Here is a 111,973-nt window from a genome sequence, read left to right as displayed (position 1 = left end):
GCCTCCCGAACTTCGTCATCCTAGGGCGAAGCAGGAGCGAAGCTCCGTCGCGGAGACCCTAGGATCCATTCCGTGACCCTAGCCGAAGAGCGCAGCGGAGCAGAATTCTGCACCGCGGCAACGCGTTGAAGTCACGGCGTGGATCCTCGGGTCTGCGCTGCGTCGCTACGCTCCTTGCTCCGCCCGTGGATGACGAAGTGATGGGCGTTTTCGCTAGACTCGCCGGCGTCATTCCGGCGACGATCCCGCGATGTTCTGGTCATAGTCGACCAGCGACCCGGTCATGACGCCGGATTGCGGGCTGACCATGTAGCTGATCAGTCGGGCAAGCTGGTCCGGCTTCACCAATTGGCCCATCGGCTGCGCGGCCTCGGCCTTCTCCAGCCAGTTGTCAGGCGCATCGTGCCATTTCTTCTGCACGATCGCTTCGCCCTCGGTGTCCATCCAGCCCGGCAGCACCGCGTTGCAGCGGATGCGATTGCTGCGATAGGCATTGGCGACATTCTTGGTCAGCGTCATCAGCGCGCCCTTGCTGGTCGAATAGGGCGTCAGGAAGGATTGGCCGCAATGCGCCGACATCGACAGCACATTGACGATTGAGCCCGGCGCCTTCTTGTCCAGCAGATGCGCCACCACGCTTTGCATCAGGAAGAAGGGACCGCGCACATTGGTCGCGAAGATCGTGTCGAAAAGCTCTTCGCTGGTCTCGACCAGCGACCCGCGCGCCGAGGTGGCCGCTGCATTGACCAGCGCGTTGACGGTGCCGAAATGGCCGATCGCCGTGTCGACAGCGCGCTTGCAGTCGGCCACTTTGGAAACATCGGCACTGATGAAGATCGCATCGACGCCGGCTTTCTTGAAGGTGGCGACGGCCTTGTCGCCTTTCTCCTGCGAGCGGCCGATCAGCGCCAGCGCCCGGCAGCCCTCGTCTGCCAATGCAGTGGCTACGGCAAAGCCGATGCCTTGTGCGCCGCCGGTGACGATGGCGCGCGTCTCGCGATTGCGACCAGATGAATCGCTCATGGCTATGCTCCTTGTCCGACCTTGATTCAGCTGGCCTTGTCGAGGCGCACGGTCTTGCCGGACTTCGCCGACTTCAGCGCCGCGTCCGCCAGTTCCAGGGCAACAAGCCCGTCCTTGCCGCTCGGTGCGGCCTTCTTGCCCAATGTCACCGCCGTGATGAAGGCGGCGATCTCATTGGCATAGGCGTCGATATAGCGGGTCATGAAAAAGTCGTGCAGCGGCGGGCGCGTATAGCCCTTGTCGTTGGCCAGTTCGATCGACACCGGCCGCTGGTTCTCGGCCGCGACCATGCCCTTCGAGCCATGCACCTCGATGCGCTGGTCATAGCCATAGGTGGCGCGGCGCGAATTGGAGATGATGCACTGCTTGCCGGAGGCGGTCTCGAGGATGACGCTGACGCTGTCGAAATCGCCGGCTTCGCCGATTTGTCTGTCGACCAGGACAGAGGCATGGGCGCTGACCGCTACCGGCTCCTCACCGAGCAGGAAGCGCGCCATGTCGAAATCATGGATGGTCATGTCGCGGAAGATACCGCCCGAGCGGCTGATATAGTCGAGCGGCGGCGGGCCGGGATCGCGGGACGTGATGGTCACCATCTCGACCGTGCCGATGGCGCCGTCGTCGATCGCCTTGCGCACGGCGGCGAAATGCGGGTCGAAGCGGCGGTTGAAACCAACCATCAAGGTGGCTTTGGCCTTGTCGACCACTTCAAGGCATTGTTCCACGCGCTTGGCATCGAGGTGGATCGGCTTTTCGCAGAAGATCGCCTTGCCGGCCTTGGCGAAACGCTCGATCAAATCGGCATGGGTGTCGGTCGGCGTGCAGATGACGACCGCGTCGATATCTCCGGCCTTCTCGATGGCCTCGATGCTGCGCACTTCGGCGCCATAGGCCAATGCCAAGTCGGTCGCCGCCTTCTCGAAGGCGTCCGCCACCGCGACCAGTTTGGCCTGCGGATTGGAGCCGATAGCACGGGCGTGGACCTTGCCGATACGGCCGGCGCCGAGGAGAGCGAAGCGGAGAGTCATCTGGTATTTCCCTTAAGGATGGTTCGAACGATGTCCGCGCCGGTCGGGCGCGGACGATTTCTGGTTACAGCAGGTCCCCAGCGGCCGGTCGCCTGGCGCCCGGCTTCCGACTAGGCTGCAGCGAGTTCCGCCTCCCCGGTCTTGGAGCCGGTGATGTAGGCGACGATGTCGTTTCCGTCGGTGTCCTGCTTGCGCAGATTGGCGACGATGCGGCCGCGCCGGAAGACGACGATGCGATCGCAAAGGTCGAACACCTGGCGCATGTTGTGGCTGATCAGGATCAGCGGCTCGCCATTGGCCTTCAGCGTGCGGATGATGTTTTCGACCTGCGCCGTCTCCTGCACGCCGAGTGCTGCGGTAGGCTCATCCATGATGATCAGCTTGGACGCAAACGTCGCGGTCCTGGCGATCGCCACGCACTGGCGCTGCCCACCGGACATGTGGCGGATGGTATTGTTGAGGTTGGGGATCTTGACGGCGGTGCGGACCAGCGCCGCCTCGGTCGCCTTGCGCATATATTTGCGGTCGAGGATGGAGAACGGTCCGAGGTTGAACAGCACCTTTTCGCGGCCGAGGAACAGGTTCGACGGCACGTCGAGGTCGTCGGCCAGCGCCAGGTTCTGGAACACGGTCTCGATGCCGGCCTCGCGCGCCTCGATCGGGCCGGCGAAGTTCACTTCCTTGCCGTCGAACCAGACCTTCCCGTCGGTGCGCTGTTCGACGCCGGTGATCTGGCGCACGAAGGTCGATTTGCCGGCGCCATTGTCGCCCATGATCGCGACATGCTCGCCCTTGCGCAGCTCGAAGTTCGCGCCTTCCAGCGCATGCACGCCGCCATAGCGCTTGGTCAGGTTTTCGGTCTTCAGAACAATGTCCGACATGGTCAAGCTCCTATCGCCCGCCGGCGTTGACGCCATTGATCGAGAACAACCGCGCCGACGATGATCACGCCCTTGACCATCTCCTGATAGTAGGCGTCGAGGCGCAGGAAGGTGAAGCCGGAGATGATGACGCCGAAGATCAGCGAGCCGATTACCGTGCCGATGATCGAGCCGCGGCCGCCCGACAGCGAGACGCCGCCGATCACCGCCATGGCGATCGCATCGAGTTCGTACATCACCCCCATGCCGGCCTGGGCGGTGAGGTTCTTGGAACACAGCACCACGGCGGCGAGCGAGGCAAGGATGCCGGCGATGGCGTAGACGAGGATCTTGTGGTTCTTGACGTTGATGCCGGACATGCGCGCGGCGTCCTCGTTGGACCCGATGGCGTAACAGTGCTTGCCGTATTTGGTGTAGCTCAGGATCAGCTGGAACAATATCGCCAGCGAGATGAAGATGACGACCGGCATCAGGCCCTTGCCGATGGCCGCGAAACTTTCGGTGGGAAACGAGATCGGCTGTCCCTTGGACCACCATTTGGCGATGCCGCGCGCCGTCACCATCATGCCGAGCGTGGCGATAAAGGGCGGGATGCGCGTATAGGCGATCAACAGGCCGTTGACCAGGCCGGCCAGCAGGCCGCAGCCGATCGCGACGACCAGCGGCACGATGACCGGCAGGTCGGTCCAGCCCTGCGCCAGGAACATCGCCTTGGGGTTCGGATTGCCGTTCACCGTCGCCACCTGGGCAAAGCTCATGGCGATCATCGCCGTGGCACCGACGATCGAACCCGAGGACAGGTCGATGCCGCCGGTGATGATCACCTGCGTCACGCCGATGGCGATGATGCCGACGATCGACACTTGCAGGATGATGATCTGCAGGCGCGCTTCGTTGAAGATCGCATCGACATTGTCGCGGGTGTTGAACAGGAAGCTGTCGCCAAGAAAGACGCGGCCGATCAGTTCGAAGGCGCCGACGAGGATGACGAGCGCCAGGAAGACGTTGAATTCGGCAGGCCACGCGCGCTGCTTCGCATCATAGGTGAGCCCGCCGACGCCATGAGATGTCTGTGCCAAGGTCGTTTTCCTCCGGCCGCATCGGCCCGAAAATCGGAACCGATTTTCGCAAAGCACGATGCGTGGTCTCAAGTTCAGAGCTTACTTTATCGCTCTAATCGTATTCATCTTCCCGCACCGAGGCGGCAGGAAGATGGGAGCGGCGCTGTTCTTCTGGTGGTCGCGCCGCCCCGTATCGAAGCCTTGCCTCAGTTCTTCTTCAGGAACTTGTCGATGTTGGCCGGCGTAACCAGCTGGAAGGGGACGTAGACCTTCTTTTCGACCTTCTCGCCCTTGGAGAGCTTCAGCGCGGCATCCAGGGCGCCCGCGCCCTGGCCGGCCGCGTCCTGGAACACTGTTACATCCAGGTCGCCGGCCTGCATCGCCGCAAGCGCGTCCTGGGTGGCATCGACGCCGCCGACGACAACCGATTTCATGTCGATATTGCCGGCTTTCATCGCCTGGATGGCGCCGATGGCGCTCTCGTCATTGTTGGCGATCACACCGTCGAACGGCTTGCCGGTCGACAGCCAGTTGGTCATCAGGTTCTGGGCTTCGTCGCGGTTCCAGTTCGATGTCTGCTTGTCGATGATCTTGATGAAGCTGCATTCGGGCGTGGCGATCACGTCGTCTATGTCCTTGGTGCGCATCACCGCGGCCTGGTTCGAAAGCTCGCCCATGATCACATAGACATTGGCTTCCTTCTTGCCGGCTTCCGTGAACAGGCGGCAGACCTCCTTGGTCTCGAGCGTGCCGGAATCGGCCTCGTTCGAGGCGACGAAAGCCTGGCTGTCCGGCAGTGTGTCGACATTGACCGGCTCGCGGTTGACATAGACAAGCGGAACCTTGGCTGCGGCCGCCGCATCCGACATCGCCTGGGTGGCCGAAGTGTCGACCGGATTGACGATGATCGCGTCGACGCCCGAGGCGACGAAGTTCTTGATCTGGTCGAGCTGCTTGGCGACGTCGTTCTGCGCGTCCTCGACCTGCAATTCCACGCCGTCCATGGCCTTGGCCTGCTCGATCATGCCGTTGCGCAGCACGGTGAGAAAATTGTCGTCGAACTTGGCCATCGACACGCCGACCTTGGCGGCGAGGGCGGACGAACTCATCAGCGCCGCGATGGCGACGCCCAAAAGCAATTTCTTCATTTTATTTCTCCTCCACAGAATTGGTGTCCGGCTGCACCGATCTACCCGGAATCCCCGCTCTCCCGGGGAATCTCTCCCGCTGTCGCCTCTGCTCCGGATGGCGTCTTTCGCGCTGGCTGGAACGCCAAGCTCTCTGTTTGAAACAGATGTTCCGGAACGAAAGAACCAAAATGCCCAGTTGGTGAAATATTTATTCCATTCCGCGTGAGGGCGTCAAGGAGATTCCGAAGCGGGATGCCGGATTTTTCAGACGGTGGGGCTTTCGTGTCGACAGACCTATGCAAGTTTCCATCATGTTGATGGTTCGCATCATCGTCGATGCGTCGCGTCGCGTTTCTGAACCCGGACGTTCTGTCTGAACTAGATGTTTTCCGGTAGATAGATGTCGAAGGGCAGGAAAGTCTGGCCGGGCGCATTGGCAGCACCTGCCTCGATAGCATGCGCCATCAGCCCGACAAGCTCGCGGCACAATGCTGCCAGCGGCGTCGAGATCACCATGGTCAGGATGTTGTCGGCGAGCGCCGCGCGCGACTCGGCGTTGATCTCGTTGCAGACGACCACCGGCATATTGACGGGCCTTGCTGCCCTGAGCGCCGAGACCGCGCCTTCCATGCCGCCTCCGGCGACGTAGCAGCCGACAAGATCAGGGTATCGCGCCAGAAGATCGATCATTGCGTCATGCGTCACCTGGTTGGCTTCCAGGTTGACCAGCGTCTCCAGCACAGTGAATTCCGGCGCATGCTCGCGGAAGAACGATCTGAAGCCGATCTCGCGCAATTCATGGCCATGGAAGCGATGGCTGCCGACGAACAGGGCGACCTTGCCGGGCTTCCTCGCCGCCCTGGCGATCATCCAGGCCGCGGTGCGACCGACCTTGCGGTTGTCGAGGCCGACATAGCCTTCGCGGATGCCGGCGGCAAAGTCGGACAGCAGCGAGAAGACCGGTTGGCCTCTCGCCTTCAGCGCCTCGACGGCCGCCGTCAGCGTCGGATGGTCCGGACCGACAAGGGCGACGGCCCTGGATTTCGCCGCCAGCTTGCGCATCTGGGCGGCGATCTCGTCCGGCGCCAGCGAACTGGCGAAATCGATGGTTGCGACGCCGCGGAAGCGCTGCGATTGCGACACCGCCAGTTCGAGTTCCCGTGCGAAATCGCTGTAGAAAACATCATTGCCCCTCAACAGCAGAAAACCGAGCCGGTATTCCGGCAGTTCCTGGCGCATGCGCTGTTTGATCAGCCCGGCGGCGTGATAGCCGATGCTGGTGGCGGCCTCATAGACGCGGCGCGCGGTTTCCTCGCGCACCGGCAGGCGGTTGTTCAGCACCCGGTCGACGGTAGCGACGCTGACGCCGGAGTTGCGCGCCAGATCGGTAATGGTCGGCCGTTTCGCCATGGCTGTCTCTCCGCTTACCAGATTAGCCTACATCATTCTGATGGGAAATGATAGAAACTATCTTTGTGATATTGAGCCCATCATGGCTTGGCGCTACTTCTAGGGTGAAAGGCTTTCGACCGCAGCCTGGTTCATTGACCAGGGCGGATCGCAGGATCCTGGTGGAGGCAGTCCCATGGACGCAACGTTGGATGCAGTGCCGTCCCGCCGCGACTACAGCCTGATCGGCCGCGACGCCAGGCTTGCCGTCGACAACGGTCTGGCGGCGGCCGAGTGGTATCATACCGACATCCCGCGCAAGCAGATGAAGGAGCTGATGCAGCGCTCCGACGGGCCGGCGATCCGCGACACCATCATCTGGCTTGCCGCGCTGATCCTGAGCGGCGCCGGTGGCGCCTGGTTCTGGGGCACGTGGTGGTGCGTGCCGTTCTTCTTCGTCTATGGAGTGCTCTACGGCTCATCGACCGATTCGCGCTGGCACGAATGCGGCCACGGCACCGCCTTCCGGACGCAGTGGATGAACGACGCGATCTACCAGATCGCCTGCTTCATGATCATGCGCAATCCGGTCACCTGGCGCTGGAGCCATGCCCGCCACCATACAGACACGATCATCGTCGGCCGTGATCCGGAAATCGCGGTGATGCGCCCGCCGGACCTGCCGCGTGTTGTGCTCAACGTCTTCGGCATTCTCGATGCCTGGCATGCGATGAGCGATATGCTGCGCAACGCGGCCGGCATCATCAGCCCGGCCGAGAAGACCTTCATCCCCGAGCAGGAACAGCCCAGGGCGATTTTCGTCGCCCGCATCTGGACGGCGATCTATGCCGCGACCATCGCGCTGGCATTTTACATGAGTTCGTTCCTGCCCCTGATGCTGGTCGGGTTGCCCAGGCTCTACGGCGCCTGGCACCATCTCATGACCGGCCTGTTGCAGCATGGCGGCCTCGCCGAGAATGTCGTCGACCACCGTCTCAACAGCCGCACAGTATACATGAATCCGATCAGCCGGTTCATCTACTGGAACATGAACTACCATATCGAACATCACATGTTCCCGATGGTGCCCTATCACGCGCTGCCCAGGCTGCATGAGCTGATCAAGCACGATCTGCCGGCGCCGACGCGATCGATCCTGGCCGGCTACCGCGAGATGGTGCCCGCCTTCCTGCGCCAGTTGCGCAATGAAGACTATTTTATCAGGCGCGAACTGCCGCCGACGGCCAAGCCCTACCGCGAGGAGTTCCACAACGACAACGCCGCCATCGCGGCGGCAGCGGAATGACGCGCCAGACAAACTGATCAGGCTGGCAAATTGACCGACAAAAATTCTGCGGGAGGACCGATGAGCGACTGGGTCGAAGCCTGTGAGGCCGGAGACATCGACGAAGAGGATGTGATGCGGTTCGACCATGACGGCCGCACCTTCGCTATCTATCGCAGTTCCGACGACGAATATTTCGCCACGGACGGTCTTTGCTCGCACGAGAAGGTGCATCTGGCCGATGGGCTGGTCATGGACGACATCATCGAGTGCCCCAAGCACAATGGCCGCTTCAACTACAAGACCGGCCAGGCCAGGGGCGCGCCGGTCTGCGTCAACCTCAGGACCTATCCGGTCAGGGTCGATGCCGGCAAAATCCTCGTTCAGGTCGGGTGATGGGCATGCAGGCGGGAATGGTCATCGTCGGCGCCGGCGAATGCGGTGGACGCGCTGCGCTCGCGCTGCGCGACTTGGGCTTCGACGGGCCGGTAGGGCTGATCGGCGACGAGCCGCATCTGCCCTATGAGCGGCCGCCGCTGTCGAAGGAGGCGATGACTGGCGATGCGCCCGCGATCAGGGCGATCGTCAGCGACGAGATGTTGGCCGAACGTTCGATCAAGCATATCCATTCGGTCCATGCCGTCGCCATCGACCTTGCCGCGCACAGCGTCCGTCTGTCGGACGGCTCGGCCCTGCCATACGATAAGCTGCTGCTGGCCACCGGTTCGACACCGCGTAGACTGCCAATGCCGGGCCTCGGGTCGCGTTGCGTCTATCTCAGGACTTTCAATGACGCGCTGGCCATTCGCGCTCATCTCAAGGCCGGAAACCGCATCGCCATTGTCGGCGGCGGCTTCATCGGCCTCGAACTCGCCGCGGCGGCACGGAGATTGGGCGCTTCGGTCACCGTCATCGAGGCGCAGCCGCGCATCCTGATGCGCGGCGTGCCGGCCGAAATCGCCGGGATCATCCACCAGGCGCATGAAGCCGAAGGCGTGAAGATCCTCACCGGCCAGGCTATCGCGGCCATCGCCGACGACGGTACCGATGTTCGCATCACGCTTGCCGGCGGGGGCGACATCGTCGCCGACCTCGCGGTGATCGGCATCGGCGCCGTGCCGGTGACAGCACTCGCAGCCGAAGCCGGGCTGGCGATAGACAACGGCATCGCGGTCGATGTCGAATTGCGCACCAGCGATCCCGACATCTTCGCCGCCGGCGATTGCTGCTCGTTTCCGCTTGCCGTCTATGGCGGCCGGCGCGTGCGGCTGGAGGCCTGGCGCAATGCGCAGGAACAGGGCGCGCTGGCGGCGAGAAACATGCTCGGCGCCGGCGAGGCCCACACCGCCGTGCCCTGGTTCTGGTCGGATCAGTACGGCCTGACCTTGCAGATATCGGGGCTTTCAGACGAAGGCCGCTCCACCGTGCGGCGCGACCTCGACGACGGCGCCTTCATCCTGTTCCATTTGGCGCAGGATGGAAGGCTTGTCGCGGCGAGCGGCATCGGCCCGGGCAATGCCTTCGCCCGCGACATCAGGCTGGCCGAGATGCTGATCGCCAGGCGGGCAAAGCCGGCGCCTGAGGCGCTCGGTTCGCAAACGGTCAAGCTGAAGTCGCTGCTGGCAGCGTGAGCCGGCGCGGCTTTCAATCCGACACCGGTGGCAACGCCGGAACTACGCCGCTTGAACGATCTCGACCAGTTCAACGTCGAACACCAGGTCCTTTCCGGCCAACGGGTGATTGCCGTCGAGCTTGACCTTGGCATCGTCCACGCCGACGACTGTTACTGGCATGGGACGCCCTTCACGGGTGCGGGCCTGCAATCGGGTGCCGACATCAACGTTGATGTTTTCCGGCACGCTGGCGCGGTCGATGGTTATGACCGCTTCGGGACGATGGCGGCCATAGGCGGCGTCGGCCGGAACGGTGACGGTGCTTTTCGTGCCGACCTCCATGCCATCGACATGGGTTTCGAGACCGGGGATCACCTCGCCCTCACCCAATGTGAACTGCAGCGGTTCATTACCGGAAGAATCGAATTGAGTGCCGTCGACCAGGCGTCCGGTATAATTGATGCGCACGGTGTCGCCATTCTTGGCTTGTGTCATAACAGCCATCCTTTGGGAGTTTTCGGGGGGACCGGCCTAGAGTTCACGGCCCCGTTTTCGACCATCCACGCAAAGATGCGCGGTGCGAACCCCTAGAACTAGGCACCCCGCTGCCGATGTAAAGTGCCGGGGCTGCGAGAATGTCGAGATCCGGTATCTGAGATCGGCGGAAGCCAGCGGTGCTAAAACAGCGCCTTCAGCTCCGGCAATTTGTCGTTGACCAGCCAGCCGTAGTAATTTTCCTCCGGCAGCTTTTCCGGTTCGCCGGCGGCGCGGCGCTTGTCGTTCGCGGCCTTCAGCGCATAGGCGCGCTGCTCGGGATTGCCGACATTGTAGAGCGTGGCTGTAATGCCGGGATTGTCCGATATGTCGAAGCCGGCAATGTCCTTGTAGGCGTCGATCGATTTCCTGATCGTCGCCGCGACATAGGACAGGGTAAGGTCGGGATCCATGATGGTCTTGTAGACCGCGTTCGGATCGCCAACGTCGAGCTTCGGCAGGCCGGAAACCTGGTGCACGAGATCGCTCATCTGCAGCGCCGTCAGCGGATTGAGCTGGCCAAGGCCGAAGGTCTGGCCGGCATAATAGGGTTGGAAGAAGGTCGCGCCGAAACGATCGTTGGGAAAGCTTGTCCCCCCGACGGTCTTGCCGCGAAACGCGCGGTTCCACACCTGCTCGCGGCACTCCCACAGATCGTAGCTGTCCGATTTGCCGGCGCATTTCTGGAATTGCGGCCGCTGCACGAAATCGGTGATGTTCTCGCCGTCAAAGGCGAAGGCCAGCTTGCTCGACAGATAGGAGATCGCCTTGACGTAATAGGTTTGCAGCCGGTCGTAGGCGTCGACATTGTAGGTATGCTCGCCGACGATGGCGCCGACGATGTGCATCGGGTCGATGCCATAGGCCGCAGCCGCCTGGCGGATCTTGCCGCGAAGCCCGGCATCGTTCTGCAGCAGCGCATAGACCTTGCGGTACTTCGCCTGGAAGGTGGTGTTGGTGGCCTGGGTGCGCCGGCTGGAGGCGCCCGGTATGTCGGGCTGCTCGGCGTTGCGGTTCCCTGGCGGCACCAAAGTCGCCGCTTGCGCGCCGAACATGGCTGCCGCAAGCGTCAGTCCGAGAATGACGAGGATCAGTTTTTTCATGCGCCGCCGCCCTGTAACAGCGCATGACCCCGAACCGAAGGTCCGCGTCAGCGACTATCAGAATCGATTTTCGCTGACGATCATGCGCCAAATCATGTGCTACAGCGTCCTTCGTTCGTCCAATCGACGCAGCGCTGTAGTCGCCGGCAAACTAGGTAAAGCTGTGGTTTGAGTCGAGAGCCCCGTCGTCCTCCACGGCGGAAGGTGGCCAGATGCTTCCATTTGGCCACACATTAGAGCGACGTGCGTCCGATCGGACGCACAAAGTACGCTCTAAGACTTTGAATTGCGACGTGCGTCCGCTCGGACGCATAAAGTACGCGCTAAGACCTTGAATCTTCGCTTGCGAGCCCGGCCGGCGCTCTCCTTTACAAAATGAACCGCGACAGATCCGTGTTTCTGGACAAGTCGCCGACATGCTTTTGCACATAGGCGGCGTCGATGGTGACGGCCGTGCCGTTGCGGTCCGGCGCGTCGTAGGAAATCTCGTCCAGCACCCGCTCCATCACCGTCTGCAGCCGTCTGGCGCCGATATTCTCGACGCTGGCGTTGAGATCGACGGCGATGCCGGCAAGCGAATCGATGGCGTCGTCGGTGAAGACGAGATCGACGCCCTCGGTCCTCATCAGCGCGATATACTGCTTGATCAGGCTGGCCTCGGTCTCGGTCAGGATGCGCACGAAATCGTCCTTCTCCAGCGCCCTGAGCTCGACGCGGATCGGCAGGCGGCCCTGCAGCTCCGGCAACAGGTCCGACGGCTTGGCGACATGGAACGCACCCGATGCGATGAACAGGATGTGATCCGTCTTCACCGGTCCGTATTTGGTCGCCACCGTGGTGCCTTCGACCAGCGGCAACAGGTCGCGCTGCACGCCTTCGCGCGACACGCCGGCGCCGATGCCGCCTTCGCGCGAGGCGATCTTGTCGATCTCGTCGAGGAAGACGATGCCGTCGTTCTCGGTCGATTCGAGCGCCCGGCGCACCACCTCGTCCTGGTCGAGCAGCTTGTCGGACTCGTCGCCCACCAGCAGCGCGTAGGACTCCTTCACCGTCGTCTTGCGCGTCTTGGTCTTCTGGCCGCCCATCGCCTTTGACAGCATGTCGTTGATGTTGAGCACGCCGATATTGGCCCCCGGCATGCCGGGAATCTCGAAGCCGGGCATGCCGCCATTGCCGGTATCGGCCACCTCGATCTCGATCTCCTTGTCGTCGAGCTCGCCGTCGCGCAGTTTTTTGCGGAAGCTATCGCGCGTCGCCGGGCTCGCTGTCTTGCCGACAAGCGCTTCCAGCACCCGTTCCTCGGCGTTGACATGCGCCCGCGCCTTGACGTCCTCGCGCATCTTTTCGCGCACCAGCCCGATGGCGATCTCGACCAGGTCGCGGATGATCTGCTCTACGTCGCGGCCGACATAGCCGACCTCGGTGAACTTGGTCGCCTCGACCTTGACGAAGGGCGCGCCGGCAAGCCGCGCCAGGCGGCGCGAAATCTCGGTCTTGCCGACGCCGGTCGGGCCGATCATCAGGATGTTCTTCGGCATCACCTCTTCGCGCATCTGGCCTTCGAGCTGCTGGCGGCGCCAGCGGTTGCGCAAGGCTATGGCCACGGCGCGCTTGGCGTCCTTCTGGCCGATGATGAAGCGGTCGAGTTCCGAAACGATTTCGCGGGGAGAAAATGTGCTCATGTCACTCAAATTCCACTTTGCCACTGCCGGATGGACTCGAACGGATGCAGCAGCATGATCACGTTGAGCGTCAGATTGTCCCGGATGAAGTAGCCGGTGCCCAGTTCGAAGATCAGGGCGAGGCTGACGACCACCCATATAGGAAGCCTTCGCGCCATCACAAATCCCAGCACCATGGCCAGCGTGTCCGACACCGAATTGATGATGCTGTCGCCATAGTAATCGAGCGAAATCGTGCCGGCGCGATAGCGCTCGATGATGAAGGGACTGTTCTCGAGCAGCTCCCAGCCGCCTTCTATGGCCACGGCGAAGGCCAGCCGCAGTCCGATCGGCGAGCGCGGGAACAGGAATTGCGCCAGCGCGTAGAACAGGAAGCCGTGGATGATGTGCGAGGGCGTGTACCAGTCGGAAATATGCTGGGAATTCTCCGAGCTCTGCACCACGCCATGCCAGAGCTTGACATAGCCGCAGGTGCAGATCGGCGGATGGCCCATGCCGTAGAGGACGCCGGCCTGGAAGATGACCAGGGCCAGCACGAGCAGCAGCCCCATCCGCCAACTGTCTTCATAGGCCGATAGGGTTTTGTCGGCGTCGGATGTGCTCATGCTGTCATTGCCCCTCTTCGGCGTCGCCCGCTTCGGCGTCAATCGCCATCAGCACGGCGTCGCCATATTCAGATTGCCTGCGATCAATCGCCCGGAATCCAGCCTTTTCGTAGGCGCGGATGGCCCGCGCATTGGCTGGATCCGGGTCGATGATGACACGCGGCGCGCCCTCCTCGAAGAGCTGTTCGACGAATTGCCGCACAATGGCCGAGCCATGGCCGTGCCCGACGAGCTCCGGCCTGCCGATCGACAGGTCGATGCCCAGAGTGCCGAACGGCTGGTCGCTATAGGGATGGCCGTCCTCCAGATGCGGATCGTAGCTCTGCAGATAGCCGATCGGCCTGCCGTCGAGTTCGATGATCAACGGCTCGACGGAAATCGAATCGATATGCTTGGCGATCTCGGCGATCTCTTTTTCCGGATCGTCCCACCACTGCGCGACATGCGGCTCGGCCAGCCAGCCGGCGATCATCGGCAGGTCCTTCTCGGTCACCGGCCGAAAATCGTAGTGCAGGCCTGCCTCAAGCGGCATCGAGCGTTTCAATGACAAAATTGTTGTTCGTGTAGACGCAGATATCGGACGCGATCTGCATCGCCTTGCGGGCGATCTCCTCGGCATCCTTGTCGCTGTCCATCAGCGCGCGCGCCGCGGCCAGCGCATAATTGCCGCCCGAACCGATGGCCATGACGCCAAATTCGGGTTCCAGCACGTCGCCGGTGCCGGTCAGCGCCAGCGAAACCGACTTGTCGGCAACCAGCATCATCGCTTCCAGCCGGCGCAGATAGCGGTCGGTGCGCCAGTCCTTGGCGAGCTCGACGCAGGCGCGCGTCAGCTGGTCGGGATATTGTTCGAGCTTGGCTTCCAGCCGCTCCAGAAGGGTGAACGCATCCGCTGTGGCGCCGGCGAAGCCGGCAATGACATTGCCGCCCTTGCCGATGCGGCGCACCTTTTTGGCATTGCCCTTCATGATGGTCTGGCCAAGGCTGACCTGGCCGTCGCCGGCGATGACCACCTTGCTGCCCTTGCGCACCGTCACGATGGTCGTGGCGTGCATGGTCAGTTCATTCGACATTTTGCTGCTCCGATTCGCGCCATCCCTTCAAAGGCGATTGGCGCGGTACGAGTGACTTTGATCGGCCATATGTATGCATGGGGTGAACGATTGCAAACCGGCCATCCGCAAGGCGCCATACCGCCTCGCATGGCAACTGGCAATCGCCGGATCATGCTGCTAGAAGGCTTTCGTTTTCAAGCAGGTGAGCGCCAAAGCGTGCAAACCTGGGACAAGGACAAGATCATGGCGCCGCGTTCCGCCGACATAAGCCGCAAGACCAGGGAAACCGATATTTCCGTATCGGTCCATGTCGACGGCTCTGGCAAGTCCGATATCGCGTCAGGCGTCGGCTTCTTCGACCATATGCTCGACCAGTTGTCGCGCCACTCGCTGATCGATATGACAGTCAAGGCCAAAGGCGACCTGCATATCGATGACCACCACACCGTCGAGGACACCGGCATCGCGCTCGGCCAGGCGCTGGCCAGGGCGCTGGGCGAGCGGCGCGGCATCATGCGCTATGCCTCGATCGATCTCGCCATGGACGAGACGCTGACGCGCGCGGCCATCGACGTCTCCGGCCGGCCTTTCCTGGTCTGGAACGTCTCCTTCTCGTCGCCGAAGATCGGCACGTTCGACACCGAGCTGGTGCGCGAGTTCTTCCAGGCGCTGGCGCAGAATGCTGGCATCACGCTGCATGTCACCAACCACTATGGCGCCAACAATCACCACATTGCCGAGACCTGTTTCAAGGCGGTGGCCCGTGTTTTGCGGGCGGCCCTTGAACCCGACCCGCGCCAGCCGGACGCGGTTCCGTCCACCAAGGGGTCTCTGAAGGGATAGGCTGATGGCCGTCTATGTCGTGATGGAACCGCCGGGCAGCAGTGACAAGGCCGATACGGCCTTTGTCCGGGACGGCTTTTCCTGGCTCGGCTTTCTGGTGCCGCCGCTGTGGCTCGCCTGGCATCGCTTGTGGATAGAAGCAGCCCTGGCCTTTGTCGCCATGGCGGCTCTTCCGATGCTTGGCGGAAAACTGGGGCTCGAAACGGCCAGCTCGCTGCTGTCGTTGCTCGTCTCGCTTTATGTCGGGCTCGAAGGCGCGGCCTTGCGGATTGCAGCACTGCGCCGCCGTGGCTGGCATGAATGGGGCGTCGTCGAGGCCGACAGGCTCGACGACGCCGACACGCGCTATGCACTGGAAGCCGAGGCGCAGGCGGACGAACAAGCGCCTATGCCGCGCATCGTTCCGGACGCCGCTCTTGCCCGGCCGGCGCAGATGGGCATGACGCTGGGATTGACCCACATTCCGGGAAAGCCCTGACATGCGGGTTGCCATCATCGACTACGGGTCGGGCAATCTGCGCTCGGCCACCAAGGCCTTCGAGCGCGCCGCGCACGAAGCCGGCATTGCCGCGACCATCGACCTGACCGCGGATGCCGAACGCGTCCGCAGCGCCGACCGCATCGTGCTGCCAGGTGTTGGCGCCTATGCTGATTGCGCGGCGGGCTTGCGCGCCGTAGAGGGCATGTGGGATGCGGTGGAAGAGGTCGCGATCGTCAAGGGACGGCCGTTTCTCGGCATCTGTGTCGGCATGCAGCTGATGTCGGAGCGCGGTCTGGAAAAGACGGTGACAAAAGGCTTCGGCTGGATCGCCGGCGACGTCAAGGAAATCACGCCTTCTGATCCCGCGCTCAAGATTCCGCAGATCGGCTGGAACACGATCGACCTCGTGCGCAAGCATCCGCTGTTTTCCGGCATTGCCACCGGAGCCAAGGGATTGCACGCCTATTTCGTCCATTCCTATCATCTCGATGCCACGAAGCCGGACGAAGCGCTGGCCATCGCCGACTATGGCGGCCCGGTGACGGCCGCTGTTGCCCGCGACAATCTTGTGGGGACGCAATTTCATCCCGAAAAGAGCCAGGCGCTGGGCCTGACGCTGATCACCAATTTCCTGCGCTGGAGGCCCTGAAGAGCCATGAACAAGAAGGGCTGTTGGCTGGTGATGCTCACGGTGAATGATCCCGAGGGCTACCAGCGCTACCGCGGCGCCATTGGCGATGCCGTCTCCTACGAGACGGCGCTGCGCTGTTATCGGTCTCCGGCCTACCAGACAGCGCTGCAAAACCGCGTTGCATCTTCGACCGGCCATTTCGCCATCGTCGAGGGCGCCTGAAAGTGATCCTGTTTCCGGCCATCGACCTCAAGGACGGCAAGTGCGTGCGCCTGAAGCATGGCGATATGGCGACCGCGACGATCTACAATGACGACCCCGGAGCCCAGGCCAAAGCCTTTGAGGAACAAGGCTTCAAATGGCTGCACGTCGTCGACCTCAATGGCGCGTTCAAGGGCCAGAGCGTCAACAGCGCGGCGGTCGGTTCCATCCTCAAGGCGACGAAGAACCCGGTACAGCTCGGCGGCGGCATTCGCACGCTGGAGCAGATCGAGGACTGGCTCGACCGCGGGCTGGCCCGGGTCATCCTCGGCACCGTCGCGGTGCGTGATCCCGATCTCGTCAAGCAGGCCTGCAAGGCCTTTCCGGGAAAGATCGCCGTCGGCATCGACGCCAAGGGCGGCAAGGTGGCGGTCGAGGGCTGGGCCGAGGCATCGAGCCTCGGCGTCATCGAACTGGCGAAGAAATTCGAGGGCGCGGGCGTCGCCGCCATCATCTACACCGACATCGACCGCGACGGCGTGCTGACCGGCATCAACTGGGATGCCACCATCGATCTCGCCGAGGCGGTGTCGATCCCGGTGATCGCCTCGGGAGGTCTCGCCTCGATCGCCGACATCGTGCGCATGACCATGCCGGATGCGCGCAAACTCGAAGGCGCCATCTCGGGCCGCGCGCTCTATGACGGGCGCATCGACCCGGCCGAGGCACTGGCGATCCTGGCGTCTGGAGCGGAGAAGGCGAGGGCGCGATGAAACTCTCGATCATCCTCGCGCCTTATGACAGCGGCCACTTTCACGGCGGCTGCGGCCAGGGGCCAGATGCGCTGGTATCAGGCGGGCTGGTCGAAGCCATGACGCTGGCCGGTCATGACATTGCCGTCAAGGACATTGGCAAGGTCGGCGACGCGCAGGAGCGCGAAATTGCAACGGGCTTCGCGGTTTGCAATGCCGTGGCAGCTGAAGTTCGGGCGGCCGGTGACAATGGCCGGTTTCCCATCGTTCTTGCAGGCAACTGCCTGACCAGCGCCGGTGCGGTCGCCGGCGAGGACGCCGATGCGATCGTCTGGGCCGACCAGCATGGCGACCTCAACACGCCCGAAACATCGATATACGGCTTTCTCGACGGCATGGCGCTGGCGACGGTGCTGGGGCTTTGCTGGCGGCCAATGGCATCGGCCATTCCTGGCTTCCATGCGATCGACCCTTCGCGCTGCGTGCTCGTCAACGCCCGCGATCTCGACCCCGCGGAGACTGAACTGCTGGCGACGCTGCCGGTCATTCGAACGGAATGCCCAGGCGTGGCCAAGGCCGCTGAACGGCTGATTGCCGCTGGTGCGAAGCGCACGCATCTGCATCTCGATCTGGATGTTCACGACCCCGAGGAATTGCAGGCGAACCGTTATGCGCATCCGGGCGGGCCTGCCCCTGCGGAGTTGCGCCAGGCGGTCTGCGACATGGCCCGGTTGCTGCCCGTCGTCGGCATCACCATTTCGGCCTACGATCCGGCATTCGACGCACGGGGCGACGTGCCGCCGCTTGTCGGCCAATTGCTCACCGATCTGCTCGCCACGGTGGAAAGCCGCTGATGCTGAAGGCCCGCGTCATCCCCTGTCTCGACGTCAAGAACGGCCGCGTCGTCAAGGGCGTCAATTTCGTTGACCTGGTCGATGCCGGTGATCCCGTCGAGGCAGCCAAGGCCTATGATGCCGCCGGTGCCGACGAACTCTGCTTTCTCGACATCACCGCTTCATCCGACAATCGCGAGACGATCTTCGATGTCGTCGCCCGCACCGCCGAGCAGTGCTTCATGCCGCTGACGGTCGGCGGCGGCGTTCGCCAGGTCGCCGACATCAGGAAGTTGCTGCTGGCCGGCGCCGACAAGGTGTCGATCAACACGGCGGCGGTGAAGAACCCGGATTTCGTCACCGAGGCGGCCGACAAGTTCGGCAACCAGTGCATCGTGGTTGCCATTGACGCCAAGAAAGTCTCCGGCAAGGGCGAGGCCGACCGCTGGGAAATCTTTACCCATGGCGGACGCGAAAAGACCGGCATCGACGCGGTCGAATTCGCCCGGCAGATGGTCGAGCGCGGCGCCGGCGAGATCCTGCTGACGTCGATGGACCGCGACGGCACCAAGGCCGGCTACGACATTGCGCTGACCCGAGCAGTGGCCGACGCGGTGCGCGCGCCGGTTATCGCTTCCGGTGGCGTCGGCACGCTCGATCACCTGGTCGAGGGCATTCGCGACGGCCACGCAGGTGCTGTTCTGGCGGCATCGATCTTTCATTTCGGCACCTACTCCATCGCCGAAGCCAAGGCGCATATGGCCAGAGCCGGCCTGCCGATGCGGCTGGACTCGCCGGTTCATCGGGCTTAAAGCATGATCCCGAAAAGTGGGAACCGGTTTTCGGAAAAGATCATGCTTAAACAAGCAGATAGATGACTGCCATGGCTCAATTTTCGCTCGCCGAGCTGGAAAAGATCATCAATCAACGCGCCCGTTCCGGCGACCCGGATTCGTGGACGGCGAAACTGTTTGCCAAAGGCATCGACAAGGCCGCGCAGAAGCTCGGCGAAGAGGCGGTCGAAACGGTGATCGCAGCCGTCCGCGACGACAAAAAAGCTCTCGTTTCGGAAAGTGCCGATCTTATATATCATTGGCTCGTCGTTCTCGGCATCGCAGGCGTTCCGCTAAGCGACGTGCTCAAGGAGCTCGAGACCCGCACCGGTCGTTCGGGCATCGCCGAGAAGGCGTCCCGGCAGGACCGGGACTGATCGCCGCGGAGGGCAGGAAACTCGATGGACCAGCTCGCTCCCACCGAGAAGTATTCGCCCTATCGTTTCTTCTCGGCCGAGCAATGGTCGCAGTTCCGCGCCGACACGCCGCTGACGCTCAGCGAAGATGAAATCAACCGCCTGCGCTCGCTCAACGACCCGGTCGACCTCCAGGAGGTCAAGCGCATCTATCTTTCGCTGTCGCGGCTCTTGTCTGCGCATGTCGAGGCCAGCCAGCTGCTGTTCAGGCAACGGCAGGCCTTCTTCAACGCGCAGGATATCGTCAAGACGCCCTTCATCATCGGCATTGCCGGCTCCGTCGCTGTCGGCAAGTCGACCACGGCGCGCGTGCTCAAGGAATTGCTGGCGCGCTGGCCCTCGAGCCCCAAGGTCGATCTGGTCACCACCGACGGCTTCCTTTTGCCGAACGAGATCCTGCGCCGCGATAATCTGATGGAACGAAAAGGCTTTCCCGACAGCTATGATGTCGGGGCGCTGCTGCGGTTCCTGTCGGGGATAAAGTCGGCGCAGCGCAATGTCCGCGCGCCGGTCTATTCGCACCTGACCTACGACGTCATCCCCGGCGAGTTCCAGACCATCGACCGGCCGGACATATTGATCTTCGAGGGCATCAACGTCCTGCAGCCGGGCAAATTGCCGAAAGACGGCAAGATCGTGCCGTTCCTGTCGGATTTCTTCGATTTCGCCATCTATATCGATGCCGAAGAGGAGCTGATCCATCAGTGGTACATCGCCCGCTTCATGCGGCTGCGCGAGACCGCCTTCCGCAACCCGAACTCCTTCTTCCACCGCTATTCGCAGCTTTCGCAAGGGGCGGCCCGCGCCATCGCCGAAGGCCTGTGGGCCAACATCAACCTGAAGAATTTACGCGAGAACATCCTGCCGACCAGGGCCCGCGCCGATCTCATCCTGCGCAAGGGCGCCAACCACCTGGTCGAGGAAGTGGCGCTGAGAAAGCTGTAACGACACGGGTTAACGGCGCCTTAGCCTATCCTGACTAGCGTCTGGCAAATTCCAGTGGGGCCGGGAGCGGTCTGTGATCAATATGCCTGCAACGCGCCTGCCTGACATTTCCACGTCGCGCACCACATTTGCGCCGCGGCGGTTGCTGAAATTCGCTTCGGTCGGACTTGCGGCCACGGTCGTCTACGCGATTTGCGCCAGCGCCTTCGCCAGTGCCGGGTCAGGATATCTGTCGCCGGCTTTGGCCTCGCTCGCCGCCTACGCGGTCGCGGCGACATTCTCCTATCTCGGCCACAAGTTTTTCACCTTCATGTCGGCCGGTTCGCATCGCTTCGAGGCGCCACGTTTCGCTGTGCTGACCGGCTGCGGCCTTGCCGTTGCCTACCTCCTGCCGGCGCTTCTCGTCGGGCAATTCGGCCTGCCCGTCCCGGTTCCGATCCTGCTCACCTGCATTCTCATTCCGGTGGTCAACTTTGTCGTTCTCGACCGCTGGATCTTTTCCGGCCGTTCCGACGGCTAGAGCCTGTTCCATCCCGATTGAATCGGGATGGGGCTCTATCTATTTGTTTGAGCATGATCTTTTCCGAAAACCGGATTCCACTTTTCGGGATCATGCTCTAACCAGGCGCCGTCACGCGCCGCAGCGTCAGATTGATCCGCCCGCCATTCTTGAGCAATGCCGAGGTCGACGGATAGATGCGGTCGACGCCGTGAAAGCTGAGGCGGCCTTCACCGCCAAGCACGACGACATCGCCGCTCTTCAGCCTGAACGATTTCGTGCCGCCTTCACGCGTGTTCCGGCCGACCCGAAACAGACAATCGTCGCCGAGCGAGACGGAGACGACCGGCGCCGAGAAATCGGTCTCGTCGCGGTCCTGGTGAAGTCCCATCTTCGCGTCCTGCGCATAGAAATTGATCAGGCAGGCCTCAGGTGGATGCGGATAGGCGGAAACCTCGCGCCAAAGTTCCAGCAGCGCCTCGGGGATCGGCGGCCAGGGCGCTCCGGTCACCGGGTGCGTCGGCTGGTAGCGATAGCCGCGCTCCTTGTCGGTGACCCAGCCGAGCGGGCCGCAATTGGTCATGCGCACGCTCATCTCCTTGCCGGTGCGCGGCATCGCCGGCACGAACAGGGGCGCCTCCTGCACGACCTGTCTCACCTCCTCGACCAGCGCTTCCTGCGCGGTACGCGACAGGTAGCCGGGCATATGGCGTACGCCTTTGGGCAAAACGAGCATCAGCCTGGGCGCTTCATCAGCTTCATCCGGCAGACAATGCCACCAACGAACCAAAACGGCGACCCGAAAGCCGCCGTTCTTGTCCTTGGATTGCAATCGCCGACTTAAGGTGTGGCGAGATTCAGGTCAGGCCGAGTCGAAAATGGTGGATTCCGAGAACCGGAGCGGAGCGTACTTTTGTACGTGAGCACCGGAAGCGCAGGAAGCCACCATTTGCAGGCCGGCCTCACCTGAATATCGACATACCTTAGTCGAGGTCGGGTATCCGCAGAACCTGCCCCGGATAGATCTTGTCGGGATGGGTCAGCATCGGCCTGTTGGCCTCGAAGATGATGTTGTTCTTCGCGCCCTTGCCCTTGCCGTAGCTCTTCTCGGCGATCTTCCAGAGGTTGTCGCCTTTCTTGACCGTATAAAAGGTCGGCTCCTTGGCCGGCGTTGCGGGCGCGCCGGCTTCCGGCGTGGCAACCTGCAACTCGTCAGCCTGCACCTTGGACACGCCGAGCGTGTTGCCGACGGCGATGACCGCCTTTTCGAAGATCGACTGGTCCTTGACCACGCCCTTCAGCACGGCCGTGTCGCCCTTGACGACCACTTCCACATTGTCGGTGCCGAGATCGTGCGAATCGAGTTCCTTCTTCAGCGTATCGGCGGTCGGCTCAGCCTCATCGCCGCCGAAGCCGAGCTTCTTGCCGACGCCCTTGACGAAATCAAACATGCCCATCTGTGGTCTCCCTTGCTGTGGCCGACATCGAACTTGCCATTTGCAACCTTGAATTGGAAGTTGTTTCGACCGCGCAAACGACCTGGCTGGAGCCTGCCTTGTGCATTCTAATCGTCAGCGATGCGACCGCGCAGTTTTTTCACCGTCGACCGTCCGGCTTTCGTCTTGAGGCGGCGTTCGACCGCGCCTTTCGACGGCTTGGTCTTCTTGCGCGGCGGCGGCGGCGGTTCGGCCGCCTTGGCCACAAGCGCCGTCAGCCTCGACCGTGCATCAGCCCGATTCTGCTCCTGCGTGCGAAAACGCCCGGCCTCGATGACGATGACGCCGTCCTTGGTGGCGCGCTGGCCGGCAAGCTTTATGGTCCGCGCGCGCACGCGCTCCGACAGGCCCGGCGCATTGGCCGCATCGAAGCGCAACTGCACCGCCGTCGCTACCTTGTTGACGTTCTGGCCGCCCGGGCCGGATGAGCGAATGAAGTCTTCGTGCAGGTCACCCGGATGGATCACCGCATCGTCGGCAATGATGATCTTGTCGTCGTTCATGCCGCAGTCATGGCGCGGCAAATGAAAAAAGAAAAGGCCCCATCCCCAAGGTAGGGCCTTCGGGCCTTTCCGACCTCGGGTCGGGCCTTTGCGATGCTTTCAGCCTGCCCGAAGAGCTTTACTCGGCGGCTTCCTGCAGGCGCGGCGCCGCTCCCAGCACCGTGGCGTCGACATGGATCTCGAATTTCTCGAAATTGACGGCGAACATGCCCACCAGCCTGGCCGCCTGCCGGTCATAGGCCGACGTATCGGTCCAGGTCGATCTCGGATCGAGGATGGCGGAATCGACGCCGGCGACCGACACTGGCACTTCGAAGCCAAAGTTGGCGTCGGTGCGGAAATCGGCCGTCTTCAGCGAGCCGTTGAGGGCGGCGGCAAGCAGCGCCCGCGTTGCCTTGATCGGCATCCGCTTGCCGGTGCCGTAGGCGCCGCCGGTCCAGCCGGTGTTGACCAGCCAGCAGTCGACGCCGTGGCGGGCGATCAGCTCGCGCAGCAGATTGCCGTATTCCGACGGATGGCGCGGCATGAACGGTGCGCCGAAACAGGTCGAAAACGTCGCTTCGGGTTCGGTCACGCCCTTTTCGGTTCCAGCCACCTTGGCGGTATAGCCGGAGAGGAAATGATACATCGCCTGCGCCGGTGTCAGCCGCGCGATCGGCGGCATCACGCCGAAGGCGTCGGCGGTCAGCATGATGATGTTCTTCGGGTGGCTGGCGCGCCCCGTCCTGCTGGCATTGGCGATGAAGTCGAGCGGATAGGCGCAGCGCGTATTCTCGGTCAGCCTGCCGTCGTCGAAATCCGGCACGCGGGCCGCGTCGAGCACGACATTCTCAAGCACGGTGCCGAAGCGCTGGGTCGTGGCGAAGATTTCTGGCTCCGCCTCCGCCGAAAGCTTTATCGTCTTGGCATAGCAGCCCCCTTCGAAATTGAAGATGCCGTGCGGACCCCAGCCGTGCTCGTCGTCGCCTACCAGCACACGCGAAGGGTCGGCCGACAGCGTCGTCTTGCCGGTTCCCGACAGGCCGAAGAAAACGGCTGCGTTGCCGTCGGCGCCTTCATTGGCCGAGCAATGCATCGGCATCACGCCTTTCGCCGGCAACAGATAGTTGAGCACGGTGAACACCGACTTCTTCATTTCGCCGGCATAGGAAGTGCCGCCGATCAGCACGATCATGCGCGAGAGGTCGACGGCGATCACCGTTTCGGTGCGGGTGCCGTGGCGGGCCGGGTCGGCGCGGAACGACGGCAGGTCGATGATCGTCATGTCGGGCACGAAATGCTCGAGCGCGGCGGTCTCCGGGCGGATCAAAAGGTTGCGGATGAACAGCGAGTGCCAGGCAAGCTCCGTGATGACCCTGGTCGGCAGTTTCAGGTCCTCGTCGGCGCCGCCGACCAGATCCTGCACATAAAGGTCCTTGTCCGCCGCATGCGCGCGGAAATCGGCAAGCAGCGTCTCGAACTGGGCCGGCGAAAGCGCCTTGTTGTTGTCCCACCACACATGCTGCTCGGTGGCGCCGTCGCGCACGATGAATTTGTCCTTGGGCGAGCGGCCGGTGTGCTGCCCGGTCTCGGCGACGAGCGCGCCGTGCGCGGTGAGCCGGACCTCGCCACGGCGGATTGCTTCCTCATAAAGCGCGGGCGCCTCGAAATTGTAGCGCACAATGCCAGTGGTACTCAGGCCGATCCGATCGATCGCGTATGCGGAATTGCGTTTGCCGGCTTCCGACATCAAGTCTTCCCCTTCGATTTTGCCGCGTCCTGACCGCCGAATTTCCGGCACCTAAAACGGTCAGAACCAGAAAAACCGAATGATATCAAATCATTAATCGATTTAAAAAATTTGAAAGTTGTTTAAATCGTTTATATGTGCAAAAAACCAGGCGGTTGCCCAAAGGATTGGCGACCCTTGTTCGTCCAATCCATATCGAGGTGCGCCTGTGGCCGCTGGTGACAGCGAACAAAGCCTATGCCACATTTTGTACCTAATTTGTCCTGCAAAAGCCCCTTCCCACCTAAAGAAGGGACAGCTCATGAGGGAGCCGCTTGAAATGGCAACAATCGCGCTTGTCGACGACGACCGCAATATTCTGACGTCGGTGTCGATCGCCCTTGAGTCGGAGGGATATCGCGTCGAGACCTACACGGATGGGGCGTCGGCGCTGGAAGGCCTGGCGGCGCGTCCGCCGAATCTCGCCATCCTCGACATCAAGATGCCACGCATGGACGGCATGGAACTCTTGCGCCGGATGCGTCAGAAATCCGACCTGCCGGTGATCTTCCTGACCTCCAAGGACGACGAGATCGACGAGCTTTTCGGCCTCAAGATGGGCGCCGACGACTTCATCCGGAAACCCTTCTCGCAGCGTCTTCTGGTCGAGCGGGTCCGCGCCGTGCTGCGCCGGGCCAGCGCCCGCGAGGCGGCGGCCAAGACGCCCAATCAGCAGGCCCGCTCGCTCGAGCGCGGCCAGCTTGTCATGGACCAGGAGCGCCATACCTGCACCTGGAAAGGCGAGCCGGTGACACTGACCGTCACCGAATTCCTGATCCTGCATTCGCTGGCCCAGCGTCCCGGCGTGGTAAAAAGCCGTGATGCGCTGATGGATTCGGCCTATGATGAACAGGTCTATGTCGACGACCGCACCATCGACAGCCACATCAAGCGGCTGCGCAAGAAGTTCAAGGCCGTCGATGACGACTTCGAGATGATTGAAACCCTTTACGGAGTCGGATACCGGTTCCGCGAAGCGTGAACAGGCAGTAGGCAGTAGGGAATAGTCGGTAGTCAGTTTTGAATGGTGTGAGCAGCCACTCATGCATCGCCGCGAGCGCCAGCCTTCCTCTATTCCTACCCACTACTCACTAATTACCAAGCAGGGACTGCTATTCGATGGCAGTGGACGTAGAGCGAGTAAGACGGGCGGGCGCTGCCAGGCGCCCGTCGCGGATTCTGCCCGCATTCCTGTCGAAAATCACAGTGCCGATGCGCCGGTTCCTCGGCCACCATATTTTTTCCAGCCTGACGCGGCGCATCCTCTTTCTCAACCTCGCCGGCCTGGCCGTGCTGGTCACCGGCATTCTCTACCTCAATACCTTCCGCGACGGGCTGATCGATGCCCGGGTCGAGAGCCTGATGACGCAGGGCGAGATCATCGCCGGCGCGATCGCCGCCTCGGCCACGGTCGAGACGGATTCGATCAGCATCGACCCGGAAAAGCTGCTCGAACTGCAAGCCGGTGAAAGCCTTGGCCCCGGCTCCGACCAGCTCGACAATCTGGATTTTCCGATCAATCCGGAGCGCGTCGCGCCCGTGCTCAGGCGGTTGATCTCGCCGACGCGTACGCGTGCCCGCATCTACGACCGCGATGCCAATCTGTTGCTCGATTCCCGCCATCTCTATTCGCGTGGCCAGATCCTTCGCTACGACCTGCCGCCGGTCGAGGAGGAAGAGCCCGACCTTGTCGAGCGCATCCAGAAATTCGTCTTCGACTTCTTCCGCAACACCGCATTGCCGGTCTACCACGAGCAGCCGGGCGGCAATGGCGCGGCATTTCCGGAGGTGGTCAAGGCGCTCACCGGCAGCCCGTCGACCATTGTGCGGATTTCCGAACAGGGCGAGCAGATCGTTTCGGTCGCCGTGCCGATCCAGCGCTTCCGCGCCGTGCTTGGCGTGCTGATGCTGTCGACCGAAGGCGGCGACATCGACAAGATCGTCGCGGCCGAGCGCAAGGCGATCCTGCGTGTGTTCGGCATTGCGGCGCTGGTTACCGCCATCCTGTCGATGCTTTTGGCTTCGACCATCGCCAATCCGCTGCGCCGGCTGTCGGCGGCGGCGGTTAGGGTGCGGCGCGGCGTCAAGAACCGCGAGGAAATCCCCGACTTTTCCGACCGCCAGGACGAGATCGGCAATCTGTCGATCGCCGTGCGCGATATGACCAACGCGCTCTATGCCCGTATCGAGGCGATCGAGAGTTTCGCGGCCGACGTCTCGCATGAGCTGAAGAATCCGCTCACCTCGCTGCGCAGCGCGGTGGAAACCTTGCCGCTGGCCAAGAACGACAATTCGCGCGGCCGGCTGATGGAGATCATCCAGCATGATGTGCGTCGCCTGGACCGTCTCATCACCGATATTTCCGATGCCTCCCGCCTGGACGCAGAGCTGGCGCGGGAGGACGCGGGAACGGTCGACCTGAAGAAATTCATCACCGACCTCGTCGCCGTCTCGCGCGAAACCACGCGAAACAAGAAGTCCGTCGAGATCGAACTCAAGGTCGCCAAGCTGCCGCAGGGCGTCAAGGGCTATTTCGTCACCGGCCATGATCTGCGGATCGGCCAGGTCATCACCAATCTGATCGAGAATGCCCGCTCCTTCGTGCCCGAGGAACGCGGCCACATCGCCATTTTGCTGGAGCGTGCCGGCAAGGTCAATATCGTCACCATCGACGACAATGGTCCCGGCATCCGGGCCGACAATATCGAGCGCATCTTCGAGCGTTTCTACACAGACCGGCCGGCCGGCGAGGCGTTCGGCCAGAATTCAGGCCTTGGCCTGTCTATATCCAGGCAGATCGTCGAAGCCCATGGCGGTACGCTGACCGCCGAGAACATCCCGGGCACCAAGCCCGGCGAGATCAAGGGCGCGCGCTTCGTCGTCACGCTGCCGGCCGAAGGCTGACCTGTGCAGGCTGAAAACATTCACGGCACGGCGCTGCTGATCGGCGAGCGCGGCGTCCTCATCACCGGACCGTCCGGCGCCGGCAAGACAACGCTGGCGCTGACACTCCTGGACCATTGCCGCGCGCGGGGGCTGTTTTCGCGGCTGATCGGCGACGATAGGCTACTTGCCGTGGCCCACGCCGGACGGCTGGTCTGTCGCGTGCCGGCGGCTATCTCCGGTCTCGTCGAAGTGCCGGGGTTCATGCCGCGCCCGCTGCCGTTCGAACCGGTTGGCGTGATCGACCTGCATGTCCGGCTGGTGCCGAAGGCGGAAATGGCCCGTTTCCAGGAGGAAATCAGCGAGCCGGTGGCAGGCTGCCCGGTGCCGCGCGTCGATCTTGCCGAGCGCAATGTTCCAGCGGCCTTGCCGGCGGTGATGGCGCGGCTCTCCATCGCGCCCTTTTTATGATCCGGTTTCGATTTTTTGCTGCAATGCGTCAAAATGGCTCGGGCTGGCGCAATTTTGGGCTTGTCAACGCGCCTCGCGTCGACAAGATAGCGCTCCCGCCGCCTGGAATGGCCGGCGAGCATAAAATGCGCCTGTGAAGCGGCGATGACGGGAGCCACCAACGCATGATCGGACTCGTGCTTGTAACGCACGGTCAACTGGCCGCCGAGTTCCGCCATGCCGTGGAACATGTCGTCGGGCCACAAGACAATTTCGAGACCGTCGCGATCGGCGCCGAAGACGATATGGAGCAGCGCCGCCGCGACATTGTCGATGCCGTTGCCCGCGTCGACACCGGAGCGGGCGTCATCGTTTTGACCGACATGTTCGGCGGCACGCCTTCCAATCTTGCCATTTCGGTGATGGAGTCCGGCCGTACCGAGGTCATTGCCGGCATGAACCTGCCGATGCTGATCAAGCTGTCCAGCATCCGCAAGGGCGACAACATGACCGCCGCGCTCGATGAGGCCCAGGCCGCCGGCCGCAAATACATCAACGTCGCCAGCCAGCTCCTGAGCAGCAAATGAACGCGTTGTCGTCGGAAAAGGATGAGATCGTCCGCGACTTTCCGATCGTCAACCAGCGCGGCCTGCATGCCCGTGCCTCGGCGAAATTCGTTCAGGTCGCCAGCGGCTTCAATGCCGCGGTCCATGTCGAGAAGGACGGGGTCAAGGTCGGCGGCACCTCGATCATGGGCTTGATGATGCTGGCCGCGAGCCCCGGCTTCTCGATCCGCGTCACCGCCAGCGGCCCACAGGCCGCGGAGGTCATCGACGCGCTGGAGCAATTGGTCGCATCCCGCTTCGGCGAGGACTCCTGAAGCCTGGAGCGCCGCGCGTTCTTTAATTGCGAAGACATGCACGGATAAAGATTTCTTTATATCCCATTGTCGTGCGACCGGCGATCTGCTAGTCAGGCCGGCACTTCGCGCCCTTCGACGCCTTCCGGGGCGGGCGCATCCGTAAAACAATTCTTGATCGGAGCACTGCCATGACGGGTAGCAAGGACTATGTGGTCGCCGACATTTCGCTTGCCGGCTGGGGCCGCAAGGAAATCGAGATCGCCGAAACCGAAATGCCGGGTCTGATGGCCTGCCGCGAGGAGTTCGGCAAGGCGAAGCCGCTGAAGGGCGCGCGCATCACCGGCTCGCTGCATATGACCATCCAGACGGCGGTGCTGATCGAAACGCTGAAGGCGCTCGGCGCCGATATCCGCTGGGCCTCCTGCAACATTTTCTCGACGCAGGACCACGCGGCCGCGGCCATTGCCGAGGCTGGCATTCCGGTCTTCGCGGTCAAGGGTGAGACGCTCGAGGACTATTGGGTCTACACCGACAAGATCTTCCAGTGGGCCGATGGCGGCACCTCCAACATGATCCTGGACGATGGCGGCGACGCCACCATGTACATCCTGATCGGCGCCCGTGCCGAGGCCGGCGAGGACGTGCTGTCCAATCCGGGCAGCGAGGAGGAAGAAATCCTGTTTGCGCAGATCAAGAAGCGCATGAAGGCCTCGCCAGGCTTCTTCACCAAGCAGAAGGAAGCGATCCGCGGCGTCACCGAAGAGACGACGACCGGCGTCAACCGGCTCTACCAGTTGCAGAAGAAGGGCTTGCTGCCGTTTCCGGCCATCAACGTCAACGATAGCGTGACCAAGTCGAAATTCGACAACAAATATGGCTGCAAGGAATCGCTGGTCGACGGCATTCGCCGCGGCACCGACACGATGATGGCCGGCAAGGTTGCGGTCGTCTGCGGCTATGGCGACGTCGGCAAGGGCTCCTCGGCGTCGCTGAAGGGCGCCGGCGCCCGCGTCAAGGTCACCGAAGTCGATCCGATCTGCGCGTTGCAGGCGGCGATGGACGGCTTCGAAGTCGTCACGCTCGAAGATGCGGCCCCGACCGCCGACATCGTCATCACCACCACCGGCAACAAGGACGTCGTCACGCTCGACCACATGCGGTCGTTCAAGGACATGGCGATCGTCGGCAATATCGGCCACTTCGACAATGAGATCCAGGTGGCGTCGCTACGCAATCTGAAGTGGACCAACATCAAGCCGCAGGTCGACCTGATCACCTTCCCGGACGGCAAGCGGATGATCCTTCTGTCGGAAGGCCGCCTGCTCAACCTCGGCAACGCCACCGGCCATCCGAGCTTCGTCATGTCGGCGTCCTTCACCAACCAGGTGCTGGCGCAGATCGAGCTCTACACCAAGCCCGGCCAGTACGAGAACCAGGTCTATGTCCTGCCCAAGCATCTCGATGAGAAGGTCGCGCGCCTGCATCTCGACAAGCTCGGCGCCCGCCTCACCGAACTGTCGGGCGAACAGGCCGCCTATATCGGCGTGACCCCGCAGGGACCTTTCAAGCCGGAACACTACCGCTATTAACCACAGCGCAAATTACCACTAGATATTGATGCCGGGCGATTGACTTTTCGCCCGGCTTATTTTTGCGCCGATTGATTCTTCACGCCGATTCGCGCAAGCGCTATGGTGCTGATTCGCGGTCCGGGGACGAGGGCCGACGCACACGATCAGGCCGGTCTTGCATTCAGGCGGCGAAGAGGACCAAGACATGCCGGGGGATTACCCGCCTTGCGCGGGACAGGCCGTTTCCGGCGGCCGTAACGATTCGAGTATCACGGGCTCCGCTGCCGAAGGCGGCGGCCTATGGCGCGCTGGCATCCGCCTCGCGAAATTGCTTTCTTCCTCCGCGCTTGCCGGGTCGTTGCTCGGTTTCGCGGCGCATGCTGAAACCGCTGGCGTGCGCAAGGCCGTGCTGCCGGTCAGCACGGTCGAGGTCATACAGCTCGCCGTGTTCGTCGGCGTCATGGGCGCCGCGCTGCTTTCGGCCATCGTTCTGATCCGCCAGCGGGCACGCACCTCGGCGGAGAACCTCGAACTGAGATCCCGCATCGCGGATGTCAACGCGGCGCTGCAGCGTTCCGAGGCATTGCTCAACACGCGCGACCAGCGTGTGATCGTATGGACCTCGGAAAACAAGAAGCCTGAAATCATCGGCGCATTGCCGCTTGAGAGCGGCGCCCCGGAAGACCGGGCCGCTTTCCTTGCCTTCGGCCGCTGGCTGATGCCGCGTTCGGCGGCGGCGCTCGAACATGCCGTGGCCGCCTTGCGCGATAAGGCCAAGCCCTTCGATCTCGTCATCGAATCCCTGGTCGGCGCGCCGCTTCAGGTGCAGGGGCGCAAGAGCGCGGCACATGTGCTTGTGCGCTTCGTCTCGCTGTCGGAAACACAGCGCAGCGAGGCCAGGCTGAAGATCGAGAACCAGCGCCTCGCCGCTGACTACGACACCATGATAGGCCTTCTCGACGCGCTCAACATGCCGTCATGGCTGCGCACCACCGATGGCCGGCTGAAATGGGTCAACCGAGCCTATGCCAAGGCCGTCGAGGCGCAGAGCGCCGAGGCCGCCGTCCGCGATGCCAAGGAATTCCTGGGCGGCCAGGCGCGCGATGCGATCGCCGCGCAGCACAAGTCGCGTCCTGTCTTCGAGCAGACGCTTTCCACCGTCATCGAGGGCGACCGGCGCGTGTTCACTGTCACCGACTTCGCCGGCGCCGACGGTTCGGCGGGTATTGCCTGCGACACCAGCGCCATCGAAGCGATCCGCGGCGAATATGAACGGACCGTGCGGAGCCATGCCGACACGCTCGATCAGCTCAACACCGCCGTGGCGATTTTCGACATCGACGAGAAACTGCGGTTCTTCAACCAGGCGTTCCAGAAGCTATGGGGTCTCGACAGCGGCTTCCTGCACAGCGCTCCCGACAACGCCTTGTTGCTCGATCGGCTGCGCAGCGAAGGCAAGATCGCCGAGCAGCCCGAATGGCGGCGCTGGAAGGAAAACCTCCTCGGCGCCTATCGCGCGGTCGAGTCGCAGGAGCACTGGTGGCATCTGCCCGACGGCAAGACCATCCGCGTCGTCGCCAATCCGCAGCCCAAGGGTGGCGTCACCTGGGTGTTCGAGAACCTGACCGAAAAGATGGATCTCGAAAGCCGTTACCAGACCGCGGTGCGGGTCCAGGGCGAGACGCTCGACAACCTTGCCGAAGGCGTGGCTGTGTTCGGCCCGGACGGCAGGCTCAGACTGTCCAACCCGGCATTCGCAGCGCTTTGGCGACTGGACGCCGACACCGCCAAGCCAAACGTCCACGTCTCCACGATCCGCGATCTCTGTGATCGACGGGCCGCGGACAGTCCCTGGGGCGGGTTCCTCGCCGCCATCACCGGCTTCGACGACGAGCGCCGCGACCACCATGGCCAGACCGAGCTGAACGACGGCACCGTCCTGCGCTATGCGATGATCCCGCTGCCCAACGGACAGGTGATGATGACCTTCGTCGACGTCACCGACAGCGTCAATGTCGAGCGGGCGCTGAAGGACAGGAACGAGGCGCTGGAGAAATCCGACCAGCTCAAGAACGAGTTCGTGCAGCACGTTTCCTATGAACTGCGCTCGCCGCTAACCAACATCATCGGCTTCACCGAGCTTCTTTCATTGCCGTCGACCGGGCCTCTGAGCCAGAAGCAGCGCGAATATGTCGAGCATGTCGGCTCGTCTTCGTCGGTCCTGCTCACCATCGTCAACGACATCCTTGACCTGGCGACGGTGGACGCCGGCATCATGCAGCTCGATATCTCCGAAGTTCACATCGACCGCACCATCGCCGCCGCCGCCGAGCTGGTCGCCGACCGGCTGGAGGAGCATTCGATCAGGCTCAAGATCGACGCCGCCGCCGCGCCAAAAACCTTCCATGGCGACGAGATCCGCATCCGCCAGATCCTCTACAATCTGTTGAGCAACGCCGCCAATTACGCGCCGGAGGCGAGCACCATCACGCTCGCCTGCCGGCAGCTTGCCGAAGGCGTGGAATTCTCCGTTCACGACGACGGGCCCGGCATGCCGCCGGACCTGCTCGATTCGGTCTTCCGCCGTTTCGAACCGCGCGCCAATGGCGGGCGCCGCCGCGGCGCCGGCCTCGGCCTGTCGATCGTCAAGAGTTTTGTCGAACTGCATGGCGGCAGCGTCCGTATCGAGACCGGCAGGGACAAGGGCACTACCGTCATCTGTGCCTTTCCCGACACGCCGGGCATCCGCGCCGCGGCCGAGTAGCGCGCTCGATGGCGGGATTGGTGCTGGAGCGATTTCTCGCCGACGAGGCCGCGACCGCAAGGCTCGGCGAGGATCTGGCCATGTCGCTGCGCCCCGGCGATGTGCTGGCGCTCAAAGGCGATCTCGGTGCCGGCAAGTCGAGTTTGGCGCGGGCGCTGATCAGGGCGATGGCCGACGATTTCGGTCTCGATGTGCCGAGCCCGACCTTCACGCTCGTCCAGAGTTATCAGGCGCGCGTTCCCGTCCACCATTTCGACCTCTATCGACTGTCCGCGGCGTCCGAGCTCGACGAACTGGGCTTCGACGAGGCTTTGGCGCAAGGCGCTGCGCTGGTCGAGTGGCCGGAACGTGCAGAGGACTATCTGCCAGAGACTTCGGTCCTGGTCGAACTGGTCCATCGGGGCGACGGCCGGCTGGCCAGACTGTCGGGGCAGGGCGCCGCCTTCGAGCGCGCCGCGCGATCGTTGGCCATGCGCGATTTTCTGGAAAGAGCCGGCTGGGGCGAAGCGCAACGGCGATATTTCATCGGCGACGCCTCGGCCCGCTCCTATGAGATCGTCTCGCTGCCCGGACTGCCGCCGCGAGTCCTGATGAACTCGCCCAGGCTGGTGCTCGGGCCGCCGGTCCGCAACGGCAAGCCTTATGCGGTGATCGCCCATACCGCGCAATCCGTCACCGCCTTCGTTGCCATCGACAAGGCATTGCTGGCCGCTAGCGTCAGTGTGCCGGAGATCCATGCCGAAGATCTCGATCAGGGCTTTTTGCTGCTTGAGCATCTCGGCGCCGAAGGGTTCCTTGATAGCGATGGCCAGCCGGTCGCCGAGCGCTATGCGGCGGCGGCCGAACTGTTGGCCATGATGCATGGCAAGGCCTGGCCCGATCGCATGGAGGCCGCGCCCGGCGTCTTCCACGACGTGCCGCCCTTCGACCGTGACGCCATGATGATCGAGGCCGATCTCCTGGTCGATTGGTATGTGCCTATGCTGACCGGCGGCCCGGCCAGCGACGCCTTGCGTGCCGGCTACCACCGGGAGTGGAACGCCATACTCGACCGACTGAAAGGCCAGGAATACACGCTGATGCTGCGCGATTTCCATTCGCCCAACATCATCTGGCGTGGCGACCGCTCCGGTCACGACCGCCTTGGCATCGTCGACATCCAGGACGCACTGATCGGCCCGTCCGCCTATGACGTCGCCTCGCTGGCGATGGATGCCCGCGTCACGGTATCGCCGGATATCGAGCGGCGGACGCTCGATGCCTATATCGCGGCGCGCCGCGCCGCCGGCGGCTTCGACGAACAGGCGTTCGTCGAGACCTATGCAATCATGGCGGCGCAGCGCAATTCGAAGATCCTCGGCATTTTCGTGCGGCTCGAAAAGCGCGACGGCAAACCCCATTATCTCAAGCACTTGCCGCGCATTCGCGACTACCTCAGGCGGGCGCTGGCGCATCCGGCGCTGGCCGGCCTGCGGGATTTCTACGTCGCGCACGGCCTGCTGGAGGAACGGCCGCTGTGACGGCGCACCTCAAAACCGCGATGGTGCTTGCCGCCGGGCTTGGCAAGCGCATGCGGCCGATCACCGATACGATGCCGAAACCGCTGGTCAAGATATCAGGCAAGACATTGCTCGACTGGGGCCTCGACAGCCTGGCCGAGGCAGGCGTGGCCAAGGCCGTGGTCAATGTCCACTATTTCCCCGGGCAGATCGTCTCGCATGTCGCCGGGCGCGCCGCTCCAAAAGTGGTCATATCGGATGAAAGCGAAAGGCTGCTGGATTCCGCCGGCGGCATCGTCCATGCCTTGCCCGAACTGGGAAACGCGCCCTTCTACATCGTCAATGCCGACACTTTCTGGATCGACGTCGGCGCATCCAATCTCGCGCGGCTTGCCCTTGCATGGGATGCGGCGAAAATGGATATTCTGCTGATGCTCGCGGATATCAAGTCAGCGACCGGACATAGCGGCGGCACCGATTTCCTGATGGCGCCGGACGGCGCCCTGCGGCGTTCGAGGGGCGATGCGGCGGGCCTGATCTATGCCGGCGCTGCCATCGTCCATCCCAGGCTTTTCAGGGATGCGCCGGCCGGGCCGCATTCGCTCAACGTCTATTTCGATACCGCCATTGCTGCCGGCCGCCTGTTCGGCATGACCATGCACGGCCATTGGATCACGGTCGGCACACCCGACGCCATTCCGCTCGCCGAAGCGGCGGTCGCCGGCGTGCTTGCCGATCCGGCCAGCGCTCTTAACGAGTTGAAATGAGCGGCTCCCGCCGCGTTTTCTCGATTCCCCCCGGAGCGCCGTTCCTGCCGACGCTGGCCGAGGCCCTGCTGTCGGGCCGGCTCATCCCCGGCTTTCGCTTCGACGGCGAGCCGCTGGCGCTGGCCGATGTCACCATCTACGTGCCGACCCGCCGTGCGGCGCGTGCGCTGCGCGGCGTCTTCGTCGATGTGCTCGGCCGCCGTTCGGCGATCCTGCCGGTCATCCGCCCGCTCGGTGAGTTCGATGAGGACGAAGCCGCATTTGAGGCCGAAGCGGCGGCCGCTCTCGATCTGGCGCCGCCGATCGCCGCGATCGAGCGCCTGCTGCTGCTGGCGCCGCTGGTGCGCGCCTGGAAACGCCGCCTGCCGGCGCATGTCGCGGCCCTTTTCGACGAGGAGATCGTCGTACCGGCCTCCGCCGCCGATGCCATCTGGCTGGCGCGCGATCTGGCCCGGCTGATGGACGAGATCGAGACGGAGGGCACCGACTGGTCAAGGCTTGCCGATCTGGTGACCGGCAATCTGGCTGGCTGGTGGCAAGTGACGCTCGATTTCCTCGGCATCATCACCGACAATTGGCCGAACATCCTGGAAGAGCGCAATCGCTCCAACCCCGCCGCGCATCGCAATGCGCTGATCAGACTGGAAGCGGGGCGGCTGAAGCGCAACCCGCCGTCCGGGCCGGTGATCGCCGCCGGCTCCACCGGATCGATCCCGGCCACGGCCGAATTGCTCGCGGTGATCGCCGGCCTGCCCGGCGGCGCCGTCGTGCTGCCCGGCCTCGACACGACGCTGGACGAGCCGTCCTTCCAGGCGATTGCCGCACCTGGCGCCCGTCCGGCCCTGCTTGGCCACCCGCAATATGGCCTAGCCAAGCTGATCGCCAAGATCGGCGTGCTGCGCGGCGATGTCGAGGCGATCGCAATTGCCGAAGGGCCGCAGGCGCTACGGGCAGCCCTTGTCGGCGAGGCGCTGCGGCCGGCGGAAACCACCGAATTGTGGACCGAGACGCGGCTCGGCTTTACATCAGGCGAGATCGCCGAGGCCTTCGCCGATGTGACGCTTCTCGAAGCCGCCAGCGAACGTGACGAGGCCGTGGCGATCGCCGTCGCGCTCAAACGCGCCGTCGAAGAGCCCGGCCGGCGCGCCGCGCTCGTCACCGGCGACCGCGCCCTGGCGCGGCGCGTTGCGGCCGAACTCTTGCGCTTCGGCGTCGTCGCCGACGATTCCGGCGGCACGCCGCTCGCCAACACGCTGGCTGCCGGCCTGCTCAGGCTAGCGCTTCAGGCCGCCTTCCGCCCCGGCGATCCGGTTTCGCTGCTGTCGCTGCTCAAGCACCCGCTGCTTGGCCTTGGCCTGGAAAGAACGGAAGTCCGCCATGCCGCGGAAATCGTCGAACTGGTGGCGCTGCGCGGCGGCACCGGACGTCCCGATATCGCGTCGCTGCCGGAACTCTTCGAAGCTCGCCATGCCGGCTTGAGCGGCGACAAGCGCCAGCCCTTCTGGTTCTCGCGCCTGACCGTGCGCCGCATCGAGCGCGCCCGCGAATTGCTCGTCCGCCTTGCCGCCGCGCTGGCGCCGCTGATCGCTCTTCGCGGCGAGGGCGACACCGATCTTGCCGCGCTGAGCAGGGCAAGCGTCATCGTACTCGAAAACCTCGGCCGCGCCGCGGACGGCAGTCTGAGCGGCCTTTATGCCGGCGACGCCGGCGAAAAGCTCGCCGAGCTGTTGCGCGGGCTGGTCGCCGCCTCGGTGTCGTTCTCCTTCGCGGCGGACGAATGGCCTGATGTGATGGAGGCGCTGATAGCGCCCGAAACGGTCAAGCCGGCGCACGGCACCGACCGGAACATCGCCATCTGGGGCGCGCTGGAAGCACGGCTGCAGAGCGTCGACACGCTGGTCATTGGCGGCTTGAACGAAGGCGTGTGGCCGCGCAAGCCGGAGAGCGACCGCTTCATGTCGCGGCTGATGAAGAGCGGTATCGATCTCGAGCCGCCCGAACGGCGCATCGGCCTTGCCGCTCATGATTTCCAGATGGCGATGGGCGCGAAGAAGGTGGTGCTGGCGCGCTCCGCCCGCTCCGGCGATGCGCCGGCGGTGCCATCGCGCTGGCTACAGCGCATCCTCACCTTCATAGGCAAGGACCATGCGACGGCGCTTAGCCGGCGCGGGGATGAATTGCTGGCCTGGGCGCGCGCGCTAGATGCCGGCGAGAAGCAGGATTTTGCGCCGCGACCGCAGCCGAAGCCGCCGCTGGCCGTCAGGCCAACCCATTTCTCGGTCACCGAGATCGAAACGCTGCGCCGCGACCCCTACGCGATCTATGCCAGGAGGATCCTCGGCCTGATGCCGCTCGATCCGGTCATCCGCGATCCGGGCGCCGCCGAACGCGGCACGCTGTTCCACGCCATCCTGCATCTTTTCTCGGCCGATGTGGCCGACCCGCGCGCGCCGGAGGCGCTGGCCGGCCTTATCGCCGCCGGCCGCGCCTGCTTCGCCGAAGCGGCCCTCCCGGCCGATGTCGAAGCGGTATGGTGGCCGCGCTTCGAAAAGCTTGCCGGCGGCATCGTCGAATGGGAGCGCGGCCGCGCCGATGCCGTGGTGCGCCGGCATGCCGAGGAGCGCGCCCAGAAAACCGGCGTCGGCCAATCCGGCGTGACGCTGTCCGGCTATGCCGATCGCGTCGACCTGCTGGCCGGCGGCATGGCCGACATTCTCGACTACAAGACCGGCTCCTCGCCGTCCAAGGCGCAGGCACACACGTTGCTGTCGCCACAATTGGCGCTGGAGGGCGCGTTGCTGAGGCGCGGCGCCTTCAAGGAGCTGGGTGCGTGCGAGCCATCGCAACTGGCCTTCATCAGGCTGAAGCCGAATGGCGAGGTATTCGAGGAATCCATCCTCGAATACAACCGCAAGCCACGAACCGCCGCCGATCTCGCGGAGGAAGCCTGGGCGCGACTGGAAAAGCTGCTGATCCACTATGCCGACCCGGCGACCGGTTACCTCTCGCGCGCATTGCCGTTTCGCGAGGGCGAGACCGATGGCGACTACGACCATCTCGCCCGTGTGCTCGAATGGTCCGCCGGTGGTGATGCCGACGACGAGGGAGGGGAGGCGTGAAGAAAGCCTATCCGATCCCGACCGACACCGCCATCAGCCAGGCCAGGGCCTCCGATCCGCGGAATTCCGCCTGGGTGTCGGCCAATGCCGGATCGGGCAAGACCCATGTGCTGGCCCAGCGCGTCATCAGGCTTCTGCTTAGGGGTACCGATCCGTCGAAGATCCTGTGCCTGACCTACACGCGCGCCGCCGCCGCCAACATGTCGAACCGGGTGTTTTCGACACTCTCGGAATGGACGGCGCTTGGCGACGCGGAGCTTGGGGCGAGGATAGAGGCGCTGGACGGAAGGCGGCCCGACAGCGATACCATGCGCAGGGCGCGCCGGCTGTTCGCCGAGGCGCTGGAAACGCCGGGCGGGCTGAAGATCCAGACGATCCACGCCTTCTGCGAATCGGTGCTGCACCAATTCCCGCTGGAAGCCAACATTCCGGCCCATTTCGAAATGCTCGACAGCCAGATGGAGGCTTCGCTGTTCGCCACTGCGCGCCGCGACATGATCTCGGGCACGGCAGCGGGCGACGCCGGGCTGGCAGAGGCTTTCGCCGCCGTGCTCGAACGCGGCGGCGAGGCCGGGCTCGACGCATTGCTTGGCGAGATTGTGCGCAAGCGCGACGGGTTGCGCACCTTCATCAGCACGGCCGGTGGCGATGGCTTCCGGGCGCTGTTCGACGAGTTCCGGTTCCGCCCCGGCCAGACCGCCGAGGATATCGCGGCGTCCGTCTGGCCGTTGCCGGGTTTCCTGCCGGACTATTTCGTCACCTTCACCCGCGCCGCCGAGGCTGCCGACGCCCGCATCGTGCTGAACAACATCCTGCCCTATGCCCGTCTTGCCTTTGCCGAAGATGATCCGATCCGGCGGCTGCAACTGTTGGGCAAGGCCTTCCTGCGGGCGGATGGCGCTCCTTATGAGCCGGCAAAGACATTCAAGAAGGCGCTGCTCGACCGGTTGCCGGATCTGCCGGAACGCTATCTGGCGGCGGTCGGCGCCGTCCTCGAAATCTCCGACCGGCTGGCCCTGTTCCGGATGCTGGAAGGCACAAGTGCGGCGCTGACCATCGCCGACTGGCTGATCGCCCGCTACGAGCAATTGAAGCGTGCCCGCGGTTTCCTCGACTTCAACGACCTCATCACCCGCACGGTCAATCTCCTGGCGCGGCCCGACGCCGGCCCTTGGGTGCAATACAAGCTTGATCAGGGCATCGACCACATCCTGCTTGACGAGGCACAGGACACCAGCCCCGACCAATGGGATGTGGTGAAGCGGCTGGCGGAAGAATTCTTTGCCGGGCAAGGCGCGCGCGACACGGTCCACCGCACCATCTTTGCCGTCGGCGACGAAAAACAGTCGATCTATTCCTTTCAGGGAGCGGCGCCCGACTCCTTCGCCGACTCAAGGCTGCTGTTTGCCGGCAAGGTGCGCGACGCCGATGCCGCCTTCGCCGATCTCAAGCTGACCTGGTCTTTTCGCTCGAGCGACGACGTTCTTGCCGCGGTCGACCGCGTCTTCGCCGATCCCGCCGTGCGGCGTGGCATCAGCCACGATCCCGATCCGCTGCGCCACCAGGCTATCCGCACCGACGCGCCGGGCTATGTCGAGGTCTGGCCGTCGATCGGCGCGGATGCCGTCGACGAGCCCGACGACTGGACGCAAGCCGTCGACCACGCCCATGCGCCGGCGGTGCGCGTCGCCGAAAACGTAGCAGTGACCATTGCCGGCTGGATCGGCGGCGGCGAGATCGTCGAAGGCCGCGGCAAGAAGCTCCGGCCCGGCGATGTGCTTGTGCTGGTGCGCAAGCGCGATCGCTTCGTCCATGCGCTGACGCGCGCGCTGAAGCGCCGCGACATCCCGGTCGCCGGCGCCGACCGGCTGAGCCTGCCTGGCCATATCGCGGTCAAGGATCTGATCGCGCTTGGCCATTTTCTCATCCAGCCGCAGGACGATCTGTCGCTTGCCTCCGTGCTGCGCAGTCCGATCTTCGACGTTTCGGAAGAGATGCTTTTCAAGCTCGCGGGCGAGCGACTGCCCGGTCTCCCGTTGATCGCTTCGCTCATAGAGCATGCCGGTGACGGGGCTGCCTTGGCCACCATCATTGCCCAACTCGACACATGGTCGAACGAGGCGGCGTTCAAGCCGGTGTTCGAATTCTATGCCGCCGTTCTCGCCCGCGACGGTCTGCGCAGGAAGATGATCGCACGGCTCGGGCCGGAAGCCGGCGACATTCTCGACGAGTTCCTGAACTTCTGCCTGGCTGAGGAGCGGACCGGCCTGCCGGGGCTGGAATCCTTCCTGTCGACGCTGGAGAATGCCGGTCCCGAGATCAAGCGGGAGATGGATCAGACCCGCGACGAGGTTCGTGTCATGACCGTGCATGCCGCCAAGGGCCTGGAGGCGCCGGTGGTGTTCCTGGTCGATGGCGGCTCGGCCCCCTTCAGCGACCAGCATCTGCCGCGACTGATGCCGTTCGATGGCTCGGGCGAACACTGGGACGGCAAGGGCTATCTCTGGCGCTCGGCCAGCGATGTCGCCAATGGCTTTTCGCGCGCTGCTTCGGTCCGTGCCCGCGAACTGGCCGACGACGAATACCGCCGGCTGCTCTATGTCGGCATGACCCGTGCCGAGGACCGGCTGATCGTCTGCGGCTACCATGGCAAGCGGGCGCCGAACACCGGCACCTGGCATTCGATCGTCAGCCGCGCACTGGTCGGGGCGCCGGAAAGCACGGAGCGGCAGCACCCGGCCACCGGCGAGGCCGTGCATCGCTTCCACGTGACAAAATTGCCGCCGGTCGCGCAAGCAGCCACCGGGGAGGCGCAACAGTCGCAGCAATTCAGGCCGTTGCCAAAGACGCTGTTCCAGCCCTTGCCGCCCTATGAGGATCTGCCTAGGCCATTGTCGCCCTCCGGCGCCTCGGCCTTGATCGACGAGACGAAGGAAGCCGTGATCGACACCGGCTCGCCGGTGCTGGACGCCGAGACGGAGCCCGGCTTTGCGGTGATGCGGGGACTGGCGCTGCACAAATTGCTGCAGATGCTGCCCGGCATCGCGGAAGCCGAGCGCCGGGGTGCGGCGAAGCGCTATCTCGAACGCGCCGGCGCGCAATGGCCCGACGCCGAGCGCGACAAGGCTCTGGCCTCGGTGACCGCCATCCTCACCGATGCCCGCTTCGGCGAGTTGTTCTCGCCGTCCTCACGCGCCGAGGTTTCGGTCATGGGCAGCCTTGAGGTGAAGGGCAGGCTGCGCTCCATCTCGGGCAAGATCGATCTGCTGGCGGTCATGCCAGGCAAGGTGTCGATCGTCGACTACAAGACCAATCGGCCGGCGCCGGAGACGATTGCCGAAATCCCACCGGCCTATGTGCTCCAGCTTGCGCTCTATCGCGCCTTGCTGCAGCCGCTTTACCCCGGACGTGAGGTCGCTGCCGCGCTGCTGTTCACCGAGGCGCCGCGGCTGATCGAGCTGCCGACCGCGCTCATGGATGATGCCCTTGCCCGACTCACGGCAGCGTGACACAACACCTGCTTGAACAAAGACGCGATCACCACCACATTTGGTGCGACGAAAAAATCGAAAGGATTTCCGCATGGCCACCGTCAAGGTCGACAAGAGCAATTTCCAGGCCGACGTGCTTAACGCCAAGGAGCCGGTCGTGGTTGATTTCTGGGCGGAGTGGTGCGGCCCCTGCAAGATGATCGCGCCGGCGCTCGAGGAGATCGCCAACGAACTCGGCGGCAAGGTCAAGATTGCCAAGCTCAACATCGACGAGAATCCGGAGCTCGCCGCGCAGTTCGGCGTTCGCTCGATCCCGACGCTGATGATCTTCAAAGGCGGTGAAAGGGCCGACATCAAGGTTGGCGCTGCACCCAAGACGGCGCTGTCGCACTGGATCAACGGCAATCTCGCCTGATCGTCCTGAAATTCGGATCGAAGGAGCCCGGCCATCGTGCCGGGCTTTTTGTTGGCGCCATCGACTGGCCGCTCTAGCCCTCGCACCATGGCGCTCCATGTCCTCTGTTCAGGCAGACAGGAGAACCCCATGACCGGAACCGCCAAGGCCACCGTCTTCATCGACAATGAACGCGTCATCGTCACCGAGTACCGCTTTCAGCCAGGCGACAACACTGGCTGGCACCGCCACGGCCACGACTATGTCATCGTGCCGCTGATGGACGGCAAGCTGAAGCTTCTGACCCAGGATGGCGAATCCTTCGCCGAAATGAAGAAAGGCGCGCCCTATTTCCGCAAGGAGGGCGTCGAGCATGACGTCATCAGCGCCAATGAGGGCGAATACGCCTTCATCGAGATCGAGTTGAAGTAGATGCCGTGGGATAGGCAAAAGGTCCCACAGGTACGAGTTTGGACGGCAAGCTGTCAGCTGCCATCTTGATGGCAAGCCTGCGCACAGGTATATCTTTTGCAAGCAGGAGGTTGAAATGGCCGAACCACAGCTGTCTGTGCGTAGCGCAAAAGCACGCGATCTGGCCCATAGGCTTGCTCGTCGCGAAAATCGTTCGATAGCCGATGTGGTCGAACGTGCGCTTGAATCCTATGAGATCCGTGAAGCGGGCCGCGAGCCCGCTGCCTCTTTTTATGCTCGCCTGACGGCGAGCAGCGGTGCTGACATTGATCTGGAGAAAATCATCCGCGAAGACCGCCAAGCTCATACAGGGCCCGATCTTTGATTTTCATCGATACCAACGTGATTTCGGAGACTCTCAAGAAGGCACCGCATCCAGCCGTTGTCGCCTGGCTTGTCCGGTATGATGCTGAACTGGCACTTCCTACCGTGACGATTGCTGAAATTGCCTTTGGCATCCAAAAAGTACGCCCTGACGAGCGCGCCGATCGCTTGGAGCAGGGACTCTCCCAGTGGCGCCGTCGGTTTGCCGACCGGATTTTTGGGCTGACGGAAGAAGCTGCCCTGGCCTATGGCGAGATCATGGGAAGCGCCGTGCGCCAAGGCCGTGGCATGTCAGCTCCCGACGGCATGATTGCTGCGATCGCGCGCGTGAACGGCGGTCGGCTGGCAACGCGCAATCTCAGTGACTTTGGCACCACCGGCCTTGAGCTGATCTCACCGTGGGATTTCTGAGCGCCCTTTCGACGGCGAATATGCTTTCATCGAGATCGAGCTGAAGTGGGCTGCCAAGTAAGCGCCGTTTGAATTTGGAGCGGTTGCCTGTGAGCCCATTGCGCAGAAACGAGAAATGCCGCTGAATATGCGGCAATCAGAATTTCAGACTGATCGACTGCCCAGTCACCAGTCGGCGATGCGATCGCCGCCGACGAATTGCGCGCTGTTTTCGGTGTATTCGAACAACTCGATCTTCACGTCGTTGGGATCGCGGATCCAGGCCTGCCAGGTGCCGTCGCAGGCTTGCTTCTTTACGGTGACGTCGATGCCCTTCGACCGTATGTGGGCGATTGCGGCGTCGATGTTTTCCACTTCGAGGCAGAAGTGGTTGATCTGGTTCAGCTCGCTGTAGCCGGCCTCGCCTTTCCTGAACACCTCGACGTGGCTGCGGCCACCGCAATTGAGGTAGAAGCCGAAAATCTCGCCGTCGCGCAGGAAGTTGAACTGGGTGTCCAGGCCCAGCACGTCTCGGTAGAAACTCCGCGTCGCCTCCAGATCATGTGCGAAGATGCAGACATGAGCGAGCTGCTTTACCTCGATCATGATTGGCTCCTTACGCTGGTCGTGACAAATCGAACGCTCAGGTCGGCGGCGTGCCGTTTTCGGCAAGCACCGCGCCGGCCAGGTACAATGAACCGCCGATCAGGATGCGCGGCGGCTGCCCGTCCCAGCTATCGCGCAGCAGCATCAGCGCGTTGGCGACGGAACTGACCGGCTCGGCCGACAGCCCCGCTTCCGTGGCGCGGACCGCCAGTTCGTCATTCGGCACGCCGGCCTCGCTGAGGCTCACCGGCACCGTGTAGACATGCCGCACGAGGCCCTTGAAGGCGCGGAAATAGCCGGCCTGGTCCTTGGTGTTGATCATGCCGGCGATCAGGAAAAGCGGCCGCGGGTTCTTTTCCTCCTGCTCGGCCAGCGCCTCGGCGACGACGATGCCTGCTCCCGGATTGTGCCCACCGTCGAGCCAGATGTCGGCGCCCTTCGGCGCCAGATCCGTCAGCCGGCCCTGCGGCAGCTTCTGCATGCGGCCCGGCCATGCGACAGTGGCCATCGCCTTTTCGGCGGCGCGGTGGCTGATCTCGAAGCCGGCGGCCTTGACCGCCGCGATCGCCGCGGCCGCGTTGGCGAACTGGTGACGCCCCGGCAGGCGTGGCGGCGGCAGGTCCATCAGCCCGTCCTCGTCCTGGTAGACCATGCGGCCGTTTTCCTCGAAAGCGAGGAAATCCTGGCCGTAGACGAAGGTCGGGCAGTCCAGCCGCTCGGCGGTTTCGATCAGCACCTGCAGCGCCGTATCGCTTTCCTGCGCACCGATGACCACCGGGCAACCGCGCTTGATGATGCCGGCCTTTTCGGCGGCGATCAGCTCGACCCGGTCGCCGAGATAGGCTTCATGGTCGAGCGAGACCGGCATGATCACCGACACCGCCGGCCTGTCGATGACATTGGTGGCGTCGAAGCGGCCGCCGAGCCCGACCTCGATGACGGCGGCTTCGGCCGGATGCTCGGAAAACAGGAGGAAGGTGACGGCGGTGAGGATCTCGAAGACGGTGATCGTCTGACCTTCATTGGCCTTGGCGACGCGCGCTATTGTCTCGGCGAAGACATCGTCGTCGACCAGCCTGCCGCCGCCTTCGGCGGCCAGCCGGTAGCGCTCGTGCCAGTTCACCAGATGCGGCGACGTGTGCACGTGGACGAGATGGCCTGCCGCTTCCAGCAACGCCCGCGAGAAGGCGGCGCACGAGCCCTTGCCGTTGGTGCCGGCGATATGGATGACCGGCGGCAGATGGTCCTGCGGATTGCCCAGCCGCTCGAGCAACCTGGAGATACGGTCCAGCGAAAGGTCGAAGCCCTTCGGATGAAGCGCCATCAGGCTTTCGATTTCGCGGTCGGCGGCAAGCGTTGTCATGGGAGAATCCTAGCGCATGACCTCGGAAATCGGAATCGATTTCCGGAAAAGGATCATGCGCAAAATCAGGAAGCTACAGCGCACGACATCTCGCGCGCAACCGCGGTTCGCGGCTAAGGATGTCGCTTCAGGCCTGCGGGCGTGCTTCCGCCGGGATCGTCGCCGGCGGCAGGATTTCCGGCTCCAGCGGCTTCTGCTCCTGCGGCACCTTGAGCAGCATTTTCAGGAGCCGCGCGATTGTCTCGCGCATCTCCAGCCTCGATACCACCATGTCGACCATGCCGTGCTCCATCAGATATTCGGCGCGCTGGAAGCCGTCGGGCAGTTTTTCCCGGATGGTCTGTTCGATGACGCGCGGCCCGGCAAAGCCGATCAGCGCGCCGGGCTCGGCGATGTGCACGTCGCCCAGCATGGCGTAGGAAGCGGTGACGCCGCCGGTGGTCGGGTTGGTCAGCACCACGATATAGGGCAGGCCGGCCTCCTTCAGCCGGTCGACGCCGACCGTGGTGCGCGGCAATTGCATAAGCGACAGGATGCCCTCCTGCATGCGGGCGCCGCCCGATGCCGCGAACAGGATCAGCGGCCGTTTGCGTTGCAGGGCGACCTCGAACGCATGCACGATGGCGTCGCCCGCCGCCATGCCGAGCGAGCCGCCCATGAAAGCAAAATCCTGCACCGTCACCACCACCGGCAGGCCCTCGATCGTGCCCAGCGCATTGACGATCGCATCCTCCAGCCCGGTCTTGGCCTTGGCGTCCTTCAGCCGGTCGGTGTAGCGCTTCTCGTCGCGGAATTTCAGTGGATCCAGCACCACCTTGGGATTATCGAGCGTCTCGTATTTGCCGTCGTCGAGGAAGAATTTCAGCCGCTCCTTGGCCGAGATCTTCATGTGGTGGCCGGACGACGGGATGACGAACTGGTTCTGCTCCAGGTCCTTGTGGAAGACCATCTCGCCGGTCTCGGGATCCTTGATCCAGAGATTCTCGGGCATATCGGTGCGCCGGCCGAGCATCGAATTGATCTTCGGGCGGACGTAGTTGGTGATCCAGTTCATCGCTTCGGCTCCTGTCCTGACGAAGAGGTAGGAAAGACGTAGGGATACTATTCGGCGGCAGCAAGGCGGGCCGAACGCACGCCCTGGGCGAGGCCGCTGACCAGCGTGGCCACCGCCTCGGCCGGATCGGCGGTCTTTTCGCCCTTCGGTCCCAGCACATTGGCGACCGCATTGACGATCGCGGTGCCGACGACGACGCCATCGGCATTGGCGCCGATGATGCGCGCCTGCTCGGCGGTCTTGACGCCGAAGCCGACGCAGACCGGCAGGTCGGTATGGCCCTTGATGCGCTTGACCGCCGCCGCCACCTTGCCGGTGTCGGCCAGTGCGGAGCCGGTGATGCCGGTCATCGACACGTAGTAGACGAAGCCGGAGGTGTTCTGCAGCACCTTGGGCAGGCGCCTGTCGTCGGTGGTCGGCGTCGCCAGCCGGATGAAGTTGATACCGGCCTTGAGCGCCGGAATGCAGAGTTCCTCGTCCATCTCCGGCGGCAGGTCGACGACGATCAGCCCGTCAATCCCGCTGGCGATGGCATCCTTGAGGAAGCGGTCGACGCCATAGATGTATATCGGATTGTAGTAGCCCATGAGCACGATCGGCGTCTCATTGTCGGCGGCGCGAAATTGCGACGCCATCTTCAGCGTCTTAACCAGCGTCTGGCCACCTTTCAGTGCCCGCAAACCGGCCGCCTGGATCGCCGGGCCATCGGCCATCGGATCGGAAAACGGCATGCCGAGCTCGATGATGTCGGCGCCGGCCGTGGGCAGCGCCTTCATGATCGACAGCGAGGTATCGTAGTCCGGGTCGCCGCCCATGAAATAGGTGACCAGCGCCGGTCGGCCTTCGGCTTTCAGTTTTGCCATGCGGCGGTCGATGCGGGTGGCCGCCATATCAGATCTCCATGCCCAGCATGTCGGCCACCGTGTGCACGTCCTTGTCGCCGCGGCCGGACAGGTTGACGATGACGATCTGGTCCTTGTCCATATCGGGAACGATCTTGACCGCATGCGCGATGGCATGGGCCGATTCCAGCGCCGGAATGATGCCTTCGACCCGTGTCGTCAGCTTGAAAGCCTCCAGCGCCTCGTCGTCGAGGATCGGCACGTATTCGACGCGGCCGCTATCGCGCAGCCAGGAGTGTTCGGGACCGACACCCGGATAGTCGAGGCCGGCCGAGATCGAATGGCCGTCCATGATCTGGCCGTCGGCGTTCTGCAGCAGATAGGTGCGGTTGCCGTGCAGCACGCCGGGCGCGCCGGCATTCATCGAGGCGCAATGTTCGATGCCGTCGAGGCCGCGGCCGCCGGCTTCGATGCCGATGATGCGGACCTGCCTGTCGTCGAGGAAGGGATGGAACAGGCCGATGGCGTTCGAGCCGCCGCCGACGCAGGCGATGATGGTGTCGGGAAGCCGGCCTTCTTGCTCGAGGATCTGGGCGCGCGCCTCGGTGCCGATCACCGACTGGAAGTCGCGCACCAGCTCCGGATAGGGATGCGGGCCGGCGGCGGTGCCGATCAGGTAATAAGTATCCTCGACATTGGTCACCCAGTCGCGCAAGGCCTCGTTCATGGCGTCCTTCAGCGTGCCGTGTCCGGCCGTCACCGGCCTGACTTCGGCACCGAGCAGCTTCATGCGAAAGACATTGGGGCTTTGGCGAGCGACGTCGGTGGCGCCCATATAGACTATGCAGGGGTAGCCGAAGCGCGCCGCCACCGTAGCCGTTGCGACGCCGTGCTGGCCGGCGCCCGTCTCGGCGATGATGCGCTTCTTGCCCATGCGCTTGGCCAGCAGTATCTGGCCGAGGCAATTGTTGATCTTGTGCGAGCCGGTGTGGTTCAGGTCCTCGCGCTTGAAATAGACTTTCGCCCCGCCCAAATGCCTGGTCAGGCCCTCGGCGAAATAAAGCTTCGACGGCCGTCCGGCATAGTGGGTCGAAAGGTCAGTCAGCTCGGCCTTGAAGTCCGGGTCGTCCTTGACCTCGTTCCAGTGCCGCTCCAGGTCGAGGATCAGCGGCATCAGCGTCTCGGCGACGAAACGGCCGCCAAAGATGCCGAACATGCCCTGTTCGTCTGGTCCGGTGCGGAAGGAATTGGGTGTCGCCGGCTTGTCCATCGCCGATCTCCTCTTGTCTTGATGAGCCTGCCGGAAGCCGGCTTTCGCCTTCGGTGGCATGTCCTGCTTGAGTCGTCAGGCTGCGCGATTGTCGCGCGCCGCCCTCACGGCCCGGAAAAACTGTTCGATCAGCGCCGGATCCTTGACGCCCGGGGCACTTTCCACGCCGGACGAGATGTCGATTGCGGGCGGGTTGGCAAGTCTTAGGGCATCGCCGATATTGGCGGCGTTGAGCCCACCGGAAAGCATGTAATCGACGCCGGCGTCAAGACCGGCCAGAATGCGCCAGTCGAAGGCGATGCCATTGCCGCCCGGCAATTCCGAACCTTTGGGCGGCTTGGCGTCGAACAGGAAGCGATCGGCGATGCCGACGAAGGGCTTTATCCGCTCCAGATCGGCCGCCTCGCTGACCGGCAGTGCCTTGATGACAGGCAGACGATAACGCACCTTGAGCTCGGCCAGCCGCTCCGGCGTCTCCGAGCCATGAAGCTGCAGCATGTCTGGACGCATTTTTTCAACGATCTCGTCCAGGAACGCGTCGCTGGCGTCGACCGTCACGGCAACCGCCTTGGCCTTGCCGATCGCAGCTTCGCGCAGACGGCCGGCTTCCAGGGGATCGATAAAGCGCGGGCTTTTGGCAAAGAAAATAAAGCCAACATGGCTGGCGCCGCCGGCCAATGCCGCGGCCAATGCCTTGTCGGTTCTTAACCCGCATATCTTGATGTCGAGCGCCATGGCGCGGGGATTGGCACGAAACGGCAAAAGAGTCGAGAAAAAGCGTTCTGTTTGCCGCCGGCGCTGAACGCGCTACCTTCTTCTCAAGGACTGCAGGCGGGAGCAAACCATGGCAGACGAAACCGTCGCCCAACTCAGGCAGAAGATTGCGCAGGCGCGCGAGGTCATCGCGCATTTGCTGGACAAGGCAGCCTTCAACGGCGCCGAGGCCCACCGAGCGCTCGATTATTTCGGCAACGATGAATTCGAGAAGAATTTCCTGCCCTGGCCGCGCCCTGGCGACGAAGGCTTGCGGCCGGACGAACTCAACGCGGCGAATGACGATTGAGTGGACCGGCTAAGGCCGATCCGGGCGCGTCAGTCGAACATGATCGCCTGCAGCGCGCCGCCATTGCGCTTCAGCCAGTCCTTGCAGCGCTCGGTGTCGGGGCAAAGCTGCCCGCACAGTTTCCAGAATTTCGGGCCGTGGTTCATCTCCTTGAGATGCGCCACCTCATGCGCGACGAGGTAGTTTATGACCGGCGTCGGCGCCATCATGATGCGCCAGGAGAAGGACAGATTGCCGTCGGAGGTGCAGGAGCCCCAGCGGCTGGATGTGTCCTTGAAGCGGATCGCCTTGGCGCGCTTGTTGATCGTAGCTGTGTGCTTGACCACCAGCCGCTCGATCTCGCGCTTGGCCTCGCGCTTGAGGAAATCGGCGATGCGGCGCGGCAGATGCACGCGTTCGCCGTGCACGATCAGCAGCGGTCCGCGCTCGTCGCGCGAGATGGTGACGGTACCGCGTTTTGCCGGCTCATGGACGATGCGGTGCGGCACGCCGCGCACCGGGATCTTGATGCCTGGCCGCACTTGCGGCCGGTTGGGCACCTTGGCCAGCCGCTGCTCCAGCCAGTCCTGATGGCGGTCGAGGAATTTTTCCACCTCGCCACGGCGCAGGCCCGGCGGCACGGTTATGCGCAAGCCCCGGCCGCCGGAATCGATGCGCAGTGTCAGCCGCCGTGCCCGGTCGCTCTCGACGATCTTGAGCGGCAGCGTGCGGCCGGCGACACAATGCTCGCGCTCCACGACGGGCGCAGGCTTGGGCTTGGTCAGGTTGCGGAAGAAGCCGATGGTCATGGCCGGACGATACGCGATTCGAGGAAAACGACTAGAGGTGCGAACGCGAAAAGAGAACAAAAAAGAAACGGCGCCGCTCAGGCGACGCCGTTCATCATGCCAAGGCTTGTTGCTCGGCGCTAGTCGTCAAGCAGGTTCGAGCCCTTGCGCTTGGGCGTCGTCGGCCCAGTCGTCTTGGTCGTTCCCGTTGTCGTCGTCGCAGCAGTCGACTTGTTGCGGTTCGCCATGAACCGGTCGAATTCGTCCTGGTCCTTGGCGCGGCGCAGCTCGCGAGCATAATCGTCGAACTCGCTCAGCATCTCGTCAAGCTTGCGGCGCTCTTCTGCGAGGCGCTCGAGTTCCTTTTCGCGCCAGTCGTCGAAAGCGACATTGCCGGTGCGGGCGGAGCCATGACCCCAGCGCGCGGCCTTGTCGGAACCGCGGCGGCAGCCGGCGAAGATGCCGTCGGTGGCGCGGTTGACGTCGCGCTTGAAGCCGTCGAGCCGGTCGCCCCAGATGATGTAGGCGAGCATGGCGAAGCCGAGCGGCCAGAACACCATGAAGCCGATTACCATCAGCGCGATGGTCGCCGGCGTCCAGGCCGGACGGATCAAAGCAGATGTGTTCATTTTCTCCCGTTCCTTCAGTTGGAGACAGCCAAACCCGGCTGCGTGGAATCGAAATGGGAACGGAAAAACGGCGATTCAAGACAGTATCGGCCAAAACCGGACAAGCGGCTGAAATGATTATCGCTTTTTGAGCATTTCGAGGAAAAGCACCACCAGGCCGGCGACCAGGCCCCAGAACGCGGCGCCGACCCCGAACAGCGTCAGCCCCGAGGCGGTGACGGCAAAGGTGACGGTGGCGGCCATGCGCTCGCTTTCTTCCTTGAGCGCGATCGACAGCGCGTTGGCGAGCGGCGCCATCAGCGCCAGGCCGGCGACCAGCACGATCAGGCTCTGCGGCAAAACGGCAAAGATCGCCACCAGCGAGGCGCCGAACAGGGCGAAGACAAGATAGGCAAGCGCGTAGAAGGGCCCGGTCTTCCAGCGCTCGGTCGGATCCGGATGTACGTCCGGTCCGGTGCAGATCGCCGCCGAGATCGCTGCCAGATTGGTGGTCGAGGCGCCGAGCGGCGCCGTCAGCAACGAAAACAGGCCGGTGACGCCGATCAGCGGGCCGGGCTCGGGATGGTAGCCGGCCGCCCGCAGCACGGCGAGGCCGGACAGGTTTTGCGAGGCCATGGTGACGAGGTAGAGCGGCAGGGCGAGCCCGATCAGCGCCGTGGCGGAGAAATGCGGCGCAACCAGCGTCAGGGTCGACAATTCCGGTGTCGGCAGGCCGCCGACCCGGCCGGTGAGGAAGGCGGCGAGGCCGCCGCCGATCAGCACCGCGAGAACCGACAGCGCCGGATTGAACAACCGGATGACGAAGAAGGCCGCGATCAGCGGCAGGATCAGCCAGGGGTCGACGGGAATGGCCTTGACCGCATTGGTGGCGAAGCTGACGAGGATGCCGGCCAGCATGCCCGACGCCACCGAGGCCGGTATCCTGGCGATCAGCCGGGTCAATGGCTTGAACAGTCCGGTGACGACCAAAAGGATACCGGTGACGATGAAGGCGCCGACGGCCTCCGCCATCGAAAAGCCGCTCGACGCCGCGATCAGCGCCAGCCCTGGCGTCGACCAGGCGGTGATGACAGGCATTTTCGTGCGCCATGACAGCCACAGGCTCTCGATCGCCATGGCCAGGCAAAGCGCCGTCACCCAGCTTGCTGTCTCGATTTGCGTCGCGCCGACCGCCTTGGCGGCGGCGATCACGATGGCCAGCGTGCCGCCGAAGCCGACGATCGCCGCGACGAAGGCGGATATCGGAATGGAGATGCGCATTCTCTAGCCTGCCCGTTCTCTAGCCTGCTTGCCGAGCCATGGCGTCCACAGCCCGCACCAGCATGTCGAGATCCTGCGGCCGCGACAGGCGATGGTCGCCGCCGGGGATCAGCGACAGCGTCACGTCGTCGGCCGGCAGCAGGCCGACCAGCTTCAGCGCATGGCTTGACGGCACGTCGGGATCGGCCAGCCCTTGCAATATGTGGATCGGGCAATGCGTGTCGATCGGCCCGGTCATCACCAGGTTCGCCCTGCCGTCCTCGATCAGCGCGCGCGTGTAGATGTAAGGCTCGGCGGAATAATCCGACGGCTCCTCGAAATACCCCTTTTGCCTGAGATCGCGCTTCTGCGCCCTGGTCAGCACCGGCTCGACCAGTTCGGCGGTGAAATCCGGCGCCGGCGCCAGCAGCACCAGGCCGGCGATGCGGTTCTCACCGGCCTTGCGCAGTTCCTGGACCATGCGCAGCGCGATCCAGGCGCCCATCGAGGAACCGACCAGGATCTGCTTGCCCTTGGTGTAGTGGCGGAACACCGCAAGGCTCTCGGCCAGCCATTTCGAGATGGTGCCGTCGGCGAAGGCGCCGCCGGATTCGCCATGGCCGGAATAATCGTGGCGCAGGAAGGCGCGGCCCTGCCCGCCCGCCCATTGGGATAGCCTTTCGGCTTTGGTGCCCAGCATGTCGGATTTGTAGCCGCCAAGCCAGACGATGCCGGGCGCGGCGCCCGCTATCGTTCGGACGGCGATGTTGGTTCCGTCGACGTCGAGAAAAACCGGATTGGTCATGGCTGGTTCCTTCACGCCGGTCTTTTGGCACAGCCGAGGGGCCAGCGAAAAGTGCTGTCGGTCTTTCTTTGCTTGGTGCAGGCCTGCAATCAGGTGATTTCCTGAGAATGCTGTGCTATTGACTCCGACCGCGCGCTCACCACATTGGCGCGTCCACCGATATGAACTGAAAAACCCTGAACGAAACGGCTCAAGGAGACCACGACCATTCGCAGACCTTTCAAAGCAGCGGCGCCCACCAAGGATGGGCCGCGCTCCAACCGTGACATCCGGGTTCCCCGGGTCCAGCTAATCGACGCCGAAGGCCAGAACCGCGGCGATGTCTCCATCAACGACGCATTGCTGCTCGCCGAAGAGGCGGGGCTCGACCTGGTCGAGATATCGCCCAACGCGGTGCCGCCCGTCGTAAAAATCCTCGACCTGGGCAAGCTGAAATACGCCAATCAGAAGAAGGCGGCCGAGGCGCGCAAGAACCAGAAGGTCATCGAGATCAAGGAGATCAAGATGCGCCCGAACATCGACAGCCATGACTACGAGACCAAGATGAAGGCCGTCCGGCGCTTCTTCGAGGAAGGCGACAAGGTCAAGCTGACGCTGCGCTTCCGCGGCCGCGAGATGGCGCATATGGAACTCGGCATGCAGCTTCTGAACAAGGTTCGCGAGGAAGTGGCGCCCATCGCCAAGGTCGAAGCCGAACCGAAGCTCGAAGGCCGCCAGATGATGATGGTGCTGGCACCTCGCTAAAAGCGATCCCGTCAAAGCAAAGGCCGCTTCGGTGGCCTTTGCTTTTGTTTTTGTCTTCGCCATGATTTCTCCGCAAGTTGCATCGACAAGGAACCTGGTTGCCGGTCGTCGCGGCAAAAGGATTGTCCCATGGCCGCTGCGGCACGTTCTCCGATCGAAAAGTCGTTCGACGAAATGGGCCGCTATCAGCGGCGACGGCGCCTCCTGCTGGCGCTGCTGATCGGTGTTTTTTGCGTTTTGCTGATCTTCGGCGGTTCCCCGCAGGATGAACTAACCCACGAACGCATAGAGGCGCACGGGATCGCCCTGATACTGATCGGGATCGGCGGCCGGCTCTGGTCGATCCTTTATATCGGCAACCGCAAGTCGGCCGAAGTGGTTGCTACCGGCCCATATTCGGTGATGCGCAACCCGCTGTATTTTTTCTCTACTGTAGCGGCCGCTGGCATCGGCACCCAGACCGGCAGCGTGATCGTCTCGGTGACGTCGGCGGTTTTGTGCGCGGCCGCGTTCTACATCGTCACGCTGCGCGAGGAACGGCATTTGACCACCGTGCTCGGGGCGCCGTACAAGGACTATATCGCACGGGTGCCGCGGTTTTTTCCCAATCCCCGGCTTTTTCGCGATCAGGCCGAGGTCACCTTCACACCGCGCGTCTTCAATCACACGCTGCGCGACGGCTTGATTTTCCTGGCTGCCATACCGTTTTTCGAACTGATCGAGTCCGGACAGGAAAGCGGTGTAATTCCCGTCCTCTTCTGGCTGTATTGAGTTGCGGATGGGCAAAAGAGGTGACGTGCATTAAATTCGCCTGAATCATGGTGCAGGGCGTCCCGGCGATCGGCAGGGCGCCTGTTTTCTTGGCCAGACGCTCGCGGCAAGTTCCTCGACGATCGGACACCCGACATGGTCAATGAAGTCAGATACGCGCAAGCCAAACACGGGCTTGGCAGCTACCAGCACATGCGCAGGCTGGTGCTTGCCGTGCTGATCGTGGTGATGTTCGCGGCGCTGTTGTTCGGCCAATCGACCTTTCCGCCCGACACGATTGTGCATGAGACGATCGAAATGGGCGGCGTCCTCATGATCTTTCTCGGCGTCGTCGGGCGCTTGTGGTCGACGCTTTACATCGGCGGACGCAAATCCTCCGAAGTGGTGACCGGCGGACCCTATTCGATCACCCGCAACCCGCTCTATGTCTTCTCCACTTTGGCAGCCGCCGGCGTCGGCGCACAGATCGGCTCGATCACGGCCACGATCGGCTTTGGGGTGCTCTGCGCGGGTGCCTTCTACGTCGTCATCCTGCGCGAGGAGAGATACCTCAAGGAGGTCCTTGGCGCACCATACCGGGCCTATCTGGCGAAAGTGCCGCGCTTCTTGCCGAAGCTTTCGCTCTATGAGGAAGGCGAGACCGGCAGCTTCAAGCCGCGCCTGCTGCGCACCACGCTGCTGGACGGCCTGGTGTTCCTGGTGGCGTTGCCGTTCTTTGAACTGATCGACGGCGCGCAGCAGTCGGGTATGCTGCCGGTGCTGTTTCGCTTTCCCTGATCGGGGCAGGACGTCGCCTCTCCTGAGGTGTTGCACAGCCGCCGGCTTTGACGTATAGAGCCGCCGTTCCCAAAAAACCGCCCGGCAGGGCATGCCGTGGCGGTTTCATTTGCTTTTCGGGCTTTGGTCGGCCTGAAGCGAACAAAAAGCGCGATCGTGCGCACATAACGGAGTAGCAAAATGCCCAAGATGAAGACCAAATCGGCCGCCAAGAAGCGGTTCAAGATCACAGGTACGGGTAAAGTCCTGTCGGCTGCGGCCGGCAAGCGTCACGGCATGATCAAGCGTTCCAACAAGTTCATTCGAAATGCCCGCGGCACGATGGTTCTGGCTGAACCGGATGGCAAGAAGGTCATCAAGAATTTTCTGCCGAACGGCCTCTAGGGCATTCGGTCCGGACACGCATTTGTTTTACGCAATTCCGAACGGAAAACCGCCAGGCACTTTCCTGGAATTGCTTTTAAGGAGATCATGACATGGCACGCGTAAAAAGAGGCGTCACCTCGCACGCCAAGCACAAGAAGGTCCTGAAAGCCGCCAAGGGCTTCTACGGCCGCCGCAAGAACACCATCCGCATCGCCAAGCAGGCGGTGGAAAAGTCGCTGCAATACGCTTACCGCGACCGCAAGAACCGCAAGCGCTCGTTCCGCGCGCTGTGGATCCAGCGCATCAACGCCGCGACCCACGAGCACGGCCTGACCTATGGCCGCTTCATCGACGGCCTCAACAAGGCCGGCATCGAGATCGACCGCAAGATCCTGTCGGACATGGCCATCCACGAGCCGCAGGCTTTCGCTGCACTCGTGGCCAAGGCCAAGGTCGCGCTCGAATACCTCAAGAACACCACGCCGAACGCTTTTGAAAGCGCTGTAGCCTAACCAGCGCCTTCCCAAGCATTCGGCAATTCTGATTTGGGGAACCCGCGCTGGCACGGCTGGCGCGGGTTTTTCTTTGGCTCAATCGGGTCCGGAACATGAGCGATATGGAAACTCTAGAGAATTCCCTTATGGCCGACATCGCGTCGGCGGCCGACGAGCAGGCCATCGAAGCCGTGCGCGTTTCGGCGCTCGGCAAGAAGGGCTCGGTCTCCGAAATGCTGAAGACGCTGGGCGCGATGAGCGCCGAGGAACGCCAGCTCAAGGGTCCGGCGATCAACGGCCTCAAGAACCGCGTCACCGATGCGCTTTCCGCCCGCCGGGCCGAGCTGAAAGATGCGGCGATCGCGGTCAGGCTCGCTGCCGAGAAGGTCGATGTCACCTTGCCCGTGCGCCAGTCGCCGGCCGAGCGCGGCCGCATCCATCCGATCAGCCAGGTCATCGACGAGATCGCCGCGATCTTCGGCGATCTCGGTTTCGCCATCGCCGAAGGCCCCGATATCGAGACCGACTATTACAATTTCACCGCGCTGAATTTCCCCGAAGGCCACCCGGCGCGCGAGATGCACGACACCTTCTTCTTCCAGCCGGATGAGAAGGGCGAGCGCAAGTTGCTGCGCACCCACACCTCGCCGGTGCAGATCCGCACCATGGAGCAGCAGAAGCCGCCGATCCGCATCGTCATTCCGGGCAAGACCTACCGGCAGGATTCCGACGCCACCCACTCGCCGATGTTCCATCAGGTCGAGGGGCTGGTCATCGACAAGTCGGCCAACGTCGCCAACATGAAGTGGGTGCTGGAGGAGTTCTGCAAGGCCTTCTTCGAGGTGCCGCAGGTCAAGATGCGCTTCCGGCCGAGCTTCTTCCCGTTCACCGAGCCCAGCCTCGAGGTCGATATCCAGTGCGATCGCTCCAGGCCGGGCGAGGTGCGCTTCGGCGAAGGCTCCGACTGGCTGGAGATCCTCGGCTGCGGCATGGTCCATCCCAACGTGCTGCGCCATGGCGGCCTCGATCCGGACGAGTACCAAGGGTTTGCCTGGGGCATGGGCATCGACCGCATTGCCATGCTGAAATACGGGATGCCGGACCTGCGCGCGTTTTTCGATGCCGATGTGCGCTGGCTGTCGCATTACGGTTTCCGGCCGCTCGACATGCCGACCCTGTTCGGGGGCTTGAGCACATGACAGCGCCGCACGCCGGCGGCTGCCGCTGCGGCGCCGTGCGGTTCGAGGCCTCGGCCGAACCGCATCACATCAGCTATTGCCATTGCGGCGATTGCCGGCGGGCCAGCGGCGCGCCGGTATCGGCCTTTGTCGGCTTTACGACCGACCAGGTCGCCTTTACCAGCAAAGCCTTGAAGATGTTCGAGAATGGCTCGGTGACGCGCTCCTTCTGCGGCACCTGCGGCTCGCCCATCGCCTATGTCGACGAGCGGTTGGAAGACCATATCTACTTCATGCTCGGCGCCATGGACATGCCGGCCTATTTCAAGCCGACGCACCACGCCCATGTGCGCGAGCAACTTCCTTTCCTGCACATGCCGGACGACTTGCCGAGGCATCTCAAGACCAGCGTGCCCAGACCATCATCGTCTAACCCGGACGGAACACTGTCATGAAATTCACCCTCTCCTGGCTGAAGGACCATCTCGAGACCGACGCCTCGCTGGCGGAAATCGTCGAGCGGCTGACATCGATCGGCCTCGAAGTCGAGCATGTCGACGACAAGGCGGGCCTGAAACCTTTCGTCATCGCCAAGGTGCTGACGGCGGTGCAGCACCCCGACGCCGACCGGCTGCGCGTGCTGACCGTGGATACCGGCGATGGCAAGGCGCCGGTGCAGGTAGTATGTGGCGCGCCGAACGCTCGCGCGGGCCTGATCGGCGCCTTCGCGGCGCCCGGCACCTACGTTCCCGGCATCGACGTGACGCTGACGGTCGGCAAGATCCGCGGCGTCGAAAGCCACGGCATGATGTGCTCCGAGCGCGAGCTGGAGCTGTCAGACGAGCATCACGGTATCATCGACCTGCCGGAGGATGCCCCTGTCGGCACCAGCTTCGCCGCCTATGCGCATCTCGACGATCCGGTGATCGAGATCAACCTGACGCCGAACCGGCCGGATGCGACAAGCGTCTATGGCATCGCCAGGGATCTCGCCGCAAGCGGGCTTGGCCGGCTCGTCGGCGGCGCGATCATGCCGCATGCCGGCAACGGCATGTGCCCGGTCAAGGTGAAGATCGAAGCGCCGGAGCTTTGCCCCGGCTTCGCACTCAGGCTGGTCAAGGGCGTCAAGAACGGCCCGTCGCCGAAATGGCTGCAGCAGCGGCTGCTCGCCATTGGGCTCAGGCCAATCAGCGCGCTGGTCGACATCACCAATTACGTGACTTTCGACCGTGGCCGGCCGCTGCATGTCTTCGACGCCGCGAAGGTCGCCGGCAACCTCACCGTGCGCAGGGCGAAGGATGGCGAAAAGGTGCAGGCGCTTGATGGCCGCGAATACACGCTGACGCCCGAAATGTGCGTCATCGCCGACGAGGACGGTGTCGAGTCGATCGCCGGCATCATGGGCGGCGAGCATTCCGGCTGCGACGAGAACACGTCAGACGTGCTGATCGAATCCGCGCTTTGGGATCCGATCACCACGGCCCGTACCGGCCGCACGCTCGGCATCATCACCGATGCGCGCTACCGCTTCGAGCGCGGCGTCGATCCCGAATTCATGGTCCCCGGCGTGGAGCTGGCGACGAAGCTGGTGCTCGATTTCTGCGGCGGCACGCCGACGGAAACCGAAGTCGTCGGCTATGCCGGCCACACGCCCAAGATCGTGGCCTTCCCGCTGTCGGAAGTGAAGCGCCTGACCGGCATCGAGGTGCCCAGGGACGAGAGCCTCGGCATCCTGTCGCGCCTCGGTTTCGAGCCGCAGGGCTCGGGCGACGTCGTCGATGTGAAGGTCCCTTCCTGGCGGCCGGATGTCGACGGCAAGGCCGACCTGGTCGAAGAGGTGATGCGCATCCATGGCGTCGACAACATCCTGGCCCAGCCGCTCGGCGCCCATGACGCGGTCAATGCGAAAATCCTGACGACGCTGCAGATCCGCACCCGCGCGGCCAAGCGGGCGCTTGCCGTACGCGGCATGATGGAGGCCGTCACCTGGTCGTTCATTCCGGCAAAGCACGCCGAACTGTTCGGCGGTGGGCAGACGGCGCTTAAGCTTGCCAACCCGATCGCCGCCGACATGTCCGACATGCGGCCCTCGCTGTTGCCCGGCCTGATCGCCGCTGCCCAGCGCAATGCCGACAAGGGCATTGGCGATGTCGCGTTGTTCGAGGTCTCGGGCACCTATGAGGGCGATGGCGCCGACCAGCAGCGGCGCGTCGCCGCCGGCGTGCGACGCGGCACCGCCAAGCTCGACGGCTCTGGCCGCAACTGGGCCGGCAATTCAGGTCCGGTAGGCGTGTTCGACGCCAAGGCCGACGCGATCGCAGCGCTCGAAGCCTGCGGCGCGCCGGTCGACCGACTGCAGATCGAGGCCGGCGGCCCTGCCTGGTACCATCCCGGCCGCTCCGGCACGATCAAGCTCGGGCCAAAAGTCGTCCTGGGCACGTTCGGCGAGTTCCATCCCAAGACGCTGGAAGGGCTTGACGTCTCAGGCCCGCTCTGCGGCTTCGAGGCGTTTGTCGACGCCGTGCCCGAGCCGAAGGCCAAGCCGACGAAAACCAAGCCGAGGCTGGAGCTGTCCGCCTTCCAGGCGGTGAAGCGCGACTTCGCTTTCGTCGTCGATAGAGCGGTGGAGGCCGGCACGCTGGTGCGCGCCGCCCTTGCCGCCGACAGGAAGCTGATATCAGGTGTCTCGGTCTTCGACGTCTTCGAAGGGGCGTCGCTGGGGGCCACCAAGAAATCGATCGCCATCGAAGTGTCGATCCAGCCGGTCGAAAAGACGCTGACCGACGAGGATTTCGAGGCGCTGGCCAGGCGCATCGTCGAGAATGTCGGCAAGCAGACGGGTGGCGTGTTGAGAGCTTAGATGCGTCTGACCTCGCTCGAAATATTTTTCGTTCAGGAGTTTTGTCGTTCAGCAGGCATTTCTCTTGATTTGGCGGGCGTGCTGGAAGTCAAAGACCGCAACCGCAATCCTGTAGGGTTCATGACCACAGTCATTCCCTCGTCGGTTCCCCCCGAATTGCGTTTTGGGAGTCGGGTGTTCAGTCAGCTTAAGATAGCCCATATCGGGCCTGACCAGCTTGCTTGTGGCATGGTTCTGTTCTTCGACGAGGCTACTGGAGTACTCGAAGCGATCGAAGGCTTTGCATATGGCGAAGTATGGCCATCAATCGAAGAACCCGCGTTCTGGTCTGAACTCAACGAACAATGAGCCGAGGGATTGCGGCTGAATGGCGAATCGCTCTCCAAAGAGCGATGGACCATCTCCGCTATTCCGAGCTCCCGTTCGAAACCCAACGCACGGCTTTCCTCGAGATCGTCGCCGCCGACCCTCTGCTCGGCGAGACGCTGAAGCGGGCACGCGAGCTCGATTTGCCCGATTGGCTGGTTGTCTCGGGCGCGCTCTACAACAGCGTCTGGAACCATCTGGCCGGCAAGCCGTCGGGCTACGGCATCAGGGATGTCGACCTGTTCTATTTCGACGGGAGCGATCTGTCCTACGATGCCGAGGACAGTGTAATTGCCCGCGCCGCTCCGGTCTTCGCCGGTCTGCCGCTGCCGGTCGAGATCCGCAATCAGGCGCGGGTGCACCTGTGGTATCCCCTGAAGTTCGGCCGAAGCTGCCCCCGCTATACCAGCTCCAGCCACTCGCTCGGCTTTTTCGCCTCGCGGACCCACGCGGTCGGCGTCCGCATGGACAATGACGGCCAGCTCCAACTGGTGGCGCCGTTCGGCCTCGACGACATCTTCTCGTTTCGCATCACCCCGGAACCGGGTAATGGACAATCAGGAGACGCATGAGACGAAGGGGGCGCGGGCCAGGGAGAACTGGCCGGAGATCACTGTCGAGCCGTGGTGAGGCTAGTATTCTCCGCAGACGTTGGCGCGAGGCACCCCCCTCTGTCCTGCCGGACATCTCCCCCTCAAGGGGGGAGATTGGCCACTTTGCCGTCCCGCCTTTCATTCATTTCTGACGATTGGCGAAAGCCGAGGTGACATCCAATCTCCCCCCTTGAGGGGGAGATGTCCGGCAGGACAGAGGGGGGTGCCTCGCGCCAACGTCTCACCCATTGACCAGCGCTAGCAGCTCCTCCGTGTAGCGCTTGCCGACGACCTTGTCGGGCGACAGCGCATCGCCAATGGCCGTGACGTCGGCTTGGCTCAACACGATCTCAGCCGCCGCCGTGTTCTGCTCCAGATGGCGGATTTTTCGCGCGCCGGGGATCGGCACGATGAAATCGCCCTGATGCAGCACCCAGGCGAGCGCCAGCTGGGCTGGGGTCACGCCCTTTTGCGCCGCCATCTTTTCCAGAGTGGCGATCACCTTGGCATTGGCTGCCATCGCCTCGGCCTGGAAGCGCGGCAAGCTACGGCGCCAGTCGTCGGCACCGAGAACGTCGGGTTTGGCGATGGTGCCGGTGAGCAGGCCGCGGCCGAGCGGGCTGTAGGGGACAAAGCCGATGCCGAGTTCGCGGCAGACGGCGAACACTTCTTCTTCCGGATCGCGGCTCCAAAGCGAGTATTCGCTCTGCACGGCCGCGATCGGATGCACGGCATGCGCCCGGCGGATGGTTGCCGCACTCGCTTCCGACAGACCCAGCGCGCGCACCTTGCCCTCTTGCACCAACTCGGCCATGGCGCCGACCGTGTCCTCGATCGGCACATTGGGGTCGACACGATGCTGGTAATAGAGGTCGATCACATCGGTGCCCAGCCGCTTCAGCGACGCCTCGGCGACCGCCTTGACGTGCTCGGGGCGGCTGTCGACACCAGCCATGCGATCGATGCCCGTGCCTTCTTCGAGGATCCTGAAGCCGAATTTGGTCGCGATGGTCACGCGGTCGCGCACCGGTCCCAGCGCCTTGCCGAGCAGGATCTCGTTCTCATAGGGGCCATAGACCTCGGCCGTGTCGAAGAAATTGACGCCGATCTCGACGGCGCGGCGCAGCGTGGCGATCGACTCCTTCTCCTCCTGGCCGCCATAGACGAAGCTCATGCCCATGCAGCCGAGGCCGACGGGGTAGACATCCAATTCAGTTCCTAGCTTGCGGGTCTGCATCACGCGTCTCCTTGTTGCGATGCGGTAGACATAGCGCCTTGCTTCCTGTTCGATAATCGGCTCTCATTTGCACAGGCTGTTCTAAAAGATAGATCAATGAATCGAGCTCACCTTTCTCAACTGGCGGTGCTGGCAACCGTCGCCCAGTTCGGCAGCTTTCGGGGTGCCGCCAGGGAGTTGGCCATTGCACCCTCGGCGGTCAGTCACGCGATCTCCACCCTGGAAGCGCGGCTCGGCGTTCGCCTGCTGGCGCGCAGCACGCGCAGCGTCGCCCCGACGGAAGAAGGCGCGCAATTGCTGGAGCGTCTGCGACCGGCGCTGTCGGAGATCGACCTTGCGCTGGAATCGGCGGTCGAGGCGCGCGACCGGCCTGCCGGCAATCTCAGGCTCACCGTGCCGCGCACCGCGGCCCATCTGGCGCTGACGCCACGGCTCGGCGCCTTTGCCGCGGCCTATCCGGATATCGTGCTGGAGATCGTCATCGAGGACCGCTTCACCGATGTCGTCGAAGGCGGCTTCGACGCAGGCGTCCGGCTCAGCGAGAGCCTGCAGCGCGACATGATCGCGGTGCGCATCGGCCCCTATATTCGCGGCGCCGTGGTCGGTGCGCCGTCCTACTTCAGGAACATGCCCAGGCCGCGCCATCCCAATGATCTCGCCGACCACCGATGCCTGCGCTTCCGCTTCTCCAGCGGCATCCTCTATCGCTGGGAATTCGAGAAGGACGGTGAGGAGATCGAACTGGCGGTGCAAGGCCCGCTGATTCTCGACGAGGACTATCTGATCGCCAATGCGGCCATCGATGGCGCCGGGCTTGCTTTCCTGTTCGAGGATTATGTCCGCGAGGCGATTGCCGATGGCAGGCTCATTCGCGTGCTGGAGGACTGGTGCCAACCCTTCGACGGCTTCTTCGTTTATTACCCGAGCCGCCGCCAGATGCGGCCGGCGCTCAGGGCCTTTGTCGATTTCTTCAAGACCTCCGGATGAAAGCCGGGCTCGCGGGCGTTCACCGACCATGTCCGCATCGATCACCAACACTTCGACCCGCTACGGCTGGGCAGCGATCGTTCTTCACTGGTTGATCGCTTTGATCTTCATCGGTCAGTTCGCGCTTGGCTTCGTCATGGTGCGGCTAACCAGCCAGCGCAGCGCCTTCGAGCTGATCCAGCTGCACAAGTCGTTTGGTTTCCTGCTGCTAGGCCTCATCATCCTGCGCATCGCCTGGCGGCTCGGCAATGCGGCGCCGGCCCTGCCGCGCTCGGTCGGGCCTTTCGAACGCCGGACGGCGCCGCTCGCGCATTTTGCGCTCTATGCATTTCAGCTTGCGCTGCCCCTGTCCGGCTGGGCGCTGGTTTCGGTCTCGATGCTGGAGATACCCAGCATGCCCTTCAACCTGTTCGTCATGCCGAACCTGCCATTGGCCGAATCGGATGCGGCCGAGAGCTTCTGGACGGCGGCGCATTGGTATCTCGCCTATGCCGGCACCGCGCTTGTCGCTCTGCATGCGCTCGCTGCGCTGCGCCATCATTTCTGGCTGAAGGACACGGTGCTGACGCGCATGATCACGCCTTCGTCAGACCGTGACATGGAATAGGGTGGGCTGCTCATTCGTTGATGAGGCGAGAACGCAGACAATGCGTGTCTCCAGAAGGAAAAAACCCATGTACGCGCGCATCTTCGGATTTGCGGCTCTTGCCGCTTGCCTTGCCATGCCTGTTTCCGCGGCGGTCGCCCTTAGCGACGCTGCCGGCAGCTATACGATCAGCCCGGCCAGCTCCAGCATCCACTTCTCCATCGGCAAGGTCGGCGGCGGCGGGCTCGACGGCGCCTTCTCTCGTTTCAAGGGCAGCATCCGCATCGACAACAGCGATGTCGGGCGCTCCCAGGTCAATTTCACCATCTTCCCCGAAAGCGTCGGCACCGGCCAGAGCCGCATCGACGCCTTCCTTCGCTCGGACGCTGTGTTCGATGCCGCCAACAACCCGGAAATCCAGTTCCGTTCGACCAGCGTCAAACGCACTGGCGACACCACTGCCCTCGTCACCGGCCGGCTGACGGCGCGCGGCAAGACCCTTCCGGAAAAGTTCACCGCCGAGCTCGGCGGCCTCAAGGCCGGCACGATAAAGTTCCACGTCACCGGCAACGTACTGCGCTCGCGCTACGGCATGGATGTCGGCACGCCGATCTATTCCAACATCGTCGCTTTCGATATGACGCTGACCGGTAGAAGGGGTTAGCTTCACCTTCGCGATTGGCGCAGACACCTCTCGCATCGTCATCCTGGGGCGGAGCAAGGAGCGAAGCGACGCGGCGCAGACCCCAGGATCCATGCCGAGACATCAAGGCGTCGCGACGGTTCGGAATTCTGCTCCGCTGCACTCTTCGGCTGAAATCGCGGCATGGATCCTCGGGTCAAAAGCCCGAGGATGACGAAGGCTCTGATTGGCTTTTCTCCTGAATTAGGGCAAACCTCCACTCCTGCAATCGAGATGGAGGAAGCCTGATGTTCCGATGGGGTGTTTTGTCGACGGCCAAGATCGGCCGCGAGCATCTTTTGCCCGCAATGGTCGAGGCGGAGAACGGCGTGCTGTCGGCGATCGCTAGCCGCGATGTGTCGAAGGCGCGTGCGCTGGCCGAGCGCTTCGGCGCGCGCCATGCGTTCGGTTCTTATGAGGAACTGCTCGCCTCCAAGGAGGTCGATGGCGTCTATATCCCGTTGCCCACTTCGCAGCATGTCGAGTGGACGGCGAAGGCGATCGAAGCCGGCAAGCATGTGCTGGTCGAAAAGCCGGTGGCGCTCGATGCCAAGGACATTCCACCGTTGATCAAGCTGCGCGACACCAAAAAGGTGCTGGTCTGCGAAGCCTTCATGGTCGTCTACCACCCGCAATGGATCAAGGTGCGCGACCTCATCGCCAGCGGCGCCATCGGCCGGCTGCGCCACGTCCAGGGCGCGTTCTCCTATTACAATGTCGATCCCACCAACATGCGCAACCAGCTCGACCTTGGTGGCGGCGCGCTGCCCGATATCGGCGTCTACCCGACGGTGTCGACGCGTTTTTCGACCGGCAAGGAGCCGCTGCGGGTGCAAGCGACCATAGAGCGCGACAAGAAATTCGGCACCGACATCTATTCCTCGATCCGCGCCGATTTCGGCGACTTCGAACTGTCCTTCTATCTGTCGACGCAGATGGCGGCGCGGCAGGTGATGGTGTTCCACGGCGAGAAGGGTTTCATCGAAGTGTTCTCGCCGTTCAATGCCGGTCTCTATGACCATCACCGTATCGAATTGCACAACCAGAATCACAGCGAGGCGCAGGTGTTCCGCTTTCCCGGCACGCAGCAGTACCGGCTGGAGGTCGAGGCCTTCGCGCGGGCGGCGCAAGGCGGCAAGGAACGCGTCTTCACGCTGGAGGAATCCGTGCTCAACCAGAAGGTCATCGACGCCATCTTCCGCGCCGGCGAGAAGGAAGGTTGGGAGAAGGTTTAGGCTGACCATGATCCCGAACCGAAGGTCCGCGCCAGCGAAAAGTGGGAACCGGTTTTCGGAAAAGATCATGGTCCAACAAAATGCCTGACGATGCGGATGTAATCGTGGTCGGCGCCGGCCTTGCCGGGCTGGTCGCCGCGGCGGAGCTGGCCGAGGCCGGCAAGAAGACCATCATCCTCGACCAGGAGCCTCAGCAATCGCTCGGCGGCCAGGCGTTCTGGTCGCTGGGCGGCATTTTCCTCGTCGATTCGCCCGAACAGCGGCGCATGCGCATCCGCGACTCGCATGATCTCGCGCTCGAGGACTGGCTGGGCACCGCCGCCTTCGATCGCGCGGAAGATTCCTGGCCGCGCCGATGGGCCGAGGCCTATGTCGGCTTTGCCGCCGGCGAGAAGCGCGGCTGGCTGATGCAGCGCGGTATAAAATTCTTTCCGGTGGTCGGCTGGGCCGAGCGTGGCGGCGGCAATGCCGTCGGCCACGGCAATTCGGTGCCGCGCTTCCATATCACCTGGGGCACTGGTCCCGGCGTGCTCGAACCCTTCGTCCACCGCCTGCGTGTGGCCGAAAGCCAAGGGCTGATCCGCTTCAAATTCCGTCACCGGGTCAACGAGTTGGTCCGGACCGGCACGGTTGTAACCGGCGCACGCGGCGACATACTCGCGCCAAGCGACGTCGAGCGCGGCCGCAAGAGTTCGCGCGAGGTTGCCGGCGATTTCGAACTGAAGGCGCAAGCGGTCATCGTCGCCTCCGGCGGCATCGGCGCCAATCACGAACTTGTCCGCAGGAATTGGCCGCAGCGCCTGGGTTCGCCGCCGCGACGCATGATCAGCGGCGTTCCCGACCATGTCGACGGCCGCATGCTGGCGATCGCCGAAGCTGCTGGCGGCAGCGTCATCAATCGCGACCGCATGTGGCACTATGTCGAAGGCATCAAGAACTGGGCGCCGCTCTGGACCGGCCATGGCATCCGCATCCTGCCCGGCCCGTCGTCGCTCTGGCTCGATGCGCGCGGCAAACGCCTGCCGGTGCCGCTCTATCCCGGCTTCGATACGCTCGGCACGCTCAGCCACATTATGGCGACGGGCTTCGACTATTCCTGGTTTATCCTGACCAGGAAGATCATCCAGAAGGAGTTCGCGCTGTCGGGCTCCGAACAGAATCCCGACCTGACGGGCAGGAGCTGGCGCCAGGTGCTCGGCCGCGCCACGTCAGGCATTCCGGGACCGGTGAAGGCGTTTATGGAGAAGGGCGAGGACTTCATCGTCGAGTCCGATTTGTCGGCGCTGGTTGCCCGCATGAACGCGCTGGCCGGCGGCGAGCCGCTACTTGAGCTGGCCCAAATCGAGCGCCAGATCCGTGCCCGTGACCGGCAGCTCGACAATCCGTTTTCCAAGGACATGCAGATCACCGCGTTGCGCGGCGCGCGGGCCTATCTCGGCGACCGGCTGATCCGCACGGCCAAGCCTCACAAGATGCTCGATCCCGCGAATGGCCCGCTGATCGCGGTCCGGCTCAACATCCTGACCCGCAAGACGCTGGGTGGGTTGCAGACCGATCTCGACAGCCGCGTGCTGGACGCCGGCGGCCAGCCGGTCGAAGGGCTCTATGCCGTGGGCGAGGTCGCCGGTTTCGGCGGCGGCGGCATGCATGGCTATGCCGCGCTGGAAGGCACGTTTCTCGGTGGTTGCATCTTTTCGGGCCGCGCCGCCGGCCGGGCGGCTGCGCGCGCTGTGGGCTAATTTAGGGACTCACCAGATCCATTCGCCTCGTCCCAGAACCGACACCGCGTCGACGATCCGGGTAAAGCTCGTACGCGCCCGGCCGACCGTGTGCCTGGCCCTGAGGTAACCATGCACCAGTCCCGGCTCCTCGAACCAAAAGGCGTGCCCGCCCGCTGCCACGATGCGGTCGCGATAGGCTTCGCCGTCGGAGGACAGCGGATCGCATTCGGCGGTAATCAGCACCGTCGGCGGTAGATAGGCGAAATCGGCGTCGGCAAGTGGTGACAGCGTAATGTCGCCGGTCCGGTCCGCCCCGCCGGTGCGGATGTGCTTGTAGAATTCGATATCGCGGGCCGTCAGCATGGGCGCCTCGGCATGCGTCACATAGGAACCCTTTGAACGGTCGCCGAACAGGCCTGCATAGATCAGCACCTGGCCGATCGGTTTTCTCTTGTGGCCGCGTGTAGCATGGCTGACGGTCGCTGCGAGATTGCCGCCGGCGCTGTCGCCGCAAAGCAGGATCGGCCGCTTGTAGGTGGTTGCCGCCCATTCGAAGGCGTTGATGGCGTCGTCGAAGGCGGCAGGATGAAGGTGTTCAGGCGCCAGCCGGTAGTCCACCGAAACCACCTCAAAGCCGGTGCGGGCGCAAAGCTCGGCGCAGACATCGTCATGGCTGTCCAACCCACCGAGGATGAAACCGCCGCCATGGAAATACAGCACCATCGCCGCTGCTTCCGGCGCCGGCGTCCGGTAGATGCGGATCGGGATGGCGTGCGAAGGCGTGGCAATGGCGGTGGTTTCGGCCGTCACGCCCTCGGGGTATCCGGCAAAGAATTCGCGGCACATGCGGTCGTAGATCTCGCGCTGCTGCGCGATCGTGTAGTCGATCGTATCCGGCGGATAATAGGAATTGGTCCGCTCGATGAAGGCCCAGGTCTCGGCGTCGATAAGGGTTTTGTAGTCGGTCATGGTTGCTGGATAGGCTGCCAAGGTTGCGCTTGAACACCCCCCTCTGGCCTGCCGGCCATCTCCCCCTCAAGGGGGGAGATTGGCAGCTTCGAGTTCGGTGCTTTTCCTGCGACATAGAAGATTGGCGAAAGCCTTAGCGACATCCGATCTCCCCCCTTGAGGGGGAGATGCCCGGCAGGGCAGAGGGGGGTGCCTCGCGCCATCATCTCCGACGTTATCGTCCCTTCCACACGGGATCACGCTTCTCAGCGAAAGCACGAAAGCCCTCTAAATTATCCTCCGAGCCGTACAACGCGTCAACCGTCGCCAACTGCCGGCGCGTCACCTTGTTCATCGCATCCTGGAAGGTCAGCGCCTCGGCCACCCGTGCCGTTTCCTTGATCGCCGCGAAGACCAGCGGCGGGCCGCTGGCGAGCAGGCGGGCGATCTCCCAGACGCGCTCCTCAAGCTTGTCCTTGGGGAGCACCTCATTGACCAGGCCCCAGCGGTGGGCTTCCGCCACATCCATCCAGCGGCCGGTGAGCAGGAGGTCCATGGCGACATGATAGGGAAAGCGCTTCGGCAGCTTGATCGTCGCCGCATCGGCCAAAGTGCCGGCGCGAATTTCGGGCAACGCGAAGGTGGAATGGTCCGACGCGTAGATCAAGTCGCAGGACAGCGCCAGCTCGAAGCCGCCACCGACGGCCATGCCGTTGACGCAGGCGATGACCGGCTTGTTCAGATCGCGCAACTCCTGCAGCCCGCCGAACCCGCCGACGCCATAGTCGCCATCGACCGCATCGCCGCCGGCTGCGGCCTTCAGGTCCCAGCCGGCGCAGAAGAACTTGTCGCCGGCGGTCTTGACGATGGCGACGCGCAGCTCGGGATCGTCGCGGAACGCCTTGAACGTCTCGCCCATCAGCCGCGAGGTCTTCAGGTCGATGGCGTTTGCCTTGGGCCGGTCGAGCGTGACTTCGAGGATCGTGCCTTCGCGGCGGGTCGAAATGACGTCAGACATGCTTGTTCTCTCCCAGCACCAGCAGCGCGTCGGCGATCCAGGCGCCCTTGCCTTGCGCACAGACAATCAGCGGATTGATGTCGAGTTCCTCGATCTCGCCGGCATTCTTCTGCACGAAGGCGGCAATGCCCGCTATGGCGTCGATGGCAGCCTGGACATCGGCCTTGGAGCGGCCGCGATAGCCTTCGAGCAGCGGGAACAGTCTCAGGCCGCGCAGCGCCGCTTCGATGTCGTCGCGCGTCGCCGGCAGCATCAGCGTGACGCTGTCGCGCAGCAGTTCGACCAGCACGCCGCCGGTGCCGAGCGTCATCACCGCGCCGAACATCGGGTCGCGGGTGAAGCCGACGATCAGTTCGGCGACGCCGTCGCGCACCATGCGCTCGACATAGAGGCCGGAGCCGAGCGGCAGCAGATCGTGGGCCGCGGCGCTGACGGATTCGGCATCCCTAAGGTTAAGCCGCACCGCGCCAAGCTCGGATTTGTGGGTGACGCCCAAGGCCTTCAGCGCCACCGGAAAGCCGAGCGCCATCGAGGAGATCACCGCCTCGACCGCATTGCCGGCACGTTCGCCCTTGGGCACGGAAAGCCCGGCCTCGATCAGCCGCGCCTTCGCCTCGGCCTCGTCGGGCGTGACATGATCGCCGGCCGGCGCGCCGGAGGCTGACGTGTCGATGGGCTGCGCCTGCGGCTCGCGCCACGCCCAGCCGATGAAAGCCGCCGCCTGGGCGGCATCCAGGGCTTCGGAGATGCCGAACAAGGGCACCATGCCGCGCGCCATCAGCTCGGCGGTGTACTCCTCCGGCAGGTTCTCCGGCAGCGAAGAGACGATCGCGCCGTGCGCCTTGTTGGTCTTCAGCGCCGATTCGAAGGCGCGCAGCGTCGCCCACCAGTCGGTGACCGAGCAGCGGTCGGGGCGCGGGAAGTCTAGCACCAGCATGTTGAGGTCGAAGCCGCCCGACACCATGGCGGTGAAGGTGGCGGTCATCGCCGGCTCGTTGTTCCAGATGAAGGTGTGATAGTCCAACGGGTTGGCGACAGCGACCAGCGGGCCGAGCGTCGATTTGACATGGGCGCGGTGCTTGTCGGTGAGCATGGGGAAGTTCACCCAGCGGCCTTCGGCGCTGTCGGCCATCACGGAGGCTTCGCCACCCGAACAACTCATCGAAGACAGGAGGTAACCGGGCAGCGGTCCGGTGACATGCAGCAGCTTCAGCGCTTCGATGAAGGCTGGAATGGAATCGATACGCGCGATGCCAAGCCGCTTCAGGAAGGCGCCCGAGGCGGCGTCGGAGCCGGCGAGCGATGCGGTGTGCGATACCGTCGCTTGCCGCGCCTGTTCGGAACGGCCGACCTTCATGGCGATAATGGGCTTCTTCAGCTCGCGTGCCCGCGCCGCCAGTCGCTCAAAACCGGCTACCGAATCGAAGGCCTCGATATGCAGGCCGAGCGAGGTGACGCGCTCGTCCTCGATCAGCCCGAGCGCCATCTCGGAAAGACCGGTCTGCGCCTGGTTGCCGGCGGTCATCAGAAAGGCGATCGGCAGGCCGCGCTTCTGCATCGTCATGTTGATGGCGATGTTGGACGATTGGGTGATGATGGCGACGCCCTTGCCACCTTCGGCCAGCCGGATGCCGCCATGCTGGTCCGGCCACAGCAGCGCGCCGTCGGCATAGTTGATCAGGCCGTAGCAGTTCGGCCCGATGATCGGCATCTGGCCGGCGGCGGCGACGAGCTCGGCCTGCAGCCGCTCACCGTCCTCGTCATAGGCTTCGGTCTCGAGGAAGCCGGCGGCAAAACAGACCGCACCCCCGGCGCCGCGTTCGGCCAGCGCCTTGATGACCTCGACGGTCAGGTGCCGGTTGACCCCGACGAAGGCGGCATCCGGCGCGCCGGGCAGCTCGGCCACGGAGCGGTAGGCCTTGCGGCCGGCAACCTCATCCTTGGTCGGATGCACCGGCCAGATCTCGCCGGCAAAGCCCATCTTGATCGACTGCGCAACCACGGCAGCCGCCTGTGCGCCGCCGAACACGGCGATCGATTTCGGCCGCAGGAGACGTTCAAGCTTGTGCATGGTCATCTTTTCGTTCGAGCATGATCTTATCCAAAAACCGGATTCCACTTTTTGGAATCATGCTCTAGGCCCCGAACGGGCGCAGCAGCGCCCGCGAAATGATGTGGCGCTGGATTTCCGACGTGCCTTCCCAGATGCGCTCGACGCGGGCGTCGCGCCAGATGCGCTCCAGCGGCAGATCGTCCATCAGCCCCATGCCGCCATGGATCTGGATCGCCTCGTCGGCGACGAAGGCAAGCATTTCGGTGGCCTTCAGCTTGGCCATGGCCATGTCCTGATCGGTGACGGTGCCCTGATCATATTTCCAGCCGGCTTCGAACACCATCAGGTCGGCGGCCTTCAGTTCCGTCGCCATGTCGGCGAGCTTGAACGACACGCCCTGGAACTTGCCGATCTGCTGGCCGAACTGCTGGCGCTGCGCGGCATATTCGATGGCGTGGCCAAGCGCTCGCTCGGCGCGGCCGAGGCAGGTGGCGCCGACCTGCAGGCGGGTCGCGCCGAGCCAGGAATTGGCAACGTCGAAACCTTTGTGGACCTCGCCGAGAACCTGGGCTCCCGGCAGCCGGCAATCGTCGAATTCGAGGATGGCGTTGGTGTAGCCGCGATGCGAGACGTTGCGGTAGCCGTCGCGCACCGCAAAGCCCTTGGTGCCCTTGTCGACGAAGAAGGCGGTGATCTTCTTGCGTTTTCCACGCGAAGTCTCTTCCTCTCCCGAGGCCATGAAGACGATGGCGAAGTCGGCGAGATCGGCGTGGGAGATAAAGTGCTTGGTGCCGTTCAGCACCCAGTCGTCGCCATCCTGCACAGCGGTCGCCTTCATGCCGCGCAGGTCGGAGCCGGCGGCCGGCTCGGTCATCGCCAGGCAGTCCCATTTCTCGCCGCGAATGCAGGGGAACAGATATTTTTCACGCTGCTCCGGCGTGCCGGCCAAAAGGATGTTGGAGGGACGCGCCACGCAGGTCCAGTGCAGCGCGTAGTTGGCGCGGCCGAGTTCCTTTTCGTAGAGCAGCCAGGTTACCGTATCGAGTCCGGCGCCGCCGACTTCCGTTGGCATGTTAGCGGCATAGAGCCCGGCCTCGATCGCCTTGGCTTTCAATTCCTCGATCAGCTCGCGGCGCAGCACGCCGGTGCGCTCCACCTCGCGCTCATGCGGGTAGAGCTCGTTCTCGACGAAAGCCCGCGTCGTCTCGACGATGAGCTTCTGTTCCTCGGAAAGACCGAAATCCATGGTCTCAGCCTTTCCTCTTGCCGGTCTTTTTCTTCGGCTTTTCGGCCTTCTTCACCGGCTTGGTCGCCTTGGCCTTCTCTGCCGCCTTGGAGGCCATGGGCTTCTTCGCCGCCAGTTTGGCCAATTGCTTGGTATAGTCCTTGTGCAGCGCGCCGGCGCCCCAGCCCTTGCCCTTGTTCTGCTTCGACAGCGCCTCCATGATCGCGACCAGATTGTCGTCGCGGATCTTTTCCAGCTCGCGGATCGATAGGCCATGCGCCTGGTCGTCCGACTGGGTGGCGATCAGGTCGACCAGTTCGTCGTTGAATTCCGGCACGTCCATCAGCTTGGTCCACGGCCATTTCAGGCAGGGTCCGAACTGCGCCATGAAGTGGCGCATGCCGGCCTCGCCGCCGGCGACGCGATAGACCTGGAACATGCCCATCTGCGCCCAGCGCAGGCCGAAACCGTAGCGCATGATATCGTCGAGTTCCTCGACGGTGCAGATTCCGTCCTTGATCAGCCATAGCGCCTCGCGCCATGCCGCTTCCAGCAGGCGGTCGCCGACGAAGGCCTCGATCTCCTTGCGGATGACGACAGGCTTCATGCCGATCGAGGCATAGATTTCCTTGGCGACCTCGATCGCCTCCGGAAAGGTCTGCTCGCCGCCGACGATCTCGACCAGCGGCAGGAGATAGACCGGGTTGAACGGATGGCCGACCACCAGCCGCTCCGGATGCTTCTTCATCGCCACCTGCATGTCGGTCGGCTTGATGCCGGAGGTCGACGAGCCGACGATGGCGTTGGCCGGCGCATAGAGGTCGATCTCGGCCAGCACGCGGTGCTTGAGGTCCAGTCTTTCGGGCACGCTTTCCTGGATGAAGTCGGCCTCGGCGACCGCCTCGGCGATCGTCTTGGCGAAGGTCAGTTTGCCCTCCTTCGGCAGGCCACCGGGCAGCATCTGCTTGTAGGCGCGGCGCGCGCCCTTCATCACTTCGCCGACCTTGCGTGACGCCTCGGGATCGGGATCGAAGATCGACACGTCGATACCGTTGAGCAGCAGACGCGCCACCCAGCCGGCGCCGATGACACCGCCGCCGATGGCGGCTGCCTTGTTGATGACGCTCATGCGGAAGCTCCGGTTCTTGTCCTGGCAATTGTTGGATCGACGAGAGGCACGCGCTCGCCGGCGCGGATCACGGCCGGGTCATAAGCTTTGCGCGCGAACACTTCGAGCACGAAGGGCCGGAAGAAGTCGATCGGCAGCGTCTCGTAATCCGGGTCGAAGCTCGACTGGTCCCAACGCTCGCAGAACTGGTCGCAATCGTCGAAATAGGCGTGCCCGGCGAAGCGGTCGCGGGCATGCGGATTGCCGCCGAGATGGTGGGCATAATAGAGGCGCTGGAAGTCGCCATGCTTCTCCACCACCCAGGTGCATTGCTCGCGCACGAAGGGTTTCAGGATGGTGGCTGCATATTCGTCGTGATTGTAGGGCGCGTAGATGTCGCCGATGTCGTGCAGCAGCGCGCAGGCGATCCAGTCGGTGTCGGCGCCGTCGCGCCAGGCGCGGGTGGCCGCCTGCAGCGAATGGCCGAGCCGCGTGATCTTGTAGCCGGACAGGCCCTCGTCGAGCTGCACCAGCGCGTCGAGCAGCCGCTCGCCGGTCTTTGCGGCATAGTCGATTTCATGGGCGGTCAGGAATTCGTAGTCGTCCTTGTCGCCATCCTTCATCGCGGTGAATTTGACGGTAGCCATTTGGACCTCCCCGGCGAATAATTTATGCCGCTATCGGCGCGCGCTTGGTCAGGTTCAGCTTCTGGCGCACTTCCTCCGGTCCGAGGATCCTGGCGCCGAGATTGGTGACGATACTGGCCGCACGTTCGACCAACTGGGCATTGGTCGCCAGCACGCCCTTGTCGAGCCAGAGATTGTCTTCCAGCCCGACGCGGACGTTGCCGCCGGCCAGCACCGCGGCGGCTGCATAGGCCATCTGGTTGCGGCCGATGGCAAAGGCCGACCAGTTCCAGTCCGACGGCACATTGTTGACCATGGCCATGAAAGTGTTGAGATCGTCCGGCGCCCCCCATGGCACGCCCATGCAGAGCTGCACCAATGCGTCCGGCTTAAGCACCTGTTCCTCGACCAATTGTTTGGCGAACCACAGATGCCCGGTGTCGAAGGCCTCGATCTCCGGCTTGACGCCGAGCGCCGTCATCATGCCGCCCATGGCGCGCAGCATGCCGGGCGTGTTGGTCATGACATAGTCGGCCTCGGCGAAATTCATCGTGCCGCAATCCAGCGTGCAGATTTCCGGCAGGCACTGGCGCACATGTTCCACGCGATTGGTGGCGCCGCCCATATCCGTGCCCTTTTCATTCAGGGGCAGCGGCGCTTCCGGCGAGCCGAACACCATGTCGCCACCCATGCCGGCGGTCAGGTTCAGCACCACGTCAACATCGGCCGCGCGGATGCGCTCGGTCACTTCTCGGTAGAGATGCACGTCGCGCCTGGGTTTGCCGGTCTCGGGATCGCGCACATGGCAGTGGACGATCGCCGCACCGGCCTTTGCCGCATCGATGGCGGAATCGGCGATCTGCTTGGGCGAACGCGGCACATGTGGGCTGCGGTCCTGCGAGCCGCCGGACCCGGTCACGGCACAGGTAATGAAAACCTCACGGTTCATCGCGAGCGGCATGAAAATTTCCTCCCAATCGAGACAGACCATAACAATGCCCGACTTGCCGGAAACTGTTTTGCGTTTTACGAAGGCCATATGATCAAAAGCGAAAAACTTGATATCTTTCGCGCCGAGCGCTCGCCGCTCAAGGTGACGCTGCTGGTATTCTCAGGCTCGTCGATCATGTGCGTGGCCTCGGCCATAGACCCGTTGCGCGCCGCCAACCGCATCGCCGGCGAGATCCTTTTCGATTTCAAACTGGTCTCGGTTACCGGCGAGGCGCCGATCACCACCTGCGGCCTGCCGGTGGCGGTCAGCGGCCGCTTCGATGCGGCCGAACCAACCGACGTGCTTGTCGTGGTCGCCGGTTTCGGCACGCAGAACTACGCGACATCGGCGCTGCTTGCCGGCCTGCGCCGCGCCGCGCGCGCAGCGCGCGCCTGCGGCGGCGTCGAGGCCGGCACCTGGCTGGTAGCACGCGCCGGCTTGCTGGAAGGGCGTAGCGCCACAACCCATTGGGAGGACATGGAGGATTTTTCCGCCGCCTTTCCCGGTGTCGACGTGCGCCCCGACCGCTATGTCATCGACGGGCCGGTCTTCACCTCCGGCGGCGCCTCGCCGACCTTCGACCTGATGCTGCATCTGATCCGCACCCGGCTCGGCATGGCAGTGGCGCTCGATGTGGCGAGCGTCTTCATCTACGATCAGGCACGCGCCGCCACCGACGCCCAGCCGCTGGTCTCGCTCGGGCGCCTCGACGGCTATGATCCGAGGCTGGCGCAGGCGATCCGGCTGATGGAAGCGCATGTGGACCAGCCGCTGACCATCGCCGCGGTGGCCAAGCGCGCCGGGGTCACGGCACGGACGCTGGAAAGCATCTTTCGCAAGTCGATTGGCGAGACGCCGGGCGCTTACTATCTCAGGCTGCGGCTCGGCGCGGCCCGCCGGCTGGTGGTCGACACGCGTGTGGCCATGGCCGACATTGCCGGGCGGACGGGGTTCTCGTCCGCCGCCGCATTTTCCAGAGCGTTTTCAAGAGCTTTCGGCGAAGCGCCAGTCAGGCTTCGGCGAGCGTAGTGCCACCCAAAGCAATTGGGCAGCAGCGGCATGCACGGACATGATTGGAAAGCGTCGCGTGAAAGTTTGGACGCGACGCGCTTGGTGAGCTTACGCGGCGTTCTGGCGGCCGCCTGCGCCGTCGATCTGCGAGCGCATCTGTCTCGCCAGATGGGTCTCGAAGCGGCTGGCGACCGCGCGATCCCATTCGTTTTTGCCGCGCGCACCTTCCTTGGGATGCGGCAGCGCCATCAGCCGGTCGATGATGGATCCGGCCTCGCCAGATGAGAGCAGGGCGTCGATTTCGCGTTCATGCTGCATATCGGGTCGCCTCCTTCTTCCTGATTCCCGCCATGAGCCACTTTATACGAGGTTCGTGACGGCTGTTTGAAGGCAAGAGAAAGGTGATTGAGGGGCGGCGCGGGGCAAAACCTTGTCGTTGGTTTCGCCCTCACGCAAAGCCGTTTCACGGCAACAGGGTCGGTCAGAAAATCTGCTGGCGCCGTGTCTCAGACGTAGCGATTGACGATGTTCTCGAGCAGTTCCTGGCGTCCGGACCGGGGCTGCGGCTCGATCTTCTTCTTGACGACGCGCTCGGCGATCTCCTCCAGCGTGCGCTTGCCCGCCAGCATCGCCTTGGCTTCCGCGCTGTTCCAGCCGGCATAGCGCTCGGCCAGCGGTCCCGATAGCGCCTTGTCCTCGACCATGCGGACGGCGGCCTTGAGCCCGCGCGCGCAGGCGTCCATGCCGCCAATGTGACCGATCAGCAAATCCTGCGGGTCGAGCGACTGGCGTCTCAGTTTGGCGTCGAAATTGGTGCCGCCGGTCTTGAAGCCGCCCGCCAGCAGCACCTGATAGTAGGCTAGCGCCATTTCCGGCACATTGTTGGGGAACTGGTCGGTGTCCCAGCCCGACTGATAGTCGTTGCGGTTCATGTCGATCGAACCGAAGACGCCGAGTGCATTGGCCAGCGCCAGTTCGTGCTCGAAGGAATGGCCGGCCAGGATCGCATGGCCCTGCTCGATGTTGAGCTTGACCTCCTTCTCCAGCCCGAAGCGCTTGAGGAAGCCATAGACCGTCGCGACATCATAATCGTACTGATGCTTGGTCGGCTCCTGCGGCTTCGGCTCGATCAGGATGGTGCCCTTGAAGCCGATCCGGTGCTTGTAGTCGACGACTAGGTTGAGGAAGCGGCCAGCCTGCTCCTGCTCGCGGGCCAAGTCGGTGTTGAGCAGCGTCTCATAGCCTTCGCGCCCGCCCCACAGCACATAATTCTCGCCCTTCAGCCGCTTGGTGACGTCGATGCAGCTTTTCACCGTCGCCGCCGCATAGGCGAACACATCCGGATCGGGATTGGTCGCCGCGCCCGACATGAAGCGGCGGTTGGAGAACATGTTCGCCGTGCCCCACAGCAGCTTGACGCCGGTCTGCTTCATCTTTCCGGCAAAATAGTCGGCGATTTCGTCGAGGCGTGCGGCACTTTCGGAAAAATCCTTGCCTTCCGGTCGCACATCGGCGTCGTGGAAGCAGAAATAGGGCGCGCCGAGCAGCGAAAACATCTCGAAGGCGACATCCGCCTTGAGCTTGGCCAATTCCATCGTGTCGACGCCGCCGGCCTTGGCGAACCACGGACGATCGAAGGTCTGGCCGCCGAAGGGATCGCCGCCTTGCCAGGCGAAGGAGTGCCAGTAGGCGACCGCAAAGCGCAGATGGTCCTCCAGCCGCTTGCCGGCGACGACCTCGTCCGGATTGTAGAACCGGTAGGCCAGCGGATTGGTCGAATCCGGCCCCTCGTATTTGATCTTGCCGATATCGCCAAAAAAGCCGCTGCTCATGATTTTGTCCTCTCCGAGACAGTTCTGCCCGATTACCTCAGGCGTAATTGGTTTCGTTCTTCCCTGGGGTGAAAAAGGTCGTGTCAAAGCCACTCAACGAAGGAGACAGACCATGACCGACCTCAACACCATCGCCCAAAACTACATCACCGCCTGGAACGAAAGCGACGCCGCCCGCCGCCAGGCCGTGCTCGAGGCGACCTTCACCGAGGATGTCAGCTATCGCGATCCGATCATGCAGGGCGACGGCCATGAAGGCGTCGCAGCCCTGATCGACGGCGTGCAGCAGCGCTTTGCCGGCTTCCGCTTCTCGCTGAAAGGCCAGCCGGACGGCTTTGCCGACACGATCCGCTTCTCCTGGAATCTCGGGCCCGAGGGCACTGAGTCCGTGATCGAGGGAACCGACATCGGCGTCATCGAGAACGGCCGCCTGAAAAGCATCACCGGCTTTCTCGACAAGGTCCCGGCGCAGTGAGGCTTTGTTGTTAGGATGGGAGCGAGGCACCCCCCTGTGGCCTGCCGGCCATCTCCCCCGCAAGGGGGGAGATTGGCTGGCTTTTCGGGCTTCGCTAATCATCGAACTTGCAAGACTGGCACCGCCGTCAAAGCTGCTGATCTCCCCCCTTGCGGGGGAGATGCCCGGCAGGGCAGAGGGGGGTGCCTCGCACCTGCTCACGCCGTGACACCCTTTATCGCCGGATAAAGCGCCCGGTAGCGCTGGTAGGCGTCCGCATAGGCGCCACCGAGCGCCGCGTCCGGTTCGATCGTGGCATCGGTATCGGGCGCGGTGCAGACATTAAGCGGATCAGCACCCGTCGCCGCGATCAAGCCAAGCCGGGCCGCACCGAAGGCGGCGCCGAAATCGCCGTCGGCGGGAATATCGACAGGCAGGCCAAGCGCGGTGGCGATCGCCTTCAGCCAGTAGCGAGAACGGGAGCCGCCGCCGATCGCCGTCACCCGCGTCAAGGTCGTACCGGCCTTGGCCAGCGCTTCCAGACTGTCGCGGAAGGCGAAGGCGACGCCTTCGAGCACCGCCTGCGTCAGCACCGCGCGGCTGGATTCGTGCGCCAGTCCCGTGAACGAGCCGCGAATGGCGGAATCATTGTGCGGCGTGCGCTCGCCCGAGAGATAAGGCAGGAAGGTGACGCCGCTCGGCGCCTTCAGCGTCTCGCCGAGTTCGGCGGTCAGGTTGCCGGCGCCTTTCCCTGATATCTCGGACAGCCAGTTCAGCGAATCGGTCGCTGACAGGATGACGCCCATCTGATGCCAGGTGTTGGGCAGTGCGTGGCAGAACGTATGCACCGCGCTTGCCGGGTTTGGCAGGTAGGCGGCGTTGGCGGCAAACAGCACCCCCGACGTGCCGAGCGAGACGAAGGCATGGCCTTCGCCCACCGTTCCCATGCCGCAGGCCGAGGCCGCATTGTCGCCGGCACCGCCGGCGATCGGGATGCCGGCCTGCATCCCCCATTTCGAGGCCAGTTCGCCGCGCAAGGCGCCGGCTTTGGCCGTGCCCTCGACCAGCGACGGCATCTTGTCCTCGTCGAGCGATGTTGCTGCAAGCAGCTCGACCGACCAGCGCCGCTTGCCGACATCGAGCCAGGAGGTGCCGGCCGAATCCGACATTTCCGAAATATGCTCACCGGTAAGCCAGAGCCGCAGGAAATCCTTCGGCAGCAGCACCTTCGCCACCTTGGCGAAAACGCCTGGCTCGTTGTTCTTCACCCAAGCGAGCTTCGGTGCGGTGAAGCCTGGAAAAACGATGTTGCCGGTCAGCTTGCGAAAGCGCGGATCGGCGTCAAGCGCGGCCGCTTCTATGTGGCTGCGCGTATCGTTCCACAGGATGCAGGGGCGGAGCACCTTATCGCCGGCATCGAGCAAGGTGGCGCCATGCATCTGGCCGGAAAGGCCGATGCCTTTCACCGCCGCAAGCTGTTTTGGGTGGGAAGCCTTCAGCTCGGCGATCGCGTCTTCGCAGGCGCGGATCCAGTCACCGGGGTTCTGCTCGGACCAGCCGGGATGCGGCCGAGACACTTCGAGCGTACCATGGCCGGAAGCGACGATGGTCTGTCCGGCATCGATCAACAGCGCCTTGACGCCCGACGTGCCCAGATCGAGCCCGAGATACATGATTTCCTCCCACTGCCATTAATTTTTTCGCGTCTCGAAAAAATCTGGCTTGACCAGTTTTTAAGGCAAGATCGGTCGCGGGTCAATTCTCGGACAAATCGGCCGCGCGTCGCGAAAACAGCGCCGACAGCGGACTGTCGGGCCGCGCCAGCGCGCGTTCCGCGGTCAAGGCTCTTGCCAGCGCCCCATCGCCGGAGCGCAGCGCCGCCTCCATCAGCGTCAGATCGATGACGTCGCGCTGCGCGTGGCTGCCGCCGAAACGGTTGGCGATCGCCCGGATCGGCCGGATCAGGCGCACAGCCTCGGCGTAGTTGCCGTCGCCGAACGCCTTGATGGCGAGCGTCAGGGGATGGCCGACATCCCGCGTGAAAGCCACATTGTCGTCATCGCCGCGCATCGCCTCGCGCTGCAATTCGAGCAAGCTGGCTGCCCGCGTGTCGAGACCGGCGCCGACGAACGCCATCATGGCGTGCGCATCGTTGAAGGCATAGTTGCCGCCGCCGGCCTTGTGCCAGTTGGCGGCGAGTGCCGCCCAGCGGTCGCCGACATCAATGCCGCCGAGGTAGAGCCGCCACAGGATCGCCGAGGCATCAACCATGTTGAGTGCCAGCGGCGATCCGTCGCCATAGATTGGCCCATCATAAAGCGCCAGCACTTCGTCGGTCTCGCCGAGATCGTAGTGGAACAGCGCCAGATGCCACCAATTGTGCACCTTGAGGAAACTTTCCCGCGTCCACGCCTCGGGATTGGCGCGCATCCAGGCAATGCCATCCTTTTGCCGGCTCTGCATTTCCATGACATGGGCGACGGCATGCTGGGCCCAGCCGTCGCGCGGCTCGATCTCGACCGCGGTGCGGCCAAGCTTTTCGGCCCGCGCGTAGTCGCCCGTCTCCTCAAGCCCAAAGGCCTGCATCCCCAGCACGGCATGGTAGCCCGGCATCCCGCTTTGCCAGGAGGGTAGCGCGCGGCCGATGCGGTCGCGCAGCATGCGCGAATTGCCGGTGAAGAAGTCTACCTGGTGCCCGGTCAACAGCGCCACCAGGTCGAGCGGGGTATCGATGGCGATGTCCTCGAGGATACGCGATGCCTCGTGCCAGCGTCCCCATGCGAGATGGCCAAGTGCAGCGACATGCGCCTGTTCGCGCGTCGTTGCGGCAAGCGGCTGAGCGGCCTCATGGCAGGTCCTGGCCACCGTCGTCGCCTCGCGCTCGGTAGCGAGGCCAAACAAATAGCCCTTGAACACATGCGCCATGACGAAATCAGGATTTGCCGCGATCGCGCGATCGACAGAGCCGATCGGGTCGCCGATGAAGCATTGCAACTCACGGACAGCCTGGCTGTAGGGCGAGAACCCGGCTTCTGTCGCGCCCGAAAAGGTCAGGCCGAATGTGTCCCTGACTGCCATGCGATGCTCTTTGGTTGCCTTTCGGACTTTAATGCTTGTCGCGCAAAAGTACGCAACGGCTTGGGATAACGAGATTCACAAAACAGGGAAGTAAAGCGCATCACATAGGTTCGTTCAAACGCCGCGCGCCTTAGGCCCAACGCAATCATAGAGCATGGGCCACAACTGTGCCATCCTTGCATCGCGCAAGGTCTATTCGAGTATCCTTTGCAGTTTATCAACCATGTGGCGGAGATTAGGCTTTGTAAAGCCGAACGAATTATGGCTTCATTGCGGCAGGGGTGGAGGCTTGAATCGCGAATTCGGGGAGTCACGCGATGCGGCACCATGAAATCGAACGGCCTGATGGCTGCGCGCGCAGCGCTGACAAAAGCGTTGCTTCGGCACGGCGGAAACCCCAGGTATTTAATCATTGGCTAATGTACCTGCTTGCTACAACGTCGTTTGCATTGCTGCCGAATTCCGCGGCCTTCGCCGCCTGCGTGCTGGTCCCATCCGCCGGAAACAGCTCTTTCATCTGCGACAGCGGCGATTCCGGCGGCAGCCTTACCGACACTGATGGTGACAACACGCTGACCTTCCCCGCCGGCGGCACCGGGCAGGTGAGCGGCAGCGTCACCTTTGGCGCCGGCACCGACCGCATCGACATGCAGTCCGGCACCATCACCGGCGCTGTCGACCAGGGTGACGGCACCGATTTCTTCACCATCGGCGCCGGCACCGTTGCCGGCAATGTCCAGCAGGGCTCGGGCATCGACGATTTCAACATGAGCGGCGGCCAGATCGGCTCGCTCAACCAGGGTGACGGCCTTGACACCTTCACCATGTCGGACGGCCGCATCGTCGATTTCTTCGACGATGGCGACCATGCGGTGATGACCGGCGGCCGTATCGGCCGCGTCAACATGAAGCTCGACGACAATTTCTTCGACATGTCCGGCGGCACCGTCGACCGCAACCTCGTCACCGGCTTTGGCAACGATACGATCATCCTCTCCAACGGCACGATCGGCGGCAACATCAGCGTCAGCGGCGGCACCGACAGCGTGACGGTGACCGGCGGCTCGGTCGGCGGCGATGTGCTGATGAGTTTCGGCACCGACAATTTCGTCTGGAACAATGGCGGCATCATCTATGGTTCTGTCGACCTCGGCGGCGACAACGACACTGCGGGACTGAGCAATCTGACCAATGCCAATCTCGGCGGCACCAATGCGCTGAACGGCGGTCTCGGCACCGATGCGCTGGTCTTCGACAATGTCGCGCTGGACGGCATCGACCGGGTCCAGAACTGGGAAACCATCGAGGCCACCAACGACACCGAACTGACGCTGGACGGCAATCTGGTGCTTGGCGACAGCGGCACGGGCACAGGTTCACTTGATGTTGACGCGTCGAGCACCTTGTTCGGCGGCGGCTTCAATGCCTCGATCCAGGCCTTCACATCGGGCCAATTGGCTTCGGTGACCAATGCCGGCCGCATAGACCTGACCAATGGCCCCGCAGGTGCTGCCGACAGCCTGACGATTTCCGGCAATTATGTCGGACTGGGCGGTCTGCTGCTCATCCAGACCGAGCTTGGCGACGACAGCTCCGCTTCGGACAGGCTGATCCTGTCGGGCGGAACGGCGTCCGGCTCGACCGGAATTTCCGTGATCAATTTCGGCGGGGCGGGCGCTTCGACCACGCAGGACGGCATCATGGTCGTCCAAGCGATCGACGGCGCCACCTCGGGCGCCACCACCTTTGCGCTCGATGCGCCGGTCGCGGCCGGCGCCTTCGAATATTATCTGTTCAAAGGCGGCGTCAGCGCCGGCAGCGAGGAGAACTGGTATCTGCGCTCGACACTGACGACGCCGGCCCCGCCCGCGCCCGCGCCGCCGCCGCTCGAACCGACCGAGCCGCCGCCACCGGTGCCGCCGGAGACCGCGCCGCCACCGCCGCAGTCGGAATTGCCGCCGACGCCGCCGCCGACCGAGGGCGACATCAACAATCCGCCCGTCGATCCGACGCCGCCGGTTGAGGTCGCTGATCCGGAGCCCGAGGGGCCGCCTCCGGCACCGCCAAGCCCGCCGGCGGAACCGCCGCCGCCACCGCCGCCAGTGCCGGTGGATGTGCCGGTTCTCCCGGTGCCGACGCTGCCTGGCCCGCCGCCGGTGCAGCCGGCCCCGCCAACACCGGGAGCCACGCCGGTGGAGGCAGCCGAGATCCAGCTCTATCGCATCGAGGTGCCGGTCTATTCGGCCGTGCCACCGGTTGCCGAGCATCTGGCTATGGCGACGCTCGGCACCTTCCACGAGCGGCGCGGCGAGCAGAGCCTGCTGTCGAACACCGAACTGTCGCCGGTCTGGGGCCGCATCTTCGGACAGGATGCCGAGATGGCCTGGTCGGGCACCGTCGCGCCGTCCTTCGACGGCACCGTGTTTGGCCTGCAGGCCGGCTTCGATGCATTCGGCTGGGAAAGCGCTTCAGGCATCAACCGCGCCGGACTGTTCATCGCCTATGGCCGCATGAATGGCGACGTGCGCGGCCAGGCGCTTGGATGGAACAATCTGTCGGTCGGCGGGATCGACCTCGACGGCACCAGCCTCGGCGGCTACTGGACCCATATCGGTTCGAGCGGCTGGTATCTGGACGGCGTCGTGATGGGAACGTTTTTCGGCGGCACGGCGAATTCCTCCCGCGACATCGGCATCGATGTCGATGGAACCGGCATCACCGCTTCGCTCGAAGGCGGCTACCCGTTTGCGCTGGCCGAGGGCTGGACGCTCGAACCGCAGGCGCAACTGGTCTGGCAGCATTTGTCGCTCGACGGCACCGAGGACAGTTTCTCATCGGTGTCGTTCGACCTCGACGACAGCGTCACAGGCCGGCTGGGGCTGCGGCTGCAAGGCGAGACCGTCATGAACGGCATGGCGCTGCAGCCTTACCTCAAGGCCAATCTGTGGCACGATTTCGGCGGCACCGACCGCGTCGACTTCGACGGCACGGATATCTCGACCGAGGGCGACTCGACGTCGTTCGAGTTTGGCGGCGGTCTCGTCGCCAAGGTGACGGACAAGGTCAGCATCTTCGCCACCGGCGACTACACCACCAATCTCGGCGGCGACAAGCGGCGCATCCTCGAGGGCAATCTCGGCTTCAGTGTCAAATGGTGAGGCAGTACGCCCACCCCTAACCCCTGCCCCTTGTAGTTAGGGGTAGGGGTCCTCTTCGCAAGAATCTATTGCGATTGCCCAGCTTAGTTCCCGGAGCGCATCGCCATCGTGGCGATGCCGGCGCCGACCAGCAGTGTGCCGCCGGTTCGGTTGAAGATGCGGATCGCCCGGGGATTACGCACCACGTTGCGCGCCCTTGCCGCGACCAGCGCGTAGCCGAAGGCGTTGGCGAAGGCGAGCGCCAGGAAAGTCGCCTCGAAGATCAGCATCTGCGTCCAGAAGTCGGCATGCCGGTCGAGGAACTGCGGCAGGAAGGCGACGAAGAAGGTAATGCTCTTCGGATTGAGCGCGGTGACCAGCCAGGCATGCGCCATCATCTTGGCCGAGGACACCGCGTCGGTGCGCGGTTCGGCCCGGAGCGCGCCGCCGGCGCGAAACAGCTTGATGCCGAGATAGATCAGATAGAAGGCGCCGATCACCTTCAGCACCGTGAACACGGTGGCCGAGGCCGCCAGCAGCGCGCCGATGCCCAGCATCGACAGGGTCATCGCGGTGAAGTCGCCGAGCGCCACGCCGACCGCCATCGGCAGCGCGGTGCGCCAGCCCTGGCCAAGCGCATAAGACACGACCAGAAGGATGGTCGGGCCCGGAATGACGAGAAGGATGGCTGAGGCGGCGGCAAACGCGGCCCAGTTTTCGAAGGACATGTTTGTCTCCTTGAGCGCAAAGAAAAGGATAAATCCTTGGGCGCGTGAGGATGTAAAGAGGCAATGTCGAAAAACTGCCGCCTGCCGGTTCGGCATGTCCGGAGCTGCGACAGCAAATCAGGGGTAAGGCCGGCGACTCTTCACGCTTTTTCAACCATGATTGGTGAAAATGCCTGCTATCCGGCCGGACCGTGCTTCCCGCCGATAGCGTAGGGTTTGGGTAGATGCGTGAGTTGCCGCAAAGTCTGATGCCGCCGCACAACGGCGACGCAATCGAAACTGAAATTCAGCTTTCCCGTCGCTCGGTGTTGACCGGCGCCGGCGCCATGGCGCTGCTCGGCGTCGCCGGCTGCAGCCAGACGCTGGATCTGCCGTCGCTCCAGCTCGACGACACGGCCACCGGTTCCATCCGGCCCGTGCGCCCGAGCATCAGCGTCGACAAGAACATCACCAGCCCGGACGTCATGTATGCCGCGCTCACCGACGGCGGCTTCAACGTGCCGAAAGTGCCGTATCTCAAGGTCAAGCCGGAATTCCGCCGCCAGATCGTCGTCGATCCGACTGGCGAGGCGCCCGGCACCATCGTCGTCCATCTGGAGGAGCGGAAGCTCTATCTGGTGCAGCCCGGCGGTGACGCCATCCGCTATGGCGTCGGTATCGGCAAGGACGGCTTCCGCTGGTCCGGCCGCGCCAACATCCAGTACGGCAAGGAATGGCCGGTCTGGACCCCGCCGCCGGAAATGATCGCCCGCAAGCCGGAACTGGTGAAGTGGCAGGGCGGCCAGCCCGGCGGCCTCGAAAATCCGCTCGGCGCGCGTGCGCTCTACATCTACCAGGACGGCCGCGACACCGGCTACCGCATCCACGGCTCGCCGGAATGGTGGAGCATCGGCCAGGCGATGTCGTCGGGCTGCGTGCGCCTGATCAACCAGGACATCATCGACCTCTACAGCCGCGTATCGAAGAAGAACCCGGTCGTCGTCGTCTGATCCTGCGGCCGCCGCTGCGGCCGATCGGTTCTCCCCGTTGCGTGATCCCGCCCCGTTGCATGATCCAGCAAGACAGGCGAATGTGCCTGCGAGACCATCGATCGGGAGAAACGAAGAATGTCAGGAACGTTTGTGATCGCGCAGGGCGGCGGCCCGACCGCCGTCATCAACCAGACCATGGTTGGCGCCGCGCTCGAGATCCGCAAGCGGCATCCCGGCGCCAAGGTCCTGGGCTCGATCCACGGCGTGCGCGGCATTCGCGACGGCAACTATGCCGATCTCTCCTCCATTCCCGAAGACCGGTTGCGGCTGATCGCGGCGACGCCGAGCGCTGCCCTCGGCTCGACGCGCGACAAGCCGGACGCCGCCTATTGCGAAATCATCCTCAACGGCCTGAAGAAGGCCGGCGCCGACGCCTTCATCTATATCGGCGGCAACGACACCTCGGGCACGCAGCAGATCCTGACCGATGCGGCCGGCGGCAAGATGGCCTTCGTGCATGCGCCGAAAACCATCGACAACGATCTCGAGGAGAACGATCACACGCCCGGCTTCATCTCCGCGGCCGAGTTCGTCGCCGGCGCCTTTCTCTCCGTCGATCTCGATTTCCGCGCGCTGCCCGGCATCTATGTCGGCATCGTCATGGGCAGGCATGCCGGCTTTCTCACCGCGGCGGCGGCTGCCTGGCAGCTCGACCCCGACAGCGGCCCGCATCTCGTCTATGTGCCGGAGCGCCCATTCTCGGCCGCCGCCTTCATCGACGACGTGCGCGCCACGCTCGACCGCCACAAGCGCTGCATCGTCGCCGTCTCCGAAGGCGTCAGCACCGCCGACGGCAAGGCGCTGGTCGAAAGCCTGGTGCCGCCGGAGAAACTGGAGCGCGACGCGCATGGCAACGTCAAGCTTTCGGGCAGCGACCTGCCGGCAGCGCTCGAGCGTGCGCTGGCCGAGGGATTGCCGGGCAAGCGGGCGCGCGTCGACGCGCTCGGCTACATGCCGCGCGGCTATGTCGGCGCCATCAGTGCGGTCGACGCGCAGGAAGCCTTCGACGCCGGCGCTTTCGCCGTCAAGGTGGCGGAAGAGGGCGGTGGCTCGGTGGCGCTGCAATATGACGGCAAGAAAACCGTGCTGAAGAAAGTGCCGTTGAAGAATGTCGCCGGCAAGACGCGCCACATGCCGGACGATTTCATGAAGCCTGACGTCAACCAGCTTTCGGATGCGGGCATGGCCTATCTCAGACGGCTGGTCCCGGAAAAGTACAAGGTCGGGAAGCCGTTCGTCTGATGCCGGCTTTTTCTGATGCCGGATCTTTCTTGATGGATGACTGGTTCAGCAAGACGCAAGTCGACGCCGATACGACGATGCTCAGCGAGCCGTTCGTGCATTATTTCGTGCGCGCCAATATTTGGCATTTCAGTGGCCGCGATGCCGACCTGCTTGTCGACACCGGCATGGGAATCAGGCCGCTGGCGCCACGGATCGACACGCCTGATGGCAAGCCGCTCATCGTCGTCGCCACCCATATCCATCTCGACCATGTCGGCTCGCTGCACGAATTCCCGATGCGGGCAGGACCGAGGATGAGTGCCGCGGCGTTCGAAACCATGGATCCGGCCGTCACCTACGCCTACATGTTCCATGACCTCGAAGGCGCCGTCTCGAAATTGCCGGAGCCGGGCTGGAAAGCAGCCGATTACAGAATTCCGCCGGCGCCGCTGACACGCACCCTCGACGAGGGCGATGTGGTCGATCTCGGCGATCGGCAATTCCGCGTGCTGCATCTGCCCGGCCATTCTCCCGATTCGATCGCCCTGTTCGATGAGACGGACGGCCTGTTCTTTGCTGGCGACGCCATCTACGACGCCATGCTGATCGACGACCTGCCGGATTCCGACCGCGCCGCCTACCGCCGGACGATGCAACGGCTGCTCGACCTGCCTGTCCGCATCGGCCATGGCGGCCACGGGCCGAGCTTCGACGGCAAGCGGATGCGCGAGCTGGCGTCGGCCTATCTCAGGCGAACGGACGATCTCTAGTGGTGAAAACCTGACGCTTGGTACGGACGCGTAGGTAACCTCGTTTCAGCGTAACGGTGGCTCATGCCATTCTGAAGAACAGGGGGAGATTTTGCGGCATGGCGAAGATCGTCTTCGGAATGAACCAGTCCCTGGACGGCTATGTCGACCACCAGGAATTACCGCCGCCAGGTCCCGCGCTCTTTCGTCACTGGATAGAGCACGTGCGCCACCTGACCGGCAGTGTGTACGGTCGCCGCATGTACGAGGCCATGCGCTATTGGGACGAAGACCGTCCTGAGTGGAGTGCGGAGCGGCACGAGTTCGCGGCGGCGTGGCGGCGCCAACCGAAGTGGGTCGTGTCGCGCTCGTTGAAGTCGGTCGGCCCCAACGCCACTCTTGTCGAGGATGACATCGAGGCGGTGGTCCGTGGCCTCAAGGCCCGGCTCGTCGGGGAGATTGCAGTTTCCGGACCAGACCTGGCGCGAAGCCTTACCGACCTTGGTCTTGTCGATGAGTATAGACTCTACTTCCACCCAGTCGTGCTTGGTCGCGGCAAGCCATTCTTCGCCGGGCCCCGGCCGCCGCTCCGCCTTGTGGCCAGCGATTTGGTCGGCGAGGACGCGATTAGGTTAACGTACGTTCCTGCTTGATTGCACAACGCTCCGGACGGGCTGCGCCGACCCGTCGGGTCCGCATTGGTCGGTTCTTGTTTCCACCCGGTACGAAGTGTCAGACTTTCACCCATTAGCGCTTTCCGGATATTAAATCTTCGTAAGGTCGCCCTGAAACCCTAATTCAGGCAGATCCGAGCCCTAGATGGTGGGTTGTCGACGCGGGCCGGCTGCCATGCACGGCGAGACAGGCAATCCCGACCATCGACACGCCGACGACGATTCCTGGAGAACCGGCCGCGGCGCCAGATCAATTCTCGTCCGGACAAACGACCATGTCAGACATTCTTCGCAGACATCGCGTCGCAGCCTTGCTGGGCGCTGCGCTGATCATATCTCCCTTCGTCATCTCCTTCGCCCAAAGCGCGAGCAATACAGTGCCGACAACCCAGACACCTGTCGCCGGGATAACGGCTCCCAACGGCTCGTTCGCCCCTATCGTGGCCGCTGACAAGCCGGCGGTGGTGACCGTTACCACGGTCATGAAGGCGCAGCCGGAGACGATGAGCGACGGTTCTCCTTTCGACGGCAGATCGCCCTTCGATGAATACTTCCGCCAGTTCTTCGGGGATCAGGGGATACCTGTCCCCAGGACGCCGCCACAGCAGGCGCAGCGCGCCGAGGCGCTCGGCTCCGGCTTCATCGTCGACTCGGATGGCACCATCGTCACCAACAACCACGTGATCGACGGCGCCACCTCGATCAAGGTGACGCTCGATGACGGCACCGAACTTCCCGCCAAGCTGGTCGGCCGCGACGCCAAGAACGACCTCGCCGTCCTCAAGATCAAGGCCGACAAGCCTTTGCCAACCGTGAAATGGGGTGATTCCGACAAACTGATGACGGGCGACCAGGTGCTGGCGATAGGCAATCCATTCGGCATCGGCACCACGGTCACGTCAGGCATCGTCTCGGCGCGCGGACGCGACCTCAACAGTGGCCCGTTTGACGATTTCATCCAGATCGACGCACCGATCAACCACGGCAATTCCGGCGGTCCGCTGGTCGATGTCGCCGGCAATGTCGTCGGCATCAACACCGCGATCTATTCGCCGAATGGCGGCAGTGTCGGCGTCGGCTTCGCCATCCCGTCCGACCAGGCTGAAAAGGTCGTCGCCAAGCTGATGAAGGGCGGCTCCATTGAGTACGGCTATCTCGGCGTCCAGATCCAGCCGGTGACGCCGGATGTGGCGAGCGCGGTCGGGCTCGATCATCCCGGCGGTGCGCTGGTCTCGCAGGTCAATGACGGATCACCTGCCGCCAAGGCGGGAATCGAGACCGGCGACGTCGTTACCAGCTTCGCCGGTCACGACATAAAGGATCCCAAGGATCTGTCGCGTGCCGTCGCGGACGTTTCGCCCGGCGCCAAGGAAGAACTCGACGTCTGGCGTAAGGGCAAGAGCGTCGAGATTTCCGTCGATGTCGGGCGCAATAGCGATGATGTGAAGACTGCCTCGGCCGATGACCATGGCGGCAAGACGCCTGAGCAGGCCTTGCGCGTGAGTTCGCTCGGCCTGGGCCTGACCGACGTCACACCTGATGTTCGCGAGGAGTTGAACCTGGCAACCAACCAGCGCGGCGCATTGGTCGAGCGCGTCAATCCGGACAAGGCAGCCTCGGCCGCGGGCATCCAGCCGGGCGACGTGATCGTCGGCATAGACCAGACCCCGGTGAAAAGCGCCAGGCAGGCAAACCAGGCGATCGCGCAGGCCGGCAGGTCAGGCAAGAAATCCGTGCTGCTGCTTGTCGATCGCGGCGACGCGCAGATATTCGTTGCCGTTCCTTTCGCTGCGGGCTGAAGCGCATTGCCGCAGGGTCACGGCCAAGATTTCGGTTGCCCGTCAGAGCATCTTCGAGAAGACTGGCGCAGGTTGATTTCAACCTGCGCACATGGATTGTCTCGATGGTCACCCGCGGCTTCTCCGGGCGAAAGCCCCCCACAGATACCGACGCACGCATCCCGCCCGGGCAGTATCTCGAGCAAGGGTTCCCGGTCCTGTCGGCCGGGCCGACGCCGCGTGTGCGCACCGAGGAGTGGTCGTTCACGCTGAAACACGGACCACGGCCGATCAAGAAGTGGAACTGGGCTGAATTCAACGCCTTGCCCATGAGCAAGATGACCCGCGACATCCATTGTGTCACTGCCTGGACCAAGTTCGACACGGCCTGGCAGGGCGTGCTGGTCGACGACATTCTAGCCGATGCCGGCATCGAACCGCCGACCGCATTCACGCTGGCGCTGTCCTTCGACGGCTATACAACCAATGTACCGACCAAGGACCTCACAGCCGGCAAGGCGATGGTGGCGCTGCTTTACGAAGGCAAGCCGATCACGGCGGACCATGGCGGCCCGGCGCGGCTGCTGGTTCCGCATCTCTATTTCTGGAAATCGGCCAAATGGGTGAACGGGCTGCAGTTCACCGGGCGCGACGAACCCGGCTTCTGGGAATTGCGCGGCTACCACATCTATGGCGACCCGTGGCGCGAGCAGCGCTACACGGGCGACCCATGAGCGAGGCAGCGGCGACACAGTCGCCCTGGCAGACAGTCACCATCACCCGTATCGAAAAGCGCACGCCGCGCGTCGCCAGCTTTTTCCTGCAGCCATCGCGGCCCTTCGCCTATCGCGCCGGGCAGCATGTCGACGTCAGGCTGACGGCGCCGGACGGTTATCAGGCGCGCCGTTCCTACTCCATCGCCTCGGCGCCGGAAGCCGGCGAGACGATCGAGCTGGCGATCGAAAGGCTCGACGACGGTGAAGTCTCGCCGTTCTTCCACGAGGTGGCGGCGGTCGGCGACGAGGTCGAGTTGCGCGGACCGCTGGGCGGGCACTTCGTCTGGTCCGACAGCGACGGCGGGCCGCTCCTCCTGGTCGGTGGCGGGTCGGGCGTGGTGCCGCTGATGGCGATGATCCGCCATCGCGCCGCGCGCAGATCATTGGTGCCTGCGGCGCTGGTATTTTCCGCGCGGGTCTGGGATGAGGTCATCTTTCGCGACGAGCTGATCGGCCTCAACGACCGCCAGGATGGCTTCGATCTGGTGCTGACGCTGACGCGCGAGCCAGCCCGGCGTCCACAGGATCATGCACGGCGGGTCGACGTCCAGATGATGGCGCAAACGATGGAGCGGTTGCCCGAACCGCCGGGGCTGGTCTTCGTCTGCGGTTCGAACGCCTTCGTGTCCGCTGCCGCCCAGGCGTTGATCGATGCCGGCGTTCCGGCAGGCCTCATCCGCACCGAACGCTACGGCGTTTGAGGACGATGGAAGCGCTACCGCAGGTCTTTACCGGGAGCTTGCCTGCTCGCCCTCGGCAAAGGTCTCCTTCATCGCCCGCAGGATGATGACGGCCGAGGCCGCGCCCGGATCCATGTGGCCAAGCGATCGTTCTCCCAGCCTGGCCGCCCTGCCGCGCGCGGCGACCATCGACCGTGTCGAATTCGCCCCGGCTTCGGCGGCCTCCAATATGGCGTTCCACATTTCCGGGCCTCCGGCAGCGCGGGCACGCGCGTTGACCGCCGCTTCCGTCGCGGGGACCCAGGCATCGAGCATCGTCTTGTCGCCGCGCTGGCCCTTGCCGCGCTCCTTGATGCCGGTCGTCATCGCCTCGACGATGGTCGCCTGGTCGGCGGGTGACAGGCATTCATCCTTTTTGAGCGCTTGCGCCGCCCTGCGGAACGCGGTCGCATAGAGCGGCCCCGTCGACGCGCCGACGGCATCGAGGAAGGCTGACGCGGCGACCGCGAAAACCTCCGACGGCAGCGTGTCGTCGAGGTTGAGCTTGGCCAGTTCGGCATTCACCGCCATGAAGCCGAGCGACATGGTGATGCCATGGTCGGCGTCGCCAATGGCGCCGTCCAGGTCCGAGAGGTGGTCCTTTCCCGCCTCGATCGCAATGGATATGCGATAGAACATCCTGCTCAGGCGTCGCGCCGCATTGTCCGACATGGTGTTCCTCCCAATTCCAGCAGGATGCAGCCCCGTCTTTGCGGGACGCCCGTCTTTTGTCCTCAGCCGATCCGCAGGACGGCCGTATCGCAGGGATGATGCAACAGTTCCGTCAGCTCGGTGTCGAGATGCAAGACCGATATGGATGCCCCGACCATGTCGAGCGAGGTACAGTAATGCCCCACCCAGTTCGCCTCTATCTTGATGTCCTTGGCGCTCAGCCGCTGCTCGACACGCCTGAACAGAATGTAAAGTTCCATCAGTGGCGTCGCACCAAATGAATTGACCAGCACCGCAACGCGATCTCCCGGCGCCGCCTTCATCTCAGAGAAGATGTGGTCCATCACCCGGTCGGTGATCTCGTCGGCGGTCATCATCTTGTCGCGGATGACGCCGCGTTCGCCGTGGATGCCCATGCCGATTTCGATATCGTCGGGGCCGATCTCGAAGTTCTGGCGGCGGGTCTGCGGCATCGAGCAAGGCTCCAGCGCGACGCCCATGGTGAATGTTCGTGCATTGGCCTTGCGGGTCACGGTCTCGCAGGCATCGAGCGACAATCCGCGGTCGCAAGCGGCCCCGGCAATCTTGAACATGAACAAGTTGCCGGCAACGCCGCGCCGGCCTTCCCTGTCCTCGAGCGGGGACGAGGCGATATCGTCCGTCGTCACCACCGTGCGAACCTCGATATCGTGTTCCGCCGCCATTTCGGCCGCCATGTCGAAATTCATCACGTCGCCGGCATAATTGCCGTAGACGAAGAGCACGCCTTGCCCGCCCGACGCGGCATTGGCGCACTGAAAGATCGTGCCGGGAGGCGGTGACGAAAAGATGTTGCCGACGGCAACGGCGTCGGCCAGTCCTTTGCCAACATAGCCGAGAAAGCACGGCTCGTGGCCGGTGCCGCCGCCGATCACAAGCCCGACCTTCCCCGGCTTCGGTCCGGTGCGGGCGACGAGGGCGCGATGCGATCCCTTGATCGGCCTGATATAGGCGGCATGGGCCTTGACCACGCCGTCGAGCATCTCCTCGACAACGTCGTTGGGGTCATTGAGGAACTTCTTGATATGGGTGCGGAAGTTGCTGGGCAGGGCCGCGCGGTGGTCGACCTTCGGGCGTTGCGAGAGCTTCTGGTCAAGCTCGGTCACGCCGTCGGCATTGAGGATGCCGCGGCCGGTTGCTGCGTCGGTGATGAGCACATTGACATAGCCGCCGCGCAGCGCGGCAAGGATCGCCGGCACCTTGTCGAAACCGCCGGCGACGGCGATGCGCAGGCCGGTGGCCCTGAGCATCTCGAGCGAGATGCCGATGGTCCGGTCGTCGAGCGGGCCGGCCACCGGCTTGCCCTGCCCATCGATGAAGCGGCCGGCGACGACGCCCACCGCGTTCCTGGCCAGATATTGCTGCAGCGAAACCGATTCAAAGAAGCCGCTGGTGTGGATCGTCGAATTCGGCCGCAGCGACGAGATGCCGAACAGCGCCTTGTTGGCTTTGGCGAGCCCATCGAACTGGCTTTCGATCAGCGTCTCGCGCAGCAGCATGTCGCGAACCTCGGCCGTGGAAACGACCGCCGGCGCCGTGATGTTGACCAGCCTTGCACTGATCGCGCCGGCCATGGCCGATGCGCAGAGTTCCGGCGTATAGGCAAAGTTGGCGGCGGTTCCGCCGGTGGCCTGCACGACGGTGACGTCCTGAAGGCCGGGCACCGAGGCCTGCTCCGCGATCGCCAGCACCGTTCGCCCCCAGGCGACGGCAAGCGTGTCTCCGGATTTCAGTAGCTTGGCAAGCGCCTGCGCCGCCGCTCCGCCAAGGCGATCGATCAGCGGCCGCGTATTGTCGTCGCTCGGCACGACGAGACAGTCATGCAGGCCGAAATGCCGTTTGAGCTCCTGCGCGATCGACAGCGAACTCAGCCGTGACGGCTCGAGCGAGATGTTGACGATGCCACGGGCGCGGGCATCGGCCAGATAACTGTTCACCGTCGCCCGCGAGATGCCCATGATCTCGGCGATGTCGCCTTGCGTCATGTGATCTTCATAGTAGAGCCAGCAGGCCCAGACATAGGGGTCGTCGCCATAGCGCAGCGGAATGGGTTCGGTGCCGGCCTCGGCCCGCGCTGTTCCATTCTTCCGCGCCGATAATGTCTTGACCGTCATGCTGCCCGGTTTCCCCGAATCCAAGATCGATCGCCAAGATGAGCGCAAATGGAAGAAGTCTCAATCTTGGTTGGATTCCATCCTATTGCTTGAGCATGATCTTTTCCGAAAACCGGTCTCCACTTTTTGCTCCGCTGACCTTCGGTTCGGGATCATGCTCCAACGCGCTCCCGGCTGGAAGGTCAGCCGGGAGCCTTTGCTCGGGAGGAGCATATCTCATAAATTCAGCGACCGGCGGTCGCCGATCTCAGCAGTTTCTGCTTGGCGCCAAGCGCCAGGGCTTTCAGGATCAGCGCACAGGATGTGGCGCCGGCGTCGAGAACGCCGACCGAGCGTTCGCCGAGACGGCTGGCCCGGCCGATCTTCGCCACGAGATCCCTGGTGCTGTCGCGGCCTTCCTCAGCCGCAACGACAAGCGCGTCCAGGGCTTCCGGGAACGGTTTGCCGTCGGCATTGGCTGCGTCGAAGGCCTCGATGGCCGGAACGAGCGTGTCGAGCAGCGTCTTGTCGCCGACCTTGGCCGAGCCGATCGACTGGATGCCGTCGAGACCGTTGCTGAGCATGGCGCTGAATGTCCGGGCGTCAATGGCGGCGGATTTCTCGATCGTTTCGGCGAATTGCGTGAACATGACGCCATAGAGCGGACCCATCGAGCCGCCGATCTCGGTCATCAGCACGGTGCCCAGCGTGTCGAAGGCCTCGGCCAGCGACATGTCGTTGCCGCGGATCCTGTCCGCCGCCATGCCAAAACCCTTGGCCATGTTGACGCCGTGGTCGCCGTCGCCGATCTTGCCGTCGATCTCGCTCAGATACGCCCGGTTTTCGATGATCCGGTCGGCGATCGAAAGCACGATGTCGCCAGCCGAAGCGTTTTCAAACTGCTGCATTCGCCTGTTTCCTAAAGCCTTGCCGGACAATCGACAGCCACATCCAGCAGCCGTTTCAGTTCGGTGTCGAGCGCCATGACCGTGAGCGTGGCGCCGACCATTTCCAGCGACGTGAAATAGTTGCCGATATAGGTCTTGTGGATGGTCAAGCCGCGTCCGGCGATCTCCTGTTCGAACGTGTCGTTGAGGATGTAGAGCTCGTTGACCGGCGTGGCGCCGAGGCCGGACACCAGCACCGCAACTTCGGTTCCCGCCGCCAGATCGTGGTCATCGAGAACGATCTTGACCATGTCCCGCGCGATCTCGGCGGCGGGCTTCAACGGCTCGACCCGCACCCCAGGTTCGCCGTGATGACCGATGCCGACCTCCATCGTGCCCGGCTCGATCAGGAAATTGGGATGCCCGACCGCCGGCAGCGTGCAGGGGCCGAGGCCGACGCCGATCGAACGGCAATTGTCGATAGCCTTTTGCGCCACCGCCTGCACGGCCTCGAGGTTGGCGCCTTCCGCGGCCAGGGCGCCGGCGCATTTCCACATGAAAATCTCGCCGGCGACGCCCCGGCGCTTTTCGCGTTCTTCCGGTCCCGCCGAGCACACATCGTCGTTGGCCACGACGGTTGCGATCTCGATTCCTTCCTTGGCCGCGAGCTTGATGGCCATTTTCACGTTCATGTTGTCGCCGGCATAATTGCCGTAGAGGCAGACGACGCCCTTGCCGCCATTGGCCTCCCGGGCGGCGTCAAGGAAGCTCTTTGCCGTCGGCGACGAGAAAAGCTCGCCGACCGCGACCGCGTCCAGCATGTTGCGGCCGGTGTAGCCGATGAAGGCCGGTTCGTGGCCGGAGCCGCCGCCGGTGATCACGCCGACCTTGCCGTCGACCGGCGCATGGCGGGCGGCGATGACGCGGGGATTGCTGGCGAGCCTGACGAGATCGGCATGCGCCTTGACGAAGCCCTTGACCGTATCCTCGACGACCTCGTCGGGATTGTTGATGAACCGCTGCATTGTTGCTCCAATCCTGCGCCTGTCAGACAATGGTGTAGCCGCCATCGACCAGAAGGTCGGCGCCGTTGATCATGTCGGCGCCATTCGATGCCAGGAACACCGCCGCGGCGGCGATCTCCTGCGGGAAGGCAAAGCGGCCGGTCGGAATGCGCTGCTTCAGCGCCTCGCCGCGCGGGTTGTCCCAGGCCTTCCGGCCGAGGTCGGTCAGCACCACGGTTGGCGAAATCGTGTTGACCGTGATGCCGTGCTTGCCCCATTCAGCGGCAAGCGTCTTGGACAGGCCGATGACGCCGAATTTCGAGGCGCAATAGGCGACGTGCTGGTCGATCGCGACCGTGCCTGCCTGCGAGGCCATGTTGATGATCTTGCCGCCCTTGCCGGCTTTGATCATGGCGCGTCCGGCGGCCTGCGAGACCAGGAACGTTCCCTTGAGATTGATGTCGATCGTCTTGTCCCAGGCATCGAGGCTGAGCTCCTCGGCCGGAGCGAGAGCGACGATGCCGGCGCTGTTGACGACGATGTCGATATGGCCGAAGGCCGCTAGCGCCGTCGCGAAGACGGCGTCCACGGATCGCGGATCGGACACGTCGCAGACGAAGGATTTCGCGCCGTTGCCGAGTTCGTCGGCCTTCGCCTCGGCAACCGATTCATTGATATCGATCACCCCGACAGTAGCGCCCTTCGTGGCGAATGCCGAGGCAATGGCGCTGCCGATGCCGGAGGCGCCGCCGGTGACCAGGGCGACCTTGCCGCCCAGCGAAAAATTGAGATCAACCTGGATTGAATCAGTCATGGCTCTCTTCTCTGTTGGAACGTGGGGTGCGCCGTGAGAGCCCACCCCACGACCGGACTACTTGCGCGTCGCCAGAAGCTGGTCGACGTTTTCCGCCGTCACCGGCGTCCACGGCACATTGTAGATCTTCTCCTTGCCGTCTTTCCACGGCATGTCCTTGTAGGTTGCCCAGATGTCGGACTGCGGCTTGTAGTCCCCCTTCTTGGCAGCGAAGATGGCAAGGTCGAGCGCACCTTGAGCCTGCGCGCGAGCGTCCTGCAGGATCGACGTCATCTCACCGGCCTTGACCGCGTGAAGCGCATCGGTGATGCCGTCGATGCCGGCAATGGTGAAGCTCTTCAGGTCGAGGCCGGCGGCCTTGATCGCCTCGATGGCGCCGAGGGCCATTTCGTCGTTCTGGCCGATCACGCCGTTGATCTGGTTCGGGTGGGCGGTGAGCCAGTTTTCCATCAGCGTCTGGGCTTCGGCGCGCGACCAGTTTGCGGTCTGGTCCTCGAGGATCTTGACATCCGGGCACTCGGCAAGCGCCTTCTTGTTGCCTTCGAGGCGGGAGATTTGCGCAGACTGGCCGATCGGCCCTTCGAGGATGACCACATTGCCCTTGCAGCCGATCTTGTCGAGCACGGTCTTGGCTTCCATGTAGCCCGAGATCGTGTCGTCGGATCCGACATAGGAGGTCAGCAGATCGGAATTGACGCGGGTGTTCGAGCCGATGACCGGAATGCCGGCGTCGACGGCCGTCTGCACCGCCGCGGCGCCGGCGTCGACGTCGATCGGAGCGAAGATGATGGCGCTGTATTTCTGCGTCGCCATCGTCTTGAACTGGTCCTGCTGGACCAGGGCGTCATAGCGGCCGTCGAACACCGTCAGTTCGACTTCACCGCTCTTGACGGCCGGGTGCTCCTGGAGCGCGGCCGCCCAGATCTGCATGAACTCGGCGTTCAACCCGTAAGGCGCCGCGCCGATCTTGATCTTCTCCTGCGCCATGGCCGACGAGGCCAGCAGAGCGGTCGCGGATGCGAGCGCAATCATCAGTCTTTTCATTGTTACCTCCACTTTGAGCGAGCGACCGACATGGTTCGCCATTCACGGACGCGCGTCTTGCAGGTCCGGTACCGGAAGGGGCTTAAGCCCCGTAGTTCCTTTTCTGATCAAGCATCACGGCGCCGACGATCAGGGCGCCCTTGAGGACTTGCTGGTAGTAGGATTGGATACCCATCAGATCGAGGCCGTTGTTCATGACGCCGATGATCAGCGCGCCGATCAGCGTGCCGGTCACCCGGCCGACGCCTCCCGAAAGGCTGGTACCGCCGATCACCACCGCCGCGATCGCGTCCAGCTCGTAGGCAATGCCGGCCTGGGGCAGGGCGGAACCGGTGCGGGCGCTGAGCAGCATCCCGGCGAGACCGGCAAGACCGCCGGAGATGACATAGACGACGAACTGCGTGCGGGTGATGTTGATGCCCGAGGTCCTGGCCGCATGCGGGTTGCCGCCGACGGCATAGATGTAGCGGCCAAAACGGGTGCGGTTGAGGATCCACCAGGAGATGGCGAACACGACTGCGAGAATGACGACCGGCGCAGGTATGCCAAGGATGTTGCCTGTGCCGATCCAGCGGAAGGCCGGCGTCAGCGCGGGGACGGGACGGCCACCGCCATAGATGAGGGTCATTCCGCGTGCTGCCGACAGCATGCCCAGTGTCGCCACGAAGGCCGGCACCGAAAACCGTGACACGATCACGCCGGAAATGGCGCCGCAGGCGATGCCGACCAGCAGGCCGATGCCGAGGCCCAGGGCGACCGGATAGGGCGCGCCGGAAATCCCGGCGGTCGCCGAACTGGTCACGAAGCTCGCGCTGACAATGCCTGCAAGCGCCACAACGGAGCCGACCGAGAGATCGATGCCGCGCGTCAGGATGACGAAAGTCATGCCGATGGCGAGAACGCCATTGATCGAGGTCTGGAGCAGCACGTTCGAGATGTTGCCGGCCGTCAGGAAGAACTCGTTGGAGACCGACAGAACCGCCACCAGGATCACGAAGGCAAGGAAGATGCCGTATTCCTGGATCAACAGCCGGCGCTGCTCCGAACCGAGCCAGCTATTTGCATTCTTGCCACCCTCGGCACCCTTGTTGTCGCCAGCCGACATCATCGATTCCTCTGCCATTGAGCGAACACCCTGTCCCTGGTCAGGTTGAGAGATGGACGAGCGATTGGGCATTCGTTTCCTCCCGGCTGAAGGTCCCGGCACTTCTGCCGGCCCGCATCACCATGATCCGGTCCGACATGCCGAGAACCTCGTCGATCTCCGACGAGATCATCACGACCGTGCCGCCGGAGGAGGCGAAGTCGCTGATGATCCGGTAGATTTCGCGCTTGGCGCCGACATCGACGCCGCGGGTCGGCTCGTCCAGGAGCAGCACCTTCGGATTGCGAAGAAACCATTTGCCGAGCACCACCTTCTGCTGGTTACCGCCTGAAAGGCCGGAGACCGGCATGGTGTCGCGGGCCGCCTTGATCTGGAACTTTTCCCGCATGCCGCGGCTAGCGTCCGCTTCCCGCGCCCGGTCCATGGCGAAGGCGGGGCTCATTTCAGGCAGGCTCGCCATGCAGATGTTGGCGCGCACGGAATCGGCGAGATTGAGACCGGTCAGCTTGCGGTCCTCGGTGACCAGCGCCAGCCCATGCGCCATCGCATCCGCCGGCTTTGCAATGCTGACCTCGGTTCCGTCGACCTTGATGCTTCCCGCCGACGGCCTGTCGAGCCCGAACAGGCAGTTGAAGATCTCCGTCCGACCGGCTCCCATCAGGCCGTAAATGCCGAAAATCTCTCCCTTGCGCACCGAAAACGAGATGTCTTCGATCTTATTCGGGCAAGAGAGCGCGGCAACCTCGATACCGGGTTGCGATGTCGGCGTGTTGGTCTTGGAGAATTCCTCCGACAGCGCGCGGCCGACGATCATGTGGATCAGGCCGGGTCGATCGATGTCCGCGAGCGCTCCGCTGCCGACATAGGCGCCATCGCGAAAAACCGTGTAGGAATCGGCGATCTGGAAGATCTCCGACAGACGGTGGGAAACATAGACGATACCGCGCCCTTGCGCCTGTAGGCGGCGGATCGCGCCGAACAGATGCTGTGCCTCCCGCTCGCCGATCGCCGAGGTCGGCTCATCCATGAAGATGACCTCGGCGTCGTGGCTGAGCGCCTTGGCGATCTCGACGAGCTGCATCTGCGCGACCGAGAGGTTCATCATGTACTGCGTGGCCCGGATATCGAATTCGAGATCGTCCAGCAGTCCTTGCGCGGACCGGTTCATCGCGCGGAAATCGATGCCGCCAAACCGCGCCTTGGGCTCGCGGCCGAGATAGATGTTCTCGGCAACCGTCATGTGGGGAACGGGGCTGAGTTCCTGCTCGATGATGGCGATGCCCGAGGCCAGTGCGTCGGCTGGGCTGGCGAATTCCACTTCCTTGCCGCGGCGGCGGATCGAGCCGGCATCGCGGCCGAAGATGCCCATCAGTATTTTGAGAAAGGTCGATTTGCCGGCGCCATTGCCGCCGCAGAGCGCATGAACCGTACCGGCGCGAAGCTGAAAGCGGCCGTCGCGCAAGGCGGCGACGCCACCAAAGGACTTTTTCAGCCCTTCAACCTCGAGCAAAAGCTCCACCTTCTCTCCTCCCGTATGTCCGGCAATCCTTGGAGCCGATCGACGCTGGCAGCCTCCGCCCAGGACATCGAAGATGACAATAGTCAATTTATGGTCGACAAATGTCAAGTCATCTCGGGAGTTTTAGCGAACGGCCCATTGAGGTGAGGGTTGCTTCTCGATAAAACCCATGGAAAACAAATAGATATGGCCATCATGATCGTGCCGGGACAGGATCAGGCCTTTCTCGGATCGGCCTGCTGAAGGCAGGACCAAAGGTCTGGATCAGCATTTTGCGAGGCTGCATGCCACGCAGTGCCGGGGTCGCCCGGCCACTTGCCTTTACCTGCAGGTTCCCTGCGGGCGACTTCAGTCGAGTGGCGAAAAATGCGCCGACAGCAACTGGAACGGGAGCGCCCCATAGGTGGCGACAGTCGCCTCATCGTCCCATTGACGGAACTGGCGGGACGGCCGGGCCTCTAGCACCAATGCCTGGCTTGCACCGTCCAGCGTCACCTTGCCGCGAAAGTGCAGCACCCTTTCGCCACCGGAGCGGCTGATCGCCACGGACCGCAAGCGGGCGACATGCCGGCCGGCGGCATTGATCTCCATTTCGATGCGTCGCCGGACCGGCGGAACGGAGATCCTGACGGTCACCTCAAGCATCAACTCGCCAGTCATTTCCAAATAGGGGGTCGTTTGTGGATAGGGGATCGTCTGTGAAAGCACGAATGGCGCGGGCGCCGTCTTCGTCTTGGGCATAGCCGACCTGCCGCGCCAGACGATATCAGGCGCCGATTGCCGCAGCCGGCCCTTCTTGCGTTTCAAGCGCAGCTGCTTGGCAAAGCCGCGCGACAGCCAGACGAGGCCGCCGAAATCCGTGCGCGGCTTGGCTTGCAGCACCGAGGACCAGCGCGACAGGCCGGCGCGATCCGCCATCGCCACAATCCTTGCCAGTGGCGCCTCGGGCACGGCAATGCCGATCTCCCGCGCGAGATAGGAGAGCGCCACCGCCGCGGCCACGGCAAGGCCGCGTTTGGCTGCGATATCGAGGAACACATCCCAGTCGACATCGCCGCCATCTATAGCCACCGCGCAATCGACGAGCCAGTCGCTGTGGGTGTGGGCGTCGAGGCCGCCATGCGCAATGGCGAGCGCGATGCGATCGGCCGGCGAGGGAACAGACACGCTGACGCCGCTGAATTCGGCCGCTATCGCGCGGCGCCAGATCGCCGAATCGTCTTCCGAACTTGATTGAGATCCGTCATAGCCGAACTGGTGCAGGTCGATGTCGCCGAAGCTGCCCTTGAAGAAATTCATCGAGCGCACGGACAACAGTCTGGCCCGCAAATATTGTGGACTGACGCCGGTGGCGATCTGCCAGTCGCGGTCGCGCAGCACGTCAAAGGCTGTGACCATGTCCTGCGGGCGCACCAATATGTCGATGTCATGCGCCACCCGGCCGCGCTGCGCCGACGCATCGACGGCAATGCGGCTGGCGCCCTTGATCAGCATGACCGCCGATCCGGCCTCCACCATCGCCTTCAGCGCCGGCTCGGCCTCGCGCATCGCCATCCGCGATTTGGTCCACAGCATCTTTTGCAGGCCGACAAGGCGCGGGTAGGCGGCATGGACGGCAAGCTTCCTGCCGAACCTGTCGGATATGGCGGCGAGCAGCCGGTGCTCGCGAAAGGAGACGAGGTCGATGTCGTTTTCGTCAAGCCAGCGCATGGCGCATTGGCAGGCCGCTTCCTCATCGGGAAGAAGCGCCGCCTTGAGCAATTGGTCGAGCTTGCCGGTCGGCCACGACCAGCCATAGTCCGGAAACCGGCGGCCGATACGCCGCATTGTCCTGGCCATCAACTGCGTTCCGCCCTGTTTCGCGCCCGCTGCATGGCGAGCCGGGCGACCTCGAGATAGCCGCGGTCGCGCGTGTCATCGCGCCCATAGGACAGGCTGCCGGGCCGGATTCGACGCAATGTCAGCGCCTCGTTCAGCATGTCGAGAATCAGGCCCGCCTCCCGCGCCCGGGCGATCCAGTCGATCATTTCGCCGCGGCCACCGGGCGGATCGACGATCGGCCCGACGACATCGAAGACCTCGCGGCGGATCATCATTGTCGAACGCGACCAGCCGGGCACGGTGACGGCCTCTGGGGCATCGGGCCGGTCGTGGCGGAAGTTGCGCCAATGGGTAAAAACGCCCGACGTCTTCGGAAAAAGTCTGAAATGCGCAAGCTGTTCTTCGATCTTGGTCGGCAACCACAAATCGTCGGCATCGAGCGTCGCGATAAATGGCGTCGACAGCGCGGCAACGCCTCTGGTCGTGGCGCTGCCCGGCCCCGCGTTTTCCTGGCGCAGCAACCGCACCTTCAGGTCCAGCGCATTGATCACAGCCGCCATGTCATCGGTCGAGCCGTCGTCGACGACGACGATGTCGTCGGGCTCGATCGACTGAGCCACGACCGATCTCAACGTCTCGGCGATGGTGGTGGCCGCGTTGAAGGCTGGAATAACGACGCCGTAGCCGGACATTAGAGGAAACGCCCCATCACAAGAAACGCCAATGCGCGAGGTCCTTGAAATCGAATATACCGTCGACGGCGTGCAGGGAAGGATTGGCCTTGCGCCGTTTTATCGATTTGTGGATGGCGCGCATGAATTCGCGAAACGGCACATTCTTTTCCTTGGTCATGTTGCCGGGGTGGCGTCGGTAGTAGAGGGCAACAGTCTCGGGCATGAGGAATCTCGGGCCGCTCTCGAAAACGCGCAGCAGGTAGTCGGTGTCCTCGGCCTGGTTGAAGTCCTCGTCGAAGCCGCCTATCCGCTCGACAAGATTGCGGGCGAAAATGCCGGCGGACAGATGAATCCCGCGAACGGTTATGGAATGGCTGTCGGCGGCCGGTTCCAGCGTCTCGTCGTCTATCCTGTCTATAAGCGTCATCCGCGAATAGGTCAGGTCAAGGTCGGGATCGGCCGCGAAACAGGCAAGATCGGCCCTGAAGCGGCCGGCGGGCGAGATGTCGTCCGAATCGAGAAACGAGACGAGCCGCGTTTGCGGCAGCAATTGCTGCAGCCCGGCGTTGCGCGCCCTGGTGACACCCATATTGGCTTGCTGGAACAGGCGGATGCAGGACGTTTCGCCCATCATGGCGCGCACCGCGTCGGCCGTGCTGTCGGTCGAGCCGTCGTCGACCACAATGATGTCGAGATCGGCGTCATCGCATTGCCTGAGCAGCGAACGCAGCGCCGCGCCGACATAGCGTTCGCGGTTGTAGACAGGCATGATCACGCTCAGTTTCATGCATCACTCCGCAATTGCGAGGGCAGCCCGACCTGCTTCGGCCAGGTCTCCAGGGAACAACGATCCTCTCCGTCGATATGTCACGTGAATTGCCAATCGGCCGGGCTCCTAAGTTCGAAAATACCCTCGACCTGATGGATCGAAGGATCGGCCTTGCGCCGTCGCATCGATTTGTGGATCGCGCGCAGGTATTCGCGGACCGGGACACCTTGCTCTCTGGTCGCATTGCCTGGATGACGCCGGTAATAGATCGCCACGGTATCGGGCAGCGTGTAGCGGGGACCGCTTTCGAAGACGCGCAACAAATAGTCGGTGTCTTCGGATTGCCTGAACTCCTCGTCGAAGACGCCGGTCCGCTCGATGAGCTTCCGGCTGAATATCCCGGCACTCAGCGAAAGGCCGCGAAGCATCATCGAGCGGCAGCCGGCGGCCGGTTCCAGCGCCTCATCGTCTATGCCGTCGACCAGCATCATCAGCGAATAGGTCAGGTCAAGGCCGGGATCGGTTGCGAAGCAGGCAAGATCGGCCTTGAAGCGCCCGGCAGGTGAGATGTCGTCGGAATCGAGAAACGATACCAGCTGTGTCTGCGGCAGTAATTGCCTCAGCCCGCTGTTTCGCGCCTTGCTGACACCCATATTCGCCTGCCGGAACAGGCGAATGCAGGACGTTTCGCCCATTATGGCGTGCACCGCGTCGGCCGTGCCGTCGGTCGAGCCGTCATCGACGACGATGATATCGAGATCGGCGGCGTCGCGTTGCCTGAGCAGGGAGCGCAGCGCCGAAACGATGTAGCGCTCGCGGTTGTAGGCGGGCATGATCACGCTCAGCTTCATGGCGTGCTCCGCGCGAGAAACGCCGAAATGGTCCCGGCGATCTCTTCCGGTCGCGTCCCCAGCGACAGGCGGTAGCATGGCAGCAGGCGCGTGAGGTCGCTGAAGAAGCGAAAGCCGCTTTCCCGCTCGCCTGGCATCTGGGCGATTCCGGACGGCGCCAATGCAATCATGGCGTCCTTGCGCGACACGGGCATGATCGAGCTTGCTTCAACTCCGCCGATATGTGGCACCAGCAGCGCGACGATGTCCAGACTTGCGGGCACAGGGCGCGCCGCGATGTCATCGATGCGGAACTGATGCTTGCCTTGCCAGTTCAGCGGACCATAGGACGTCAATCTGTGCTTCAGCCCCAGCCGCTGGAAGCCTTTGGGATCCTGCTTCAGCGTCGCGAACAGCGGATGGGCTCTTACGCCATTGGCCGCATCGATCAGCACATAGTCGTCGCCGACGCTGTCCAGTCCGTTGAGCAGACCGGCGACGACCGTTCCCGATTTCCCGGCTCCGCCCGAGCCGGCCAGCAGAATGCCTTTGCCATCGAGACCCAGCGTGCCGGCATGGGCCAGCCGCATGCCGCGCGCCGCATACTCCCAATGCAGGAAGGCGCGCAGCGGCGCGCCGGGCTCCCACGGCGGAAAAGCCTCGGGCGATGCCATCAATTGCACGCCGACGCGGCGCTCCGGATCGTAGAACTGCCAGAAGTCCAGGTCGTGGTAGTGGTTGCCGCGCAGCCCGGCCTCGGCCAGGCTGGTGGCGAAGGCGTGGTGCGTGAAATAGCCGTGGCCCCAGCTCGCCGGGACGGGAACGCCCTCGATGTCGGGGTCGGCAACGAAAATGCGGCAGTCGCTTGTTGCGGTTCGGTCGTCCCGAGCCTGGACAAAAGCCTGATCGATTGCCGCCGCCAGCGGACCGGGGCCCAGATGCGCCGTCAGTTCCAGCCGCGGCAAGTCGGCCTTCGCGGTGACGGCATAGCCCGAAGCGGCGCCTTCCGCCGCGGCCAGCACATAGCGGGCATAGTCCGGCAGGGATTGGAGGGTGACGCGCGGCATGGCTGACATGTTCCAGTATCGCCCGATGTGGCGAAGGCACGGCCGCCCTTGTGTTTCAGGACGCCTGTTTGACCGCCGGCCAGCCGCGAGGTTCCTCGACCTCATGGATCGGATCGACCACGATAAGATCGGCAAGGTCGTCATGGATGTCGACCTTGAGCGGCTCGCCGGTGCCGGCGAGTTCCGCAAGAAGGGCGCCCGAAATGGGTTGCGCGGTGGCATCGGCCGCGGGCACGAGCAGGCCGAATTCGAGCAGTTGCGAGATGAAGCTCTCGAGCTCGGCCAATCCTATCGTTGACGCGCCTGCTGTCTGTCCGACCAATGCATGGGCGGCAACGCCTGATGACAGCGCTTCCCAGACCCTGCTGCCCGAATCGGAGAAGCCGAAATATTTCCCGGTCGAAAGGTCGAGCACGACGGCTTCGCCGTCGAAGGACTCAAAAACGATGTCCTTGCTCGCCACCGCGTAGACCAATTGTTGCATCGTTTAATCCCCGCCTCGGACGCACGGGAAGCGAATCGCCGGTCGTCGCGGCCCACCCCGCCGCTGGTGAAAGCATCTAGCCAGTTGGCCCTTCTTTGGCAAGACAGGGTGCCGGCCAAGAATCTGTAGGGCAGATTTGCGCGGTGTCGAAAGTCCCTTTCAAGCTTCGACCTCGATCGCCGTTAATGGCTTCGAACAGCAGGCCAGGATGAAGCCGTCTTCGATCTCATGGTCGAGGATGCCGCCATTGTGGCTCATCTCCACGCTGCCCGAGATCTTCTTCACCTTGCAGGTTCCACACAGGCCGAATTCGCAGGCCGCGGGGATTCTGACGCCCGAGGCGCGCGCCGTCTGCAGCACGGTCTGGCCGGCAAGGCATTCGCCATCGACATCGGAAAGCGAGAACCGGATCGGCGTTGCTGCCGCGGCGGGCATCTCGGCCCCACCGCCTGCCGGCGACGCAAAGGGAGCCGGTACTTCCTCCACGGCGGGCGCGGCAAAGCTTTCCTGGTGATAGTTGTCCATGTCGAAGCCGGCGGCCTCCAGCATTTGCCGCACCGCGCGCATGAAGGGATCGGGGCCGCAGCAGAAGATCTCGCGCTCGCGAAAATCCGGTGCCAGCAGCGGCAGCCTGATCGCATCGATCCGCCCCATATGGCCGAACCAGCCCTCGCGGCTGGAGCGCTCCTCGATCATGAAGCCGAGCGTGAGGCCTGGCATGCGGCTGCCCAGCAGTTCCAGCTCCTTGCGGAAGATGATCTCTTCCGCGCGCCGCGCGCAGTTGACGAAGCCGACATCGGTCCATGGCGCGCAGTCGTTCAGCCAGCGCAGCATCGACATCATCGGCGTTACCCCGGAGCCCGCCGAAATGAACAGATACTTGGCCGCGGGGTGGCTGTGCAGCGAGAAATCGCCTGCCGGTCCATAGGCCTTCACATGAACGCCCGGCTTCAGATTGTCGAACATCCAGCGCGTGCCGAGGCTGCCGGCCTGCGCCTTCACAGTCACCGCGATCGAGAACGGCCGCGACGGCGAGGACGACAGCGTATAGGTGCGCATCAGCGGACCGTCGGCGCTCGGCAGTTCCAGCGTCACGAATTGCCCCGGCTTGTAGCGGAACCAGGTCTGGTTGTCGGAGCGGAAGGTGAAGGTCTTCACGTCAGGCGCCTCGTCGCTGACGCCGATCACCTCCAGCACCTGCAGCCGGTCGTTCCACGGCGCCATCTCGTCGAGGTGGCGGTAGAGGCCAAGGTCGGTCATCGCATTCATCCCCCGGCCCCTCAGGCGACGCTGCGCAGCGCCGGCCGTTCGCCTTCGGTAAGGCGTGGCCCGATGAAGGCGGCGTACCATTCGACAAACTGGATGACGCCGCCCTCATGCAGTTCCGAATAGGGGCCAGGCTCGTAGGCCGGCGACAGGATGCCGAAGGCGTTCTCCTCGACGATGCGGCGGTCCTGGTCGTTGGTCTCAGTCCAGACATGGGTGAGTTCGGCGAGATCGTAATCGACGCCTTCGACCGCATCCTTGTGGACCAGCCATTTGGTGGTGACAGCCGTCTCCGTGGCGCTGATCGGCAGCACGCGGAACGTGACGGCGTGATCGCCGAGTATGTGGTTCCAGGTCGTCGGATAGTGGTAAAGCAGCAGCGAGCCGATGCGGTCGGTGGCAACGCTGTCTGAAAGGTTCCTCTTCACGGCGCGCTTGCCCGTCATCGTGTAGCTGACGGCGTCGCGCAACAGCGGCGCGCGGGTGGCGCGATACTGCCCGGCCGGATCGATGCGGAACTTGCTCGGCAGGCCCGCGGCCTCGCATTTGGCCCAGTGCGCAAGCATCTCGGGGTCGCTGTCGGCGCCCTGCACGCCGGTCACCGTCGGCGCTTCCGGGAATGTCTTGCAGAGTTCCGGATGGTTGCCGGCGCAATGATAGCACTCGCGGTTGTTTTCCCAGACGAGCTTCCAGTTGCCCTTCTCCACGATGGTCGATTCGAAGGCGACCTTTGCCTCGCGCAGCCGGTGCGGCAGCAGATAGGGTTCGATCATGGCGCGCATCGGCGCGAAATCGGCGGGCTCCCTGGCCAGGCAGATGAAGATGTAGCCACCGACGCTTTCACAGGCGACCGGCTTCAGGCCGAACTGGCTCTTGTCGAAACCGTCCGCCATCTGGCGGGCGAACAGCAGCCTTCCGTCCAGCTCATAGGTCCACTGGTGATAGGGGCAGACGAGCTTGGCCGCCGTGCCCCTGTCGGCGTTGCAAACACGGCTGCCGCGATGGCGGCAGGAATTGTGGAAGGCGTTGATCTTGCCTTGCTGGTCGCGCACCAGCACGATCGGATAATCGCCGATCTGGGCCGTGATATAGCTGCCCGGCTTCGGCAATTCGCAATCATGGCCGATGAACAGCCAGTCGCGATACCAGATCAGCTCCATGTCTAGCTTGAAGAAATCAGGATCGGTGTAGAAGGGCTGTTCGAGGGAGAAGGCTTCCCTGCGGCTGTGCAGAAGCCTCAGCATGTCGTTGCGCGTGTCCATGTCCTGTCCTCTTGGCCGTCGCATCGGGCCGAAATCGGAATCGATTTCGGAAAGCACGATGCGCAGTTCAAAGTCTTGGAGCGTACTTTGTGCGTCCAAATGGACGCACGTCGCTCCAAGGACTGACTATGGTGGTGACGGGAGGAAGGATCGGCGCAGGCTGGCGAACGGCCGGCATGAACTATCCGCCTCTTGACCGCCCACCGCGATCAGTCGAGTTCAATCACCTCGGGCTGGTTTCCGGGCTCTGGAGTTGTCCTCGCGGACTCGTCGCGACACCTTCCCAGGCCGTGGCCCAGTGGTCTCCCGTTGCGACTTGAACTCCACCACCGTTGCGGGGGCAGCGCCGGACTCTGACCGGCTTCCCAATTCTCCGCTCCGTCGTCACGAAGCGGCACCTGAGATGCCATGATCTAATCACGACGGCCGGCCGACTGTCGGCATGAAAGCGACATCGTATCCATGCGGCGCGACACGGCCGGCGAAACCGGCAAGCTGGCAATTGCCGGGCTGAAACTTATTTTGCCGGCTGCCATTGTCGACTGCCGTCACCGTCGAATCCGGCGCGTTTGCCTGGCAAAAAGGCTTAACAGTTTCCAAAGGTGACTATTAGCTGTTCCTAAAATCGAACCGAACGGTTCGTTTCTGTTGACGGTGCGTGCAGAACGTTGTGAACACTGGCGCTCCGACACACTTGGTGATCCGCCGGCCGATTTGATATAACAGACTGATAATATTAGCAAAAATAACGGTTGTGGGAATCCTTGGTGCATTTTCAAGATGCAGAGTCATGGTCCAGATGGAACAACTTCGTGATTGGAAACCGGCGATCGGCCCCCCCACATCGAGGCCGTCCGAACGACGCGAAATCCTCCCAGGACACCGCCGCTAGACGGACGGAAAAACTAAATACTGGAGTACCAAAAAATGAAGAAGATCGCTCTTACTGCCGCCGCCCTTCTGGCCATCACCGGCAGCGCCTTCGCTGGTAGCGACAATTATGGTTCCAATGGTGCGAACCAGCCTGCCGCCGCAGTCGACAGCTCGTACACGGCTTCCACTCAGAAGTCGGAAGCTCCCGCCGAAAAGCCTGTCACGCACGGCAGCGACCGCAATCTGTTCGGCAATAACTAAGCCGACCCAGACCTGTGATCCCGAACCTTGGGTTCGGCGAGATCATAGGTCGATCAGACAGGGAACGGCGGGTTGCCCGCCGCCCTGCCGGGATCGAGAAATCCCGGCGCAAGAAAATTCAGGAGTACCAATGAAGAAGATTGTTCTTACTGCCGCCGCTCTTTTGATTGCCGCCGGCAGCGCCTATGCCGCCAATGACAATGTTGGCGGGACCGACATCAACAAGCAGGCGACCGCCAACGTCGACAACACCCGGACGTCTTCGGTGCGCGACACCAGTTCGCCGGTCTACAAGCTGCTCAATTCGTCGGGCGATGTGGAAAAATCTGCCCCTCAGGGCAGCGACCGGAATCTCTTCGGCCGCTAACGTCGAAGTCGATCCCAAACACAAGAGCGGCGGGCCGGGCCCGCCGCGCGTGTGTTTTGCGGGGGGTGGTTGGCCGGGGTGTCAGGCCGCCGGCGCGTCCGCCGAGTGAAGCGAGGAAGAATGGCCGTGCGCATCGAAGATATTGAGGTACA

Annotated in this window: 110 protein-coding genes, 1 pseudogene and 1 riboswitch; of the genes and pseudogenes, 56 read left to right on the top strand and 55 right to left on the bottom strand. The window is 63.6% G+C overall.

Features of this window, described 5'->3' with window-relative positions:
- Nucleotides 1-228: 228 nt before the first annotated feature.
- The 6 genes from AC0L2H_RS05325 to AC0L2H_RS05300 all read right to left on the bottom strand — a co-directional run bounded on the left by AC0L2H_RS05325 (nt 229) and on the right by AC0L2H_RS05300 (nt 6,533).
- Nucleotides 229-1,023, bottom strand: a complete 795-nt coding sequence (locus AC0L2H_RS05325; protein ID WP_473589220.1) for an SDR family oxidoreductase — start codon at nt 1,021-1,023, stop codon at nt 229-231.
- A gap of 26 nt (nt 1,024-1,049) precedes the next feature.
- Nucleotides 1,050-2,051: an inositol 2-dehydrogenase gene (gene iolG, locus AC0L2H_RS05320; RefSeq protein ID WP_473589218.1), complete on the bottom strand. Its 1,002-nt coding sequence runs from the start codon at nt 2,049-2,051 to the stop codon at nt 1,050-1,052.
- A 110-nt stretch (nt 2,052-2,161) separates the two neighbouring features.
- A complete protein-coding gene (locus AC0L2H_RS05315) occupies nt 2,162-2,932 on the bottom strand; it encodes an ATP-binding cassette domain-containing protein (RefSeq protein ID WP_473589217.1) in 771 nt (256 codons plus the stop codon).
- 2 nt (nt 2,933-2,934) lie between these two features.
- Nucleotides 2,935-4,011: an ABC transporter permease gene (locus AC0L2H_RS05310; protein ID WP_473589216.1), complete on the bottom strand. Its 1,077-nt coding sequence runs from the start codon at nt 4,009-4,011 to the stop codon at nt 2,935-2,937.
- Nucleotides 4,012-4,199: 188 nt separating this feature from the next.
- Nucleotides 4,200-5,141 (bottom strand): sugar ABC transporter substrate-binding protein, encoded by a 942-nt coding sequence (locus AC0L2H_RS05305; RefSeq protein WP_097573919.1) that lies wholly within the window; start codon nt 5,139-5,141, stop codon nt 4,200-4,202.
- Nucleotides 5,142-5,501: 360 nt separating this feature from the next.
- The gene (locus AC0L2H_RS05300) at nt 5,502-6,533 is read right to left on the bottom strand and encodes a LacI family DNA-binding transcriptional regulator (RefSeq protein WP_473589215.1); all 1,032 of its coding nucleotides are present in this window, start codon (nt 6,531-6,533) and stop codon (nt 5,502-5,504) included.
- 175 nt (nt 6,534-6,708) lie between these two features.
- On the opposite strand from AC0L2H_RS05300, the gene AC0L2H_RS05295 reads away from it, so the two are divergent.
- Genes AC0L2H_RS05295 through AC0L2H_RS05285 form a run of 3 tightly spaced genes read left to right on the top strand, consistent with a single transcriptional unit; the run spans nt 6,709 to nt 9,428 of the window.
- Nucleotides 6,709-7,818 carry a fatty acid desaturase family protein gene (locus tag AC0L2H_RS05295; RefSeq protein ID WP_473589214.1) on the top strand — a complete coding sequence of 370 codons (1,110 nt, stop codon included), beginning with the start codon at nt 6,709-6,711 and terminating at the stop codon, nt 7,816-7,818.
- A gap of 60 nt (nt 7,819-7,878) precedes the next feature.
- Entirely contained in the window at nt 7,879-8,193 is a 315-nt protein-coding gene (locus AC0L2H_RS05290; protein WP_473589213.1) for a MocE family 2Fe-2S type ferredoxin, read from the top strand.
- On the top strand, nt 8,193-9,428 hold the full coding sequence (locus AC0L2H_RS05285; RefSeq protein WP_473589212.1) for an NAD(P)/FAD-dependent oxidoreductase: 1,236 nt from the start codon (nt 8,193-8,195) through the stop codon (nt 9,426-9,428). Before AC0L2H_RS05290 ends, AC0L2H_RS05285 begins: the two co-directional genes overlap by 1 nt.
- Before the next feature lie 42 nt (nt 9,429-9,470).
- Here AC0L2H_RS05285 and AC0L2H_RS05280 read toward each other — a convergent pair whose 3' ends face one another.
- The 6 genes from AC0L2H_RS05280 to hslV form a co-directional block, all read right to left on the bottom strand.
- Nucleotides 9,471-9,905, bottom strand: coding sequence for an FKBP-type peptidyl-prolyl cis-trans isomerase (locus AC0L2H_RS05280; protein ID WP_473589211.1), 435 nt, complete (start codon nt 9,903-9,905; stop codon nt 9,471-9,473).
- 182 nt (nt 9,906-10,087) lie between these two features.
- Nucleotides 10,088-11,047, bottom strand: a complete 960-nt coding sequence (locus AC0L2H_RS05275) for a DUF1402 family protein (RefSeq protein WP_473589210.1) — start codon at nt 11,045-11,047, stop codon at nt 10,088-10,090.
- 368 nt (nt 11,048-11,415) lie between these two features.
- Nucleotides 11,416-12,729 carry an ATP-dependent protease ATPase subunit HslU gene (gene hslU, locus AC0L2H_RS05270; protein ID WP_473589209.1) on the bottom strand — a complete coding sequence of 438 codons (1,314 nt, stop codon included), beginning with the start codon at nt 12,727-12,729 and terminating at the stop codon, nt 11,416-11,418.
- A 5-nt stretch (nt 12,730-12,734) separates the two neighbouring features.
- Nucleotides 12,735-13,334 carry a DUF2585 domain-containing protein gene (locus AC0L2H_RS05265; protein WP_473589208.1) on the bottom strand — a complete coding sequence of 200 codons (600 nt, stop codon included), beginning with the start codon at nt 13,332-13,334 and terminating at the stop codon, nt 12,735-12,737.
- A 4-nt stretch (nt 13,335-13,338) separates the two neighbouring features.
- On the bottom strand, nt 13,339-13,866 hold the full coding sequence (locus AC0L2H_RS05260) for a GNAT family N-acetyltransferase (RefSeq protein ID WP_473589207.1): 528 nt from the start codon (nt 13,864-13,866) through the stop codon (nt 13,339-13,341).
- On the bottom strand, nt 13,856-14,407 hold the full coding sequence (gene hslV, locus AC0L2H_RS05255) for an ATP-dependent protease subunit HslV (RefSeq protein WP_097573910.1): 552 nt from the start codon (nt 14,405-14,407) through the stop codon (nt 13,856-13,858). The genes AC0L2H_RS05260 and hslV overlap by 11 nt, the downstream gene beginning before the upstream one ends.
- A gap of 225 nt (nt 14,408-14,632) precedes the next feature.
- Here hslV and hisB point away from each other — a divergent pair, with 225 nt between their 5' ends.
- From hisB to AC0L2H_RS05205, 10 genes are all read left to right on the top strand, one after another.
- Nucleotides 14,633-15,232, top strand: a complete 600-nt coding sequence (gene hisB / locus AC0L2H_RS05250) for an imidazoleglycerol-phosphate dehydratase HisB (RefSeq protein WP_473589206.1) — start codon at nt 14,633-14,635, stop codon at nt 15,230-15,232.
- 4 nt (nt 15,233-15,236) lie between these two features.
- Nucleotides 15,237-15,710, top strand: coding sequence for a DUF2628 domain-containing protein (locus tag AC0L2H_RS05245; RefSeq protein WP_473589205.1), 474 nt, complete (start codon nt 15,237-15,239; stop codon nt 15,708-15,710).
- Nucleotide 15,711: 1 nt separating this feature from the next.
- On the top strand, nt 15,712-16,362 hold the full coding sequence (hisH, locus tag AC0L2H_RS05240; protein ID WP_473589204.1) for an imidazole glycerol phosphate synthase subunit HisH: 651 nt from the start codon (nt 15,712-15,714) through the stop codon (nt 16,360-16,362).
- 6 nt (nt 16,363-16,368) lie between these two features.
- A complete protein-coding gene (locus tag AC0L2H_RS05235) occupies nt 16,369-16,566 on the top strand; it encodes a DUF1330 domain-containing protein (RefSeq protein WP_473589203.1) in 198 nt (65 codons plus the stop codon).
- A gap of 2 nt (nt 16,567-16,568) precedes the next feature.
- Nucleotides 16,569-17,318, top strand: coding sequence for a 1-(5-phosphoribosyl)-5-[(5-phosphoribosylamino)methylideneamino]imidazole-4-carboxamide isomerase (gene hisA, locus AC0L2H_RS05230; RefSeq protein WP_473589202.1), 750 nt, complete (start codon nt 16,569-16,571; stop codon nt 17,316-17,318).
- The gene (locus AC0L2H_RS05225) at nt 17,315-18,151 is read left to right on the top strand and encodes an arginase family protein (protein ID WP_473589201.1); all 837 of its coding nucleotides are present in this window, start codon (nt 17,315-17,317) and stop codon (nt 18,149-18,151) included. The genes hisA and AC0L2H_RS05225 overlap by 4 nt, the downstream gene beginning before the upstream one ends.
- Nucleotides 18,148-18,942: an imidazole glycerol phosphate synthase subunit HisF gene (hisF, locus tag AC0L2H_RS05220; protein ID WP_473589468.1), complete on the top strand. Its 795-nt coding sequence runs from the start codon at nt 18,148-18,150 to the stop codon at nt 18,940-18,942. Before AC0L2H_RS05225 ends, hisF begins: the two co-directional genes overlap by 4 nt.
- Nucleotides 18,943-19,013: 71 nt before the next feature.
- Nucleotides 19,014-19,340, top strand: coding sequence for a phosphoribosyl-ATP diphosphatase (locus AC0L2H_RS05215; RefSeq protein ID WP_473589200.1), 327 nt, complete (start codon nt 19,014-19,016; stop codon nt 19,338-19,340).
- Nucleotides 19,341-19,364: 24 nt separating this feature from the next.
- Nucleotides 19,365-20,324, top strand: coding sequence for a type I pantothenate kinase (gene coaA, locus AC0L2H_RS05210; protein WP_473589199.1), 960 nt, complete (start codon nt 19,365-19,367; stop codon nt 20,322-20,324).
- A gap of 82 nt (nt 20,325-20,406) precedes the next feature.
- Nucleotides 20,407-20,844, top strand: coding sequence for a GtrA family protein (locus AC0L2H_RS05205; protein WP_473589467.1), 438 nt, complete (start codon nt 20,407-20,409; stop codon nt 20,842-20,844).
- A 97-nt stretch (nt 20,845-20,941) separates the two neighbouring features.
- On the opposite strand, the gene AC0L2H_RS05200 is transcribed toward AC0L2H_RS05205, so the two are convergent.
- The 4 genes from AC0L2H_RS05200 to AC0L2H_RS05185 form a co-directional block, all read right to left on the bottom strand.
- Complete coding sequence (locus AC0L2H_RS05200; RefSeq protein WP_473589198.1) at nt 20,942-21,559, bottom strand: alpha-ketoglutarate-dependent dioxygenase AlkB family protein; 618 nt, start codon at nt 21,557-21,559, stop codon at nt 20,942-20,944.
- Nucleotides 21,560-21,806: 247 nt separating this feature from the next.
- Nucleotides 21,807-22,280, bottom strand: coding sequence for a peptidoglycan-binding protein LysM (gene lysM / locus AC0L2H_RS05195; RefSeq protein WP_473589197.1), 474 nt, complete (start codon nt 22,278-22,280; stop codon nt 21,807-21,809).
- Nucleotides 22,281-22,387: 107 nt separating this feature from the next.
- A complete protein-coding gene (gene arfB / locus AC0L2H_RS05190; protein ID WP_107649031.1) occupies nt 22,388-22,822 on the bottom strand; it encodes an alternative ribosome rescue aminoacyl-tRNA hydrolase ArfB in 435 nt (144 codons plus the stop codon).
- A 118-nt stretch (nt 22,823-22,940) separates the two neighbouring features.
- Nucleotides 22,941-24,551 carry a phosphoenolpyruvate carboxykinase gene (locus AC0L2H_RS05185; RefSeq protein WP_473589196.1) on the bottom strand — a complete coding sequence of 537 codons (1,611 nt, stop codon included), beginning with the start codon at nt 24,549-24,551 and terminating at the stop codon, nt 22,941-22,943.
- Between the two features lie 319 nt (nt 24,552-24,870).
- Between AC0L2H_RS05185 and AC0L2H_RS05180 the strand changes: the two genes are divergently transcribed.
- The 15 genes from AC0L2H_RS05180 (at nt 24,871) to AC0L2H_RS05110 (ending at nt 43,596) form a co-directional block, all read left to right on the top strand.
- Entirely contained in the window at nt 24,871-25,572 is a 702-nt protein-coding gene (locus tag AC0L2H_RS05180; RefSeq protein WP_081609615.1) for a response regulator transcription factor, read from the top strand.
- 137 nt (nt 25,573-25,709) lie between these two features.
- Entirely contained in the window at nt 25,710-27,494 is a 1,785-nt protein-coding gene (locus tag AC0L2H_RS05175; RefSeq protein WP_473589195.1) for a stimulus-sensing domain-containing protein, read from the top strand.
- Between the two features lie 3 nt (nt 27,495-27,497).
- On the top strand, nt 27,498-27,944 hold the full coding sequence (locus AC0L2H_RS05170) for an HPr kinase/phosphorylase (RefSeq protein WP_473589194.1): 447 nt from the start codon (nt 27,498-27,500) through the stop codon (nt 27,942-27,944).
- 164 nt (nt 27,945-28,108) lie between these two features.
- Nucleotides 28,109-28,510: a PTS sugar transporter subunit IIA gene (locus tag AC0L2H_RS05165; protein WP_006325638.1), complete on the top strand. Its 402-nt coding sequence runs from the start codon at nt 28,109-28,111 to the stop codon at nt 28,508-28,510.
- Nucleotides 28,507-28,803 carry an HPr family phosphocarrier protein gene (locus AC0L2H_RS05160; protein ID WP_473589193.1) on the top strand — a complete coding sequence of 99 codons (297 nt, stop codon included), beginning with the start codon at nt 28,507-28,509 and terminating at the stop codon, nt 28,801-28,803. Before AC0L2H_RS05165 ends, AC0L2H_RS05160 begins: the two co-directional genes overlap by 4 nt.
- Before the next feature lie 170 nt (nt 28,804-28,973).
- Entirely contained in the window at nt 28,974-30,374 is a 1,401-nt protein-coding gene (ahcY, locus tag AC0L2H_RS05155) for an adenosylhomocysteinase (RefSeq protein WP_107649037.1), read from the top strand.
- 187 nt (nt 30,375-30,561) lie between these two features.
- A complete protein-coding gene (locus AC0L2H_RS05150) occupies nt 30,562-33,120 on the top strand; it encodes a sensor histidine kinase (RefSeq protein WP_473589192.1) in 2,559 nt (852 codons plus the stop codon).
- Between the two features lie 8 nt (nt 33,121-33,128).
- Entirely contained in the window at nt 33,129-34,640 is a 1,512-nt protein-coding gene (gene tsaE / locus AC0L2H_RS05145; RefSeq protein ID WP_473589191.1) for a tRNA (adenosine(37)-N6)-threonylcarbamoyltransferase complex ATPase subunit type 1 TsaE, read from the top strand.
- 20 nt (nt 34,641-34,660) lie between these two features.
- The gene (locus AC0L2H_RS05140) at nt 34,661-35,386 is read left to right on the top strand and encodes a nucleotidyltransferase family protein (RefSeq protein ID WP_473589466.1); all 726 of its coding nucleotides are present in this window, start codon (nt 34,661-34,663) and stop codon (nt 35,384-35,386) included.
- Nucleotides 35,383-38,505 (top strand): double-strand break repair protein AddB, encoded by a 3,123-nt coding sequence (addB, locus tag AC0L2H_RS05135; protein ID WP_473589190.1) that lies wholly within the window; start codon nt 35,383-35,385, stop codon nt 38,503-38,505. The genes AC0L2H_RS05140 and addB overlap by 4 nt, the downstream gene beginning before the upstream one ends.
- Nucleotides 38,502-42,014, top strand: a complete 3,513-nt coding sequence (gene addA, locus AC0L2H_RS05130) for a double-strand break repair helicase AddA (protein ID WP_473589189.1) — start codon at nt 38,502-38,504, stop codon at nt 42,012-42,014. The genes addB and addA overlap by 4 nt, the downstream gene beginning before the upstream one ends.
- Before the next feature lie 73 nt (nt 42,015-42,087).
- On the top strand, nt 42,088-42,411 hold the full coding sequence (trxA, locus tag AC0L2H_RS05125) for a thioredoxin (protein ID WP_008872778.1): 324 nt from the start codon (nt 42,088-42,090) through the stop codon (nt 42,409-42,411).
- A gap of 129 nt (nt 42,412-42,540) precedes the next feature.
- Nucleotides 42,541-42,822 carry a cupin domain-containing protein gene (locus AC0L2H_RS05120; RefSeq protein ID WP_473589188.1) on the top strand — a complete coding sequence of 94 codons (282 nt, stop codon included), beginning with the start codon at nt 42,541-42,543 and terminating at the stop codon, nt 42,820-42,822.
- A gap of 115 nt (nt 42,823-42,937) precedes the next feature.
- Nucleotides 42,938-43,186 carry a type II toxin-antitoxin system VapB family antitoxin gene (locus AC0L2H_RS05115; protein ID WP_473589187.1) on the top strand — a complete coding sequence of 83 codons (249 nt, stop codon included), beginning with the start codon at nt 42,938-42,940 and terminating at the stop codon, nt 43,184-43,186.
- Nucleotides 43,183-43,596, top strand: coding sequence for a PIN domain-containing protein (locus AC0L2H_RS05110; RefSeq protein ID WP_473589186.1), 414 nt, complete (start codon nt 43,183-43,185; stop codon nt 43,594-43,596). Before AC0L2H_RS05115 ends, AC0L2H_RS05110 begins: the two co-directional genes overlap by 4 nt.
- Nucleotides 43,597-43,761: 165 nt before the next feature.
- Here AC0L2H_RS05110 and AC0L2H_RS05105 read toward each other — a convergent pair whose 3' ends face one another.
- From AC0L2H_RS05105 to AC0L2H_RS05080, 6 genes are all read right to left on the bottom strand, one after another.
- Entirely contained in the window at nt 43,762-44,181 is a 420-nt protein-coding gene (locus tag AC0L2H_RS05105) for a VOC family protein (RefSeq protein WP_473589185.1), read from the bottom strand.
- 37 nt (nt 44,182-44,218) lie between these two features.
- Nucleotides 44,219-45,544 carry a bifunctional folylpolyglutamate synthase/dihydrofolate synthase gene (locus tag AC0L2H_RS05100; protein ID WP_107649044.1) on the bottom strand — a complete coding sequence of 442 codons (1,326 nt, stop codon included), beginning with the start codon at nt 45,542-45,544 and terminating at the stop codon, nt 44,219-44,221.
- 127 nt (nt 45,545-45,671) lie between these two features.
- On the bottom strand, nt 45,672-46,598 hold the full coding sequence (accD, locus tag AC0L2H_RS05095) for an acetyl-CoA carboxylase, carboxyltransferase subunit beta (protein ID WP_473589184.1): 927 nt from the start codon (nt 46,596-46,598) through the stop codon (nt 45,672-45,674).
- Nucleotides 46,599-46,645: 47 nt separating this feature from the next.
- The gene (trpA, locus tag AC0L2H_RS05090) at nt 46,646-47,488 is read right to left on the bottom strand and encodes a tryptophan synthase subunit alpha (protein WP_473589183.1); all 843 of its coding nucleotides are present in this window, start codon (nt 47,486-47,488) and stop codon (nt 46,646-46,648) included.
- Nucleotide 47,489: 1 nt separating this feature from the next.
- Complete coding sequence (gene trpB, locus AC0L2H_RS05085; protein ID WP_473589182.1) at nt 47,490-48,710, bottom strand: tryptophan synthase subunit beta; 1,221 nt, start codon at nt 48,708-48,710, stop codon at nt 47,490-47,492.
- Nucleotides 48,711-48,785: 75 nt separating this feature from the next.
- On the bottom strand, nt 48,786-49,445 hold the full coding sequence (locus tag AC0L2H_RS05080; protein WP_473589181.1) for a phosphoribosylanthranilate isomerase: 660 nt from the start codon (nt 49,443-49,445) through the stop codon (nt 48,786-48,788).
- Nucleotides 49,446-49,554: 109 nt separating this feature from the next.
- On the opposite strand from AC0L2H_RS05080, the gene AC0L2H_RS05075 reads away from it, so the two are divergent.
- Nucleotides 49,555-49,773, top strand: a complete 219-nt coding sequence (locus AC0L2H_RS05075) for a hypothetical protein (RefSeq protein WP_473589180.1) — start codon at nt 49,555-49,557, stop codon at nt 49,771-49,773.
- A 29-nt stretch (nt 49,774-49,802) separates the two neighbouring features.
- On the opposite strand, the gene AC0L2H_RS05070 is transcribed toward AC0L2H_RS05075, so the two are convergent.
- The 4 genes from AC0L2H_RS05070 to AC0L2H_RS05055 all read right to left on the bottom strand — a co-directional run bounded on the left by AC0L2H_RS05070 (nt 49,803) and on the right by AC0L2H_RS05055 (nt 53,213).
- Nucleotides 49,803-50,561 carry a M48 family metallopeptidase gene (locus AC0L2H_RS05070; protein WP_473589179.1) on the bottom strand — a complete coding sequence of 253 codons (759 nt, stop codon included), beginning with the start codon at nt 50,559-50,561 and terminating at the stop codon, nt 49,803-49,805.
- Nucleotides 50,562-50,680: 119 nt separating this feature from the next.
- Nucleotides 50,681-51,169 (bottom strand): DUF2852 domain-containing protein, encoded by a 489-nt coding sequence (locus AC0L2H_RS05065; protein WP_473589178.1) that lies wholly within the window; start codon nt 51,167-51,169, stop codon nt 50,681-50,683.
- 117 nt (nt 51,170-51,286) lie between these two features.
- On the bottom strand, nt 51,287-52,429 hold the full coding sequence (locus AC0L2H_RS05060; protein ID WP_473589177.1) for a benzoate/H(+) symporter BenE family transporter: 1,143 nt from the start codon (nt 52,427-52,429) through the stop codon (nt 51,287-51,289).
- A gap of 19 nt (nt 52,430-52,448) precedes the next feature.
- Nucleotides 52,449-53,213 carry an alpha/beta hydrolase gene (locus AC0L2H_RS05055; protein WP_473589176.1) on the bottom strand — a complete coding sequence of 255 codons (765 nt, stop codon included), beginning with the start codon at nt 53,211-53,213 and terminating at the stop codon, nt 52,449-52,451.
- Between the two features lie 207 nt (nt 53,214-53,420).
- Between AC0L2H_RS05055 and infC the strand changes: the two genes are divergently transcribed.
- From infC to AC0L2H_RS05005, 10 genes and pseudogenes are all read left to right on the top strand, one after another.
- Nucleotides 53,421-53,957, top strand: coding sequence for a translation initiation factor IF-3 (infC, locus tag AC0L2H_RS05050; RefSeq protein WP_081482097.1), 537 nt, complete (start codon nt 53,421-53,423; stop codon nt 53,955-53,957).
- Between the two features lie 129 nt (nt 53,958-54,086).
- Complete coding sequence (locus AC0L2H_RS05045) at nt 54,087-54,728, top strand: methyltransferase family protein (protein WP_473589175.1); 642 nt, start codon at nt 54,087-54,089, stop codon at nt 54,726-54,728.
- A gap of 135 nt (nt 54,729-54,863) precedes the next feature.
- Nucleotides 54,864-55,505 (top strand): methyltransferase family protein, encoded by a 642-nt coding sequence (locus AC0L2H_RS05040; RefSeq protein WP_473589174.1) that lies wholly within the window; start codon nt 54,864-54,866, stop codon nt 55,503-55,505.
- Nucleotides 55,506-55,685: 180 nt separating this feature from the next.
- Nucleotides 55,686-55,889, top strand: coding sequence for a 50S ribosomal protein L35 (gene rpmI, locus AC0L2H_RS05035; RefSeq protein ID WP_006201248.1), 204 nt, complete (start codon nt 55,686-55,688; stop codon nt 55,887-55,889).
- Nucleotides 55,890-55,981: 92 nt separating this feature from the next.
- Complete coding sequence (rplT, locus tag AC0L2H_RS05030) at nt 55,982-56,383, top strand: 50S ribosomal protein L20 (protein ID WP_006201247.1); 402 nt, start codon at nt 55,982-55,984, stop codon at nt 56,381-56,383.
- A 95-nt stretch (nt 56,384-56,478) separates the two neighbouring features.
- Nucleotides 56,479-57,564 (top strand): phenylalanine--tRNA ligase subunit alpha, encoded by a 1,086-nt coding sequence (pheS, locus tag AC0L2H_RS05025; RefSeq protein WP_473589173.1) that lies wholly within the window; start codon nt 56,479-56,481, stop codon nt 57,562-57,564.
- A complete protein-coding gene (locus AC0L2H_RS05020) occupies nt 57,561-57,998 on the top strand; it encodes a GFA family protein (protein WP_473589172.1) in 438 nt (145 codons plus the stop codon). Before pheS ends, AC0L2H_RS05020 begins: the two co-directional genes overlap by 4 nt.
- Nucleotides 57,995-60,403, top strand: a complete 2,409-nt coding sequence (pheT, locus tag AC0L2H_RS05015; RefSeq protein ID WP_473589171.1) for a phenylalanine--tRNA ligase subunit beta — start codon at nt 57,995-57,997, stop codon at nt 60,401-60,403. The genes AC0L2H_RS05020 and pheT overlap by 4 nt, the downstream gene beginning before the upstream one ends.
- Entirely contained in the window at nt 60,404-60,751 is a 348-nt protein-coding gene (locus AC0L2H_RS05010; RefSeq protein WP_473589170.1) for a hypothetical protein, read from the top strand. It begins immediately after the preceding gene.
- A gap of 44 nt (nt 60,752-60,795) precedes the next feature.
- Nucleotides 60,796-61,399, top strand: a pseudogene (locus AC0L2H_RS05005) (nucleotidyltransferase family protein).
- Between the two features lie 204 nt (nt 61,400-61,603).
- Here the strand turns inward: AC0L2H_RS05005 and AC0L2H_RS05000 are convergent.
- Nucleotides 61,604-62,599, bottom strand: a complete 996-nt coding sequence (locus AC0L2H_RS05000; protein WP_473589169.1) for an aldo/keto reductase — start codon at nt 62,597-62,599, stop codon at nt 61,604-61,606.
- 96 nt (nt 62,600-62,695) lie between these two features.
- Between AC0L2H_RS05000 and AC0L2H_RS04995 the strand changes: the two genes are divergently transcribed.
- The 5 genes from AC0L2H_RS04995 (at nt 62,696) to AC0L2H_RS04975 (ending at nt 67,828) form a co-directional block, all read left to right on the top strand.
- Nucleotides 62,696-63,586, top strand: coding sequence for a LysR family transcriptional regulator (locus AC0L2H_RS04995; protein WP_473589168.1), 891 nt, complete (start codon nt 62,696-62,698; stop codon nt 63,584-63,586).
- A gap of 28 nt (nt 63,587-63,614) precedes the next feature.
- Entirely contained in the window at nt 63,615-64,193 is a 579-nt protein-coding gene (locus AC0L2H_RS04990; RefSeq protein WP_473589167.1) for a cytochrome b, read from the top strand.
- 67 nt (nt 64,194-64,260) lie between these two features.
- Nucleotides 64,261-64,836, top strand: coding sequence for a YceI family protein (locus AC0L2H_RS04985; protein ID WP_473589166.1), 576 nt, complete (start codon nt 64,261-64,263; stop codon nt 64,834-64,836).
- A 266-nt stretch (nt 64,837-65,102) separates the two neighbouring features.
- A complete protein-coding gene (locus AC0L2H_RS04980) occupies nt 65,103-66,089 on the top strand; it encodes a Gfo/Idh/MocA family protein (RefSeq protein ID WP_473589165.1) in 987 nt (328 codons plus the stop codon).
- An 80-nt stretch (nt 66,090-66,169) separates the two neighbouring features.
- Nucleotides 66,170-67,828, top strand: coding sequence for an FAD-binding dehydrogenase (locus tag AC0L2H_RS04975; RefSeq protein ID WP_473589164.1), 1,659 nt, complete (start codon nt 66,170-66,172; stop codon nt 67,826-67,828).
- Between the two features lie 9 nt (nt 67,829-67,837).
- Here the strand turns inward: AC0L2H_RS04975 and AC0L2H_RS04970 are convergent, their stop codons facing one another.
- From AC0L2H_RS04970 to bcoG, 7 genes are all read right to left on the bottom strand, one after another.
- Nucleotides 67,838-68,779, bottom strand: a complete 942-nt coding sequence (locus AC0L2H_RS04970; protein ID WP_473589163.1) for an alpha/beta hydrolase — start codon at nt 68,777-68,779, stop codon at nt 67,838-67,840.
- Between the two features lie 214 nt (nt 68,780-68,993).
- Nucleotides 68,994-69,776, bottom strand: a complete 783-nt coding sequence (locus tag AC0L2H_RS04965) for a carnitinyl-CoA dehydratase (protein WP_473589162.1) — start codon at nt 69,774-69,776, stop codon at nt 68,994-68,996.
- On the bottom strand, nt 69,769-71,847 hold the full coding sequence (locus AC0L2H_RS04960; protein WP_473589161.1) for an acetate--CoA ligase family protein: 2,079 nt from the start codon (nt 71,845-71,847) through the stop codon (nt 69,769-69,771). Before AC0L2H_RS04960 ends, AC0L2H_RS04965 begins: the two co-directional genes overlap by 8 nt.
- Nucleotides 71,848-71,911: 64 nt before the next feature.
- Nucleotides 71,912-73,075 (bottom strand): acyl-CoA dehydrogenase family protein, encoded by a 1,164-nt coding sequence (locus AC0L2H_RS04955; protein ID WP_473589160.1) that lies wholly within the window; start codon nt 73,073-73,075, stop codon nt 71,912-71,914.
- A 4-nt stretch (nt 73,076-73,079) separates the two neighbouring features.
- Nucleotides 73,080-74,183, bottom strand: a complete 1,104-nt coding sequence (locus tag AC0L2H_RS04950; RefSeq protein ID WP_473589159.1) for a carnitine 3-dehydrogenase — start codon at nt 74,181-74,183, stop codon at nt 73,080-73,082.
- Nucleotides 74,180-74,809: an HD domain-containing protein gene (locus tag AC0L2H_RS04945; protein WP_473589158.1), complete on the bottom strand. Its 630-nt coding sequence runs from the start codon at nt 74,807-74,809 to the stop codon at nt 74,180-74,182. The genes AC0L2H_RS04950 and AC0L2H_RS04945 overlap by 4 nt, the downstream gene beginning before the upstream one ends.
- Before the next feature lie 22 nt (nt 74,810-74,831).
- Nucleotides 74,832-75,749 carry a 3-dehydrocarnitine:acetyl-CoA trimethylamine transferase BcoG gene (gene bcoG / locus AC0L2H_RS04940; protein ID WP_473589157.1) on the bottom strand — a complete coding sequence of 306 codons (918 nt, stop codon included), beginning with the start codon at nt 75,747-75,749 and terminating at the stop codon, nt 74,832-74,834.
- A gap of 78 nt (nt 75,750-75,827) precedes the next feature.
- Between bcoG and AC0L2H_RS04935 the strand changes: the two genes are divergently transcribed.
- Nucleotides 75,828-76,808, top strand: a complete 981-nt coding sequence (locus AC0L2H_RS04935) for a GlxA family transcriptional regulator (protein WP_473589156.1) — start codon at nt 75,828-75,830, stop codon at nt 76,806-76,808.
- A 90-nt stretch (nt 76,809-76,898) separates the two neighbouring features.
- Here AC0L2H_RS04935 and AC0L2H_RS04930 read toward each other — a convergent pair whose 3' ends face one another.
- Entirely contained in the window at nt 76,899-77,108 is a 210-nt protein-coding gene (locus AC0L2H_RS04930; protein WP_473589155.1) for a hypothetical protein, read from the bottom strand.
- Nucleotides 77,109-77,296: 188 nt separating this feature from the next.
- The gene (gene xylA / locus AC0L2H_RS04925; protein WP_473589154.1) at nt 77,297-78,622 is read right to left on the bottom strand and encodes a xylose isomerase; all 1,326 of its coding nucleotides are present in this window, start codon (nt 78,620-78,622) and stop codon (nt 77,297-77,299) included.
- Nucleotides 78,623-78,734: 112 nt separating this feature from the next.
- On the opposite strand from xylA, the gene AC0L2H_RS04920 reads away from it, so the two are divergent.
- Entirely contained in the window at nt 78,735-79,097 is a 363-nt protein-coding gene (locus tag AC0L2H_RS04920; RefSeq protein ID WP_473589153.1) for a nuclear transport factor 2 family protein, read from the top strand.
- A gap of 197 nt (nt 79,098-79,294) precedes the next feature.
- Here the strand turns inward: AC0L2H_RS04920 and xylB are convergent, their stop codons facing one another.
- Both xylB and AC0L2H_RS04910 read right to left on the bottom strand, forming a co-directional pair.
- On the bottom strand, nt 79,295-80,749 hold the full coding sequence (gene xylB / locus AC0L2H_RS04915) for a xylulokinase (protein ID WP_473589152.1): 1,455 nt from the start codon (nt 80,747-80,749) through the stop codon (nt 79,295-79,297).
- 82 nt (nt 80,750-80,831) lie between these two features.
- Nucleotides 80,832-82,154 (bottom strand): tetratricopeptide repeat protein, encoded by a 1,323-nt coding sequence (locus AC0L2H_RS04910; protein WP_473589151.1) that lies wholly within the window; start codon nt 82,152-82,154, stop codon nt 80,832-80,834.
- Between the two features lie 419 nt (nt 82,155-82,573).
- Here AC0L2H_RS04910 and AC0L2H_RS04905 point away from each other — a divergent pair, with 419 nt between their 5' ends.
- On the top strand, nt 82,574-85,312 hold the full coding sequence (locus tag AC0L2H_RS04905; RefSeq protein WP_473589150.1) for an autotransporter family protein: 2,739 nt from the start codon (nt 82,574-82,576) through the stop codon (nt 85,310-85,312).
- A gap of 83 nt (nt 85,313-85,395) precedes the next feature.
- Here AC0L2H_RS04905 and AC0L2H_RS04900 read toward each other — a convergent pair whose 3' ends face one another.
- A complete protein-coding gene (locus AC0L2H_RS04900; RefSeq protein ID WP_473589149.1) occupies nt 85,396-86,019 on the bottom strand; it encodes a LysE family translocator in 624 nt (207 codons plus the stop codon).
- 224 nt (nt 86,020-86,243) lie between these two features.
- Between AC0L2H_RS04900 and AC0L2H_RS04895 the strand changes: the two genes are divergently transcribed.
- From AC0L2H_RS04895 to AC0L2H_RS04865, 7 genes are all read left to right on the top strand, one after another.
- Nucleotides 86,244-87,008 carry a L,D-transpeptidase gene (locus AC0L2H_RS04895; protein WP_473589148.1) on the top strand — a complete coding sequence of 255 codons (765 nt, stop codon included), beginning with the start codon at nt 86,244-86,246 and terminating at the stop codon, nt 87,006-87,008.
- A 117-nt stretch (nt 87,009-87,125) separates the two neighbouring features.
- Nucleotides 87,126-88,292, top strand: coding sequence for a diphosphate--fructose-6-phosphate 1-phosphotransferase (locus AC0L2H_RS04890; protein ID WP_473589147.1), 1,167 nt, complete (start codon nt 87,126-87,128; stop codon nt 88,290-88,292).
- 32 nt (nt 88,293-88,324) lie between these two features.
- On the top strand, nt 88,325-89,044 hold the full coding sequence (locus AC0L2H_RS04885) for an MBL fold metallo-hydrolase (RefSeq protein WP_473589146.1): 720 nt from the start codon (nt 88,325-88,327) through the stop codon (nt 89,042-89,044).
- Nucleotides 89,045-89,142: 98 nt separating this feature from the next.
- Nucleotides 89,143-89,676 carry a dihydrofolate reductase family protein gene (locus AC0L2H_RS04880; protein ID WP_473589145.1) on the top strand — a complete coding sequence of 178 codons (534 nt, stop codon included), beginning with the start codon at nt 89,143-89,145 and terminating at the stop codon, nt 89,674-89,676.
- Nucleotides 89,677-89,972: 296 nt separating this feature from the next.
- The gene (locus tag AC0L2H_RS04875; RefSeq protein ID WP_473589144.1) at nt 89,973-91,496 is read left to right on the top strand and encodes a DegQ family serine endoprotease; all 1,524 of its coding nucleotides are present in this window, start codon (nt 89,973-89,975) and stop codon (nt 91,494-91,496) included.
- 104 nt (nt 91,497-91,600) lie between these two features.
- Nucleotides 91,601-92,209: a molybdopterin-dependent oxidoreductase gene (locus AC0L2H_RS04870; protein ID WP_473589143.1), complete on the top strand. Its 609-nt coding sequence runs from the start codon at nt 91,601-91,603 to the stop codon at nt 92,207-92,209.
- Nucleotides 92,206-92,952 carry an FAD-binding oxidoreductase gene (locus AC0L2H_RS04865; RefSeq protein ID WP_473589142.1) on the top strand — a complete coding sequence of 249 codons (747 nt, stop codon included), beginning with the start codon at nt 92,206-92,208 and terminating at the stop codon, nt 92,950-92,952. The genes AC0L2H_RS04870 and AC0L2H_RS04865 overlap by 4 nt, the downstream gene beginning before the upstream one ends.
- A 27-nt stretch (nt 92,953-92,979) precedes the next feature.
- Here AC0L2H_RS04865 and dhaL (AC0L2H_RS04860) read toward each other — a convergent pair whose 3' ends face one another.
- The 16 genes from dhaL (AC0L2H_RS04860) to AC0L2H_RS04785 all read right to left on the bottom strand — a co-directional run bounded on the left by dhaL (AC0L2H_RS04860) (nt 92,980) and on the right by AC0L2H_RS04785 (nt 110,320).
- Nucleotides 92,980-93,642 carry a dihydroxyacetone kinase subunit DhaL gene (gene dhaL / locus AC0L2H_RS04860; protein ID WP_473589141.1) on the bottom strand — a complete coding sequence of 221 codons (663 nt, stop codon included), beginning with the start codon at nt 93,640-93,642 and terminating at the stop codon, nt 92,980-92,982.
- A 62-nt stretch (nt 93,643-93,704) separates the two neighbouring features.
- Complete coding sequence (locus AC0L2H_RS04855; protein ID WP_473589140.1) at nt 93,705-95,795, bottom strand: bifunctional sugar-binding transcriptional regulator/dihydroxyacetone kinase subunit DhaK; 2,091 nt, start codon at nt 95,793-95,795, stop codon at nt 93,705-93,707.
- Nucleotides 95,796-96,019: 224 nt separating this feature from the next.
- Complete coding sequence (gene dhaL, locus AC0L2H_RS04850) at nt 96,020-96,682, bottom strand: dihydroxyacetone kinase subunit DhaL (RefSeq protein ID WP_473589139.1); 663 nt, start codon at nt 96,680-96,682, stop codon at nt 96,020-96,022.
- Between the two features lie 11 nt (nt 96,683-96,693).
- Complete coding sequence (locus AC0L2H_RS04845; RefSeq protein ID WP_473589138.1) at nt 96,694-97,686, bottom strand: dihydroxyacetone kinase subunit DhaK; 993 nt, start codon at nt 97,684-97,686, stop codon at nt 96,694-96,696.
- Between the two features lie 22 nt (nt 97,687-97,708).
- On the bottom strand, nt 97,709-98,479 hold the full coding sequence (locus tag AC0L2H_RS04840; RefSeq protein WP_473589137.1) for an SDR family oxidoreductase: 771 nt from the start codon (nt 98,477-98,479) through the stop codon (nt 97,709-97,711).
- Nucleotides 98,480-98,536: 57 nt separating this feature from the next.
- Nucleotides 98,537-99,523, bottom strand: a complete 987-nt coding sequence (locus tag AC0L2H_RS04835; RefSeq protein WP_473589136.1) for a substrate-binding domain-containing protein — start codon at nt 99,521-99,523, stop codon at nt 98,537-98,539.
- An 82-nt stretch (nt 99,524-99,605) separates the two neighbouring features.
- The gene (locus AC0L2H_RS04830) at nt 99,606-100,628 is read right to left on the bottom strand and encodes an ABC transporter permease (protein WP_473589465.1); all 1,023 of its coding nucleotides are present in this window, start codon (nt 100,626-100,628) and stop codon (nt 99,606-99,608) included.
- A 40-nt stretch (nt 100,629-100,668) separates the two neighbouring features.
- Nucleotides 100,669-102,147: a sugar ABC transporter ATP-binding protein gene (locus tag AC0L2H_RS04825; protein ID WP_473589135.1), complete on the bottom strand. Its 1,479-nt coding sequence runs from the start codon at nt 102,145-102,147 to the stop codon at nt 100,669-100,671.
- Between the two features lie 348 nt (nt 102,148-102,495).
- Entirely contained in the window at nt 102,496-103,986 is a 1,491-nt protein-coding gene (locus tag AC0L2H_RS04820) for a nucleotidyltransferase family protein (protein WP_473589134.1), read from the bottom strand.
- Nucleotides 103,986-104,660, bottom strand: a complete 675-nt coding sequence (locus AC0L2H_RS04815) for a glycosyltransferase family A protein (RefSeq protein WP_473589133.1) — start codon at nt 104,658-104,660, stop codon at nt 103,986-103,988. Before AC0L2H_RS04815 ends, AC0L2H_RS04820 begins: the two co-directional genes overlap by 1 nt.
- Nucleotides 104,661-104,676: 16 nt before the next feature.
- Nucleotides 104,677-105,429: a glycosyltransferase family 2 protein gene (locus AC0L2H_RS04810; RefSeq protein ID WP_473589132.1), complete on the bottom strand. Its 753-nt coding sequence runs from the start codon at nt 105,427-105,429 to the stop codon at nt 104,677-104,679.
- 80 nt (nt 105,430-105,509) lie between these two features.
- Complete coding sequence (locus AC0L2H_RS04805) at nt 105,510-106,262, bottom strand: glycosyltransferase family 2 protein (protein ID WP_473589131.1); 753 nt, start codon at nt 106,260-106,262, stop codon at nt 105,510-105,512.
- Nucleotides 106,259-107,308 (bottom strand): serine kinase, encoded by a 1,050-nt coding sequence (locus AC0L2H_RS04800; protein ID WP_473589130.1) that lies wholly within the window; start codon nt 107,306-107,308, stop codon nt 106,259-106,261. The genes AC0L2H_RS04805 and AC0L2H_RS04800 overlap by 4 nt, the downstream gene beginning before the upstream one ends.
- A gap of 55 nt (nt 107,309-107,363) precedes the next feature.
- Nucleotides 107,364-107,792, bottom strand: a complete 429-nt coding sequence (locus AC0L2H_RS04795) for a PqqD family peptide modification chaperone (protein WP_107649096.1) — start codon at nt 107,790-107,792, stop codon at nt 107,364-107,366.
- 159 nt (nt 107,793-107,951) lie between these two features.
- Nucleotides 107,952-109,052, bottom strand: a complete 1,101-nt coding sequence (locus tag AC0L2H_RS04790) for an FAD-binding oxidoreductase (RefSeq protein ID WP_473589129.1) — start codon at nt 109,050-109,052, stop codon at nt 107,952-107,954.
- Nucleotides 109,053-109,072: 20 nt separating this feature from the next.
- Nucleotides 109,073-110,320: an aromatic ring-hydroxylating oxygenase subunit alpha gene (locus AC0L2H_RS04785; RefSeq protein WP_473589128.1), complete on the bottom strand. Its 1,248-nt coding sequence runs from the start codon at nt 110,318-110,320 to the stop codon at nt 109,073-109,075.
- Between the two features lie 214 nt (nt 110,321-110,534).
- Nucleotides 110,535-110,737, bottom strand: a riboswitch (cobalamin riboswitch).
- Nucleotides 110,738-111,247: 510 nt separating this feature from the next.
- Between AC0L2H_RS04785 and AC0L2H_RS04780 the strand changes: the two genes are divergently transcribed.
- Both AC0L2H_RS04780 and AC0L2H_RS04775 read left to right on the top strand, forming a co-directional pair.
- Nucleotides 111,248-111,454, top strand: coding sequence for a DUF680 domain-containing protein (locus AC0L2H_RS04780; RefSeq protein WP_473589127.1), 207 nt, complete (start codon nt 111,248-111,250; stop codon nt 111,452-111,454).
- Nucleotides 111,455-111,584: 130 nt separating this feature from the next.
- Nucleotides 111,585-111,821 (top strand): DUF680 domain-containing protein, encoded by a 237-nt coding sequence (locus AC0L2H_RS04775; RefSeq protein ID WP_473589126.1) that lies wholly within the window; start codon nt 111,585-111,587, stop codon nt 111,819-111,821.
- Nucleotides 111,822-111,973 lie beyond the last annotated feature (152 nt).

The organism is Mesorhizobium sp. WSM4871 (genome assembly GCF_055811295.1).
The sequence above is the reverse complement of the archived record's forward strand: the minus strand, read 5'-3'. Positions and strand labels throughout refer to the sequence as shown.

Coding starts and splice junctions, on each gene's coding strand:
- ahcY (WP_107649037.1), top strand. CDS start 28,974: ATGACGGGTAGCAAGGACTATGTGGTCGCCGACATTTCGCTTGCCGGC.
- AC0L2H_RS04815 (WP_473589133.1), bottom strand. CDS start 104,660: ATGTCCGGCTACGGCGTCGTTATTCCAGCCTTCAACGCGGCCACCACC.
- AC0L2H_RS05000 (WP_473589169.1), bottom strand. CDS start 62,599: ATGCAGACCCGCAAGCTAGGAACTGAATTGGATGTCTACCCCGTCGGC.
- AC0L2H_RS04890 (WP_473589147.1), top strand. CDS start 87,126: ATGTCAGGAACGTTTGTGATCGCGCAGGGCGGCGGCCCGACCGCCGTC.
- AC0L2H_RS04985 (WP_473589166.1), top strand. CDS start 64,261: ATGTACGCGCGCATCTTCGGATTTGCGGCTCTTGCCGCTTGCCTTGCC.
- AC0L2H_RS05070 (WP_473589179.1), bottom strand. CDS start 50,561: ATGACCATCGGCTTCTTCCGCAACCTGACCAAGCCCAAGCCTGCGCCC.
- AC0L2H_RS04955 (WP_473589160.1), bottom strand. CDS start 73,075: ATGGATTTCGGTCTTTCCGAGGAACAGAAGCTCATCGTCGAGACGACG.
- bcoG (WP_473589157.1), bottom strand. CDS start 75,749: ATGCCGCTCGCGATGAACCGTGAGGTTTTCATTACCTGTGCCGTGACC.
- AC0L2H_RS04885 (WP_473589146.1), top strand. CDS start 88,325: ATGGATGACTGGTTCAGCAAGACGCAAGTCGACGCCGATACGACGATG.
- trpB (WP_473589182.1), bottom strand. CDS start 48,710: ATGGACAAGCCGGCGACACCCAATTCCTTCCGCACCGGACCAGACGAA.
- AC0L2H_RS05265 (WP_473589208.1), bottom strand. CDS start 13,334: ATGAGCACATCCGACGCCGACAAAACCCTATCGGCCTATGAAGACAGT.
- hisB (WP_473589206.1), top strand. CDS start 14,633: ATGGCGCCGCGTTCCGCCGACATAAGCCGCAAGACCAGGGAAACCGAT.
- AC0L2H_RS04870 (WP_473589143.1), top strand. CDS start 91,601: ATGGTCACCCGCGGCTTCTCCGGGCGAAAGCCCCCCACAGATACCGAC.
- AC0L2H_RS05065 (WP_473589178.1), bottom strand. CDS start 51,169: ATGAACACATCTGCTTTGATCCGTCCGGCCTGGACGCCGGCGACCATC.
- AC0L2H_RS05075 (WP_473589180.1), top strand. CDS start 49,555: ATGGCAGACGAAACCGTCGCCCAACTCAGGCAGAAGATTGCGCAGGCG.
- AC0L2H_RS04970 (WP_473589163.1), bottom strand. CDS start 68,779: ATGACCGACTACAAAACCCTTATCGACGCCGAGACCTGGGCCTTCATC.
- AC0L2H_RS05200 (WP_473589198.1), bottom strand. CDS start 21,559: ATGCTCGTTTTGCCCAAAGGCGTACGCCATATGCCCGGCTACCTGTCG.
- AC0L2H_RS05325 (WP_473589220.1), bottom strand. CDS start 1,023: ATGAGCGATTCATCTGGTCGCAATCGCGAGACGCGCGCCATCGTCACC.
- iolG (WP_473589218.1), bottom strand. CDS start 2,051: ATGACTCTCCGCTTCGCTCTCCTCGGCGCCGGCCGTATCGGCAAGGTC.
- AC0L2H_RS05060 (WP_473589177.1), bottom strand. CDS start 52,429: ATGCGCATCTCCATTCCGATATCCGCCTTCGTCGCGGCGATCGTCGGC.
- dhaL (WP_473589141.1), bottom strand. CDS start 93,642: ATGTCGGACAATGCGGCGCGACGCCTGAGCAGGATGTTCTATCGCATA.
- AC0L2H_RS05045 (WP_473589175.1), top strand. CDS start 54,087: ATGGCCGCTGCGGCACGTTCTCCGATCGAAAAGTCGTTCGACGAAATG.
- lysM (WP_473589197.1), bottom strand. CDS start 22,280: ATGGGCATGTTTGATTTCGTCAAGGGCGTCGGCAAGAAGCTCGGCTTC.
- pheT (WP_473589171.1), top strand. CDS start 57,995: ATGAAATTCACCCTCTCCTGGCTGAAGGACCATCTCGAGACCGACGCC.
- AC0L2H_RS04795 (WP_107649096.1), bottom strand. CDS start 107,792: ATGCAACAATTGGTCTACGCGGTGGCGAGCAAGGACATCGTTTTTGAG.
- AC0L2H_RS05305 (WP_097573919.1), bottom strand. CDS start 5,141: ATGAAGAAATTGCTTTTGGGCGTCGCCATCGCGGCGCTGATGAGTTCG.
- AC0L2H_RS05295 (WP_473589214.1), top strand. CDS start 6,709: ATGGACGCAACGTTGGATGCAGTGCCGTCCCGCCGCGACTACAGCCTG.
- trpA (WP_473589183.1), bottom strand. CDS start 47,488: ATGGCGGCCACCCGCATCGACCGCCGCATGGCAAAACTGAAAGCCGAA.
- AC0L2H_RS05315 (WP_473589217.1), bottom strand. CDS start 2,932: ATGTCGGACATTGTTCTGAAGACCGAAAACCTGACCAAGCGCTATGGC.
- rplT (WP_006201247.1), top strand. CDS start 55,982: ATGGCACGCGTAAAAAGAGGCGTCACCTCGCACGCCAAGCACAAGAAG.
- AC0L2H_RS05040 (WP_473589174.1), top strand. CDS start 54,864: ATGGTCAATGAAGTCAGATACGCGCAAGCCAAACACGGGCTTGGCAGC.
- AC0L2H_RS05115 (WP_473589187.1), top strand. CDS start 42,938: ATGGCCGAACCACAGCTGTCTGTGCGTAGCGCAAAAGCACGCGATCTG.
- AC0L2H_RS05175 (WP_473589195.1), top strand. CDS start 25,710: ATGGCAGTGGACGTAGAGCGAGTAAGACGGGCGGGCGCTGCCAGGCGC.
- AC0L2H_RS04810 (WP_473589132.1), bottom strand. CDS start 105,429: ATGAAACTGAGCGTGATCATGCCTGTCTACAACCGCGAACGCTATGTC.
- tsaE (WP_473589191.1), top strand. CDS start 33,129: ATGGCGGGATTGGTGCTGGAGCGATTTCTCGCCGACGAGGCCGCGACC.
- dhaL (WP_473589139.1), bottom strand. CDS start 96,682: ATGCAGCAGTTTGAAAACGCTTCGGCTGGCGACATCGTGCTTTCGATC.
- AC0L2H_RS05260 (WP_473589207.1), bottom strand. CDS start 13,866: ATGCCGCTTGAGGCAGGCCTGCACTACGATTTTCGGCCGGTGACCGAG.
- AC0L2H_RS05020 (WP_473589172.1), top strand. CDS start 57,561: ATGACAGCGCCGCACGCCGGCGGCTGCCGCTGCGGCGCCGTGCGGTTC.
- pheS (WP_473589173.1), top strand. CDS start 56,479: ATGAGCGATATGGAAACTCTAGAGAATTCCCTTATGGCCGACATCGCG.
- AC0L2H_RS04785 (WP_473589128.1), bottom strand. CDS start 110,320: ATGGACACGCGCAACGACATGCTGAGGCTTCTGCACAGCCGCAGGGAA.
- AC0L2H_RS05185 (WP_473589196.1), bottom strand. CDS start 24,551: ATGTCGGAAGCCGGCAAACGCAATTCCGCATACGCGATCGATCGGATC.
- AC0L2H_RS04965 (WP_473589162.1), bottom strand. CDS start 69,776: ATGTCTGACGTCATTTCGACCCGCCGCGAAGGCACGATCCTCGAAGTC.
- AC0L2H_RS05080 (WP_473589181.1), bottom strand. CDS start 49,445: ATGGCGCTCGACATCAAGATATGCGGGTTAAGAACCGACAAGGCATTG.
- AC0L2H_RS04960 (WP_473589161.1), bottom strand. CDS start 71,847: ATGCACAAGCTTGAACGTCTCCTGCGGCCGAAATCGATCGCCGTGTTC.
- AC0L2H_RS05285 (WP_473589212.1), top strand. CDS start 8,193: ATGGGCATGCAGGCGGGAATGGTCATCGTCGGCGCCGGCGAATGCGGT.
- AC0L2H_RS04995 (WP_473589168.1), top strand. CDS start 62,696: ATGAATCGAGCTCACCTTTCTCAACTGGCGGTGCTGGCAACCGTCGCC.
- AC0L2H_RS04800 (WP_473589130.1), bottom strand. CDS start 107,308: ATGCCGCGCGTCACCCTCCAATCCCTGCCGGACTATGCCCGCTATGTG.
- hslV (WP_097573910.1), bottom strand. CDS start 14,407: ATGTCGAATGAACTGACCATGCACGCCACGACCATCGTGACGGTGCGC.
- AC0L2H_RS05120 (WP_473589188.1), top strand. CDS start 42,541: ATGACCGGAACCGCCAAGGCCACCGTCTTCATCGACAATGAACGCGTC.
- AC0L2H_RS04865 (WP_473589142.1), top strand. CDS start 92,206: ATGAGCGAGGCAGCGGCGACACAGTCGCCCTGGCAGACAGTCACCATC.
- AC0L2H_RS05180 (WP_081609615.1), top strand. CDS start 24,871: ATGGCAACAATCGCGCTTGTCGACGACGACCGCAATATTCTGACGTCG.
- AC0L2H_RS04830 (WP_473589465.1), bottom strand. CDS start 100,628: ATGTCGGCTGGCGACAACAAGGGTGCCGAGGGTGGCAAGAATGCAAAT.
- AC0L2H_RS05140 (WP_473589466.1), top strand. CDS start 34,661: ATGGTGCTTGCCGCCGGGCTTGGCAAGCGCATGCGGCCGATCACCGAT.
- AC0L2H_RS05235 (WP_473589203.1), top strand. CDS start 16,369: ATGAACAAGAAGGGCTGTTGGCTGGTGATGCTCACGGTGAATGATCCC.
- rpmI (WP_006201248.1), top strand. CDS start 55,686: ATGCCCAAGATGAAGACCAAATCGGCCGCCAAGAAGCGGTTCAAGATC.
- AC0L2H_RS04990 (WP_473589167.1), top strand. CDS start 63,615: ATGTCCGCATCGATCACCAACACTTCGACCCGCTACGGCTGGGCAGCG.
- AC0L2H_RS04905 (WP_473589150.1), top strand. CDS start 82,574: ATGTACCTGCTTGCTACAACGTCGTTTGCATTGCTGCCGAATTCCGCG.
- hisH (WP_473589204.1), top strand. CDS start 15,712: ATGCGGGTTGCCATCATCGACTACGGGTCGGGCAATCTGCGCTCGGCC.
- AC0L2H_RS04855 (WP_473589140.1), bottom strand. CDS start 95,795: ATGACGGTCAAGACATTATCGGCGCGGAAGAATGGAACAGCGCGGGCC.
- AC0L2H_RS04975 (WP_473589164.1), top strand. CDS start 66,170: ATGCCTGACGATGCGGATGTAATCGTGGTCGGCGCCGGCCTTGCCGGG.
- addB (WP_473589190.1), top strand. CDS start 35,383: ATGAGCGGCTCCCGCCGCGTTTTCTCGATTCCCCCCGGAGCGCCGTTC.
- AC0L2H_RS05165 (WP_006325638.1), top strand. CDS start 28,109: ATGATCGGACTCGTGCTTGTAACGCACGGTCAACTGGCCGCCGAGTTC.
- AC0L2H_RS05055 (WP_473589176.1), bottom strand. CDS start 53,213: ATGACCAATCCGGTTTTTCTCGACGTCGACGGAACCAACATCGCCGTC.
- AC0L2H_RS05245 (WP_473589205.1), top strand. CDS start 15,237: ATGGCCGTCTATGTCGTGATGGAACCGCCGGGCAGCAGTGACAAGGCC.
- accD (WP_473589184.1), bottom strand. CDS start 46,598: ATGAACTGGATCACCAACTACGTCCGCCCGAAGATCAATTCGATGCTC.
- AC0L2H_RS05160 (WP_473589193.1), top strand. CDS start 28,507: ATGAACGCGTTGTCGTCGGAAAAGGATGAGATCGTCCGCGACTTTCCG.
- AC0L2H_RS04980 (WP_473589165.1), top strand. CDS start 65,103: ATGTTCCGATGGGGTGTTTTGTCGACGGCCAAGATCGGCCGCGAGCAT.
- hslU (WP_473589209.1), bottom strand. CDS start 12,729: ATGAGCACATTTTCTCCCCGCGAAATCGTTTCGGAACTCGACCGCTTC.
- AC0L2H_RS05280 (WP_473589211.1), bottom strand. CDS start 9,905: ATGACACAAGCCAAGAATGGCGACACCGTGCGCATCAATTATACCGGA.
- AC0L2H_RS05100 (WP_107649044.1), bottom strand. CDS start 45,544: ATGACAACGCTTGCCGCCGACCGCGAAATCGAAAGCCTGATGGCGCTT.
- xylB (WP_473589152.1), bottom strand. CDS start 80,749: ATGTATCTCGGGCTCGATCTGGGCACGTCGGGCGTCAAGGCGCTGTTG.
- AC0L2H_RS04780 (WP_473589127.1), top strand. CDS start 111,248: ATGAAGAAGATCGCTCTTACTGCCGCCGCCCTTCTGGCCATCACCGGC.
- AC0L2H_RS04820 (WP_473589134.1), bottom strand. CDS start 103,986: ATGGCCAGGACAATGCGGCGTATCGGCCGCCGGTTTCCGGACTATGGC.
- AC0L2H_RS04875 (WP_473589144.1), top strand. CDS start 89,973: ATGTCAGACATTCTTCGCAGACATCGCGTCGCAGCCTTGCTGGGCGCT.
- AC0L2H_RS05290 (WP_473589213.1), top strand. CDS start 7,879: ATGAGCGACTGGGTCGAAGCCTGTGAGGCCGGAGACATCGACGAAGAG.
- AC0L2H_RS05205 (WP_473589467.1), top strand. CDS start 20,407: ATGCCTGCAACGCGCCTGCCTGACATTTCCACGTCGCGCACCACATTT.
- AC0L2H_RS04805 (WP_473589131.1), bottom strand. CDS start 106,262: ATGAAGCTGAGCGTGATCATGCCCGCCTACAACCGCGAGCGCTACATC.
- AC0L2H_RS04920 (WP_473589153.1), top strand. CDS start 78,735: ATGACCGACCTCAACACCATCGCCCAAAACTACATCACCGCCTGGAAC.
- AC0L2H_RS04895 (WP_473589148.1), top strand. CDS start 86,244: ATGCGTGAGTTGCCGCAAAGTCTGATGCCGCCGCACAACGGCGACGCA.
- coaA (WP_473589199.1), top strand. CDS start 19,365: ATGGACCAGCTCGCTCCCACCGAGAAGTATTCGCCCTATCGTTTCTTC.
- AC0L2H_RS04910 (WP_473589151.1), bottom strand. CDS start 82,154: ATGGCAGTCAGGGACACATTCGGCCTGACCTTTTCGGGCGCGACAGAA.
- AC0L2H_RS05300 (WP_473589215.1), bottom strand. CDS start 6,533: ATGGCGAAACGGCCGACCATTACCGATCTGGCGCGCAACTCCGGCGTC.
- AC0L2H_RS05225 (WP_473589201.1), top strand. CDS start 17,315: ATGAAACTCTCGATCATCCTCGCGCCTTATGACAGCGGCCACTTTCAC.
- AC0L2H_RS05150 (WP_473589192.1), top strand. CDS start 30,562: ATGCCGGGGGATTACCCGCCTTGCGCGGGACAGGCCGTTTCCGGCGGC.
- AC0L2H_RS04845 (WP_473589138.1), bottom strand. CDS start 97,686: ATGCAGCGGTTCATCAACAATCCCGACGAGGTCGTCGAGGATACGGTC.
- trxA (WP_008872778.1), top strand. CDS start 42,088: ATGGCCACCGTCAAGGTCGACAAGAGCAATTTCCAGGCCGACGTGCTT.
- AC0L2H_RS04935 (WP_473589156.1), top strand. CDS start 75,828: ATGATCAAAAGCGAAAAACTTGATATCTTTCGCGCCGAGCGCTCGCCG.
- AC0L2H_RS04840 (WP_473589137.1), bottom strand. CDS start 98,479: ATGACTGATTCAATCCAGGTTGATCTCAATTTTTCGCTGGGCGGCAAG.
- AC0L2H_RS04950 (WP_473589159.1), bottom strand. CDS start 74,183: ATGAGCGTCATCAACAAGGCAGCCGCCATCGGCGGCGGTGTCATCGGC.
- AC0L2H_RS04880 (WP_473589145.1), top strand. CDS start 89,143: ATGGCGAAGATCGTCTTCGGAATGAACCAGTCCCTGGACGGCTATGTC.
- AC0L2H_RS04945 (WP_473589158.1), bottom strand. CDS start 74,809: ATGGCTACCGTCAAATTCACCGCGATGAAGGATGGCGACAAGGACGAC.
- AC0L2H_RS04835 (WP_473589136.1), bottom strand. CDS start 99,523: ATGAAAAGACTGATGATTGCGCTCGCATCCGCGACCGCTCTGCTGGCC.
- AC0L2H_RS05105 (WP_473589185.1), bottom strand. CDS start 44,181: ATGATCGAGGTAAAGCAGCTCGCTCATGTCTGCATCTTCGCACATGAT.
- AC0L2H_RS04930 (WP_473589155.1), bottom strand. CDS start 77,108: ATGCAGCATGAACGCGAAATCGACGCCCTGCTCTCATCTGGCGAGGCC.
- AC0L2H_RS04775 (WP_473589126.1), top strand. CDS start 111,585: ATGAAGAAGATTGTTCTTACTGCCGCCGCTCTTTTGATTGCCGCCGGC.
- arfB (WP_107649031.1), bottom strand. CDS start 22,822: ATGAACGACGACAAGATCATCATTGCCGACGATGCGGTGATCCATCCG.
- AC0L2H_RS05010 (WP_473589170.1), top strand. CDS start 60,404: ATGCGTCTGACCTCGCTCGAAATATTTTTCGTTCAGGAGTTTTGTCGT.
- AC0L2H_RS04900 (WP_473589149.1), bottom strand. CDS start 86,019: ATGTCCTTCGAAAACTGGGCCGCGTTTGCCGCCGCCTCAGCCATCCTT.
- xylA (WP_473589154.1), bottom strand. CDS start 78,622: ATGAGCAGCGGCTTTTTTGGCGATATCGGCAAGATCAAATACGAGGGG.
- AC0L2H_RS04790 (WP_473589129.1), bottom strand. CDS start 109,052: ATGACCGACCTTGGCCTCTACCGCCACCTCGACGAGATGGCGCCGTGG.
- AC0L2H_RS05215 (WP_473589200.1), top strand. CDS start 19,014: ATGGCTCAATTTTCGCTCGCCGAGCTGGAAAAGATCATCAATCAACGC.
- AC0L2H_RS05275 (WP_473589210.1), bottom strand. CDS start 11,047: ATGAAAAAACTGATCCTCGTCATTCTCGGACTGACGCTTGCGGCAGCC.